95 protein-coding genes (1 of these 95 running past the window's edge) are annotated in these 115,343 nt (G+C 57.0%); 87 read left to right on the top strand and 8 right to left on the bottom strand.

Translation table 11 applies throughout. The annotated features are described in order from the left end of the window. From HMPREF1207_RS05505 to HMPREF1207_RS05455, 11 genes are all read left to right on the top strand, one after another. Positions 1-184: the end of a GNAT family N-acetyltransferase gene (locus tag HMPREF1207_RS05505; RefSeq protein ID WP_009674056.1), read on the top strand. Its footprint begins 311 nt before the window's first position; the window shows 184 of its 495 coding nt (coding positions 312-495); its start codon lies off the left edge, out of view; the stop codon is at positions 182-184. A 147-nt stretch (positions 185-331) separates the two neighbouring features. Beyond that, positions 332-1,021: a VOC family protein gene (locus tag HMPREF1207_RS05500; RefSeq protein ID WP_009674035.1), complete on the top strand. Its 690-nt coding sequence runs from the start codon at positions 332-334 to the stop codon at positions 1,019-1,021. A gap of 147 nt (positions 1,022-1,168) precedes the next feature. Then, a complete protein-coding gene (locus HMPREF1207_RS05495) occupies positions 1,169-2,158 on the top strand; it encodes a zinc-dependent alcohol dehydrogenase family protein (RefSeq protein WP_009674025.1) in 990 nt (329 codons plus the stop codon). A gap of 70 nt (positions 2,159-2,228) precedes the next feature. Next, positions 2,229-2,777 carry an SGNH/GDSL hydrolase family protein gene (locus tag HMPREF1207_RS05490; protein ID WP_016423492.1) on the top strand — a complete coding sequence of 183 codons (549 nt, stop codon included), beginning with the start codon at positions 2,229-2,231 and terminating at the stop codon, positions 2,775-2,777. A 139-nt stretch (positions 2,778-2,916) separates the two neighbouring features. Continuing rightward, entirely contained in the window at positions 2,917-4,272 is a 1,356-nt protein-coding gene (locus tag HMPREF1207_RS05485; RefSeq protein WP_009674027.1) for a TrkH family potassium uptake protein, read from the top strand. 252 nt (positions 4,273-4,524) lie between these two features. Beyond that, positions 4,525-5,475, top strand: coding sequence for an amidohydrolase family protein (locus HMPREF1207_RS05480; protein ID WP_009674038.1), 951 nt, complete (start codon positions 4,525-4,527; stop codon positions 5,473-5,475). Next, positions 5,472-6,881, top strand: coding sequence for an extracellular solute-binding protein (locus HMPREF1207_RS05475; protein WP_009674023.1), 1,410 nt, complete (start codon positions 5,472-5,474; stop codon positions 6,879-6,881). Before HMPREF1207_RS05480 ends, HMPREF1207_RS05475 begins: the two co-directional genes overlap by 4 nt. Next, the gene (locus tag HMPREF1207_RS05470) at positions 6,878-7,747 is read left to right on the top strand and encodes a carbohydrate ABC transporter permease (RefSeq protein ID WP_009674043.1); all 870 of its coding nucleotides are present in this window, start codon (positions 6,878-6,880) and stop codon (positions 7,745-7,747) included. The genes HMPREF1207_RS05475 and HMPREF1207_RS05470 overlap by 4 nt, the downstream gene beginning before the upstream one ends. A 13-nt stretch (positions 7,748-7,760) precedes the next feature. Further along, on the top strand, positions 7,761-8,660 hold the full coding sequence (locus tag HMPREF1207_RS05465; RefSeq protein ID WP_009674037.1) for a carbohydrate ABC transporter permease: 900 nt from the start codon (positions 7,761-7,763) through the stop codon (positions 8,658-8,660). Positions 8,661-8,771: 111 nt separating this feature from the next. Further along, positions 8,772-9,062, top strand: a complete 291-nt coding sequence (locus HMPREF1207_RS05460) for a hypothetical protein (protein ID WP_009674034.1) — start codon at positions 8,772-8,774, stop codon at positions 9,060-9,062. Positions 9,063-9,262: 200 nt separating this feature from the next. Further along, entirely contained in the window at positions 9,263-10,249 is a 987-nt protein-coding gene (locus HMPREF1207_RS05455; RefSeq protein WP_009674048.1) for a cation diffusion facilitator family transporter, read from the top strand. A 96-nt stretch (positions 10,250-10,345) separates the two neighbouring features. Here the strand turns inward: HMPREF1207_RS05455 and HMPREF1207_RS05450 are convergent, their stop codons facing one another. Next, entirely contained in the window at positions 10,346-16,057 is a 5,712-nt protein-coding gene (locus HMPREF1207_RS05450) for a carboxypeptidase regulatory-like domain-containing protein (protein ID WP_009675404.1), read from the bottom strand. Between the two features lie 417 nt (positions 16,058-16,474). Between HMPREF1207_RS05450 and HMPREF1207_RS05445 the strand changes: the two genes are divergently transcribed. The 17 genes from HMPREF1207_RS05445 (at position 16,475) to leuS (ending at position 33,502) form a co-directional block, all read left to right on the top strand. Beyond that, positions 16,475-17,350 carry a DUF421 domain-containing protein gene (locus tag HMPREF1207_RS05445; protein ID WP_009675406.1) on the top strand — a complete coding sequence of 292 codons (876 nt, stop codon included), beginning with the start codon at positions 16,475-16,477 and terminating at the stop codon, positions 17,348-17,350. A gap of 18 nt (positions 17,351-17,368) precedes the next feature. Beyond that, entirely contained in the window at positions 17,369-17,845 is a 477-nt protein-coding gene (spoVAC, locus tag HMPREF1207_RS05440) for a stage V sporulation protein AC (RefSeq protein WP_016423491.1), read from the top strand. Beyond that, positions 17,845-18,861 carry a stage V sporulation protein AD gene (gene spoVAD, locus HMPREF1207_RS05435; protein ID WP_170318695.1) on the top strand — a complete coding sequence of 339 codons (1,017 nt, stop codon included), beginning with the start codon at positions 17,845-17,847 and terminating at the stop codon, positions 18,859-18,861. The genes spoVAC and spoVAD overlap by 1 nt, the downstream gene beginning before the upstream one ends. A gap of 2 nt (positions 18,862-18,863) precedes the next feature. Then, positions 18,864-19,214, top strand: a complete 351-nt coding sequence (spoVAE, locus tag HMPREF1207_RS05430; RefSeq protein ID WP_009675388.1) for a stage V sporulation protein AE — start codon at positions 18,864-18,866, stop codon at positions 19,212-19,214. Between the two features lie 295 nt (positions 19,215-19,509). Then, a complete protein-coding gene (locus HMPREF1207_RS05425; protein ID WP_009675380.1) occupies positions 19,510-20,475 on the top strand; it encodes an AAA family ATPase in 966 nt (321 codons plus the stop codon). Then, positions 20,472-21,719: a DUF58 domain-containing protein gene (locus tag HMPREF1207_RS05420; RefSeq protein WP_009675363.1), complete on the top strand. Its 1,248-nt coding sequence runs from the start codon at positions 20,472-20,474 to the stop codon at positions 21,717-21,719. The genes HMPREF1207_RS05425 and HMPREF1207_RS05420 overlap by 4 nt, the downstream gene beginning before the upstream one ends. Beyond that, complete coding sequence (locus tag HMPREF1207_RS05415) at positions 21,712-23,979, top strand: transglutaminase domain-containing protein (protein ID WP_009675422.1); 2,268 nt, start codon at positions 21,712-21,714, stop codon at positions 23,977-23,979. The genes HMPREF1207_RS05420 and HMPREF1207_RS05415 overlap by 8 nt, the downstream gene beginning before the upstream one ends. 265 nt (positions 23,980-24,244) lie before the next feature. After that, on the top strand, positions 24,245-24,745 hold the full coding sequence (locus HMPREF1207_RS05405; protein ID WP_036739818.1) for a YqeG family HAD IIIA-type phosphatase: 501 nt from the start codon (positions 24,245-24,247) through the stop codon (positions 24,743-24,745). A gap of 86 nt (positions 24,746-24,831) precedes the next feature. Then, entirely contained in the window at positions 24,832-25,947 is a 1,116-nt protein-coding gene (gene yqeH, locus HMPREF1207_RS05400) for a ribosome biogenesis GTPase YqeH (protein ID WP_009675399.1), read from the top strand. 84 nt (positions 25,948-26,031) lie between these two features. Further along, entirely contained in the window at positions 26,032-26,901 is an 870-nt protein-coding gene (gene aroE / locus HMPREF1207_RS05395) for a shikimate dehydrogenase (RefSeq protein ID WP_009675372.1), read from the top strand. Between the two features lie 14 nt (positions 26,902-26,915). After that, entirely contained in the window at positions 26,916-27,212 is a 297-nt protein-coding gene (gene yhbY / locus HMPREF1207_RS05390; RefSeq protein WP_016423489.1) for a ribosome assembly RNA-binding protein YhbY, read from the top strand. Positions 27,213-27,333: 121 nt separating this feature from the next. After that, a complete protein-coding gene (gene nadD / locus HMPREF1207_RS05385; protein WP_009675393.1) occupies positions 27,334-27,921 on the top strand; it encodes a nicotinate-nucleotide adenylyltransferase in 588 nt (195 codons plus the stop codon). Beyond that, positions 27,911-28,477: a bis(5'-nucleosyl)-tetraphosphatase (symmetrical) YqeK gene (yqeK, locus tag HMPREF1207_RS05380; protein WP_009675395.1), complete on the top strand. Its 567-nt coding sequence runs from the start codon at positions 27,911-27,913 to the stop codon at positions 28,475-28,477. Before nadD ends, yqeK begins: the two co-directional genes overlap by 11 nt. A gap of 133 nt (positions 28,478-28,610) precedes the next feature. Next, on the top strand, positions 28,611-28,958 hold the full coding sequence (gene rsfS / locus HMPREF1207_RS05375) for a ribosome silencing factor (RefSeq protein ID WP_009675407.1): 348 nt from the start codon (positions 28,611-28,613) through the stop codon (positions 28,956-28,958). Next, on the top strand, positions 28,955-29,839 hold the full coding sequence (locus tag HMPREF1207_RS05370; RefSeq protein WP_009675373.1) for a CvfB family protein: 885 nt from the start codon (positions 28,955-28,957) through the stop codon (positions 29,837-29,839). The genes rsfS and HMPREF1207_RS05370 overlap by 4 nt, the downstream gene beginning before the upstream one ends. 1 nt (position 29,840) lies before the next feature. Then, on the top strand, positions 29,841-30,629 hold the full coding sequence (locus tag HMPREF1207_RS05365) for a class I SAM-dependent DNA methyltransferase (protein ID WP_009675381.1): 789 nt from the start codon (positions 29,841-29,843) through the stop codon (positions 30,627-30,629). Positions 30,630-31,054: 425 nt separating this feature from the next. Next, positions 31,055-33,502 (top strand): leucine--tRNA ligase, encoded by a 2,448-nt coding sequence (leuS, locus tag HMPREF1207_RS05360; protein WP_009675382.1) that lies wholly within the window; start codon positions 31,055-31,057, stop codon positions 33,500-33,502. A 309-nt stretch (positions 33,503-33,811) separates the two neighbouring features. On the opposite strand, the gene comER is transcribed toward leuS, so the two are convergent. Continuing rightward, entirely contained in the window at positions 33,812-34,642 is an 831-nt protein-coding gene (comER, locus tag HMPREF1207_RS05355) for a late competence protein ComER (RefSeq protein WP_009675386.1), read from the bottom strand. Between the two features lie 241 nt (positions 34,643-34,883). On the opposite strand from comER, the gene HMPREF1207_RS05350 reads away from it, so the two are divergent. The 7 genes from HMPREF1207_RS05350 (at position 34,884) to holA (ending at position 44,039) form a co-directional block, all read left to right on the top strand. Further along, positions 34,884-35,537 (top strand): ComEA family DNA-binding protein, encoded by a 654-nt coding sequence (locus HMPREF1207_RS05350; RefSeq protein WP_009675362.1) that lies wholly within the window; start codon positions 34,884-34,886, stop codon positions 35,535-35,537. A 140-nt stretch (positions 35,538-35,677) separates the two neighbouring features. Next, a complete protein-coding gene (locus HMPREF1207_RS05345) occupies positions 35,678-36,970 on the top strand; it encodes a homocysteine synthase (RefSeq protein WP_009675429.1) in 1,293 nt (430 codons plus the stop codon). 8 nt (positions 36,971-36,978) lie between these two features. After that, positions 36,979-37,491: a deoxycytidylate deaminase gene (locus HMPREF1207_RS05340; RefSeq protein WP_009675401.1), complete on the top strand. Its 513-nt coding sequence runs from the start codon at positions 36,979-36,981 to the stop codon at positions 37,489-37,491. A gap of 326 nt (positions 37,492-37,817) precedes the next feature. Beyond that, positions 37,818-40,646: a ComEC/Rec2 family competence protein gene (locus HMPREF1207_RS05335; RefSeq protein ID WP_009675421.1), complete on the top strand. Its 2,829-nt coding sequence runs from the start codon at positions 37,818-37,820 to the stop codon at positions 40,644-40,646. 323 nt (positions 40,647-40,969) lie between these two features. After that, positions 40,970-41,503 (top strand): RNA polymerase sigma factor, encoded by a 534-nt coding sequence (locus tag HMPREF1207_RS05330; RefSeq protein ID WP_254634720.1) that lies wholly within the window; start codon positions 40,970-40,972, stop codon positions 41,501-41,503. After that, entirely contained in the window at positions 41,500-42,696 is a 1,197-nt protein-coding gene (locus tag HMPREF1207_RS05325; RefSeq protein WP_009675424.1) for an anti-sigma factor family protein, read from the top strand. Before HMPREF1207_RS05330 ends, HMPREF1207_RS05325 begins: the two co-directional genes overlap by 4 nt. Before the next feature lie 323 nt (positions 42,697-43,019). Next, complete coding sequence (gene holA, locus HMPREF1207_RS05320) at positions 43,020-44,039, top strand: DNA polymerase III subunit delta (protein ID WP_009675365.1); 1,020 nt, start codon at positions 43,020-43,022, stop codon at positions 44,037-44,039. A gap of 262 nt (positions 44,040-44,301) precedes the next feature. On the opposite strand, the gene rpsT is transcribed toward holA, so the two are convergent. After that, entirely contained in the window at positions 44,302-44,574 is a 273-nt protein-coding gene (rpsT, locus tag HMPREF1207_RS05315; protein WP_009675361.1) for a 30S ribosomal protein S20, read from the bottom strand. A 203-nt stretch (positions 44,575-44,777) separates the two neighbouring features. Here rpsT and gpr point away from each other — a divergent pair, with 203 nt between their 5' ends. The 21 genes from gpr to HMPREF1207_RS05215 all read left to right on the top strand — a co-directional run bounded on the left by gpr (position 44,778) and on the right by HMPREF1207_RS05215 (position 70,100). Next, on the top strand, positions 44,778-45,779 hold the full coding sequence (gene gpr / locus HMPREF1207_RS05310; protein WP_009675370.1) for a GPR endopeptidase: 1,002 nt from the start codon (positions 44,778-44,780) through the stop codon (positions 45,777-45,779). A 191-nt stretch (positions 45,780-45,970) separates the two neighbouring features. Then, positions 45,971-47,182, top strand: a complete 1,212-nt coding sequence (gene spoIIP, locus HMPREF1207_RS05305; protein ID WP_009675364.1) for a stage II sporulation protein P — start codon at positions 45,971-45,973, stop codon at positions 47,180-47,182. Positions 47,183-47,269: 87 nt separating this feature from the next. After that, positions 47,270-47,782 carry a hypothetical protein gene (locus tag HMPREF1207_RS05300; RefSeq protein WP_009675379.1) on the top strand — a complete coding sequence of 171 codons (513 nt, stop codon included), beginning with the start codon at positions 47,270-47,272 and terminating at the stop codon, positions 47,780-47,782. 91 nt (positions 47,783-47,873) lie between these two features. Then, positions 47,874-49,691, top strand: a complete 1,818-nt coding sequence (gene lepA / locus HMPREF1207_RS05295; protein WP_009675366.1) for a translation elongation factor 4 — start codon at positions 47,874-47,876, stop codon at positions 49,689-49,691. A gap of 130 nt (positions 49,692-49,821) precedes the next feature. Continuing rightward, the gene (gene hemW / locus HMPREF1207_RS05290) at positions 49,822-50,973 is read left to right on the top strand and encodes a radical SAM family heme chaperone HemW (RefSeq protein ID WP_009675377.1); all 1,152 of its coding nucleotides are present in this window, start codon (positions 49,822-49,824) and stop codon (positions 50,971-50,973) included. A gap of 212 nt (positions 50,974-51,185) precedes the next feature. After that, positions 51,186-51,647: an N-acetyltransferase gene (locus tag HMPREF1207_RS05285; protein WP_009675383.1), complete on the top strand. Its 462-nt coding sequence runs from the start codon at positions 51,186-51,188 to the stop codon at positions 51,645-51,647. Between the two features lie 135 nt (positions 51,648-51,782). Beyond that, on the top strand, positions 51,783-52,808 hold the full coding sequence (gene hrcA, locus HMPREF1207_RS05280; protein WP_009675428.1) for a heat-inducible transcriptional repressor HrcA: 1,026 nt from the start codon (positions 51,783-51,785) through the stop codon (positions 52,806-52,808). Positions 52,809-52,925: 117 nt separating this feature from the next. Then, positions 52,926-53,510, top strand: coding sequence for a nucleotide exchange factor GrpE (gene grpE / locus HMPREF1207_RS05275; protein WP_009675371.1), 585 nt, complete (start codon positions 52,926-52,928; stop codon positions 53,508-53,510). A 67-nt stretch (positions 53,511-53,577) separates the two neighbouring features. Beyond that, entirely contained in the window at positions 53,578-55,422 is a 1,845-nt protein-coding gene (dnaK, locus tag HMPREF1207_RS05270; RefSeq protein ID WP_009675415.1) for a molecular chaperone DnaK, read from the top strand. 129 nt (positions 55,423-55,551) lie between these two features. Next, positions 55,552-56,676 carry a molecular chaperone DnaJ gene (gene dnaJ, locus HMPREF1207_RS05265; protein WP_009675385.1) on the top strand — a complete coding sequence of 375 codons (1,125 nt, stop codon included), beginning with the start codon at positions 55,552-55,554 and terminating at the stop codon, positions 56,674-56,676. A 203-nt stretch (positions 56,677-56,879) separates the two neighbouring features. Next, positions 56,880-58,223, top strand: coding sequence for an APC family permease (locus tag HMPREF1207_RS05260; RefSeq protein ID WP_009675432.1), 1,344 nt, complete (start codon positions 56,880-56,882; stop codon positions 58,221-58,223). A 237-nt stretch (positions 58,224-58,460) separates the two neighbouring features. Continuing rightward, the gene (locus HMPREF1207_RS28600) at positions 58,461-58,634 is read left to right on the top strand and encodes a YfhD family protein (protein ID WP_009675367.1); all 174 of its coding nucleotides are present in this window, start codon (positions 58,461-58,463) and stop codon (positions 58,632-58,634) included. Beyond that, positions 58,631-59,002 carry a hypothetical protein gene (locus HMPREF1207_RS05255; RefSeq protein ID WP_009675396.1) on the top strand — a complete coding sequence of 124 codons (372 nt, stop codon included), beginning with the start codon at positions 58,631-58,633 and terminating at the stop codon, positions 59,000-59,002. The genes HMPREF1207_RS28600 and HMPREF1207_RS05255 overlap by 4 nt, the downstream gene beginning before the upstream one ends. 292 nt (positions 59,003-59,294) lie before the next feature. After that, the gene (gene prmA, locus HMPREF1207_RS05250; RefSeq protein ID WP_009675412.1) at positions 59,295-60,269 is read left to right on the top strand and encodes a 50S ribosomal protein L11 methyltransferase; all 975 of its coding nucleotides are present in this window, start codon (positions 59,295-59,297) and stop codon (positions 60,267-60,269) included. A 9-nt stretch (positions 60,270-60,278) separates the two neighbouring features. Further along, positions 60,279-60,983 carry a site-2 protease family protein gene (locus HMPREF1207_RS05245; protein ID WP_009675375.1) on the top strand — a complete coding sequence of 235 codons (705 nt, stop codon included), beginning with the start codon at positions 60,279-60,281 and terminating at the stop codon, positions 60,981-60,983. 187 nt (positions 60,984-61,170) lie between these two features. After that, positions 61,171-62,001 carry an RsmE family RNA methyltransferase gene (locus HMPREF1207_RS05240; protein WP_009675368.1) on the top strand — a complete coding sequence of 277 codons (831 nt, stop codon included), beginning with the start codon at positions 61,171-61,173 and terminating at the stop codon, positions 61,999-62,001. Between the two features lie 4 nt (positions 62,002-62,005). Further along, complete coding sequence (mtaB, locus tag HMPREF1207_RS05235) at positions 62,006-63,367, top strand: tRNA (N(6)-L-threonylcarbamoyladenosine(37)-C(2))-methylthiotransferase MtaB (RefSeq protein ID WP_009675423.1); 1,362 nt, start codon at positions 62,006-62,008, stop codon at positions 63,365-63,367. A 296-nt stretch (positions 63,368-63,663) separates the two neighbouring features. Further along, positions 63,664-64,881 carry an LLM class flavin-dependent oxidoreductase gene (locus HMPREF1207_RS05230; protein WP_009675414.1) on the top strand — a complete coding sequence of 406 codons (1,218 nt, stop codon included), beginning with the start codon at positions 63,664-63,666 and terminating at the stop codon, positions 64,879-64,881. Between the two features lie 136 nt (positions 64,882-65,017). After that, positions 65,018-66,010, top strand: a complete 993-nt coding sequence (locus HMPREF1207_RS05225) for an aliphatic sulfonate ABC transporter substrate-binding protein (RefSeq protein WP_036739812.1) — start codon at positions 65,018-65,020, stop codon at positions 66,008-66,010. Between the two features lie 240 nt (positions 66,011-66,250). Continuing rightward, positions 66,251-68,701 (top strand): PBP1A family penicillin-binding protein, encoded by a 2,451-nt coding sequence (locus tag HMPREF1207_RS05220; RefSeq protein ID WP_009675397.1) that lies wholly within the window; start codon positions 66,251-66,253, stop codon positions 68,699-68,701. 274 nt (positions 68,702-68,975) lie between these two features. After that, positions 68,976-70,100 (top strand): hypothetical protein, encoded by a 1,125-nt coding sequence (locus tag HMPREF1207_RS05215; RefSeq protein ID WP_231392010.1) that lies wholly within the window; start codon positions 68,976-68,978, stop codon positions 70,098-70,100. Between the two features lie 150 nt (positions 70,101-70,250). Here HMPREF1207_RS05215 and HMPREF1207_RS05210 read toward each other — a convergent pair whose 3' ends face one another. Continuing rightward, positions 70,251-71,228, bottom strand: coding sequence for a peptidoglycan-binding protein (locus HMPREF1207_RS05210; protein WP_009675408.1), 978 nt, complete (start codon positions 71,226-71,228; stop codon positions 70,251-70,253). A gap of 277 nt (positions 71,229-71,505) precedes the next feature. Between HMPREF1207_RS05210 and HMPREF1207_RS05205 the strand changes: the two genes are divergently transcribed. Together HMPREF1207_RS05205 and deoC are read left to right on the top strand one after the other, a co-directional pair. Then, positions 71,506-71,949, top strand: a complete 444-nt coding sequence (locus tag HMPREF1207_RS05205; protein WP_009675374.1) for an NUDIX hydrolase — start codon at positions 71,506-71,508, stop codon at positions 71,947-71,949. Then, positions 71,946-72,623 carry a deoxyribose-phosphate aldolase gene (gene deoC, locus HMPREF1207_RS05200; protein WP_009675398.1) on the top strand — a complete coding sequence of 226 codons (678 nt, stop codon included), beginning with the start codon at positions 71,946-71,948 and terminating at the stop codon, positions 72,621-72,623. The genes HMPREF1207_RS05205 and deoC overlap by 4 nt, the downstream gene beginning before the upstream one ends. Here the strand turns inward: deoC and HMPREF1207_RS28440 are convergent. After that, complete coding sequence (locus HMPREF1207_RS28440; protein ID WP_016423485.1) at positions 72,589-73,854, bottom strand: Na/Pi cotransporter family protein; 1,266 nt, start codon at positions 73,852-73,854, stop codon at positions 72,589-72,591. The two genes, deoC and HMPREF1207_RS28440, sit on opposite strands and share 35 nt — an antisense overlap. 163 nt (positions 73,855-74,017) lie before the next feature. Between HMPREF1207_RS28440 and HMPREF1207_RS05190 the strand changes: the two genes are divergently transcribed. The 4 genes from HMPREF1207_RS05190 (at position 74,018) to HMPREF1207_RS05175 (ending at position 76,922) form a co-directional block, all read left to right on the top strand. Then, positions 74,018-75,382, top strand: coding sequence for a class I SAM-dependent rRNA methyltransferase (locus HMPREF1207_RS05190; protein WP_016423484.1), 1,365 nt, complete (start codon positions 74,018-74,020; stop codon positions 75,380-75,382). Positions 75,383-75,483: 101 nt separating this feature from the next. Beyond that, a complete protein-coding gene (locus HMPREF1207_RS05185; protein WP_009675418.1) occupies positions 75,484-76,014 on the top strand; it encodes a DinB family protein in 531 nt (176 codons plus the stop codon). Between the two features lie 126 nt (positions 76,015-76,140). Next, on the top strand, positions 76,141-76,590 hold the full coding sequence (locus tag HMPREF1207_RS05180) for a NucA/NucB deoxyribonuclease domain-containing protein (protein ID WP_016423483.1): 450 nt from the start codon (positions 76,141-76,143) through the stop codon (positions 76,588-76,590). Positions 76,591-76,646: 56 nt separating this feature from the next. Then, positions 76,647-76,922 (top strand): hypothetical protein, encoded by a 276-nt coding sequence (locus HMPREF1207_RS05175; RefSeq protein ID WP_009675426.1) that lies wholly within the window; start codon positions 76,647-76,649, stop codon positions 76,920-76,922. A gap of 67 nt (positions 76,923-76,989) precedes the next feature. Here HMPREF1207_RS05175 and HMPREF1207_RS05170 read toward each other — a convergent pair whose 3' ends face one another. After that, positions 76,990-77,343: a hypothetical protein gene (locus HMPREF1207_RS05170; protein ID WP_009675430.1), complete on the bottom strand. Its 354-nt coding sequence runs from the start codon at positions 77,341-77,343 to the stop codon at positions 76,990-76,992. 122 nt (positions 77,344-77,465) lie between these two features. Here HMPREF1207_RS05170 and HMPREF1207_RS05165 point away from each other — a divergent pair, with 122 nt between their 5' ends. From HMPREF1207_RS05165 to HMPREF1207_RS05120, 10 genes are all read left to right on the top strand, one after another. Next, positions 77,466-78,389, top strand: a complete 924-nt coding sequence (locus HMPREF1207_RS05165) for an AEC family transporter (RefSeq protein ID WP_009675417.1) — start codon at positions 77,466-77,468, stop codon at positions 78,387-78,389. Positions 78,390-78,637: 248 nt separating this feature from the next. After that, positions 78,638-79,072 carry a GNAT family N-acetyltransferase gene (locus HMPREF1207_RS05160; RefSeq protein WP_009675431.1) on the top strand — a complete coding sequence of 145 codons (435 nt, stop codon included), beginning with the start codon at positions 78,638-78,640 and terminating at the stop codon, positions 79,070-79,072. A 214-nt stretch (positions 79,073-79,286) separates the two neighbouring features. Beyond that, a complete protein-coding gene (locus tag HMPREF1207_RS05155) occupies positions 79,287-79,511 on the top strand; it encodes a spore germination protein (RefSeq protein ID WP_009675411.1) in 225 nt (74 codons plus the stop codon). A 122-nt stretch (positions 79,512-79,633) separates the two neighbouring features. Then, positions 79,634-83,218 carry a helicase-exonuclease AddAB subunit AddB gene (addB, locus tag HMPREF1207_RS05150; protein WP_009675405.1) on the top strand — a complete coding sequence of 1,195 codons (3,585 nt, stop codon included), beginning with the start codon at positions 79,634-79,636 and terminating at the stop codon, positions 83,216-83,218. After that, the gene (gene addA, locus HMPREF1207_RS05145) at positions 83,215-87,615 is read left to right on the top strand and encodes a helicase-exonuclease AddAB subunit AddA (RefSeq protein WP_009675433.1); all 4,401 of its coding nucleotides are present in this window, start codon (positions 83,215-83,217) and stop codon (positions 87,613-87,615) included. Before addB ends, addA begins: the two co-directional genes overlap by 4 nt. Positions 87,616-87,694: 79 nt before the next feature. Then, positions 87,695-88,882 carry an exonuclease SbcCD subunit D gene (locus HMPREF1207_RS05140; protein WP_009675413.1) on the top strand — a complete coding sequence of 396 codons (1,188 nt, stop codon included), beginning with the start codon at positions 87,695-87,697 and terminating at the stop codon, positions 88,880-88,882. Positions 88,883-88,897: 15 nt separating this feature from the next. Beyond that, the gene (locus HMPREF1207_RS05135) at positions 88,898-92,533 is read left to right on the top strand and encodes an AAA family ATPase (protein WP_009675369.1); all 3,636 of its coding nucleotides are present in this window, start codon (positions 88,898-88,900) and stop codon (positions 92,531-92,533) included. A gap of 337 nt (positions 92,534-92,870) precedes the next feature. Beyond that, positions 92,871-95,306, top strand: coding sequence for a nitrite reductase large subunit NirB (gene nirB, locus HMPREF1207_RS05130; protein ID WP_009675387.1), 2,436 nt, complete (start codon positions 92,871-92,873; stop codon positions 95,304-95,306). 54 nt (positions 95,307-95,360) lie between these two features. Next, positions 95,361-95,696 carry a nitrite reductase small subunit NirD gene (gene nirD, locus HMPREF1207_RS05125; RefSeq protein WP_009675425.1) on the top strand — a complete coding sequence of 112 codons (336 nt, stop codon included), beginning with the start codon at positions 95,361-95,363 and terminating at the stop codon, positions 95,694-95,696. Positions 95,697-95,806: 110 nt separating this feature from the next. After that, the gene (locus tag HMPREF1207_RS05120) at positions 95,807-96,595 is read left to right on the top strand and encodes a formate/nitrite transporter family protein (protein WP_009675434.1); all 789 of its coding nucleotides are present in this window, start codon (positions 95,807-95,809) and stop codon (positions 96,593-96,595) included. A gap of 346 nt (positions 96,596-96,941) precedes the next feature. On the opposite strand, the gene HMPREF1207_RS05115 is transcribed toward HMPREF1207_RS05120, so the two are convergent. Beyond that, positions 96,942-97,667: a Crp/Fnr family transcriptional regulator gene (locus tag HMPREF1207_RS05115; protein ID WP_009675045.1), complete on the bottom strand. Its 726-nt coding sequence runs from the start codon at positions 97,665-97,667 to the stop codon at positions 96,942-96,944. 213 nt (positions 97,668-97,880) lie between these two features. Beyond that, a complete protein-coding gene (locus tag HMPREF1207_RS05110) occupies positions 97,881-98,408 on the bottom strand; it encodes a hemerythrin domain-containing protein (RefSeq protein ID WP_009675042.1) in 528 nt (175 codons plus the stop codon). Between the two features lie 164 nt (positions 98,409-98,572). Between HMPREF1207_RS05110 and adhE the strand changes: the two genes are divergently transcribed. From adhE to HMPREF1207_RS05035, 15 genes are all read left to right on the top strand, one after another. Continuing rightward, entirely contained in the window at positions 98,573-101,182 is a 2,610-nt protein-coding gene (adhE, locus tag HMPREF1207_RS05105) for a bifunctional acetaldehyde-CoA/alcohol dehydrogenase (RefSeq protein WP_009675043.1), read from the top strand. Positions 101,183-101,370: 188 nt separating this feature from the next. Next, positions 101,371-103,641, top strand: a complete 2,271-nt coding sequence (gene pflB / locus HMPREF1207_RS05100; protein ID WP_009675040.1) for a formate C-acetyltransferase — start codon at positions 101,371-101,373, stop codon at positions 103,639-103,641. Positions 103,642-103,680: 39 nt separating this feature from the next. After that, positions 103,681-104,439 carry a pyruvate formate-lyase-activating protein gene (gene pflA, locus HMPREF1207_RS05095; RefSeq protein ID WP_009675044.1) on the top strand — a complete coding sequence of 253 codons (759 nt, stop codon included), beginning with the start codon at positions 103,681-103,683 and terminating at the stop codon, positions 104,437-104,439. Positions 104,440-104,766: 327 nt separating this feature from the next. Continuing rightward, positions 104,767-105,711: a polysaccharide deacetylase family protein gene (locus tag HMPREF1207_RS29115; RefSeq protein ID WP_016423481.1), complete on the top strand. Its 945-nt coding sequence runs from the start codon at positions 104,767-104,769 to the stop codon at positions 105,709-105,711. 175 nt (positions 105,712-105,886) lie between these two features. Beyond that, on the top strand, positions 105,887-107,296 hold the full coding sequence (locus tag HMPREF1207_RS05085; RefSeq protein ID WP_009675039.1) for a hypothetical protein: 1,410 nt from the start codon (positions 105,887-105,889) through the stop codon (positions 107,294-107,296). A 20-nt stretch (positions 107,297-107,316) separates the two neighbouring features. Further along, a complete protein-coding gene (locus HMPREF1207_RS05080) occupies positions 107,317-108,033 on the top strand; it encodes a response regulator transcription factor (RefSeq protein ID WP_009675036.1) in 717 nt (238 codons plus the stop codon). Continuing rightward, positions 108,014-109,420, top strand: a complete 1,407-nt coding sequence (locus HMPREF1207_RS05075) for a HAMP domain-containing sensor histidine kinase (RefSeq protein WP_009675048.1) — start codon at positions 108,014-108,016, stop codon at positions 109,418-109,420. The genes HMPREF1207_RS05080 and HMPREF1207_RS05075 overlap by 20 nt, the downstream gene beginning before the upstream one ends. 379 nt (positions 109,421-109,799) lie before the next feature. Next, positions 109,800-110,876, top strand: a complete 1,077-nt coding sequence (gene rsgA / locus HMPREF1207_RS05070) for a ribosome small subunit-dependent GTPase A (RefSeq protein WP_009675038.1) — start codon at positions 109,800-109,802, stop codon at positions 110,874-110,876. A 132-nt stretch (positions 110,877-111,008) separates the two neighbouring features. Beyond that, positions 111,009-111,329 (top strand): hypothetical protein, encoded by a 321-nt coding sequence (locus tag HMPREF1207_RS05065; RefSeq protein ID WP_009675049.1) that lies wholly within the window; start codon positions 111,009-111,011, stop codon positions 111,327-111,329. A gap of 174 nt (positions 111,330-111,503) precedes the next feature. Then, positions 111,504-111,851, top strand: coding sequence for a histidine triad nucleotide-binding protein (locus tag HMPREF1207_RS05060; protein WP_009675046.1), 348 nt, complete (start codon positions 111,504-111,506; stop codon positions 111,849-111,851). 122 nt (positions 111,852-111,973) lie between these two features. Continuing rightward, positions 111,974-112,147 carry a 30S ribosomal protein S21 gene (rpsU, locus tag HMPREF1207_RS05055; RefSeq protein WP_024094532.1) on the top strand — a complete coding sequence of 58 codons (174 nt, stop codon included), beginning with the start codon at positions 111,974-111,976 and terminating at the stop codon, positions 112,145-112,147. A 16-nt stretch (positions 112,148-112,163) separates the two neighbouring features. Then, positions 112,164-112,604 (top strand): GatB/YqeY domain-containing protein, encoded by a 441-nt coding sequence (locus HMPREF1207_RS05050; protein WP_009675051.1) that lies wholly within the window; start codon positions 112,164-112,166, stop codon positions 112,602-112,604. 210 nt (positions 112,605-112,814) lie between these two features. Next, a complete protein-coding gene (locus HMPREF1207_RS05045; RefSeq protein WP_009675037.1) occupies positions 112,815-113,585 on the top strand; it encodes an NfeD family protein in 771 nt (256 codons plus the stop codon). Positions 113,586-113,637: 52 nt separating this feature from the next. Continuing rightward, the gene (gene floA / locus HMPREF1207_RS05040; protein ID WP_009675041.1) at positions 113,638-114,621 is read left to right on the top strand and encodes a flotillin-like protein FloA; all 984 of its coding nucleotides are present in this window, start codon (positions 113,638-113,640) and stop codon (positions 114,619-114,621) included. A 146-nt stretch (positions 114,622-114,767) separates the two neighbouring features. Next, positions 114,768-115,256: a hypothetical protein gene (locus HMPREF1207_RS05035; RefSeq protein WP_016423480.1), complete on the top strand. Its 489-nt coding sequence runs from the start codon at positions 114,768-114,770 to the stop codon at positions 115,254-115,256. The last annotated feature ends 87 nt before the right edge of the window (positions 115,257-115,343 follow it).

Here is a 115,343-nt window from a genome sequence, read left to right as displayed (position 1 = left end):
GAAACCGTTCCTGATCGGTACGTGGGCGGATGCTTCCTGGGCGATCGCCTTTTATCTCAAAAACGGCTTCTCTCTCGTTCCCGAGGCGGAGAAGGAGCGGCTGCTGCGCACGTACTGGACCATACCGGACCGGCAGATCGAAACGTCCGTCGTGCTCGGCGACCGCAGGCGCGAAGCGGTTTAGGGGAAGACGAAGGATGCTCGTAAAGTGAACACGGAACGGGCTATCGAAATGGGCCCTCCGCAGCCCGGTTTAGTGATTTTAACCGGACTTTCGTGATTATGAACTTGCTCATCCCCCGACTATATCTCATCTTAAGGAGTTATCATCATGAAGATTTTGGACCTTACCCTCCGTGCTTCGAATCTAACCGGATTAAAGGAGTTTTACGGAGAGCGGCTGCGGCTGCCTGTCACCGGGGACACCGAAACATCCTTTTCATTCCGGGCGGGAAACACGAACGTGACTTTCGTCCGCTCGGCGCCGGACAGCGATAGTTTCTATCATTTCGCTTTCAACATCCCGGAGAATAAGATTGAAGAAGCGGCCGGTTGGCTCCGGGACAGGGTGGAACTTCTCGGCCAGGAGGAGGACCCTGTCGTTCATTTCGAAAGCTGGAACGCCCATGCGGTTTATTTCAAAGACCCGGCCGGCAATATTGTCGAACTGATTGCCCGGCATAATCTTGAGAATGCGTCGCGGAAACCGTTCGGCGAAGAAGATTTTCTGTGCGTCAGCGAAATCGGAATGCCGGTAGACGATGTGTCCGCCACATTGCGGGATTTAAAGCGGAAGGCAGGGCTGGAGGCCTGGAAGACTCCGAGCGATACGTTCGCGCCGGTCGGCGACGAGAACGGGCTTTTTATCGTAGTCAAAAAAGGCCGGGTCTGGTTCGCGGGCGAAAGAAGCTCGCACCCCCATTCGCTGGCCGTCAGGACAGACGGATGCCGGGTGCGGCTCGACGGGGAAGAAGGCATTTCATTCGGAGAGCCCGGGGAGAGCGTGCCGGATAAGCCGTAAACAGGGAGCGGCAGTTGGCGCATAACCGTTGTGCGGCCCACGGGCCGCAAACGGAAGGAAGCCCATCCGCGCTTATGCCGCAGATCCGTCCACCGTACGTCGCCCCTGGCCCGGCTTCGGAAAATTGACATCACGGGAGAGAACAGCGTGCCTAACAAAAGTGTCTATTACGACCGGTTCGGCCCTCCGGCTGAAGTGCTGGAGATCCGCCGCACCCCTGTCGTCCCGCCGGGGCCGGGCGAGATCCGGGTGCGGATGCTGGCCCGGCCCATCAATCCGTCGGACCTGATCCCCGTGCGCGGGGCCTATGCCCACCGGATCGCCCTCCCTGCGGTGCCCGGCTACGAAGGCGTGGGCATCGTCGAGGAGACGGGCCTTTCCGTGCCGCCGGAGCTGCTCGGCAGACGGGTTCTCCCGCTGCGCGGCGAAGGGACTTGGCAGGAATCGGTCCTCGCGCCCGCCGGGCTGGCGATCCCGGTTCCGCCGGACATTCCCGACGAGACGGCCGCCCAGCTCTATATCAACCCGGTGACCGCCTGGGCGGTTTGCGGGGCGCTTCGCCTGAAGTACGGCGATACGCTCGTCGTCAACGCCGGCGGCTCGGCGATCGGCCGAGTGTTCGCGCAGCTGGCGGCGGTTTTCAACTATGAGCTCATTGCGGTTACCCGCAGCGCAGCTCATACGGAGGAGCTGCTGCGCCTCGGCGCGGCTCACGTCATCGACACCGCCGGCACGCCGCTTCGCGAGGCGGTGCTGTCCAAGACGGGCGGCCTGGGAGCGACCGCGGCCGTGGACAGCATAGGCGGCCCGGATGGAGCGGCTCTCGCCGGCTGCGTCCGGCCCGGCGGCACCGTGTTCAGCATCGGGCTGCTGTCGGGGGTGCCGGCGGATTGGGCGGCGATGTCCCGGCTGTACCGGGTGGACGCCCGGCCGTTCTGGCTCCGGCACTGGATCCGCCATGCTTCCGCGGCGGATTGGATCGGGACGTTCGAGGAGATTATGGAGCTTGTCCGGGACGGAAGGCTGAGCCTGATGAAGATCGCCGCCGGCTACGGACTGGACGAGGTGCATGCCGCCGTGGCGGCTTTTGAGTCCGGCATGCCGGGGAAGATCTTGCTGACGGGCGGGCACGGATGAAGGCCCGGCGGGGAACTGCGGCTGTATGCCGATGCATGTTCATCATGGAATAACAGGAGGCTGCGTGAAGATGAAAAAAGTGCTGCTGCTCGGGGATTCGATCCGGATCGGCTATCAGCCGCTGGTGAGGGCCGCATTAGAGGGAAAGGCCGAAGTCGTAGGGCCGGAGGAAAACGGCCGTTTTGCCAAACATACGCTCTGGGGGGCGAACTTGTGGATCAGAGATCTGGGGACGCCGGATATCATCCATTGGAACAACGGGCTTTGGGATCTTCATCATGAGGCGCCCATGGTCGAAGCGCTGACCTCCCTGGATGAATACATTGTGACGCTCGGACGGATTCTCAATGAGCTGCGAAGAACGGGAGCGGCGGTTATTTTTGCGACGACTACTCCCGTTCCGGTTGATGCCGTGGGCAGAAGCAATGCGGAAATAGACGCATACAATGCGGCCGCAGCGAAGCTCATGAAGCAGCACGGCGTGGAAATCAACGACTTGAACGCCGTCGTCAAGCGCGATCTGCAAAACTTTATCTGCGAGGATAAGCTGCACCTCAGCGAAGCGGGCAACCGGGCCTGCGCCGATAGAGTGATAGAAGCCGTCCGCAAATACATATAAGACGGAAGAAATAGGCCGACGCGTGCCCGTGAAGGGCTCCGTCCCTTAATCTCGGGAAAGTTCACCGGATCAGGTGGCTTTCCTTTTCTTTTTTGGGTAGGATAGAGGGGAATGTGTTTGTGAGAAGGAGAGTAACAACATGGGTAAAAAACGAAGGATTCTGATCCGTTTCACGCCTCCGCAAATTTTGGCGCTCGGAATCCTGGCTATCATTTTAATAGGATCGGTATTGCTTTCGCTGCCTGCCGCCTCCTCTACCGGAGAGCCGATCTCTTACTTGGACGCTTTTTTTATGTCGACTTCGGCCGCATGTGTGACGGGGCTTTCCGTGCTGAACGCGGGGGTGCATTTTTCGCTGTTCGGCCAGATCGTCATCCTTATGCTGGTCCAGGTGGGCGGGCTCGGATTTATGACGATGGCGACCTTGATCGCGCTCGTGCTGCGCAAGCGGATCACCCTCAAGGAGCGGCTTCTTTTGCAGGAAGCGATGAATCAAGGGTCCGTGGAGGGCATCGTGCGGCTGATCCGCAAGGTGCTGACCTATGCGCTTGCCATTGAGTTGGCGGGAGCGGTTCTCCTGACGGTACGCTGGGCTTTCGACATGCCGCTTGGACAAGCGGTTTACTTTGGCGTTTTTCATAGTATTTCCATCTTCAACAACGCCGGCTTCGATTTGTTCAGCAGTCTGCCCGGAGCCCAGGGAAGCCTGATGGCGTATGTGAACGATCCTTACGTGAATATCGTAGTTATCGGGCTTATGGTTCTGGGGGGGATCGGATTTATCGTCATAGCGGACTTGCTTGACTTCAAGCGGACCCGGAAGCTGACGCTCCACTCCAAAGTTGTGCTTACGGCAACGGGCCTGCTGATTCTGCTCGGTTCCGTCGTTGTCTTTATCTTCGAGTACACGAACCCGCTGACGATGCAGCCGCTAAGTCTTCCGGGCAAAATCTTCGCCGCCTTCTTCCAGTCGGCAACGACCCGGTCGACGGGCGTAAATACGCTTGATATCGAATCGTTCCGCCAGGCAACCCAGTTCTTTGTGATTATCCTTATGTTTATCGGGGCGGCGCCGGGTTCAGCGGGCGGAGGGATCAAAATCACGACGTTCGCGATTCTCATAGGCGCCGTCATTACGATGGTCCGGGGCAAGGAGGATATCGTGTTTTTCCGCAAAAGACTCCCGGAGGAACGCATTTATAAAGCGACGACGCTGACGCTGATGTCTCTCATTCTGGTCGTAACGGGAACGATGATTCTCTCGGTTCTGCAGGACGGTCCTTTTATCAAAATATTGTTCGAGGTGACGTCCGCTTTCGGTACGGCCGGCATTTCCCTGGGGCTGACGCCGGAGCTTACTTCCCCGAGCAAGGTGCTGATGGCGATCCTGATGTTTGTCGGCCGGCTGGGTCCGCTGACACTTGCCTACGCGCTGACACCGAAGGGGACGAAAGAGCTGTACCGCTACCCGGAAGGAAAAATTACAATCGGGTAAGGGGCCGCATCTTCGCAGGGAACAGAAAAAAGAGTTTGACAGTTTTTCGGCGGCGTTTTATAATTCCTAGTATTCCCATTGGATAAAAGAATAAATTGTTGACCAGACCACTGGAGACACTATTTCGCTTAACGCGGATAGTGTCTTTTTTAGTTGACGGGCACCTGCCCTAGCGAAGGAATCCCGGTTCTTTCAGGGGGTGAACGGTGCCGGGGGATGCAAGCGGAGCAGCAGGAGAAGGAGGAACGGACAATGTTCAAAGACGGGTTCAAAGTCTTCGATATTCACGGGCACCTGCCTTACGCGCAGCAGTTTGTCAAACACGATGAAGTGATCGACGGCGCGCAGGCCAAGCGGGGAGAGCGGATGCGGCTTACTTGGGATTTTCCGTCCGGACCGGACAACGGTCCGGGTGCGGGGAGGCCGGTTATCGACCGCTGGGCCGATGAGCTCGACAAGTACGGAATCGGGGGATTGAATTTTCTTACCGCGAAGGGAAACGACGATCTAAAGGAGCAAATTTCTAAGTATCCCGGCAAATTTACGGGCTTCGCCCATCATTCCATCGAAGCGCCGGATGCGGTGGAAGAGCTGCAGCGGGCCGTAGACGAACTGGGGCTCCGGGGTTACAAATTGTTCGGCCCGCTTATCCAAACGTCGCTGGACGATCCGTCGCTCCGGCCGGTTTGGAGCTTCCTGGCGGAGCGCAAGCTGCCCGTGTTGATCCACTTCGGGCTTCTGGGGCATACGGGCGGAATCGTGCAGCACCGGAACATCAACCCCTTGGCCATTTTTAACGTGGCCCGGGAATTTACGGACATCCCGATCCTCATTCCGCACTTCGGAGCGGGCTACTACCAGGAGCTGCTGCACCTGTGCTGGGGATGCCCGAACGTGATCGTCGACACGTCCGGCTCCAACCAGTGGATGCGGTGGACGCCCTACGACCTGACGCTGGAAACCCTGTTCCGCAAAACCGTGGAGCTGATCGGTCCCGAACGCGTCGTTTACGGATCGGATTCCAGCGGCTTTCCCCGCGGGTACGTTTACCGCTACTTACAGGATCAGGTCCGCGTATGCAGGGAACTGCGCTTCAATGAAACGGACATACAGAGCATTTTCGGCAATAACGCGAGAAGGCTGCTCCGTCTACCGGAAACAGCCGCAAGCGTTCAAGAACATAAAGGGGTTGAAGTTCTATGAGCAGCAAATTAGCAAAAGACAACAGGAACACAGAGAAACGCCAAAAAGGCAAGGCGCAGCCCGCGCTTTTCCGTCTTGCGGCGTTAACGCTGGCCGCCGCGTTGAGCGCGGGTTTGATGGCCGGCTGCTCGGGGAGCAGGTCCGTTTCCGGAGACGGCGCCAAAGACGCATCCGGGCAGCAATCCGGGGACGCGGGCAAGGACGAGAAAGTCACGATCGAGTACTGGCAGTACCAGTATCCGGTCAAGGTGGATCTCATCAATTCGCTTATTAAAGAATTCGAAAAAACGCACCCGAACATTACCGTCAAACAAACCAATTTTCCTTACGACCAGTATAACGAAAAGGTGGCGACGCTGATTCCGGCCGGCAAAGGACCGGATGTAATCAACCTATACTACGGCTGGCTTCCGAAATACACGGCATCGGGTTATTTACAGCCTTTGCCGAAGGAATCATTCCCGGATTCGAAGATCAAGGAAGAATTTTTCCCATTCGTTGAAGCGGCCCAAATCGGCGGCAGCTATTATGCGATTCCGACGGCCGTCCGGACGCTGGGGCTATACTACAACAAGGATTTGTTTGCAAAAGCGGGGCTGGACCCGGCGAAACCTCCCGCGACATGGGAGGAACTGGTGGACTACTCGAAGAAGCTCACCGAGAAGGACGCCAAAGGCGAATTTGTCGTCGAAGGCATGGCCTGGCAGCCGAATTCCCAGCTGCATCACTGGTACCGGGATGCGCTTGTGTATCAGGCTGGCGGCAAAGATATCAGCGAAGACCGCAAGCGCGTCCTATGGAACGAGACACCTGCGGGACTTGAAGCGTTCAAGTACCTGCTTGATTTTGCCACCGTACATAAGGTTGGAACGAAAGATTTTTACAACGATGATATTACGGCGTTCAAAGGCGGCCATGCGGCGATGAATATCGACGGCTCGTTCCAGCTCGGCGGACTCAAGAAGGATGCCCCGAATCTGAATTTCGCCGTCGCCCCGCTGCCCGCGTACAAAGGAAAAGCCACGCAAGCTTCTTTCTGGGCCAACGGAATCACCAAGAACGCCAAAGGGAAAAAACTCGAGGCGGCAACCGAATTCCTCAAGTTTTTGACGAGCAAGGAGGTGCAGGAGCAGTGGGTGGAAAAAGTCGGCGAGCTGCCGGCATCCAAGGCCGTCGCCCTTCAGGATAAGTACGCCAAGGACGAGAAAATCGGCCCGTTCATCCGCCAGCTCGGCGATGCCAACGCCCACTTCTTCGTGGATGAAAAGCTGGAGCGGGACTATTTCGTGCAGGCCGCGGACAGTGTCGTGCTGAATAAAGTTCCCGCGGAGAAGGCTTTCGAGGAACTGGTAGCCAAAACCCAGAAGCTTTACGACGACTATTGGGCGAAGCAGGCTAAAAAATGAAGCGGCAGCGGCTCTTTTTCGTCTACGCTTGCCTACTCGTTCCGCTGCTGTTTTTCATCGGCGTCCGGATCGTCCCCATCGTGTATTCCTTTCTGGTCGGCTTCCGCGAGTGGGATCTGCTGTCGGAGGAGAAGCCGTTCGTCGGTTTCTCCAATTACCTGGCTTTATACCACGACCCGGTATTCCTGATTTCGCTCCGAAATACGGCCGTTTACGTCCTGATCGGGGTACCCGGGCAGCTTGCGGCCGGACTTGCCGTTGCCCTGCTTCTTCGGCGGATTATCCGGTTCAGAGCTTTTTTCCGGACGGTCTACTTCCTGCCCTACGTCACCAGCGTCGTAGCCGTGAGCTGGGTGTTCCGCTGGATTTTCATGAAGAACGGCATCGTCAATGGCCTTTTGCTCAAATTGGGCCTGCCGTCCCAACTGTTCCTGGGTTCGCCGGACCAGGCTATTTTTATCGTCACCGCCGCTATGATCTGGCAGAACCTCGGCTTTCAAATGCTGATTTTCCTCACGGGGCTGGAAAATATCCCGAAAGAATACGAGGAAGCGGCCGCCATCGACGGAGCGGGTGTGTGGCAGCGGTTCGTGCATGTGACGTTACCCCTGCTGAACCCGGTCCTGCTGTTTTCCGTCATTATTGCAAGTATTTCGTATTTGCAGTCTTTCACCCAGATTTTGAACATGACGTCCGGGGGCGGGCCGCTTAACTCTACGAAATCCGTCGTGGTGTATATTTACGAGCTCGCGTTCAAGCAGTTCAATATGGGGCAGGCGACCGCGGCTACCGTCGTCTTGTTCCTCCTTATTCTTCTCTTGTCGCTGCTGCAGCTTAAAACGTTAAACCGAAAAGTCGAGTATTAAAAGGAGAACGGCCATGAGCAAATATGATTGGGCCGCGGAGCATGCCGGACTCCGGAGGCGGGGCAGCGAACAAGCAGTCAAGCGTACAGCCCGGTACCGTATCCGTGCGTCCGCCTTTTCCGCTTATTTTCTTCTGGGCGCGGGCGCGATTGTGATGCTGTTTCCTTTCCTATGGATGATCGCGACCACGTTAAAAACGCCGCAGGATGTGTTTTCTCTGAGCTTGATTCCGCCGGAGGCAACCTTGGGCAACGTCCGGACGCTTTTCGCGGAGACGCTGTATGCGACCTGGATCGTCAATAGTCTGATCGTTGCCGTCATTACGACGGTCTCCGTCTGCTTTTTCGATACGGTGGTCGGATACATTCTGGCGAAATTTACGTTTCCGGGTAAAACCGTTATTTTCGTCGGCATACTAAGTACGCTGATGGTTCCGACCGAAATGCTCATCATCCCCTGGTATCTGCTTGCCGCCAAGCTGGAGCTGGTCGACACTTACCTGGGGGTTCTTTTCCCGGGCCTCATCTCCGCGTTCGGCATCTTTCTCATGAAGCAGTTCATGGAATCCGTTCCGCGCGATCTGCTCGATGCGGCCCGTATCGACGGGATGGGCGAGTGGGGCATCCTGCTCCGCGTGGTCGTTCCGCTGGTCAAGCCGGCGCTGGCTACGCTGTGCATTTTAACCTTTCTGGGCAGCTGGAACGCGTTTATCTGGCCGCTGATCGTCACGCAGACGCCGGAGCATCTGACGATCCCCGTCGGGCTTGCGTTCTTCTCCAGCGAATCGGGTGACAGCGGGAGCTGGACGCTTATCATGGCGGGCGCCGCTATCTCTATCCTGCCTCTGCTTGCGGTGTTTCTGCTGTTTCAGAAGCAGATTATCCGCGGCATCGCCATGACCGGCTTCAAATAAGCCGGGTAAGGGGAGACGGAACGGCGGGAGTAGCATGTTCGGCAGTCGGGAAACCTATCATCGGAACCTTTCCGCGAGGATAGCGACGACGATGACGAGGAGGAATGCGCAGTGAACAGGCAGACCGAGAGCGGCAAGCAAACGGACACGCCGGCAAAGGCTGGTCCCGGAGCCGAGGGCTTAACGGATACCCGGGGCGGTGAAATCCGCCAGTCCTCTTTTGAAGATGTAACGACAGGCGGCAAGTCCGCCGACGATACGATTCCGCTCAAAATATTCGAGGATGTCAGCGCCCACGAGCGGATCGGGCTGCGGGCCGACGATTCGGCGGCCGACGGCGAAGTGGATCTGGACCCGTCGGGCGCGATCCAGTCCAAGGAAAGACAGAACGTCTGGAGCTGACCGGTCCGGACACAGGAGATCCCCTTTCTATTGCACGGCTGCCGGCAAGGATGACTTGCCCGAAGCGCCGCAAACGAAAGGGGTTTTTTCGGGTTGAAAATGAAACCGCTCTTACCCGTCCGCGTATGGATGATTTGGCGGAATGGTTTCGTGGTAACCTATCCCTAACTACCTTTTTACTTAGGAGGATTTATTTTCTTATGGACCCGGATGCTGAACGCACGAATTGGTTGGAGTTGATCAAGAAAGGCAATATGTCTTCGGCTACGGCGGCCTTGGGCAATACGATTATTGCTATCGTAAAAGGTGTCGCCGCTTCGCTCACGGGCAGCGGTGCCATGTTCGCATCCACCATGCACTCCATTGCGGATGCCGTCAACCAGATGTTCGTATTTACCGGAAGCGTACTTGCGGAGAAAAAGGCGACCCGCCGATTTCCGACGGGTTTCGGCCGCGTCATCAATATTTTCTGCATGATTGCGGTTCTCGTCGTCACCTTCATGGCCTACGAAACGATAAGAGAAGGGCTGCACCTGCTGCAGCATCCGGCCGAATCACACGGATTTTGGCTGAATCTTTCGGTTCTGATCCTGTCGATCGTGATTGACGGCTACGTGCTGTACAAGGCGATGAAGGAGGTCATCAAAGAGTCCAGGGCGGAAGCGTCCGGTTTTGGAATCGTCAAAGCTTCCTTCAAACATGTGAAACGTGCGGCCCCTCCGACGCGGCTCGTTTTCTACGAAGATCTGGTTGCGACTACGGGTGCTCTGCTGGCTCTTATTGCGGTAGTGGTTACCTCGCTTACGAATTTCAGCGCCCTTGACGGACTGATGACTATCCTGATCGGTTTGCTTATGATATTCGTCGCGTTCCGCGTCGGCTACGACAATATGGTCGGCCTGATCGGCGTATCCGCGCCTCCCGACGTGGAGGACAAGGTGTCCGGGATTATTTTTTCCGAAACGCTGGTGACGGACATTTATCAGCTGCGCGTTCTTCAGGAAGGCCGGTACTACCATGTGGAAGGCTTGATCGAACTGAAACCGGGCCTGACGCTTGCCGAAGCGGACGATATCAAATTCCGTGTGCGCGACAAGCTGCTGGGAGACCCCGATATCGCGGACGTCACGCTGGGAATTCTCGAAGATAACGGCGTGAAGGACTGGGTGCCTACCGCCAACCGGTAACGGCCTCCAATCGAATCGTTTAAACCTTTTAAACCGTAGAAAAGATCACAAAAATCCCCGCCGGAGAAACCCGGCGGGGATTTTTGTGTGATTCGTTTATTCCTCCGTATCGTCCTCCAGGACGACATTTAGAACGGTCGTTTCATTCGCGGCGATGATCAGTGTGCGCACGGCCGGTTGTTTGTCTTCGAGCGTGAAGCGCGCGGAGTAGAAGCCGGGGGCCAGATTAGTGACCGTATACACGCCCCGGGTACTGGTCGTCACACTTCTCAGGAAGAGCCCGGAAGGATCGAAGAGCTGAACGAACACGTTGGATAAGAGCCGTCCGTTCCTGTCCGTCACCGTGCCCGTCAAAGTGCCGAACAAAGGGTTCAACGCCACGTTTACAGGGGGAGCCGGAGTTCCGGCAGCCAGGGAAACTGCGGCCGACTTGGAGCCGAAGAGCTCGCTGGATACGGTAACCGTGTAACTTCCGGGGCGCAGGCTGCCCAGCAGGAACACACCCGTTCCGTCGGCTAGCGTCCGGTCGACCGGCGTTAAATTCTCGTTCAGAATCTGGACGGAGGCGCCCGGAACCGGATTGCCGGTCGATTCGTCCAGAACGGCGCCCGTAACGGCAAGCGACGGGCTCCCCGGGGAGAGGACGACATTCGGGGCAAAGCCGGGGACCACCGTTACAACCTGCTGGCTGTACGACAGGCCGGGCTTCTGCACGACGACCGTGTAGTCGCCCGCGGCTATCCCGTCAGCCGTGAACTGCCCGGACGGGTCCGTCGGGACCGTCACGACCGGCGTATTCCGGTCGTCGTAGACGTCCACCACCGGGGGTGGCGGAAACACGGGAACGGTTGGCGGTGTCACGACCGTCCCGTTCAAATCGTTTGACGTCGGAGACAACCGGGCGTCCACGACCGTATTTTGCCCGGGGGCGGCATAAAAGGCGTCTGTCTGCTGTCCGAAGCCCGATAGGCTGAACACGGCCGTGTAATTGCCGGGAGGAAGGCCGCCCAGCGTATAACGGCCGGCCGCATCGGTCGTCGTATCCGTTAGGACAGTGCCGTATGTGTTGAGCTGGCGGACTTCCACAAGGACACCGGCAAGAGGCCTGGCGCCGGCTGCGCTACTCACCGTGCCGGATAGAGAAGCAGGCAGCGGGATCAAGGCAAAGCTGTAATCGGTGTTCCGTCCGGGAGCTACCGGAGCACCGCCGTTTTGCGAGCCGAAACCGGCCGCTTCGGCTGTCACTTTATAATCTCCGGAACTGAGATTATTGAAGAGATAAAACCCGCTGCTGTCGGTTTGAACCGTATTAACCGGCACACCGGCCGCATCTTCGATCCGGACGTCCGCTCCCGCCAGGGGGGCCGAAGTAACACGGTCGATGACGAAGCCGCTGACACTGCCGGGTGACGGCTCCAGCGGGACGGTGACGGCCGTCGTTTGCCCGGGCCGGAGCACGACACCGAGGGAGGTGCTGCCGAAACCGTCACAGGTAACGCTCAGCGTATAGGCACCGGCGGTTACGTTGTCGATCGTAAAATTTCCGCTCAGATCGGAAACCGATTGATCGACCGTCTGACCGGCCGCGTTCAGCAGAGTGACAATGCTTCCGGGCACGGGAGCGGATCCGTTCCGGTTGATGACATTGCCGGTCAGAAGCGAATTTTGCTGGGTCAAAACGAGCGTAACGGTGCCCGTCGAACCGGCAGTGACCGCGGCGAGCACGGAGGCGGAAGCGAAGCCCGGAGCGGATGCCGTAAGGACATAGTTGCCGGGCGCCAGCTCCGGCGTTGTAAAGCGCCCGTCTGCATCGGCCAGGTAAGCGAACAGGAGAATCCCCGCTTCGTTGAAGATCTTGATCTGGATTTCCGAACCGGTCAGGATAGCGCCCGAGCGGTCCGTTATGCTGCCCGTTACTACGCCGCTTAGGGGCCGGAGAGCCAGACTGGCTGCCGTTTCCTGATCGCTGACCACGATGGCTCCGGCCGTGCCTGCCGCGAATCCCTCCGCTTCCGCAACCACGGTATAAGCACCCGGAGACAGACCGCTTACGAAGAAATTGCCGAACAGGGAACTGGTAGCTGTCGCAATAAGAAGGTTGCTCACGTCCGCGCTGCGGATCAATACAGTAGCGGAAGGAAGCGGGCTCCCGTCCGAAGCGTTCGTTATTTGACCGCTGACGGACCCGGAATCGGGGACGAGGCGGATATCGATTCCCGTCAAATCCACACCGGGGAGGGTTGCGACGCCAAGGACAACGGTCGAGAATCCGGGAGCCGCAGCCACAAGAAAATGATTGCCTGCGGGAATGTTGTCGACGACATAAGCGCCGTTTGCATCGGCATGACCCGTTCCCAGCAAGGTTTCATTCCCGTCCAAGATCCGGATGACGGCGGTATCTAAAGGGCTGCCCGCGGTATCCGTGATGCGGCCCGTAAGAACCGACAACAGCGGGGAGAGAGTAAGCGACACGCTTGATTCCCGGCCGGCTTCCACGACTGTGCCCGCTTTCGCTAAGGCGTAGCCGGGCGGTGTTGCCGTCACGATATAGGCGCCCGGCGCGAGCGAATCGAATCGGAACGTCCCGTTCCCCGCGGTCACCAGCTCTTCGTTGATCAGCAGATTGTTCCGGTCGTAAATCTGGATCACGGTCCCGTCCACGGCGGGGGAGACCGCACCGCTGACCGATCCGGGAAACGGGAGCAGGCTGAGACCGGTGGTCGTCGTTTGACCGGAGCTCACAATGGCTCCGATGCTCCCCTGCTGGAAGCCCGTTTGGGAAGCCGTGACGATGTACGTGTCGGGAGCCAGGCCCTCTGCCCTGAAATAACCGCTGCTGTCGGTAAGAGCGGTAGTGATCAGCGTCCCCGTATAGTTGCTGATCCGGACGGAGGCGCCGGAAATGCCCGTGTCCGTTCCCGCGGCGGTTACCGTTCCGCTGATCTGTCCGGGGCTCGGAATCAGACTCACGCGGATCGTCGTTGTCTGTCCGGCGGCGATCAGGAAGCTGACGAGATTCGTCTGAAAGTCAGTGGAGGACACGATCGTCGTGTAACTGCCGGGTGCCAGGTTAGGAGCCGTAAATGCGCCGAACTGGTCCGTAAACAAACTCTGGATCACAAGTCCGTTCGTGTCCACAATGCGTACCGCAACGGGAATATCCGCAAGGAGCTGGTTAGTGGAGGCGTTGTATACGGTTCCGGCAACAATCCCCGGTAAAGGCTCCAGGTTAAAGGAAACGGTGGTCGTCTGTCCGGCGGTTATACTGAAACCTTTAATCTGAGTCTGGAGCCCGTCGGCAAAAACGGCAGCCGTATAAGTTCCCGGCGCCAGCTCCTCCAGTACGTAAGTGCCGTCGGCGGAAGTAATCGTCCGCCCGATTACACTGTTGTCCGTCTGACGCACCACGAGGACCGCTCCCGATACGGGCGACGTCCCCGCTGTAACGGTTCCCGTTAAAGTGCCGGGCTGAGGAGCCAGGGCGAAATCGACCTCAACAATTTCTCCGGGCTGGATGAAGGCGCCGATCAGTTGGCGCTGGTAACCCGGTGTTTCGGCACGGACCGTGTAGGAACCGGGAGCGAGCCCGTGAATGTCGAACCGTCCGTTCTGGTCGGCATTCAGCGTGGCGACGACAAAACTGTTCATGAAAACGCGGACCACCGCATTTTCCAGAGGATTCCCGTTCAGGTCCGTCACCATTCCGGTAATGGAGCCCGCCAACTGCTGCAGCGCGATATTCAGCACGCTTTGGGCGCCGGGCGCAATCGAAACGCCTGTCGTCTGGCTGGCATACGCTGTTTCGCTGAACGTGACCGTATAATTGGTTGGCTGCAGACTGTTGATGACGTAAGTTCCTCCGGCATCGGTTACCGTGGTTGCCGCGGTTATCCCTTCAACCGTGACGACACGGACGACGGCGCCGCTTAACGGTACACCGGACAAAGCATCCGTTACCTGGCCGGTAAGCGTGCCCGGAGCAGGGCTTAAGCCGATATTGACGGTTGCCGTCTGACCCGCGCGGACCGCCGCTCCGGCAATATCCGTCGTGAATGCGGCTTCGCTTGCGCGGATGCGGTAATTGCCCGGCGCGAGGCTGTTTATCGCATACGACCCGTCCGCGGCACTGACGGCGGCAGCGATCTGCTGGCCTCGTTCGTTTAACGCTTCTACGAGCGCTCCGGCAAGTGGAGTTCCTGTGCCGGAGACGGTGATCACGCCGTTTACGGTACCCGGCAGAGCCGCAAGGTTAAACGAAGCGGATACGCTTTGCGCCGGCTGAAGCTGCAGGGTACGAACCTCGGACTGGAAGCCGTTCGCAGTCGCGATTACGGTATACGTTCCGGCGGGAACCGAGAGCTGGTATTGTCCCGCCGCGTCGGCAGTCGTTTCGGCGACGATGGCGCCGAACGGGGATTTGACGCGGATAACGGCTCCGGGAAGCGCGTTTCCCGCCTGATCCGCAACGGTTCCGCTCAGAGAAGCCGGCTGGGGCCGCAGGGTGATGTCCAGCGGAGTGACGGTCCCGGCGTTAACCGTTACAGATACGGTTTGGGCAACGAATCCGGCAAAAGAAACCGTGAGATTATAAGTTCCCGGTACCAGATTGGAAAAGCCGTACGCCCCTCCGGTTCCACTCGTTTGGTTAACGGGCACCTGATTCTGGGCGTTTGTAAGCTGCAAGGCGGCGCCGGCAAGGGGCAGTGCGGTCATCCCGTTGTATACGGTGCCCGTGACGCCTCCCGCCGTTACGACGGCAATAGAGTTCGTTGCCGGTCCGGCTGTAATCACCTGTCCGGTCAGACTGTCGAATCCGGTTCCCGCGGCCGTATTCAGGATGCGGCTGCCGTCTCCGGCAGTCAGGAAAGCTCCCTGCACGGTAAAGGTCAGTGTCACAGTTTGGCCGGGTGCAAGATTTCCCGCGTTCCAACTGATTGTGCTGCCCAGCAGATTAACCGTGGAGAGGCCCTGGGTAACGCCGGAGACGGTCAGGGAGGACACCGTGTCCAGTCCTAACGCATCGGTAATCAGCACGGCGTTGGCCTGGCTTTTCCCCTGGTTCGATATCGCGAGGGTCCCCGTATACGATGCCACCTGTCCGGTCAGGACGGCCGCTCCCGGCGAAGAGGTCAAGGTTTTGGTCAGGACGAGTCTGGCCTGCGCGTTAAACCCTTGAGGCGCAACGGGATCGCTGAAACCCGAGGTGAACGTGCTGCCTGCGGGAATCAGAAAATCTTTGTTGAAGTTGTTATTGTTGGCGGAGCTGAAAAAAATAAACTGGAGAGGCGTCTGACTCGTAATCCCGAGCGCTCCGAACAGGACGGAAGCCGGTATGAAAAAATCGAGAAAATAATTTTCATTTCCGCCGAAACGGGACCCGTCGCCGGTCGGCTTCACCCGCGCCAGATCGAAATTAATAATCGGGCGCGTATAGGCCGGCGTCCCTTTTCCGTCAATGCCTTCGGCCGGGTCGTTAAAGGTGTTCGGCACTTTTATTTTATTTTCGATGAGATCGATACTGGCATTCTGGCCGTTGACGGCAAGAACCCATTCGTAAGTGGCGGGATTGTTGTCGGTATTGAAAAGAACCCCCCAGGCAAAGTTATCGAACCCGGTTTTGGCGCGGGGGTCTCCGTTCAGCCTCAGACGGAAATAGACATAAATCGTGTCGTATGAAACGTAAGCGGCGGGGAACTGGGCATTCCCGACGATATCCGTGCTGGCCGGACTCACATCCGCAACCGGATCGCCTACGGGAACGCCGTTTAAAGTCACGGGAAAAAATTGACTGTCGCTGGGAAAAGACAAGAGGAAGTTCCTCCTTCTAATTTTTGGATATTTGCCTTTTATCTTATGTTCGTCTGTGTGTTTGTGCTGGGGGAAAGCCTCCTTTTTTTATAAAATAGGCGGATCGTCCGTCACCTTCCGAACAATCATTTGCGGCACTAGACGCATATAATGGGGTATCCCTGAATGTTCCATGTTCGAAATCTCGCTTGAAGGAGAAACGGCTGTGAACCTGAACATGCTGATTGTACTCGTTTTGTTTATACTGCTTGTGGCGATTTTGTTTCTTTTCTGATAACGGATCACCGGAAAACGGCTTCTGCTGAGGAAGCCGTTTTCTTGTTTTTCCAATGCCTTCCTTTCATACCTGTGCCCCTTGCGGACATGCTAAGGAGAGTCATGCAATCAACTGCTCTGGTTAAGAGAGGAGGCTAAGCCGTGGAGGGTATTGGAGTCATTGTGTTGCGGTCGCTCGGTGCGATCGCCATGCTTTTTGCCATCACCCGTATTTTGGGTAAAAAGCAAATTTCCCAGCTTTCTTTTTTTGAATATGTAACGGGTATCACCCTGGGAGAATTGGCAGGCTTCTTGTCAACCGATATTGAAGCCCATTACTTGCACGGGATTGCCGCGCTTGCGGTTTGGTTTGTGGTTCCTTTTCTCCTTGAACTCACGACGCTGAAAAGCAAATGGCTCCGCCATTTTTTTGAAGGAAAAGGGACAGTCGTCATCCGTAACGGACGTGTTCTGGAACATCATTTGAAGAAGGAGCGGTACACGGCCGACGAACTGATGGAACAGCTCCGCACGAAGAGTATTTTTCAGGTGGCGGACGTCGAATTCGCCATGCTGGAAGCGAGCGGGGATCTCAGCGTCCTGCTCAAAAAAGAGAAGCAGCCGCTTACGCCCGGCGACCTTGGGCTGAAGATGGGCCCGGACAAGCTTCCCCACACGGTCATCGTGGACGGGGTAGTCGATGACGACGAGCTGTCGGCCTCCTCGCTTACAAGGGAATGGCTGAATAAACAATTGGCTAAAATAAACGCGACCGCGGACAATGTTTTTCTCGCTCAGATAGGCGATCAAAATAAGCTGTACGTCGATTTGTATGACGATACAAGAGGAATCAGTCTCGAGAAACCACAGGTGGAGCTGATTTCCACACTCCGCCAATGCACGGCAGATCTCGATACGTTTGCGAATTCCGCTACCGATCTCAATGCCCGGATCAAGTACGAACAGACGGCCTCGGCCCTGCGGGGTGTGCTGAAGCAGCTCTCCGGCGGCGGGAAAAGTACAAACGGAACGGAATAAGAAGAGGGGGACAGGCAAGTGGCCAACCAGAAAAAGAAAAACGCGACATTAACCCAGCAGCAATACCAGGCTATCGCGAAAAAAAACGAGCCGAAAAGACCGGTCGTCGCCAACTGTATCCGCGCCTTCGTTGTGGGCGGTTTTATATGCATTATCGGGCAGGCGCTCATGATGCTGTTTGAGAAAGTGTTCGGCTTCAGCAAGGAAGCCGCTTCGAATCCTACCGTGTCAGTGCTGATTCTCATTTCCGTCATCCTGACCTGCCTCGGCGTGTACGACAAAATCGCCCAGTGGGCCGGAGCGGGAACGGCTGTGCCGGTAACGGGCTTCGCTAACTCGATGTGTTCGGCTGCCATTGAGCACCGCAGCGAGGGACTGATTCTCGGCACCGCCAGCAATATGTTTAAACTGGCCGGCTCCGTTATCGTGTTCGGCGTAGTGGCCGCCTTCTTCGTCGGCATTTTCAGTCTGATCTTCGGAGGCGGGGCACATTGATTATTCGAAAAGGTCAATCCTGGGAGTTCCGGAAGCCTCCGGTTCTGATCTCCACCGCCACGGTTGTCGGGCCCGATGAGGGCGAGGGACCCCTCGCCAACGATTTCGATCTCATTCACCAGGACAATACCTTGAAGCAGAAGAGCTGGGAAAAAGCGGAGAAGGCGCTTATGGAAGACGCGGCCAACCTCGCGATCAAGAAAGCCGGTCTCCAGAAGGATCAGATTCAGTTCTACGTCGGCGGCGACCTCATGAACCAGATTATTTCCAGCAGCTTCGCCGCCCGGACGCTGGCGATTCCTTACCTGGGCGTCTTCGGCGCTTGCTCCACCTCGATGGAAAGCCTGGCCGTGTCTTCGCTGATCGTAGCCTCGGGAGGAGGAGACTATGTCCTGAGCGGCACGTGCAGCCACAACTGCACCGTAGAGAAGCAGTTCCGTTATCCGACGGAATACGGCTCCCAGAAGCCCCCCACGGCCCAGTATACGGTAACGGGCGCCGGAGCTTCCGTCGTAGCCCAGAAAGGCACGGGGCCCGTCGTTACTTCGGCTACGATCGGCAAGGTGATCGACATGGGGATTACGGACCCGTTCAACATGGGCGCCGCGATGGCCCCGGCGGCAGCCGATACGATCACCGCTCATTTCCGGGACATGAAGCGCTCCCCCGATTATTACGATCTTATCGTAACGGGCGATCTCGCCACCGTAGGCTTTCAGATCGTAAACGAGCTGCTGAAGGAGCAGAGAATCGCCATGAACAGCACCACGTTCAACGATTGCGGCCTGATGATCTACGACATCCGGAAGCAGGGCGTGCAGGCCGGAGGCAGCGGCTGCGGCTGCTCGGCCGTCGTTACATACGGCCACCTGCTGAAAAGAATGGAGCAAGGCGACATCCGCCGCCTGCTGGTCGTCGCCACGGGCGCCCTGCTGTCCCCGCTGTCGTTTCAGCAGGGGGAATCCATTCCCTGCATTGCGCATGCCGTTGCGATAGAAAGACAGGAGGGACTCTAATCATGCAGTTTTTATGGGCATTTCTCGTCGGCGGAGCCATCTGCGTCATCGGTCAGCTGCTGCTGGACCTGGGCAAACTGACACCGGCTCATACGATGACGACGCTCGTCGTGGCCGGAGCGATCCTTGACGGCTTCGGGCTGTACGAGCCTCTCGTCCGTTTTGCGGGAGCCGGCGCCAGCGTTCCGATCACGAGCTTCGGCAACGCGCTGGTGCACGGCGCCATCAAGGAAATCCAGTCAAGCGGCTGGATCGGCATCGTAACGGGGATTTTCAAAGTCACGAGCGCCGGTATTTCGGCGGCGATCATCTTCTCGTTTCTCGCCGCTTTGTTCGTCCGTCCCAAAGGCTGAAGCGCAGCCGCAGATCGACACTCCGTTTTCTCGGGAAACGGGGTGTTTTTTCGTTGTTTCGGATTTGCTGTTTTCTCTGTCATTTCTTTGACATTCATTCGTAATCCTGCCGTCATTACACAGTCATCCTCCCGTAACAAAAACCGAGGAAGCTTGCTCCTTTTAGCTTCTTTTCCACCAACTGTCGGTTTTTTAATAAATTTAGAAGGGGTTTTGTTGTACTCGCTTTCTACTTTCCTGTAATATAAAAAATAGGACTTCAAACCCTTTTTATCCGAAGGAGGATTCGTACCGAATGGCTGCTGTGTCCCAACCTCATATGAGCGAGATTTCCAGAATCAGATCCAATTTGGATTCATGTATATTAGGCAAAAGCGAAGAAATCATGCTGCTGTTAACCGCACTTCTTGCCGGCGGTCACGTACTTCTCGAAGATGTGCCCGGGACGGGGAAGACGGTTCTCGTCAAATCCCTCGCCCGCTCCATACAAGGCCAATTCCGCCGGATTCAGTGCAATCCGGACCTGCTGCCGACGGATATTACCGGCGTTTCGATCTATCATCCGAAGAATGAAGCTTTCTTTTTCCGCCCCGGTCCCGTTATGGCCAACATTCTGCTTGTCGATGAAATCAACCGCGCCACCACCAAAACCCAATCGGCTCTCCTGGAAGCGATGGAAGAGCATCACGTGACGGTAGACGGCGAGATGTACCCGCTTCCGCGCCCGTTTATGCTTCTTGCGACCCAGAATCCCATCGACTTCGAAGGCACGTATCTGCTCCCGGAAGCCCAGCTTGACCGGTTTATGATCAAATTCAGTCTGGGGTACCCGGACAGCGCAACGGAGCTTCAAATGATCGCGTCGCAAAGCAAGGAGCACCCCATGGAACAGCTTCATGAAGTTGTCGGTGCGGAACAGATTCTCAGCATGCAGGAAGAAGTGCGGTCGGTCTACCTCGACGAAGGCATCGCGAAGTATCTGGTGGACATTACCCGCAGCACCCGGGAGCACCCGGCCGTCGAGCTGGGAGCCAGTCCGCGCGCTACGCTGGCCCTCGTGCAGGCTTCGAAAGCTTACGCGTACTTGAACGGCCGCGACTATGTCCTCCCGGACGATGTGAAATATTTGGCCCCTTACGTACTCGGCCACCGGATTATTCTTTCTTCGGAAGCACGAATGGAAGGAGAAACCTCCCGTTCCGTTTTCGCTTCGATACTGGCGCATACGAAAGTGCCCGTCAGGCTGGAGAAAGCGAAATGAAGCTTTTCAAACCTACCGCGGCTCAGAAGGGAAGACAGGCGACCCTGATTTTATCCTTCCTGTTCTTTGCCAGCCTGATGTTCCTGCTCTTTCAGGGCGGTAAGCTCGCTTCCACGCTGTTTGCCGTTGTATGCCTGCTCTCCGCTTATCTGGTTCTCGGCAAATGGAGCGGCATCCGTCAGACGCAGGCGGTGCGTGAAATATCGGCGGCGGACGGAACCGGTAAGGTCCAGGCGGGGCAGTCCCTGCAGATCAAGCTTAAAATCCAGGTTCCCGGCGTCTGGCCCATCCCGTACCTGCTCATCGAAGACGAGCTGGTGCGAAGCAGCGGGGAGAAGACCGTGATGAAGGGTTCCGTGGTCCTGAACTGGATGCGCAAAGGAGAATTCGTTTACAAAACGCCGCCCCTGCGCCGGGGCCATTACTCCCTGGAGCGCGCGGAGTTCGCGACGGAAGACGTCTTCGGGCTCTACGAGCACAAAGGCAGCGTTCACCTGCCGTACGGCTTTGTCGTGATGCCCCAAATGATCGAGATCCGCCACTGGGCGCAGTTTTCCCAGTCCCCGCGAGGGGCAAGGCATCACTCCGTAACCGCTAGGATGCAGCGGGAAACGACGCAGATCAACGGCGTGAGGGAGTACATTCACGGGGACAGGCTTTCACGTGTCCACTGGAACGCCACGGCGCGTACGGGAACGTGGAAGTCGAAGGAATTCGAGCGGGAAACGCTCCCGAAGATGGTGCTCGTGCTCGACCGGAGCAAGCAGAATTACGGCAGTCCCGCCGAATTCGAACTGGCGGTTTCCATCGCCGCTTCCCTGCTGCATTTCGGCACCCAGAGGAATATCGCGGTAGGGCTCGTTTCCTCCGGCCGCGAATCCCTGATGGCCGTACCCAAGACGGGCGCCCGGCATGAGGACGTCCTGATGGATCACCTGGTGGAGGTGGAGCCCGATGGCTTACGTCCGCTGCAGCAGGTGGTCAACAACGCGGACGGCATGTTCTCGCCGGGAGCTTTGGTTGTGTATATCACGCCGGCGAAGAACTCCGATCTCCTGTCGCTGCTCCACTGGACCGACAAACAGCGCATGCTCGCCTGTCACCTGTGCGTCTGCGGCGCCAAGGGAGGCTCCACGGACGTGTGGGTCCGCCGCCTGCACAGCCTAGGCTTTATGGGTTACGGCGTGCACGCGCTGACGGAGCTGCCGGCTGTGCTGGGAGGAGGGATGAAGATCTATGCGTAGCATCTGGAACGTTTTCCGGTTTATGGCCGGCGAAGACGGAACGAAGAAGTGGATGGCGCTCTTCGTCCTGCTGTTTCTATTTCAGTTCACCGGATGGATTTCCCGCGAGGACGGATTGTGGCTGCCCGAAACTCTGAAAGCCGTAAACTGGACGCTGATTACGGTCTGCGCGACGTTCTTCATCCCGCGGATTCATCATTTGGTCAGAGAACTTCTGCAGATCGTCCTGGTACTGGTCGTTCACGCGGTTGTGCTTCAATACCGGTTTGTCCCCTTGTCTCAGATGGACGGTCCGATGGAGTGGTTTCAGGCCAATGTTTCGCAATTATTCCCTTATTTATGGTTCGGTTTAGCCGCCTGGTGGGTGTTCCTGATGGCTATGTGGGCGTCCCGGTCTAAACTGTGGATTTCTTTTATCGTCATTTTGGCCATTTTGTTTTTCGGCGTCCGCGATTCGTTCAGCACCCTGCAGTTATGGCCGCAGGTAGCGGCGGTTATTTTCAGCGGATTGTGCATGCTGGTCGTGCGCCATTTATCCCAGCTCAAGAACAAAGCGCCCGAGAGCTGGAAGCGGCTTTCGGACAATCCCGGCCCGCTGATCGTGCCGGTCGTGCTGATTATCGCCCTGACGCTCACCCTGGGTGCGCTCGTACCGGCGGTCGATCCGGTTCTCACTGATCCGTATACGGCCTGGCGGCAGTATAACGGCGAGGCGGTGACCTTCCTGCCGAGCAGCGACGATTCCGGACGGACGATGGTGCAGGACCCGAACGATCCGCTGCTGAAATCGTCGGGCTACAGCCGCAACGACGCGCAGCTCGGCGGACAGTTCCAGTACGATTACACGCCGGTTTTCACCGTTGACACGACAAGCCGCACGTATTACCGCGGGGAAACCCGGGCTTTGTACACCGGCAGCGGCTGGGAAGCGAGTCCGGCGGACAGACGGGCCCGCCAGAGCTCCGTGGACTCCGGCGGCAAGCTTCCCGCGGATACCGGCATCGACACGTCCAAGCTGAAGACCGAAGAAGTGAAGCAGACGGTCAAAATGCGCAGCAACGAAGTATACCCGGTGCTGTTCGGGGCTTATCCGATGTCGAAGGTCGACATTCAGGAGGAAGGTCCTGACGGAACACGCTCCGATCCGGCGCAGCTGGGGTCTCTCCGGTGGTCCGCGCGCCAGGCGGAGCTGCGGTTTAACGCGAAATCGAACTACCCGAAGCAGTACGAGCTCGTGTCCAACATCCCGCTGCTCGATTTAAGCGGGCTCAAGAAAGTCGATATGAGCAGGCTGAACCGGTCCGAGTGGAACGACTATCTCCAGCTCCCCGACCGGCTGCCCGAGAGGGTGACGGAGCTTGCCAAAGAAGTGACGAAGGAAGCTCCGACCGCCTACGAGAAAGTGCATGAGCTGGAGCTTTACTTGTCCAGCAAGTATCCGTATACGAACACCCCCGACGTATCCAAGGGGAAAAGCAAAGATTTCGTCGACCGCTTCCTGTTCGAAATCCAGGAAGGCTACTGCGACTACTATTCGTCGGCGATGGTCGTGATGACCCGGTCGCTCGGCATTCCGGCCCGCTGGGTCAAAGGCTACGCATCGGGTTCTTCCGATAACAGCCGTCCCGCCGGTATCGGAAACCTGAGGGGCGGCATGTCCGATCCGGACGCCGAGGGCACCTACACCGTCCGCAATTCAGACGCTCACTCCTGGGTGGAGGTTTATTTCGAGGGCTACGGCTGGCTGCCGTTCGAGCCGACTGCCGGATTTTCGCTGCCGCAGTCGTATGCGCCCGAAACGTCGACGGCTACCGAGATGCCGACACCGGCACCGGCCGAGGCGAAGACGTCCCAGGCTCAATCCGGCGCGGCCCCTTGGGTCCGTTACGTGCTGTATACGCTCAGCGGCCTCGTTCTGCTTACGGCTGTCGTCGTAACGGCCATCCGGCTGAGCAGCGGCAAGAAACTGCTGCCGCCGTTCGGACGCGATCCCAAAGCGGTTAATTACGCGCAGGGGGTTATTCAAGAGGTCAACCGGCTTCTGCGGTACGGAAGACGCAAAGGCTACGAACGGTTCGAGCATGAAACGTTCCGGGAAGCCGCTTCCCGCTGGATGACCCAGAGCTACTGGCTGTCGGGCGAACTTTCGCCGGTTCTCGCGATGTTCGAGAAGGCCAAGTACAGCCGCTCATCCGTAACCGAGCAGGATCTGGAGGCCGTTCAGGGCCATGTGAAACGGCTGCGCGAGCAGATGAAATAAAACCGGCACCTACCGATGGGCCGAATTCATGGCGTAAGCTGCAGGCTGTTTTCCGTTAACCGGAGAACGGCCTTTCTTTTTTCCGGCAGAGAGAATCCGGGGCAAGCTTCGGCGGGTGAATGGAACGGGCGGCCGCAAGGGAATGCTGAGAATACGGGAATTTCCCGTCCGGGCACGGCCTGAAACGCTTCCTTTTTCTTTTTGCAAGGAATTGGACATGTATGGTATAGTTCCTATAGATTCGAAAGAGGTTGGGGTGACGCTGTTGTTTAAAAAACTGGTGCCGAAACAATTCGTGCAGACGATTTACGATATCAATCTGGAGGAGCTTTGGCAGAGCGGAATCCGCGGAATCATCACGGATCTCGACAACACGCTTGTCGGTGCCAAGGTGGCCGATGCGACACCGGAGCTCGTGAATTGGCTCGGGCATGTGAAGCAGCTCGGTTTCAAGGTCGTCATCGTATCGAACAACCAGGAAACAAGGGTATCCACATTTGCCCTGCCGCTGTCTATCCCGTTCATTCATGCCGCGCGCAAACCGACGAACACGGCCTTTCGCAAAGCATTGGCACTGATGGATACAACTGCAGAGCAGACGGTTGTGATCGGTGATCAGATGCTGACAGACGTGCTGGGAGGGAACCGGCTCGGTTTATATACCATTCTTGTTGCGCCTATCTCCATCCATGATGAAGGTTTCTTTACACGAATCAACCGGCGCATCGAGAAGCTGGCCAACAATTACATCTCGAAGAATAAATAAAGCTTTCCTTCACGGGAAAGCTTCACTTTGCTTGCGGGGGAACAACGCTTAACGGAAGCCCCCGCCGTTCATTTTAAGGAGGATTCATGACCCAAGAAGAAGTTATCCATTGCGGAGGCTGCGGTGTCAAGCTTCAGCTCGAAGATCCTCATGCGCTCGGGTACACCCCCGCGCAGGCTCTCGAGAAAGAACCGGTTATTTGCCAGCGCTGTTTCCGCATCAAGAACTATAATGAAGCGTCGAGCATTACGCTCAACCAGGACGATTTTCTGAAACTGCTCGGGCACGTGGGGCACAAAGAAGCGCTCGTCATCAATATCGTCGATATTTTCGACTTCGAAGGCAGTTTGATCAGCGGTCTGGCCCGTTTCGTCGGAGGCAACCCGATCATTCTGGTCGTCAACAAAATCGACCTGCTCCCGAAAGTGACCAATTGGAACCGGATCGTGAACTGGGTCCGCAAGCAGGCTAAGGAACAAGGCCTGAAGGTTGTGGAAGTCGTGCTTTGCAGCGCCAAGAAGAACATGGGTTTCGACCGGGTTCTTCAGGCGGTGGACGAACACCGGAACGGCAAAGACGTCTACGTCGTCGGAGCGACCAACGTGGGCAAGTCTACGCTCATCAATCGGCTTATTTCCGATTACAGCGATCTGGATTCGGAGCTGACCACCTCCCAATATCCGGGCACGACGCTCGATATGGTTGAGATTCCGCTCGATGATGGACATTTTATTATCGATACGCCGGGAATCGTGTACAAGCACCGGCTGACGGAGCTTGTCTCCAAGAAAGACCTGGGTAAGCTGATGCCGGGCAAGCCGCTTAAACCGATGGTGTATCAATTGAACGAAGGACAAACCCTGTTTTTCGGGTCGTTAGCCCGGTTCGATTTTGTCCGCGGCGAGCGCCAGTCGTTTACGATTTACTCTTCGGGGGCCATTCCCATCCATCGCACGAAGCTGGAAAAAGCGGACGAGCTGTACGCGAACCACAAAGGGACTTTGCTTACCCCGCCTGTGGTGAAAGATCTGGAAGAGCTGCCGCCTCTCGTTAAACAGACGATTCACATTTCGAAGGGCAAAAAGCTCGACGTGCTGATCTCCGGCCTCGGCTGGATCAAAATTAACAGCGAAGCGGGCGCGGAACTGGCCGTTCATGTACCGAAAGGCGTTAAGATCGTCCAGCGCGATTCGCTTATTTAAACCGGACAGGCCCTGGTACGCCAGGCGTTTGCGTTTTGGCAGGCAGGTCCGGCACATAAAGAATGCACGGGGGAGAGACCGACCATGGGTAACAAGCCGTCTTTGGACAGCGGTACGATTCTGTACGGAGTATTCGGAGATCCGGTGCGGCACTCCCGCTCTCCGATTATGATGAACCGGGCCTTCGGCGAAGCGGGGATCAACGGAGCGTATGCCGCGTTTCACGTGCTGCCGGAGCAGCTGGAGGAGGCCGTAGCCGGTATCCGCGCGCTCGGTTTCGGCGGAGTCAACGTGACGATCCCGCACAAAGTCAACGTGATGAAGTATCTCGATGAGATCGACGCCGATGCGCAGGCCCTCGGCGCCGTGAACACCGTCGTCAACCGCGGCGGTAAACTGATCGGCTACAACACGGACGGAATCGGATATGTCCGTTCGCTTAAAGAAGAAACGGGCATGGATCTCCGCGGCAAAAAAGTGCTGCTGATCGGAGCGGGCGGAGCGGCCCGGGGGATTTCATATGCCCTGGCGAAGGAGGGCCCGTCGTTTATCGCCATCGCCAACCGGACGGCGGAGAAAGCTCAGGAGCTCGCCTCTACCGTCCGCGCCGAAACAAGCGCTGTCGGCATGGGGCTCCACGAATTAGGAAACATTATCAGTGACGCCGATCTGATCATCAACTCGACTTCATCGGGCATGTACCCGAATATCGAAGAGATGCCTTTGGATCTGGACGGTCATCGGCTCCGGGAAGGCGCGGTTGTCAGCGATCTCGTTTACAACCCGCTGGAAACCCGTTTTTTGAAAGAAGCTAAAGCAAGAGGAGCCGTCACTCACGGCGGACTCGGGATGTTTATTTACCAGGGGGCCTACGCGTTCGAATACTGGACCGGCGTCCCTGCGCCTGCAGCGGCGATGCGGCAGGCCGTAGAGCAATCATTTATCGGGAATTGAGGGAATCAGAAGTTATGCTAACAGGAAAACAAAAAAGACATCTGCGCTCACTGGCGCACCATTTGACCCCGGTCTTTCAAGTAGGTAAAGGCGGAGTGAACGAGCATTTGATTCAACATATCGTAGAAGCGATCGAGGTTCGGGAATTGATGAAAATCTCGGTACTCAACAACTATGAGGCGGACTGCAAGGAAGTTGCCAGAGAATTGGCGGAAGGCGCGGGCGCCGAGCTGGTTCAGGTCATCGGACGTACGATCGTCCTCTATAAAGAATCGCGCGATAACAAACAGATCGAGCTGCCGAAATCCTAGACTGGATCAGAGGCGTATTTCAGCAAGATATCGGACACGGTCCGCCGGTTCTATAAGGGCTTGCGTACAGTCTTTAGGAGCCTGTGGAAAATAACGGCGGACCGCCGGAGGAGGTGGCGACATGCGGATAGGAATCATGGGCGGGACCTTCGATCCTGTGCATACCGGCCATCTGGTTGCGGGGGAATGCGCCCGGACCGCCTGCGGGCTGGACGAGGTGTGGTTTATGCCCGCCAATGTTCCGCCGCATAAACCGAATGCCCCCAAGGCTTCGGCCCAGCAGCGCTGGGAGATGGTGTGCCGCGCCGTATCGGACAATCCCGCTTTCCGTCCGTTCGATCACGAACTCCGCAAAGGCGGGGTTTCGTACTCCGTCGATACGATCCGGGAGCTGAAAGACCGGTACCCGGAGCACGAATTTCACTACATTATCGGGGCCGACATGGTCGAGTATCTCCCCAAATGGCGTGAAATCGGAGAGATCATGAAGATGATCGGCTTCATCGGTCTTCAAAGACCCGGCTTCGAGCTTCAACCGGATGCGCTTCCGGCGTTCATCCGGCAGGGCGTCCGTCTGGCTCCGATGCCGCTTCTGGACATTTCCTCCACGGATATCCGGACCCGGAGGCGGGAAGGCCGTACCGTCCGCTATCTCGTCACGGCTCCCGTACACGATTATATCGAAGGGATGGGCTTGTATGAATCGTGAAGAGATGATGAAGACTGTAAAAGAGGAAATGCCCGAAAAACGGTGGCGGCATACTCTAGGTGTCATGGAAACAGCCGTAATCCTGGCCCGGCGGTTTGGCGCGGATGAGGAGAAAGCGGACCGGGCCGCGATTTTGCACGATGTGTGCAAATACTGGCCCGTAGAGAAGCAGGCCGGTGCGATTCGCGAGAGCGGATTTCAGACGGACGTCCTTTCCTTCGATAAAGAACTTTGGCATGCTCATGCCGGGGCTTGGATCGCTTCCGCCCGGTTCGGCGTGAAGGACGAGGATGTGCTGAATGCGATCCGCTATCATACATCGGGCAGGGAAAATATGTCCACTCTGGAGAAGGTCGTCTGTCTGGCCGATTATATGGAACCCGGAAGGGATTTCCCCGGCGTGGACAAGATCCGCGAGCTGGCTGAAACGAGTCTGGAACGGGCCCTGTTGGCCGGGTTCGACTCCACGCTTTCGTTCCTTCTGCAGAAGGGCAGACGCATTTACCCGCTCACCGTGCTGACGCGCAACCGTTTAATCCTCGAATTAGACGTGTAATACTGGGTGATAAGAGCATATGACTAACGGAATTAATGAACCAAATGATAACGAACGGAATTTAATATAGGGTGTACATGCTGGTTACGTGAACGATTTTGTGATACCGTCCAGCAAGAAGGAGGATGATGGGATGACAGTAAATCCGGAACAGTTGATGAATCTGGTTGTGGATGCGGCAGAAGACAAGAAAGCCATTAACGTGGTGGCTCTGGACCTTCAGGAAATTTCCCTGGTGGCCGATTATTTCGTGATTTGCAACGGTAATTCGGAGACGCAGGTGCAGGCTATCGCCACGGAAATCCGCAAAAAAGCGGATCAGCACGGTGTCACCGTCCGCGGCCTGGAAGGCTATGATACCGCACGCTGGGTGCTTGTGGATCTGGGTGACGTCGTTGTCCATGTGTTCCACCGGGACGACCGGGAATACTACAACATCGAGCGTCTCTGGTCCGACGCAAGGGTTGTGGAACGCGTATGAGTCTGGAAGCGGGAACTCTCGTAACGCTCGATGTAACGAGAGAAGTATCGCCGTACGGTTATTTCGTAACCGACGGGGAACGGGAAGTGCTGCTCCCGTATGCGGAAACGAATCGGAAACTGAAAGCCGGCCAGCAGGCCGAAGTTTTCATTTATTACGATTCGGAAGACCGCATGGCAGCCACGATGAACCGGCCGATGCTGCTTCTCGGAGAACTGGCGCTGCTTGAGGTCGTGGACCTGCATCCGCGTTTCGGAGCCTTTCTGGAAATGGGCATCGGCCGGAATCTCCTGCTGCCGTTCAAGGAAATGCCGGAGCTTCACGAACTTCGCCCTCAAGTGGGGGACAAAGTATTCGTGACGATGGATCATGACCGCCAGGGAAGACTGGTTGCACGCCTTGCCGGTGAAGATATTCTCACAGAAAAATGTTTTCCGGCCCCGCAGGCCTGGAGAAACCAGTGGCTGGACGCGCGCGTGTACAAACCGCTGCAAATGGGAACGTTCGTCGTCTGCGACGGCGGAGTCGTCGGCTTCGGCGTCATCGGACTGATCCCCTCGACGGAGCGCTCTCGCCTTCTCAGAGTCGGCGAGGAAGTCAGCGTCCGGGTTACGTACATCCGTGAAGACGGACGCGTGAATCTGTCGATGCGGCAGCCGAAGGAAAAAGGACGGGACGAAGACGCCGAGCGGGTTCTGGCGGTTCTCCGCGAACGTCCGGGCGGCGCCATGCCTTACTCGGACCAGACCGAGGCGGATTTGATCAAATCCAAGTTCGGCATCAGCAAGTCCGCCTTCAAACGCGCGCTTGGCAAGCTGATGAAGGATGGCCTGGTGTACCAGGAGGAAAACTGGACGTATCTCAAGCAAGAGGAGAACTGACATGTCGTATCGTGATTTTGCTTATACGTACGACCGGCTGATGGAAGACATGCCGTACGAGGCATGGATTTCCTACGCCCGGCAGGCTTGGGAGGCTTACGGCCTCCGTCCGGAAACCGTTGTCGATCTCGGCTGCGGCACGGGAAACATTGCCGTGCCGCTCGCGAAGCTCGGCTGCAAAGTCGTCGGAATCGACTTGTCCGACGATATGCTGGCCGTTGCCCGGCATAAAGCCGAAGAAGAGGCCGGGAGCGGAACGAAACCGGACATCCTGTGGCTGCAGCAGGACATGCGCGACTGGGAGCTGCCGGAGCCGGCCGACACGGTGATCTCCTTCTGCGACTGCTTCAATTATCTCCTCGAGGAAGAGGAGATAATTGAAGCTCTGGAGCAGGCGTACCGGGGGCTGCGAGGCGGCGGCGTTCTGCTGTTCGATGTCCACAGCCCGGCCCAGTTCGAGGAGTACGCTTCCCTGCAGCCTTTCGTCTTCGACGAAGAGGATGTGGCGTACCTGTGGACCTGCGAGCTCGACGAGGAACGCACGGAAATCGAGCACGCGCTGACGATTTTCGTCCGTGAGGACGCTTCGTCCGCACGCGGCGGGGAGCCGCTTTTCCGGCGCATCGAAGAGACCCACAGACAGCGTGCGTACGAACCGCGCTGGCTGAAGGAGAGGCTGGAGGCGGCGGGCTTCGCGGATATCCGGATTTCCGCCGATTTTGACTGGGATGCGGAGTTTTCTCCGGATTCCCGCAGACTTTTTTATGCGGCCCGCAAGCCTCTTGCCTAAAAACAGCGCTTTACTTGACAAAGAGCTTCAATATTGCCTATAATCATTACAAATTTGTGTAATCGCACCAGCTATGAAGAGGATCATCCCTTTGCACGCATGTTTCCAGAGAACCGGCGGTCGGTGGAAGCCGGTACATGATGAAGGCGAGCTCACCTCCGAGCCGGAAGGCGAACCGCAGTACGGCCGTTTCCTTGCAGCTGTGCCTGTCATCCGGCAGGAAGCCGGACGGAAGCGAAGATGTACTGCCCAGTAACCGGACCGTTTAGCCCGCGTTAAGGGACTTGAGTGAACAACCGGCAAAGCATGCCGCTTGTTAACTAGGGTGGTACCACGGGGAATATACAACCTCTCGTCCCTAGCCGTAAGAGCTAGAGACGGGAGGTTTTTTGGTTGCGATGATAACGTCAGGAGGACCTACACACATGGCACATGAAAAAGAACAGCAGGGTTACAACCCTCAGGTAATCGAGCCTAAATGGCAGAAATACTGGGACGACAACCAAACCTTCCGGACTTCGGACGAAGCGGGTAAACCGAAATTTTACGCGCTGGATATGTTTCCGTATCCGTCCGGCGCAGGACTCCACGTAGGCCACCCGGAAGGGTATACGGCTACCGATATCGTTTCCCGTTTTAAGCGCATGCGCGGCTTCAATGTACTCCATCCGATGGGCTGGGATGCCTTCGGTCTGCCGGCCGAGCAGTACGCACTCGACACGGGCAACGATCCGCGCGAGTTTACGAAGCAGAATATCGAGAATTTCCGCCGCCAGATCAAATCGCTGGGCTTCTCGTACGATTGGGAGCGCGAAATTTCCACGACGGATCCCGAGTACTACAAGTGGACCCAATGGATTTTTATCCAGCTGTACAAAAAGGGCCTCGCTTACGTGGACGAAGTTCCCGTGAACTGGTGTCCCGCGCTCGGAACCGTTCTGGCCAACGAAGAAGTGATCGACGGCAAAAGCGAACGCGGAAGCCACCCCGTCATCCGCAAACCGATGCGCCAGTGGGTGCTGCGGATTACCGAGTACGCCGAGCGCCTCTTGGAAGATCTGGAGGAGCTGGACTGGTCCGAAAGTATCAAAGATATGCAGCGCAACTGGATTGGCAAATCCAAAGGGGCGGAAGTCACTTTCGCTATCGACGGGCATGAAGGAGACAGCCTGACGGTCTTTACGACTCGTCCGGATACGCTTTTCGGAGCGACCTACTGCGTCCTGGCTCCGGAGCATGAGCTGGTTGCCAAGATTACGGCGTCGGGGCAGGATGCCGACGTGAAAGCGTACCAGGAGAAAGCCGCACGCAAAAGCGACCTGGAGCGTACGGATCTGGCCAAAGAAAAGTCCGGCGTATTTACCGGCGCTTATGCCGTTAATCCCGTGAACGGCGCCAAGCTGCCGATCTGGATCGCGGACTACGTGCTGGCCGGTTACGGTACAGGCGCCATCATGGCTGTACCTGGACACGACGAACGTGACTGGGAATTCGCCAAGCAATACGACCTGCCGATCATCGAAGTCGTACAGGGCGGCAATGTGCAGGAGGCCGCTTATGACGGAGAAGGACCGCACGTGAATTCCGGCTTTATCGACGGAATGGGCAAGGAAGAGGCTATTGCGTCCATGATCGCCTGGCTGGAGGAGAACGGCAAGGGCAAGGGCAAAGTAACGTACCGCCTGCGCGACTGGCTGTTCAGCCGTCAGCGCTACTGGGGCGAACCGATTCCGATTCTCCATCTTGAAGACGGAACGATGAAAACCGTGCCCGAAGACCAGCTTCCGCTTCTGCTTCCGCAGGTCGAGCACATCAAGCCGTCCGGAACCGGCGAATCTCCGCTTGCCAACGTGGAAGACTGGGTAAACACGGTCGATCCCGAAACAGGCATGAAAGCCCGCCGCGAGACGAATACGATGCCGCAATGGGCGGGAAGCTGCTGGTATTACCTGCGCTTTATCGATCCGCGCAACAACGATGCAATCTGCTCCCCCGAGAAGCAGAAGGAATGGCTGCCGGTCGATCTTTATATCGGCGGAGCGGAGCACGCGGTTCTTCATCTGCTCTACGCGCGCTTCTGGCATAAAGTGCTTTACGATCTCGGCGTGGTCCAAACGAAGGAGCCGTTCCACAAACTCGTCAACCAAGGGATGATTCTCGGAGAGAACATGGAGAAAATGTCCAAATCCCGCGGCAACGTGGTGAATCCCGACGATATCGTCAATGAATTCGGTGCCGATACCCTGCGTATGTACGAGATGTTCATGGGGCCGCTTGAAGCGACGAAGCCTTGGAACACCAACGGCGTGGAAGGCTCCTACCGCTTCCTAAACCGCGTATGGCGTCTGTTCGTGGACGAGAACGGGGCATTGAGCGGAAAAATTTCCGAGGACGAGAATGCCGGCGGAGTCGCGTTCAAACGCACATGGCACCGTACGGTGAAGAAAATAACGGAAGATTTCGAAGCGCTCCGTTTCAATACCGCTATCAGCCAGCTGATGATTTTTGTCAATGAGGCTTATAAGACAGAAGCTCTGCCGAAAACAGCCGTGAAGCATTTTGTTCAATTGCTTTCCCCGCTCGCTCCGCATATTGCCGAAGAACTGTGGCAAAAGCTCGGCGGAACCGGCTCCATCACGTACGAAGCGTGGCCGGTTTACGAGGAGGCTTGGACGGTGGACGACGAGGTGGAGATTGTCGTTCAAGTGAACGGCAAAATCGCCGACCGTGTCAAAGTCGCCAAAGATCTCGACGAAGCGGGCATGCAGGAGCTCGCGCTTGGCCTGGATAAAGTAAAAGAGCTGAGCGCCGGCAAAACCGTCCGCAAAATCATTGCCGTGAAAGGCAAGCTCGTCAACATTGTAGTCGGATAAACAGCCCGATATTTAGGGGTACCCGGCAGGTCCGCTCCCCGTGAGGGAAGCTGGAACTGCCGGCGGTCCTCCGGACAGCCCGAAACGGCGGAGCCGCCTTTCTTTTTCAGAAAAGCGGTCTTCGCCGTCGGACGGCCCCGGGAAACCAATTAGAGTTCAAGTTCACTTCGCGTTTGTTCGCTTCAACAATTCCGCATCCGTTATTTAACCACGCTCGGCCAAGCTCCCTTTACCTACAAGCTTTTAGGTCTGATTGCCCGATAATCCTACTGTTTCATCCCTCTCTATTTTACCGCTTTTTTCCACTTCCTATTGTTTTTTTGTCGTAAATACCATTTCCAATTTCTCCAGATCCTCTTCGTATTTCGCATGCGTGATCCCGATTAACCGGTTAAACATGCCGTCCAGATCTTGCTCCATCAATCGCAATCCCTCAGCCGTAATTCCTCCCGGAACGCGTACCCTTTTTTGAAGCGAAACCGGATCGAAACCGCCCGTCGTCAGAAGTTTGCCCGTGCCCAGCGTCATTTCGGAAGCGAGAATCGTTGCTTCTTCGGGAGATATCCCCGTCTCCGCCACTGCGGCTTCGATATATTTTTGGAGAAAAAAGGCCAGGAAGGCCGGCGCACAGCTCGATAAATCGGAGCTGATCCGGGTATATGCCTCGGAGACTCTGACAGGTGTGGAAATGTGAGTCAGAAGATTTTCAATCCATTCCTTATCCTCAGGATACATGCGCTCCCCGTGTATACACAGAGTAGATCCGCTGAGAACGTAATTGGTGATACTCGGTATAATCTTCGTCACCTTGCAGGGAAGCTGATCTTCCAGATGCTTAAGCAGAACCGGGCTCGTAATGGATACGACGATTTGAGCCGGCTCCAGGACCGGCCGGATTTCGTCAATGACTCGCTTATAATCAAGGGGCTTCACGCATAAAAAAACGACATCACGGCCCGCTGCGGCTTCCGCGTTGCTGGAGGCGGCGGTTAGTCCGGCGTAGGTTTCCGCCAACCGTTGTACTTTGCCGGGAGTGCGGTTTGCGGCGCAGATTTGCTCAGGATTGAGCGCTCCCGAATGGATGAGCGCTTCGATCAGAATACTTCCCATGCTGCCCGTACCGATAAATCCCGCTTTCATCGACAACCCTCCTCATGAAATAGTCGGACAGGTCTCCTTCCGGCAATAGGACCGGTGCCGCATACCGGAACGGATTCATTACACCCGACTCATTACAGAAGCGGGCGCCGACAAAGTTTACATCTTTATGCAGGGACAAAAAACGCAGGAACGTTTTCTTAACGGTATGAACATTCTCACACAATTATGCCGGTTTCCTGTGGTGTAAAACCGTTTATTCAAAAAATCAAAGGAGTGTTTCATGTTGAACTGGAATTTTCAGAGTTGGAAAAGCCGGGGCGTTCTGGCGGGCTCCGCTGCCGTAATCGCGGCAGGATTGGGAGTCTGGCTGCTAGTGAGCCCGCGAGGCACCGTACCGCAAGGTTTTACGGCGTTGAACGCCTCCATGGCGCAAACGATAGAAGGAACGAAGCCGGTATCGCCTTCGGAGAAGCCTTCGTCACCGTCATCGTCAGCGAAAACGGAGGCGAAGGAAGAAGTAGGCGCCGGGAGTAAGCAAGCGGGGGCGGAGGATTCCGCGGCAGGCGCTACCGGAGGCGGCTCGGAGCAGGCCCCGGCTTCATCCCGGAAAGGGGCGGCCGCCGATGACAATCCTGCGCAGGCGGATCAGCAGCGAAATGTCGCCGGAGGGAATGAAGCGGTTCCCGGGAAGAAGGAGTCCGGCGGGCCCGCAGCAGACAAGAAAATCCCGCCGGGTCCCAAAATCGATATTAATACAGCCAACCTGCAGCAATTGATGGAACTGCCCGGAATCGGCGAAAGCAAAGGGAAAGCGATCCTTGCATACCGGGAACAGCACGGGAAGTTTAAAAGGGCCGAGCAGTTGCTGGATATCAAGGGAATCGGGGAAAAAATGCTCGCGAAGATGAAGCCTTACCTGCAAATTAATCCTTGAGGGGATTTTGGAAGGCGGTATGAAGAAAAGAAGAGCATGCGTAAATGTCGGAATTGAGAAAATCTACTAAACTTTCTTTCATTTTACGAGGAAATATGAGAAAATAGGCCCAATCAACGCGATAAAGGAGGAAAGAACAAATGTCTGAACAACGTCCTTATTCTTTGGAAACCTTGGCCGTACACGCCGGCCAGCAAATCGATCCAACCACGCTTTCCCGCGCGGTGCCTATTTATCAGACGACCTCTTACGGGTTCCGCGACGCGGACCATGCCGCAGATCTGTTCGCTCTGAAGGAATTCGGCAACATTTATACCCGCATCATGAACCCGACGAGCGATGTTTTCGAGCAGCGGATAGCCGCGCTTGAAGGGGGAGCGGGAGCTCTCGCGACCGCATCCGGTCAGGCAGCCATTACATACTCGATCCTCAACATAGCCGGTGCCGGTGACGAGATCGTGTCCGCATCCAGCTTGTACGGGGGAACCTACAATTTGTTCTCGACCACGCTGGCGAAGCTTGGCATTCAGGTGAAATTCGTCGATCCTTCGGATCCGGAAAATTTCCGCAAAGCGATTACGGACAAAACCAAAGCCTTATACGCCGAAACGGTAGGCAATCCGCGCGGAGATCTGCTCGATGTGGAAGCCGTTGCCGCCATTGCGCATGAGAACGGCATACCGTTGATCGTCGATAATACGTTCCCGACGCCTTACCTGCTTCGCCCCATTGAGCACGGTGCCGACATCGTCGTGCATTCCGCGACGAAGTTTATCGGCGGACACGGGACTTCCATCGGCGGTGTGATCGTGGACGGAGGCAAATTCGACTGGAAGGCCAGCAACAAGTTCCCCGGGCTTACGGAACCGGACCCGAGCTACCACGGCGTCGTTTACGCCGATGCCGTAGGGCCGATCGCCTATATCATCAAGGCGCGCGTCCAGCTTCTCCGCGATATGGGGGCATCCATTTCGCCGTTTAACTCCTTCCTGCTTCTGCAAGGCCTGGAGACGCTTCACCTCCGCATGGAGCGTCACAGCTCGAATGCGCTTGCGGTGGCGCGTTTTCTCGAAGCTCATGAAGCGGTCGATTGGGTCAGCTACGCCGGTCTGGAAAGCCACAGCTCGTACAAACTGGCGCAAAAATATTTGCCTAAAGGCCAGGGAGCGATCCTGACCTTCGGTATTAAAGGCGGTCTGGAAGCCGGCCGCAAAGTGATCGAACAGGTTAAGCTGTTCTCTCATCTTGCCAACGTGGGCGATTCCAAATCCCTGATCATTCATCCGGCAAGCACGACTCATCAGCAGCTTAGCGAGGAAGAACAGCTGAGCGCGGGGGTAACGCCCGGGATGATCCGTCTGTCGATCGGTACGGAAGCGATCGACGATATCTTGCATGACCTGGAGCAGGCCATCCTGGCCAGCCAGCAGTAGGTGCGGTCATGACGGGGCGCAAAGACTGGGACACTTACTTCATGGATATCGCCTATATGGCTTCCACGCGCTCGCAGTGCAGCCGCCGGCATGTCGGAGCCGTGCTCGTGCAGGGCAAGAAGCTTCTCGGCACGGCATACAACGGGGCGCCCATGGGAGTTCCGGACTGCTCCGAGGAAGGATGCATGCTTGTCGAGGAGTACGAGCTGCACGTCGCGGACGGTAAGGAAGAAATGATACGCAAGCAGCGCTGTATCCGTACGATTCATGCGGAGCAGAACCTGCTTCTGTTCACCGACCGCGAAGACCGCGAGGGTTCCAGCGTCTACGTAACGGATCAGCCGTGCTGGACCTGCTCGAATATGCTGGCCAACAGCGGGGTGCGGGAGATCGTGTTTCACCGGCCTTATCCGAAGGACAGTGACAAGGTGAATGCCTTGATGGCTGCGAGGGGAATTGCCTTCCGCCAAATACAGGGATACGAGCCGCCCGAGGGAACGGACCACCGGATTGTCAACTGAATGAGTTCGGCGAACGGCTTTTTGTCTGCGGGAAACGAACCCCGGCAAGCTGTTTCACTGAACGGAACACAAATAGCGTGAGGAAGAACCTCCGCCGCTCCAGTAGAGCAGCGGGGGTTCTTTTTGTTGTCCGGCGGAACAAAAGGATACGGGGCGCGGCCTGCGCAGGAGGGATGCGTTTACCTGGTGAGGGAAGGAAGCGCCGGCGATTATACGGTTTCCCTGTCTAAGCAGGAGCGGAGTGAAATGGACTGAAAGAACTTGCGTGTTCTAGTTCCGAAACGCAACGAATGAGCTTATCACACATACAGGAAGAGAGATGAGAAATGCGTTTAAACCGTAATGACATAGTAGGTTTGACGGTTTTGTGGGTTATCGGCTACGGGGCGGCCATATACGCGTCCAAACCGTGGATGACCGCCTGGAGCGGCGCAGCTTTCGCCGCCGCGGCCGCGGGTGTCATGGCGCTTCGTCTGCCGAAGCGCCGATGGACCGCTGCGGTGCTTGTCGCCGCCGCAGCCTGCTGCTATTACGCCGATACGGACCGGCGTAACAGCACCGCTCTGCCCGCCGCAGCCGCGGTTGCCTCCCAAGGCAGCCAGGTGAGCGTGGCGGGCACGCTGGCCTCTCCTGTCGCCGTCGACGGCGACAGAGCCTCCTTCGAGCTGCGCGTTTCGCAGCTCGGGGAGAGCGGCAGCGAAGCAGACGCTGCCGCAGGGGCTCCGCCGGAGGAGCGGGTGCAGGTGTCCCTGCGCCTGCTGAGTCCGGCGGAGCAGAGCGCCGCCGCAGCCTGGCGGCGGGGAGACCGGCTCGCCATGCGGGGCGAGCTGCAGGAGCCCGCTGCCGCGCGGAACTTCGGCGGATTCGACTACCGCCGCTATTTGCGCCAGCAGGGCAAACACTGGCTGCTGGTCGTCAAAGGCGCCCAGCAGGTGCAGCACGGTCCGCCGGCGTCTATAACCGCCGCTCTCACGAGTCCGCGGCTGGCGGCCGAGCGCCTCCTGCGGACGACGGATGCCCTCCGCGGCTATCTGGGCGGCCGCATCGACGGAATTTTCACGCCCGGACAGGCGGGCTTTATGAAAAGCATGCTCATCGGATTAACCGATGATATGGACCCCGACCGGTACGCCCAATTTTCGAATCTCGGGCTGACTCATATTCTCGCGATTTCGGGGCTGAATGTGGCTGTTTTTCTGGGCGTTCTGATCTGGGTACTGAAAAGGCTCGGGCTGCCCAAAGAAACATATCTGCTCGTTGCCGTCTTTTTGCTGCCTCTCTATATCCTTCTGACGGGAGCTTCTCCGTCCATTGTGCGGGCGGGCCTGATGACGATGATCGGCCTCCTCGCCGTCCGTAAAAACCGAATTAAAGATATTTTGCAAATCGCCTGCCTCGTCGGGTTGGGGCTTTTGATCTGGAACCCCTATTATTTGCTGGACGTCAGCTTTCAGCTTTCTTTTCTGGTGACGCTCGGATTGATCGTCGGCGTTCCCCGCGTTACCGCCCTTTTGCCCCTCAAGAACGCCGTACTCCGCAATACCGCTGCCATTACCCTTGTGTCCCAGCTTGTTTCGTTTCCCGTCTCCATCTATTATTTCAATCAATTTTCGCTGCTTTCCTGGCTGGCTAACGCGGCCCTCGTGCCGGTTTTCAGCCTGCTCATTTTCCCTGCGGGCTTGATTGCGACATGTCTCGGACTGGTGTATGTTCCGCTCGGCCGTTTGGGCGCTTGGGTAACCGAAAGCGGGACCGGATTTGTTTTCCGCATCGTCGAGTGGCTGGATCAGTGGGAGGGATTCCGGACGATCTGGCCGTCCCCTTCGGTTTTTTGGATCGCGGTTTACTATCTCCTGCTTGCCGGCATTTGCGGAGGCCTCGAACGTTTGGTGCGGAACCGCCGCGTTCAAAATGAGGCCGGCACTCCGCAGCTTGATGTGCTTGCTCCCGGGCGGAGTATGTTTTCCCGGTACAGAACGTCTTCGGCAGCCGTAATCGTGCTGGGTCTCGGCTGGTTCGGGCTTCTTTATTACGGTTACACGCCCGATCGCTGGAACTCAGAGGCCTGCGTGGATATGATCGACGTCGGACAGGGAGACAGCATCCTCATACGGACACCGGAGCGTAAATATATACTGGTAGACGGAGGAGGGACCGTATCTTTCCGCAAGCCCGGAGAGGAATGGAAGCTGCGCGCCGACCCTTACGAGGTAGGAAGGAAAACGCTGGTTCCCCTTCTGAAAAAAAGAGGTGTCCACAAACTCGATGCCGTTATCCTGACCCATGAAGATGCCGACCACAGCGGGGGTCTCCAGGCTGTCCTGGAGGACATTCCGGTGGAGACGTTCATTTTCAACGGCACCTACAAGTCCGGTCCGCAAGTAGAGAAGCTGTTCCGTACCGTTGTCGATAAGAAAATCCCGCTTATTTCCGCCGCTTACGGGAAAACACTCCGAATGGACAACCGAACACGGCTCGATTTTCTCGCCCCGCTGCCGGAGAACGGGCAGATTCCGGCGGGTAAGGACTCGCACCCGGCCGCATCCGGATCTGGACAACTTGCATTTCCCGCTCAGCGGACGGCAGGAAAAACCGGAGCCGAGCCTGCGCCGTCGGCCGCACAGGATATTTACGGCTCCACCGATAACCCCATTGTTCTGGAAAACGAGCAGAACGGCGTTTCCGTCGTTTTTCTGCTGGAAATGGAAGGGACGAGGTGGCTTTTTACCGGGGATATGGATGTGAAAGCGGAGCGCCGTGTCATGGAACTTCTGCAATCGCGGAACTCCACAAATGAAGCGCACGGGACGAAACTTCCGCAGTCTGACAACGGCGCGAAAGAAGCGGACGGCACGGAAAACGGTACCCCGGCGACTCCCGGGATCGATGTTCTTAAAGTGGCCCACCACGGCAGCAAAACGTCAACCGGAAGCGACTGGATCGGCTACTGGAAGCCGCGGACCGCGCTTATTTCCGCAGGGGTCAAAAATATGTACAGACATCCTTCACCGGACGTAGTTGCAAGACTGGAAAGAAATGATATCCGGGTCCTCCGGACGGATTTACTGGGGGAGATCCAACTGCTGGTAAGAAGCGGGAAGATTTACGTCCGTTCGGTATTGCCCGGTAAGCCTGCAGTTTCGGGGGATAGTTGATCGAATTGGAATTTTTTTGCGGACGGCAGGCAATTTTAAGGTTGTTTTCAGCCGAAAGAAACATTTTAGCAACAATCTTGTGCTATTGTTAAGGGACGGAGTTTTTTAATGCGGAAGATTCAATCGGGAGTTGGGAATTGTTCGCTTATTACGCGTACTTTCCCCATTTTGTTAATTATCTCCGGCTTAAGTGTACCTTCGGAAAATTTTTTGATATTCTTATAGAATGAAAGTCCTAAATTTGATGATAAGTTGCAACATTCATGTACATAAATGCGTCTGTATAGTTGCAAGAGAGGGGGATTCTTGTGGTAGCGCCCGAAATGGTAAAAGCGGCACAATCGGGTGACCGGGAAGCGCTAGTTACCTTATTAAGACAAATTGAAACCCATGTCTACCGCACGGCTTATTACCTGCTGGGTAATGAGCAGGATGCCCTCGATGCCTCGCAAGAAGCGCTTATTCGTATTTATACGAAAATCCAGTCTTATGAAGAGAAAGCTCTTTTTAAAACATGGGTTCAGCGTATTGTGACCAATATCTGCATCGACAAATTCCGCAAGACGAAGCCGACCGTATCGATTGAAGAACACGAACTTACGTTCACCACCCCCAAGGACGTTGAGGACGAAGTGATGATCGGTTACTTGGCGCAGGATATTCAAGAAGCTATCGAGAAACTGCCCGAGCACCACCGATCGGTCGTTGTTTTGCGGTATTTGCAGGATTTCTCCTATCACGAGATTGCGGATTGCCTGGGGCTTCCGCTGAACACGGTTAAATCCTATCTTTTTCGGGCGAGACAGCAGCTTCAAGGGTTACTCCATGAATATCAGAAAGGAGGTGTTCGGGGATGAATTGCAAAGAGGTGAAAGAGCTGATGCAGAGAGATCTCGACGGAGATTTGAACGATCTGGAGCGGCAGCGTCTCAATCAGCATGTCCAACAATGTTCGGAATGCGGCACCATGCTGCAGAGGCTGCGCATGCTGTCCAAGGAATTGGAAAACCTTCCGAAAATCATGCCGCCATTCAGTATCGTCGATTCGATTCTTCCGCAGCTTGAGCGGCTGGATGAAGAAAAGTCCAACCGGCGCGAAGAAGCCGCAGGTCTGTCTCGCGCAGTCGGCCGTTCCCCGCGTTCCCCGGAACAGCTTCCTTGGACTCGCCGCATAGCCGCGCATGTCTCCTGGAAAACAGTCAGCGGCGTTGTGGCCGCCGGCTTTGTACTCGGATTTTTCGCGTTCAACATGGACCGTCCGGCTCAATCGGGTCCGGCGGGCATGTTTTCGGCCTTGACCGGAGCAAAGACGGAAAACGCGGATACGGCGGCAAAATCGGTGCAGCCGACCGCCGTTCCGGACGTGAGCGGATCGGGCAAGCAAAGCGGCGGTACGCCGACGGCGCCGCCTGCGTCCCAAACGCCCGGAGATTCCAAAAGCGCCGGCAAGCCGCAGACGGATTCAAACGGCGAAGGGAATCAGACGGACCGCACCGCATCGACCGGAGATACAGACAAGGGAAGCGGTGCAGGGCAGCAGAAATCGGATGCGGATTCTCCGAAAGAGGAAGGATCCCGCAAGGAACAACCGGGAACGACTTCTACTCCGCAGCCAGATAAACAGCCGAATGCTTCTGCGAACGAAGGCAAGGTCGCGGGCGGTACCGACAATCCGCCTGCGGACCACGGAGTATCCCCAAGCCCCGGCGATACGTCCGGCGGTACTTCGGGATCGGGAGACGGACAGACGGGCGGCAAGATCGCCACGACCGATCCGGACAAGAAAGATGCCCACACATTCACCGCCGCAGGCACCGGAGGAACGTCTCCCGACGGCAAGCTGAGCGCGAAGATCGAAGAGCGTAAGCTTACGATTGTCAAAACGGACGGAACTTCCGTTTACGTTTCCGCCAAGCAGTGGAAAGAAACCGATACGCTGCGGCTTGTCGGCTGGAACGGCAACGACGAGTTCGTCTACGAAGTAAGCAGCGGGAACACGAAGCAGGAGTATGTCGTCTCCTTGAAAACAAAGCAGGAGCGTGCCAAATAAGGCATGCTTCTTTTTGTGTCTGACACGCACCTTTGGCGGGTTAGCGCGTATGCTGTATTAACAATCGGTCAAAGAGAAATTATCGCAAAGCTGAGGAGAACGACAGGAGAAAACGCGGGTTTACTGTCACTCGGTCAAGAGTTTCTAGAGCTCTTCTCCGGTGTTTAAATAGATGCTGCTTGTACGGGTAACATGCGGTGGCAGCGTATTCTCTTTCTGCTCGGGCAAAGGGATTACGGCAAGACGGTGGGATTCCGTTTTGACGTAATCCCTTTGTCATTGGTAAGATGGGAGCAGGGATTTATGCAGAGGGGAACGAACGAATGGATTACAAACAAGCGATGAAAAGCATAGATGAACAAAAATTCGCTCCGGTGTACGTCGCCTATGGAAGCGAGTCTTATCTGATCGAGCAGTTTATCCGGAAACTTACCGACAAAATGATCGAACCGGAACATCTCGATTTTGCGGTAAGCAAATACGATTTGAATGAGGTTCCGGTGCAGAACGTCATTGCCGACGCCGAGACGCTGCCTTTTATGGTGCCCCGCAAACTGATCATAGCCGGGAATGCCCAGTTTCTCACAGGCAGCAGGGACAGCGGCAAGGTCGACCACCAACTGGACCGTTTAACGGAGTATTTAGGGGCTCCCGTCGATTTTACCGTCCTTGTCTTTACGGTTTCCGTGGACAAGCTCGACGAGAGGAAAAAGCTGGTGAAGCAGCTCAAAGAAAAAAAAGCGCTCGTGCCCTGCCTTCCGCTGACGGCCGAAGAGCTGCAAGCCTGGGTACGCCGGCAGGCGAAGCGGGAATCCTTCGAGCTTGCGGAAGGAGTCGTCGACCAGCTCGTGCTGTACACGGGCGGGCATCTTCAGTCGCTGGCCGCGGAGATCGAGAAGATCTCTCTCAACGTAGGGCGGGGAGGGACAGCGACCCCCGAGCTGATCGATTCTCTTGTGGTTCGCAGCACGGAGCAGAATGTATTCATTCTGATCGAGCAGGTGGTCCAGCTGCGGCTGGACCGGGCGTTCGCGCTCCTGGAGGAGCTCCTCAAGCAGAAAGAGGAGCCGATCAAGATCGTGATGCTGATGGCCCGCCAATTCCGGATCATGCTCCAGGTGAAAGAGCTCTCCAAGCAGAGCTATTCGCACCAGCAAATCGCGGGACAGCTTGGCCTGCACCCGTACGCCGTGAAGGTAGCGGAGGGACAAGCCCGGGCTTACGATATCGAAAAGCTGAGCCGGATCGTGTCGCAACTGGCCGATCTCGATTTTAAAATGAAGAGCGGCGGCATCGACAAGGTACTCGGCCTTGAACTCTTTCTTCTCGGTTTGGCGGCTTAAGCCGAGCGGGAAGAAGGGATACAGACAGACCGGCCAACTGGCCGGTTGGTTCAAAACCCAAGAGCCGATGCCCGGGGCCGGCCGCTTAGGCCGATCTTTTTGTACGGCCGAATCATCAATGGGACGCCGGATACTTGCGCACAGCAGACCGGCAAACTATATGCGGGTTCCTTTGCGGACGGCCAGACTCGCCATCTGTACAAAAAAAAGACCGGAGCCAGGGGCTCCGGTCTTTTTATCACCTATGTGTAGGTCCTGCTTATTAGCCTTGTGCGGAAAGAGCGTTGAGCTTCTTCGCTAAACGGGACTTCTTGCGGCTAGCTGCATTTTTATGGATTAATCCTTTAGAAGCTGCTTTGTCCAATTTTTTGGTAGCGTTGATCAGAGCTTCTTTAGCGGAATCTACGTTATTGCTGGCAACCGTTGTTTCGAAAGCTTTAACAGCTGTACGAAGAGCGGACTTCTCGGAAGCGTTGCGCAGGCGACGTTTTTCACTTACTTTCACTCTTTTGATCGCGGATTTGATGTTTGGCATTGACATTCACCTCCTACTTCAGGTACACAATCGAACGTTTTCCATGATTGTTGACAACTCTAGGTATTTTAACACGCTGACTTTTAAAAATCAATAGCTGACGGGGAGCTTTCCGCACCCGCTCTCTGAGAACGTTCATCGGTATAAATTAGGGTCCGTGTCCGCAAACTAGGGTCATACAGAATGGACAGGAGGAGATCTTAATGGCGGATCTTAGCGCGTATACGGTCCGGACCGATCTTGCGCTCGAGGCGAGAGAACTGGCGTCCGAAGCAAGGAAAAGCCCCGAAATACCGGGAGTGGTCTCGGATATATGGGAAGACGGCGGCATGCGCATTACCCAGATTCAGGTTTTAAACGATGAAGGGGCACAGGCCATCGGCAAGATGCCGGGTCAGTATATGACGATCGAAGTGCCTGATTTGAGAAAAAAAGATACGCAGCTCCAAGACCGTGTAGCTACAAAGTTCGCCCAGGTGTTTGAGCAGTATTTGCAGAAAGCGGGAATCGGCAAAGATTCCAAGGTGCTGATCGTCGGGCTCGGTAACTGGAACGTGACTCCCGATGCGCTCGGCCCGCTCGTGGTTGAAAACATCCTCGTCACTCGGCACTATTTCGAGTTGATGCCGGGCCAGGTGAGCCCCGGCTACCGTCCCGTCAGCGCGGTTGCTCCGGGCGTACTGGGCACGACAGGCATTGAGAGCAGCGAAATCGTCGAAGGTATTGTCGAGAAGTCGAGACCGGATCTCGTGATCGCCGTGGATGCTCTTGCTTCGCGCGCGCTGGAGAGGGTGAATACGACGATCCAGATCGCGGACACCGGGATCAATCCCGGTTCCGGTATCGGCAACAAACGCCGCGGCCTGACTCTGGAGACACTTGGCGTGCCGGTCATCGCAATCGGTGTGCCGACGGTCGTGTACGCATCCACGATTGTAAATTCGTGCATCGACATGATGCAGCACCATTTCCGCACCCAGACGTCAAACACGCATGAGATTCTCGGCATGCTGGACGATCTGCCGGAACAAGAGCGGCTGTCGCTTGTCCGCGAGGTGCTGAATCCGCTCGGGCACGATCTTCTCGTCACCCCGAAGGAAATTGACGAATTTATCGAAGATATCGCGAATATCATCGCTTCCGGGCTGAATGCGGCTCTGCACGAGGCGGTAGATTCGGCGAACGTGGCCGCCTATACGCACTAAGTAGCGCAGCTCCGGGCCGGTTCCTCAGGGAACCGGTTTTTTTTTGCGCGCGGGGCGGCGGATTTTTTTCGGAGAGAGAGTTCTAGTGAAAGAGCGAAGTTCATAGATTGGGAGTAGATAGATTCGCCGCCGCGAGGCGCGAGACGCCTAAATCCGGACATGTTCAAGCCCATTCGCTAGGAGGAATCCCCATGAAAAGGAATGCCGTCACCTTCAATCTCAGCAAAATCCGCCAAACGTTCCAGAGCGCCGGAGTCATCGGAAAGACCACGATATCGCTCAGCTTGTTTACCCTCTGCCTGTTTATCCTGCTCGGAGTCGGGAGCATGCTGCAATCGAGGCTGTCCACATCTCCCGTTTCATCCATGAAGGGGTTGGCGGCTTCGGTCTCCAATCAGTTTTTTCTCGACATGCTCGGATTGGAAGTCCCTCATCTGAGGAACGACACCCGTAAATTCACTTTTTCCCAGCAAAATATGATGAGCTTTGCCGTCCGGTTCCTAACCGATGTAAACCCCGGCGATCCGAAAAGTCTGATTGCCCAGGAGGTCCCCGGCCTGAAAGCGGACAAGAGCACCGTGCTGCGCTCGGGCAAAGACGGCGATGCAAGCAGTCCGGTCGAATACACACCCGCGGAAGGAGCGGTGAACGGGACAGCCGGCGGCACGGCCCCGGAAGCATCCTCCGCCCCGTCTCCCGCGCCAAGCCAGGCACCCGCGGATCAGAAGCCCAAAGGACCGGGCCGGAACATCGCTTTTATTTATCAGTCTCACAGCAACGAATCGTTCCTCCCCGAGCTCAAAGGCGTCACCGATCCGGATAAAGCCTACGATGCCAAAACGAACGTGACGATGATCGGCAAGAAACTGGCGGAAGCGTTGGAAAAAGAAGGGGTAGGGGCCGTTCATTCCGATGCCATATACCCGAATATGATTAAAGATTTCAAATATGCCTACTCTTATAAATATTCTCTCCAGACGCTGGAAGCCGCCGCGAACGCACATCCGGACCTGAAGTTTTTCTTTGATATCCACCGCGATTCACAGGAACGCAAACGCACGACGGTAACGCTGAACGGCAAAGACTACGCGCAGGTGTATTTTATTCTGGGAGGAGACAATCCCAAGTGGAAAGAAAACGAAGCTTTCGCGGGGAAAATCCACGATACGTTGGAAGCGAAGGCGCCCGGCGTTTCCAAAGGCATTCACGCAAAGACAGGCCACGAGGTAAACGGCGTCTACAATCAGAACTTCTCGCCGAATAGCGTGCTGATTGAAGTCGGCGGCCCTTACAACTCTCTGGAGGAGTGTTACCGGACGGTGGAGCTGCTGGCAAAAGCGGTGTCGGAAGTGATTCTGGATGCGGAAAAAGTAACGGCTCCCGCGCAAGGCAAAAAGTCGTGAGCCGCGTGGCGGTAAAGGCTGGAAGCGGAACGGACAAGGGGTTGTTCCAATCAAGCAAAATTCAAATCACGAACCGGAGGGATCATCATGCCGCGCTGGTACTGGAAGCTGTTCGTATACGGAATTATTCTTTGCTTCTGCACCATGTTCGGGGTGGACCTGGCCTCGCGGGGCATGAACCGCATCGAGGGCCCGGGAGGCGGCTCCGGGGGAGCGGCGCGAACAAGCGGGAGCAGTCCCGCCGCGCCCGGCTCCCTGCCGGAGGAGACGTTCATCCGGACCGGAGGCGGCCGGAGCGGCGGGCAGCAGCCTGGCGTTCCAAGCCAGGCGCCGGGACCGGGGGCTGCCGCGCCAAGCCCGGCGGCAGGCCCGGATGCGGCGGCCGGTAACGCCGGTTCCGCCCGGACGGCGGAAAGCGCGAACCGGCCTGCGGAGACCCCGGCCCCGCCGAAACCGACGCCCCGTCCGCTCGGGACGGGAGATCCGCTTGAGGCCGGATCGATGAACCACCTGGGCAACAAGCTGGGAGATTTGCTGCAAATCACCGCTCAAAGCGGGATGGACGGCGTGGTTTCGATGTTCGAATGGGTCGTCAAATAAGGCAAAACGCCCCATAACGGTTTAGCATTGCCGCGGCCCCGCCGGACTGATATAATAAAAGGTACTGTATGTAACTGTGTGGGGGTTAGGCATGACTGACATTCGGCAAAGACAAAAGCAAATTCGAAACTTTTCGATTATCGCACATATTGATCACGGTAAATCTACGCTCGCGGACCGCATCCTTGAATTCACAGGGGCTCTTTCGTCCCGTGAAATGCAGGAACAGGTTCTCGATCAGATGGACCTTGAGCGGGAACGCGGTATCACCATCAAGCTTCAGGCGGTACGCCTGAACTACAAGGCCGACGACGGTCAGGAATATATCCTGAACCTGATCGACACTCCGGGACACGTCGACTTTACGTATGAAGTTTCGAGGAGTATGGCCGCCTGCGAAGGCGCGCTGCTCGTTGTGGATGCGGCTCAGGGGATTGAAGCCCAGACGCTGGCTAACGTATACCTGGCCCTGGACAACAATCTGGAGATTCTCCCGGTCATCAACAAGATCGATCTGCCGAGTGCCGATCCGGAACGCGTCAAGCAGGAAGTCGAAGACGTGATCGGACTGGATGCGAGTGAAGCGGTTCTGGCTTCCGCCAAAGCCGGTATCGGCATCAAGGAAATTTTGGAGCAGGTGTGCCAGAAGGTACCCGCCCCGCAGGGCGATCCGGACGAGCCGCTGAAAGCGCTCATCTTCGATTCGCACTACGACCCGTACAAAGGCGTTATCGTGTACGTGCGTGTCGTGGACGGCGCTATCAAGGCCGGCACGAAAATCAAGTTCATGGCGACGGGCAAAGTCTTCGACGTGATCGAAGTCGGCGCCTTCAAGCCGCGCATGTCCATCGTAGACGAGCTGAACGTCGGCGATGTCGGCTTTGTCGTAGCCGGGATCAAGAACGTCGGCGACACGCGCGTCGGGGATACGGTCACGAACGCCGTCAAACCGGCGGCGGAACCGCTGCCCGGCTACCGCAAAATCAATCCGATGGTATTCTGCGGGCTGTACCCGATCGAAACATCGGATTACAACGATCTGCGCGAAGCGCTCGAGAAGCTGGAGCTTAACGACGCGTCGCTCACTTACGAGCCGGAGACGTCCTCCGCGCTCGGCTTCGGTTTCCGCTGCGGATTCCTGGGCCTTCTCCATATGGAGATCATCCAGGAACGCATCGAGCGCGAATTCAACATTCCGCTTATTACGACGGCGCCAAGCGTTATTTACCGCATCACGATGACGAACGGCGAGATCATGGAGATCGACAATCCGTCGAATTATCCGGATCCCCAGCGGATCGAATACGTTGAGGAGCCTTACGTGAAGGCGTCGGTCATCGTGCCGAACGACTTTGTCGGCGCGATCATGGAACTGTGCCAGGGCAAACGCGGCGAGTTCATCAACATGGAGTACCTGGACACGAACCGGGTAACGCTGTCTTACGACATTCCGCTTGCGGAAATCGTGTATGACTTCTTCGATCTTCTGAAATCCCGGACGAAGGGTTACGCCTCGTTCGATTATGAAATTTCCGGGTACAAGAAATCCAACCTGGTCAAAATGGATATTATGCTGAACGGCGAGCAGGTGGATGCCTTGTCTTTCATCGTTCACCGGGACGGTGCCTACAACCGGGGCCGCATTATTTGCGAAAAGCTCAAAGAGCTTATCCCGCGGCAAATGTTCGAAGTGCCGATCCAGGCCGCAATCGGACAGAAAATCATTTCGCGCGAAACCGTCAAGGCGATGCGGAAGAACGTTCTGGCTAAATGTTACGGCGGCGACATCTCGCGGAAAAGGAAACTGCTGGAGAAGCAGAAGGAAGGCAAGAAGCGGATGAAGCAGGTCGGCAGCGTGGAAGTGCCGCAGGAAGCGTTCATGGCGGTACTTCGTATCGACGACAACTAAGTTGAGTGTAGGACCGAGAAATAGGAGCCGCGTGCTCCTATTTTTATTGCCTTCGATCTTTTCCGCTTTTCATAGTACAATGAAGGAACGGCCGTGAGGCCCGACCCTTTCTGGAAAGGAACTACCCGCAATGAACACACGTTATACCGCCCCCGAGGCGGTTTATATCCATATCCCTTTCTGCACGAACAAATGCTTTTACTGCGATTTCAATTCTTATGTCCTTAAAGGGCAGCCCGTCATGGACTATCTGGATGCCCTTGAGCGTGAGATGGAGCGCACGGTGCAGGCGCAGCCGCCCGGAAAGATCGCGACGATCTTCGTGGGAGGAGGCACGCCAACGGTTCTGCTGCCGGATCAGATGACGCATTTTCTGAAGCTGGTGAGAACGTATTTCCCGGCTCAGCATGAGAATCTGGAATTTTCCATGGAGGCGAACCCCGGGACGACGGACCTTGAAAAGCTGACAGCGATGAAAGAAGGCGGCGTCAACCGCATTTCGTTCGGCGTCCAGTCGTTCGACAACGGCCTGCTGGAGACGATCGGCCGCATTCATAACACGGACGATGTTTACCGAAGCCTGGAAAATACGGCGAAAGCGGGCTTCGACAACATGTCGATCGACTTGATGTTCGGGCTGCCTAACCAGACGCCGGAAATGATGGAGAAGACACTGAACGCGGCACTGGCCCTTGATCTCAAGCATTATTCGATCTACAGCTTGAAGGTGGAAGAGAACACCTTGTTCCACACGATGTACCACAAAAACCAGCTTCCGCTCCCGAGCGAGGACGACGAGCTGGACATGTATCTGCTCATTATGCGCCGGTTGAAAGAAGCGGGCTACGGGCAGTATGAAATCAGCAATTTCGCGCGCCCCGGTTACGAAAGCCGGCACAACACGACGTACTGGCGCAATCAGCCTTATTACGGCCTTGGCGCGGGAGCTCACGGCTACGCCGAAGGACACCGTCATGTGAATGTCAAAGGCGTCCAGCCTTATATTGACCGGACGAAAGAAGGCCTCCCGCATCTGGAAAGATTCCCTGTGACGGAGCAGGAGGCGATGGAGGACTTCATGATGGTCGGCCTGCGTCTCTTGGAAGGAATTAGCGGAGACGATTTTACCGCTCAATTCGGTGTTCCGGTGGAGGAGAAATTCGGCGGGATTCTGGACAGTCTGATCAAACGCGGACTTCTGGAGCGTGCCGGAAACAAGATCCGTTTGTCGGAACAAGGAATCTTGTTCGGCAACGACGTGTTTGCTTCGTTCCTCGAATAACGGCAGGGAAGGGCGTGGCCCAGGCTGGAGAACGCTCGTCATTTACGCTTCAAAATCCATTCAAAATTTTACAAAAAGCCACTTGTGCGATTATGCATGCTGATGTATATTTATTCAATATACTATTTCCGCATAGCAATTGTACAAGTGGTTTTTTTTGATTTGTTCCTATTTTTTCATATATTTTCAGCAGGCGAATGGTGGGATGCGAGATGACAGTGGCTTGCCGCAGAGCAACGGAAGACGATATAGAAGAACTCGTACATATTATACAAGGATATGCACGTCAGGGGATTATGCTCCCCCGAGACCGCGAGATGGTCCGGCAGCATTTGGATACTTTTGTAGTCGCGGAAGACGAAGGTGCGCTGATCGGCTGCGGGTCGCTGACGAGGCTCGGTGAGAATCTGGTGGAGATTCGCTCGCTGGGCGTTTCCGAGGATTATAAGGGTCAGGGCGTCGGTACCAAACTAGTGGATTCCTTGCTGGAGGAGGCGCAGCGCCTGACCGTTACGAAAGTAATGGCCCTCACTTACGAAGTGAAATTTTTTCAGAAAAACGGCTTCAGAATCGTGCCGAAACATATCTTTCCGGAAAAAGTGTGGACCGATTGCATCCACTGTAAAAAACAGTACTGCTGCGACGAGATTGCGGTACTCCGGGAGTTGGATTGAACTTGACAACAGGCCGAAAGGTCTGTTATTTTTGTATTAGGAATTAGCACTCGTTAAGGTTGAGTGCTAACGAAGCGGATTGGCACGATCGGCGCATTATGCGGCGGTTTACCCATATGTAAAGGAGGAGTTACTATGTTGACGGAGCGTCAGCGGATGATTTTGAATGCCATTGTAGATGATTATATTCGTTCCGCGGAGCCGATCGGTTCCAGAAGCATTTCCAAACGGGGCGATGTCGGTTTCAGTCCGGCCACGATCCGCAACGAAATGTCGGATCTCGAAGAATTGGGCTTTCTGGAGCAGCCGCATACGTCAGCAGGCCGTATTCCTTCTCATAAAGGGTACCGTTATTATGTAGACCACCTGGTGCGACACGGTACGCTGGACGCTCACGAGCTGGAGACAGTCAAGCTGTTCTTCGCGGAGAAGGTCCAGGAGATGGAAGAGGTCATCCAGCACACGGCGAATATGCTGTCGGGTTTGACCAATTACACATCGATCGTGCTCGGCCCCGAGGTTTTTACCAATACGCTGAAACATCTGCAGATTATTCCGCTTAACGACAAGACCGCCGTTGCGATTATCGTGACGAATACGGGGCATGTCGAGAACAAAACCGTCGCGATCCCCCCGGGATTGCCGATGAACGAAATCGAGAAGGTCGTCAATTTGTTGAACGCACGCCTTCAAGGAGTGCCGCTGCTGCAGTTTAAGTCGAAGCTCTATACGGAAGTGGCCGGCGAGCTGAATAAGTACGCCGTGGGCTACCACGAGCTTCTGAACATGGTCGAAAGCGTGCTTGAGAATGACGAGAAAGACCGCATTTTCCTGGGCGGCACGACCAATATGCTGACACAGCCGGAATTTAAAGATGTGGATAAAGTTAAAAATATTTTGGATCTGCTGGAGCAAACTCCGGTTTTATTCAAATTGGTGACTTCATCGCCTACAGGACTTCAAATCAAGATCGGTTCGGAGAACAGTCTGGCCGCTATGAACGATTGCAGCCTGATTACGGCGACCTATTCGTATGACGATCAGCCGCTTGGAACGATCGGGATACTCGGACCTACACGGATGGAATATGCCAAAGTGATCCGGCTTCTCGAGCACTTGTCCGCCAATATGGAAGTTCTTCTGTCAAGGTGGTACAAATAAAGTGACAGGCTTACAATGAGATTCTACACGAAGTTTAAGCGGGATTAGCTGGGGCAAACTTAAACGTGGCCGGCAGACGCGGGCCCGTCCACTCTTTCAAGGAGGTGAACACGACAAGTGAGTACCGAAGAAACAAAGAACATCAACCCGGATACGAACGCCGCGGAAGCAGAAGAAGCTACATATGACGCGGAACACGCAGAAGCTGCCGAAGCAACGGCTCCTGATGCGGAAGGCGCGGCCTCCGGCCGGAACGCGGAGCTGGATGAGCTTCGTAAAGCGGCCGAGGAGAGCCAGCAGCGTTTGCTGCGCGCTCAGGCCGATTTCGACAATTTCCGCCGCCGCACACGCCAGGAGAAAGAAGAGTTTGCGAAATACGCTTCTCTTAAGCTGATCGAACAAATGCTGCCGGTCATCGACAATTTCGACCGTGCGCTGGTTTCCAGCCGCGAGACGCAGGATTTCGAAGCTCTCACCAAAGGGATCGAAATGGTGTACAGACAGCTCGAGCAGCTGATGACCCAGGAGGGTCTGACGCCGATCGAAGCGGTAGGCCAGCCCTTTAACCCGGAATTTCACCAGGCGATCATGCAGGTGGAATCGGATGATTATGAAGAAGGCATCGTTGTGGAAGAAGTCCAGAAGGGCTATATGCTGAAGGATAAAGTGATCCGTCCTTCGATGGTTAAAGTCAGCATGTAAGCCGGAAGGGCTTTAGGCCCGGCGAATTCATATATACGCACCCCTAATAAGGAGGAAATAGATTATTATGAGCAAAGTAATCGGTATTGACTTAGGAACCACCAACTCCTGCGTAGCCGTAATGGAAGGCGGCGAAGCCGTCGTTATCCCTAACGCCGAAGGAAACCGCACCACTCCGTCCGTAGTGGGCTTCAAGAAAGACGGAGAGCGTGTTGTGGGTGAGACGGCAAAACGCCAGTCCATCACGAATCCGGACCGTACGATTATCTCCATCAAGCGTCACATCGGTACGAACCATAAGGAATCCATTGACGGCAAGGACTACACGCCTCAAGAGATTTCCGCGATCATTCTGCAAAAGCTGAAAGCCGACGCAGAAGCTTACCTGGGATCTCCGGTAACGCAAGCGGTTATCACGGTCCCTGCTTACTTCAACGACAGCCAGCGTCAAGCGACCAAAGACGCCGGTAAAATCGCCGGTCTCGAAGTGCTCCGTATCGTCAACGAGCCTACCGCGGCTGCACTCGCTTACGGCCTGGAGAAATCCGAAGATCAGACGATCCTCGTGTATGACCTTGGCGGCGGTACGTTCGACGTATCTATCCTTGAACTCGGCGACGGTTTCTTCGAAGTTAAAGCGACAAGCGGCGACAACAAGCTGGGCGGCGACGACTTCGACCAAGTGATCATCGATCACCTGACGGCTGAATTCAAAAAAGAGCACGGAATCGACCTGAGCAAGGACAAAGCGGCTGTACAGCGTTTGAAAGATGCGGCTGAGAAAGCCAAGAAAGAACTTTCCAGCGTCCTGACAACGACCGTTTCCCTGCCGTTCATTACCGTTGTCGACGGAGTGCCTCAGCACTTGGAGCTTAACCTGACCCGCGCCAAGTTCGAAGAGCTTTCCGCTTCTCTGGTTGAAAGAACACTGGGCCCGACTCGTCAGGCTCTGAGCGATGCGGGCTTGTCCCCAAGCCAAATCGACAAAGTCGTACTGGTCGGCGGATCGACTCGTATTCCGGCTGTTGTCGAAGAAATCAAAAAGCTGATCGGTAAAGATCCTCACAAAGGCGTTAACCCGGATGAAGTTGTTGCTCTGGGCGCCGCTGTCCAAGCGGGCGTTCTGACCGGCGACGTTAAAGACGTGGTTCTCCTGGATGTGACTCCGCTGTCCCTGGGTATCGAAACGGCTGGCGGTGTATTCACCAAAATGATCGACCGCAACACAACGATTCCTACCAGCAAATCGCAAGTGTACACCACTTATGCGGACAACCAAACAAGCGTGGAAATCCACGTTCTGCAAGGTGAACGCGCGATGGCTAACGATAACAAAACACTCGGACGCTTCATGCTGGGAGACATTCCTCCGGCGCCGCGCGGTATTCCGCAAGTCGAAGTTACCTTCGATATCGATGCGAACGGCATCGTGAACGTATCGGCTCTCGATAAAGGAACAGGCAAAAGCCAGAAGATCACGATCACTTCTTCCAGCGGCCTGAGCGATGATGAAATCGATAAAATGATGAAGGATGCGGAGGCGCACGCCGAAGAAGACCGCAACCGCAAAGAACTCGTTGAAGTCCGCAACCAGGCTGACCAGCTTGTTTACAGCACGGACAAAACGATCAAGGAACTGGGCGACAAAGTAGACCAGGCCGAGATCGACAAAGCGAACGCAGCGAAGGAAAAAGTGAAGCAGGCGCTCGAAGGCAACGACCTGGCTGCAATCAAAGCGGCTACGGAAGAGCTGACCGAAGTGGTCCAGCAGCTTTCCGTGAAGCTGTATGAGCAGGCTGCCCAGCAGCAAGGAGCGGGCGACGCGGCAGGCGAAGCTTCCGAAGCCGGCAAGAAAGACAACGTAGTCGATGCGGATTACGAAGTAGTTGACGAGGACAAAGACAAGAAATAAGGGAATTTCACACCGGGAACTGTCTGACACAAAGAGAAGTCAAAGCCGTCCGAAAACGGCTTTGACTTTCCCTATGTTTCGACATGACCATCCGGTTGAGGTTGCCGTTAAAGCAGCGGGGGTGGAGCGATGAGTAAACGGGACTATTACGAAGTGCTGGGCGTCGGCAAGGACGCGTCCGCGGAGGATGTCAAAAAAGCGTACCGGAAGCTGGCGCGCCAGTATCATCCGGACGTGAATAAGGCAGACGATGCCGAAACGAAGTTCAAAGAGGCCAAAGAAGCGTACGACGTATTGAGCGACGATCAGAAGCGTTCGACGTATGACCGTTTCGGGCATGTCGATCCGAATCAGGGAATGGGCGGCGGAGGCATGGGCGGCGCCGATTTCGGAGGATTCGGGGACATCTTCGACATGTTCTTCGGAGGCGGAGGCGGCGGCCGGCGCAATCCGAACGCGCCTCAGCGCGGAAGCGATCTGCAGTATAACCTGCAAATCGAATTCAAGGAAGCGGTATTCGGCAAGGAGCTTGACCTGCAGATTCCGCGCACGGAAAACTGCGACAAGTGCTCGGGTTCGGGCGCCAAACCGGGCACACACCCGGAGACTTGTACCACCTGTCAAGGTTCGGGCCAGCAGGAAGTGGTTCAGAATACGCCGTTCGGCCGTATCGTGAACCGCCGTCCTTGCTCGACCTGTAACGGCCAAGGCAAAATTATCCGTCACAAGTGCGGAGAATGCGGCGGCTCCGGCAAGGTCAAGAAACAGCGCAAGATACACATCAAAATCCCGGCCGGCGTAGACGACGGCGCTCAGCTGCGCGTCAGCGGAGAGGGCGAAAGCGGTACGCGCGGAGGCCCGGCGGGTGACCTGTACGTCGTCATCCACGTGAAGGCGCACGAATATTTCGAGCGCAGGGACGACGACATTTATCTGGATATGCCGCTGACCTTCGTTCAGGCGGCGCTCGGCGCGGAAGTGGAAGTGCCGACCCTGACGGAGAAAGTGAAGCTCAAGATTCCGGCGGGCACGGACACGGGAACGTATTTCCGTCTGCGCGGCAAAGGCGTACCGAAGCTTCGCGGCTACGGACAGGGCGATCAGCACGTGCGCGTCGTGATTGTGACGCCGAAAAACATGACCGACGAGCAGAAGGATCTGCTCCGCGAGTTCGCGAAAGTAAGCGGAGAAGATACGAAAGAGCACGAGGAGTCCTTCTTCGACCGGATGCGTAAAGCGTTCCGCGGAGATTGATTCCCGGATAGATAACCGCATGGCGCAAGCCTGCGAAGCAAGCACCTTTCCCTGGCGGAAAGGTGCTTTTTCTTGTGCCGATGGTTAAAATTTCGGACTGGAACATCATGCAATTTCCTGTATAATAATTCGTTGTGCCCTTACAGAGGCGCTCCGGCACAGGAGCGCGAACGGCAATTTTCAACGCAAAAGGAGAATCTTACTTGAAACCCAACATGGAATTGCAGCGGACGCTGAAGCTTTGGCATATCGTGGTCATCGGCCTTGGCTATATGGCTCCTATGGCGGTGTTCGATACGTACGGGATCGTGTCGGAGGAAACGGGAGGGCACGTTCCGGCCGCTTACGCGCTGACTTTGCTGGCGATCCTTTTCACCGCGTCCAGCTACGGCAAAATGGTGAGAGTTTACCCGACGGCGGGCTCCGCTTACGCATACGCGCGGAATACGATTCATCCGTATGCGGGCTTCCTGGTCGGCTGGGCGGCGCTGCTCGATTACTTATTCCTGCCCATGATCAACGCTTTGCTGACAGGCATTTATTTGTCCGCGGTTTTCCCGGAAATTCCGGCCTGGATCTGGATTGTCGGTTTCGTCCTCTTTATTACGGCGCTCAACCTGCTGAAGGTGAAAATAACGGCTTCGGTCAACACGTTCCTCGTGCTTTTCCAGATCGTCGTCGTGGTCCTGTTCGCCGCACTTGCCGTAAAAGGCCTCATGAACGGGCAAGGAGTCGGAGAAGTGTTCACCGCCCAGCCTTTCTACGCCCCGGATATGTCCATACCGGCCCTGCTCGTAGGCGCCTCGATCCTCTGCTTCGCCTTCCTCGGATTCGATGCGGTATCGACGCTGACCGAAGAAACGGTGGACCCGGAAAAGAACACGCCGCGGGCCATCATTCTCGTCGCGATGATCGGCGGAATCCTGTTTATGACGGCTTCCTACTTCACCCAGTCGCTGTTCCCGGACGTTTCCGTGTTCGAAGACCCGGAGGGGGCTTCGCCGGAAATCGCCCTGTTTATCGGGGGCAAGGTGTTTCAGCTCGTGTTCCTGGCCGCGGCGCTTTCGTCGACACTGGCTTCGGGCCTCGTTTCCCTGACTAGCGTTACCCGGCTTTTGTACGCCATGGGGCGCGACAGCTATCTGCCGAGGAAATTTTTCGGGTATGTGCATCCCAAAACGGGCACGCCGGTCTATAACGTCCTGTTTATCGGCTGTATATCGTTGATCGCGTTAAAGCTCGATCTCGTGACGGCTACCTCGTTTATTAACTTCGGGGCGCTGATTGCGTTCACGTTTGTGAACCTTTCGGTCATTATCCATTATATTTTCAAAAAGAAGCAGAGAAGCTTCGGCGATTATATGCGGTATTTGGTCGCCCCTCTGATCGGAGCGGGATTTGTGGCGTACATCTGGACGCATCTGGACCGCCATTCGATGACGCTGGGATTGATCTGGACGGCAGTCGGGGTCGTTTATCTGATCTATCTGGTCGCAGTCGCGAAGAGAGATGTGAAAAAAATCCAAATGGACGATTCCGGCAGTTAATAGGTAGTCGGCGGACGAATTCGAAGAGATCAAGTTGGTCGCGCGAGTTGTCTGTGACCTTCGCCGCTCCCCTAATTGCGTGTCCCCAGTGATTCGTCGGCTGGCCTGTGTCTGACCGGTATCAGAACAGGAAAGGGACGGGACGTACGATAAGGGATAGCGGAGGACGTTCCCGACTGCATAAAAAAAGCTTCTGTAAAGCATGCTAATTTTTAGCTTGCATAAGGAGGCACAACGATGAGCGAAAACCGGAACGAACACGAAGAAATCTCCGAGCAGATTTCGCAGCTGATTCCGATCGGCAAAAACGAGGATGTGGAGTTCAGCTCGGAAGAAGCCGATGCGGAAGATCTGGAAGCCCTGCAGCGCGCGAATGCCGCGGACAGCCGCCAGGAGCGGCAGGGTTCATGAGCGAGAAGAGCATACTCGCGACTTTCCGCTCCCCCGAGGAAGCCGAAGGCGCGTCCGCCAAGCTGAAAGCGCTGCGGGTGATCGACATGCAGATCGCGCGGTTCGACCGCTTTCAGGGAGAAGACGTTCAGCAGCAGATGAACCCGCTGAACGGGGATTTCGCCAGCCTCGGCAACTTGACGCAGAGTGCCGAGTGGTATTCGCCCGACGCGGGAATTCTCGCGGCGGCGGACCCTACCGCCAGCGGAATGAGCGACGGCGGGTCGGGGATGCCGACCGGCCGCGATATTCTGCTGACGGTCGTGGTGGACGAGAGCACGCATCATCAGGCGATGCGTGTGATCCGCGAATGCGGGGGCGAGATCTGACGTCCGGCCTGTAACCGGGCCGGACGCCGCGACCGCCGCCCCGCACAGCGGCCGGTGAAATCGCACGGCCGATCAGCCGGCGCCTTACCGGTGGGCAAAGCACGCACCGGCAGCGGCAAAAGCTCTCACCTCCGGGTTTCACAGCGGAGAGTGAGAGCTTTTTTGCATGTTCCGCATGAGCCGGTATCGCGGCCGGTGCGGACGGTTTTACCGGGCTTGTAAAGTATAGTACAATAACAAGATATGTGAGCGGATAAGCAAGGCTAAAATCCGAAAGGGGGAACAAGTCGCGATGCGTTGGCATGAAATTACGGTAAACACGACGGAACAAGCCGTCGAAATGATCTCCAATTTTCTCCACGAATTTGGAGCCGGAGGGGTTTCCATCGAAGAATCCGGCACTTTGAATAAGAAGCGGGATACTTCGCTCGGACAGTGGTACGAGCTTCCTTTTAACGATATTCCGGAAGGCCGTGCCGTTATCAAAGGGTACTTCGTGGAAGGAACCGAGCTGGATTCCATTATGAGCACGCTCAAGCAGTCGGTCGAAGGGCTGGCCGAATTCGGCATCGATACGGGAAATCCGTCTTACGAGCTGCGCGAGGTGGACGACGAAGACTGGGCGAACGCCTGGAAGCAGTACTTTAAACCTGTCCGCATTACGGAACGTTTAACGATCAAACCGACATGGGAAGAATATACGGCATCGGAAGGCGAATTGATTCTGGAGCTCGATCCGGGAATGGCTTTCGGAACGGGAACCCATGCCACCACGTCGCTGTGCCTCAAGACCCTGGAAGAGGTCATTAAGGGCGGCGAAGATGTGATCGACGTGGGCACGGGTTCCGGCATCCTGTCGATCGCTGCGGCCAAGCTCGGAGCCCGGCGCGTCCTTGCCGTCGACCTTGACCCGGTTGCGGTTTCGAGCGCAAGCGAGAACTCCAAGCTCAACGGCCTGGAGGATACGATTCACGTGAAGCTGAGCGATCTCCTGGGCGTTTTCAAAGAAAGCGAAGCGGGCGGCGGCGCCGATCTCGGCGTGAAACTCCCCGTTCAGGTGGTCGTCGCGAACATTTTGGCGGAAATTATTCTGCTCTTCCTTGACGATGTGTACAAAGTGCTGGCGCCAGGCGGCTATTATGTCGTGTCCGGCGTTATTCTAAGCAAGCAGAAAGATGTGGAAAACGGCCTCCTCGCAGCCGGCTTCGAAGTCGAGGACGTGCGCCGCGACGGAGAGTGGGTCGTGCTGATCGCGCGGAAAAGGTAGGCGGGCCGCATGGGGGATTTCAGCGCCATTTTACAGCTGCTGCCGTTCACGCTGCTCGTGCTCATCATCGCCTTTACGGTGCATGAGTTCGCGCACGCCTACTCGGCTTACAAATTCGGGGACCCTACCGCTTACAAGGAGGGCCGGGTGACGTTGAATCCCCGCGTCCATCTCGATGTGCTGGGGACGCTGCTGTTCATCATCGCCGGGTTCGGCTGGGCGAAGCCCGTTCCCGTCCGGCGCTCCAATTTCAAGAAGCCCCGCCTCATGGGCGTCATCGTCAGCTTCGCGGGGCCCTTCAGCAATCTGGTTCTCGGTTTCCTCGGCATTATCGTGTTTTATGTGCTGCTGAACTACACGGGAATCGACGGTTGGTCCGCGGGCGTGCAGAAGGCCGTGCTTATTTTTATGATCCTGTTCGTGAAAATGAACGTGCTGCTGTTCATCTTGAACCTGCTTCCGGTTCCTCCGCTCGACGGATACCGGATTCTGGAAGATGTGCTCCCGGACGCCGGTCGCGAAAAGCTTAGGCAATATGAGCAGTGGGGAATGCTTGTCCTGCTGCTGGTTGCGTTTATCCCGCCTTTGTACCGGGTAACGCTGGGGCCGATTTTTTCGCTGCAGTACGATATCATTTATGCGTTTAACGATCTGATCGGCTCGCTGTTCGGCGAACGGCTGCCCATCGACCAGTTTTTCAGACTGATCGGATAAAAGGACTCCGGGCATTCCCGGCGGACCGAATACGCCGGATACACCTAAGGCCGTTAAGGCTGCCCGGGCCTATGACGGCCCGATGAATCGATGAAAATTTGTGCCAGCGGTAGCTTTTGAAGCGAGAACATTGTAAGATGAAATGTACGCGATTTTTAGCATTTTCGACAAAGAAAGAGTGGCCGCAATGCAAAGATATTTCATTCCAGCCGGAGATTTCGGCGCGGATTCCGTCGCGATTACAGGCGACGATGCCCATCATCTCGCGCGCGTCATGCGTGGCGAAGAGGGCGACCGCTGCATCTGCAGCGACGGCGTCAGCCGTGAAGCGATCGTTGAAATTACGGCGGTCGACAAAAACCGCGTCGAAGCGAAAATCGTCGAAACGCTGGAAATGAGCGCGGAGCCTGCCGTCGAGGTATGGATCGCGCAAAGTCTGCCCAAGGGCGACAAGATGGAGACGGTCATCCAGAAGGGGACCGAAATCGGCGCCGCGCGTTTTCTGCCGTTCGTGTCCGAACGGACCGTCGTCCAGTACGATGCGAAGAAAGAAGCCAAGCGCTCCGAGCGCTGGAATAAAATAGCCAAGGAAGCGGCGGAGCAGGCGCACCGGAACCGGATTCCGGTCATCGAGTCCGTGCTTTCGTGGAAAGCTCTTTTGAAGCTGGTTTCCGAAGCCGCCGACGGAGCCTGGATTTGTTACGAGAAAGAAGACGGATTCGGCATCGGAACGGCGATCCGCCGTTATTTCGGATCCCGGGACAGCCGAACGGACGAAATCGGAGCTCCGCGGAAAGCGGCGGACGGAGCCGGTGCGGACAGCGCAGCGGAAGGCAAGCCGTCGAGGCTGCTGCTGCTTGTAGGCCCCGAAGGGGGATTCACCGAGCAGGAGATCCGCGAGGCCGAGGCCGCGGGCTGCGTGTCCGTGTCGCTCGGACGGAGAATTTTACGCACGGAGACGGCCGCTATGGTCGGGCTTGCGTGCATCCTATACGAATCCGGAGAGATGGGAGGATAACATCATGTCAACTGTGGCATTTCACACCTTGGGGTGCAAAGTTAATTTTTACGACACCGAAGCGATCTGGCAGATGTTCAAAGGCGAAGGGTATGAACAGGTCGATTTTGAACAGACGGCGGACGTTTACGTGATCAATACGTGTACCGTTACGAATACCGGCGACAAGAAAAGCCGCCAGATGATCCGCCGAGCCGTTCGGCGCAATCCGGAGGCCATCGTGGCCGTTACGGGCTGTTACGCGCAGACTTCGCCTGCCGAAATCATGGCGATTCCGGGCGTCGATCTCGTGATCGGGACGCAGGACCGCGACAAAATCATTTCCCTGGTGAAGCAGTTCCAGCAGGAGCGCCAGCCGATCAACGCCGTGCGCAACATCATGAAAACGCGCCAGTTCGAGGAACTGGACGTACCGGATTTTGCCGACCGTACCCGCGCGTTTCTGAAAATCCAGGAAGGCTGCAACAATTTCTGCACCTTCTGCATCATTCCGTGGTCGCGCGGCCTTATGCGCAGCCGGGAACCGGAGAGCGTCGTCAAGCAGGCGCACATGCTCGTTGACGCGGGCTACAAAGAAATCGTGCTGACGGGCATTCACACCGGCGGCTACGGCGAAGATATGGAGAATTACAGTCTGGCCCGCCTGCTGTGGGACCTGGACAAGGTAGACGGTTTGAACCGGATCCGGATCTCCTCGATCGAAGCGAGCCAGATTACGGACGAAGTACTGGAAGTGCTGGGCGCCTCCGATAAAATGTGCCGTCATCTGCACATTCCGCTTCAGGCCGGCAACGACCAGGTTCTGGCACGGATGCGCCGCAAATATACGACCGCCGAATACGGCCGTAAAATCGAGCTGATCCATAAAGCGCTCCCGGGCGCGGCCATCACGACGGACATCATCGTCGGCTTCCCGGGCGAAACGGACGAAATGTTCCGCGAAGGCTATGCCTTTATGGAACAGATGAAGTTCGCCGAAATGCACGTATTCCCGTATTCCAAACGGACGGGAACGCCCGCCGCGCGCATGCTGGATCAAATCGACGAAGAGATCAAGAACGCACGCGTTCACGAGTTGATCGACTTGTCGGAGAACATGCAGTTGGAGTACGCCAAGCAGTATGTGGGCAAACAGCTGGAAGTCATTCCGGAGCGCGCTTACAAAGGCGCCGCCGAAGACAGCGGCCTGCTGATGGGCTACAGCGACAACTATATGCAGATGGTATTCGAGGCGCCGGAAGAGATGATCGGCCGGGTATGTACGGTCGAAGTGCAGGAAGCCGGCGTGAACGAATCCAAAGGCAAGCTGATCCGCGTCGCGGAGGAGCAGTCCGCGCCCGCGAATCGGATCAAAGCGATTGTCTGAGAAACGTTTTATAGCGGGTTGACAGACCCTGGGCACGGTGTTAAGATGGGGTACAATTCCATTGATTCCCATCTACCGGACAGCCGGAGACATAAGCGAGAGCTTATTGTTTCCGGCTTTTTTGCGTAGCCGAAAGGAGTGAAACGGGCGGGCCGCGGGAAGAAGAGGCGGCATCTTTTGCAGGGAAGGGGGCGTGAATGAGGAAGGGTGACTTTACATCGATTTAATCCGACTAAATTCATGTGAAAAGTTTAGTATTCGCAGGGCGAAATATGAACATCGAAGGAGCGTGGAACATGGGAAACGCGGTTCCGGAAGTGGAATTCGGCTGGTTTATTCCGACCACGGGAGACGGCAAATATATCGGAGTCGAGCCGGAAAGAGAATCATCCGCCGACTATATGATTCAAGTGGCGCAAGCGGCTGAGGAAGCGGGCTTTACGTTCGCCCTCATTCCCACAGGCGGATCGTGCCTGGATGCCTGGATTGTCGGCTCCATCGTCGCTTCGCATACGAAGACGCTCAAGCCACTGGTGGCGATGAGACCGGGGCTGATCGCGCCCGTTCTTGCCGCCAGAATGGCCGCCACGCTCGACGTCCTGTCCGGCGGCCGGGCGCTGATCAACGTCGTAACGGGCGGATCTCCGTCCGACTTGTCGGCTACGGGAGATCCGCTCGCCGGCGATCATGACGAGCGGTATGTACGCACCCGGGAATTTCTGCATATCGTCCGCAGCGTGTGGACGCGCTCAAACGACGGCGGGGAGAAATTTCTCGCCGGCGGCGGGTACAAGTACGGCGATTCGGAGAAGGTCGAGTTCAGCGGCAAGTATTACCGGCTCGAAGGAGGGGCGGCACTGCCTCTGCCCGTGCAAAAGCCTTATCCGCCGCTTTATTTCGGGGGCAGCTCCGAAGCCGGGAAGCGGACGGCCGTCGAAACCTCGGACGTCTATCTGATGTGGGCGGAGCCTCTTGCCTGGATACGGGAGCAGATCCGGGAAGTGGAGGAGATCCGGGCGGAAGTGAAGGCGTCCACCGGGAAAGAGCGCGAGCTCCGCTACGGGCTGCGTGCGCAGGTGGTCATCCGCGAAACGGAGGAAGAAGCCTGGAAAGACGCGTGGGAGATTATTTCCAAAGTGGACAACAGCGCGATCGAATGGTCCAGCCACCGCTTTAAGGAAACGGATGCGACGAATCAGCAGCGCCAGAACTCGCTGCGGGAAGGTTCCCGGGCGAACGGATATCTGATCGGCCCGAATTTGTGGGCGGGCATTTCCATTGTGCGCGGCGGCGGCGCCATGACGTTCGTCGGCAGCGCCGAGCAGGTGGCGGACCGTCTGCTGGAATTTACGGATATCGGCATTTCTTCGTTTATTCTTTCGGGGTATCCGAATCTGGAAGAAGCCCGGATTACGGGAGATTTGCTGCTGCCGGTATTCAAAAGAAAGCTGGCGGAGCGAGAAGTGGCGGCGGAGATAACTTTTTCAGGGCATAAGGAGAAGATTGAGGCGTAGGTACGCTTGGGGAGGCCGTACTGGAGACTCGAACCGGAACGAAAGGGGAGAAAGAATGAAAGCTGCACGCAAAACGGCTCCGGCGGCGGATGAGAGAAGACGTGGTTACAGGTGGGCCGCACCTTTTGCGCTCCTGATGATTCTGCTGCTTTCGGGCTGCATCGGCAAAGGGGAGCAAGCTGTAACGGAAGGGGCGGCCCCGGCCGGAAAAAGCGGGAAAGACAAAGTGACGGTCAGCATCGGAATCCAGCAGAGCCTGGGGCCGCTGCTGATCGCCCGGGAGAAGAAATGGTTCGAGGAAGCATTCGAGGAAGCGGGGGCGGAGGTCAAGTGGCAGGAGTTTCAGAGCGGCCCTCCCCATTTCGAGTCCATTACGGCCGGGCGGCTCGACTTCGGGATCGTCGGAAACGGGCCTGTCATTGCCGCCCAGGCAGGCAAGGTGGAATTTAAAGAAATCGCCGTAAGCGGCGACGGCAAGAAAGGAAACGCGATTCTCGTTCCGAAAGGCAGTCCGCTCCAAACGGTGCGGGACCTGAAAGGCAAAAAAATCGCCGTGGCCAAAGGCAGCAGCGGCTGGATTTTCCTGTACAGGGCAATCGTCCAAGCCGGTTTAAAGCCCGACGACATTAAAATCGTCCAGCTTCAGCCGGACGAGGCGAGGCCCGCATTCCAGAGCGGGGCGGTGGATGCCTGGGCGATCTGGGAGCCGTTTATAACGAGCGAAGTCGTGACGGGAGGCGCATCGGTGCTGGCGGACGGAAAGCAGCTCGATCTGCTCGGGCCGGGCTTTATCGTCGCGCGCAGCGGGTTTACACGGGAACACCCGGATTTGACGGTGCTTTTCCTGAAAACCTACGAGAAAGCCAGGTTTTGGCTGACGGAACATCAGGAGGAAGCGGTCGGAATTTTGGCCAAGTCCAAAAAGCTGGACCCCGGGATCGTGCGGAAAGTGCTGAGCAATCTCGAAGCGCTGAACGCGGTCATTACGCCGGAATTTGTGGAGGCGCAGCAGTCGACGGCGGATTTTATGTTCTCGCAGGACGCGATCAAGCAGAAGATCGACGTGACCCGGGTGGTGGATAATTCTTTCATCGAGCAGGCGCTGAAGCAGGTTGCGGCAGGCAAATAAGCGGCAGACGGAGCTAAGGCGGGCCAAAGCGGTTTGGCTGCGCAAGTTTCCGGAGAGCGGCTGCACATTTTTTTGTCGGATAGGAAAAACAGAGAGAAAAGAAGCTGCGGATCGGCCGCCTGCAGGGGCGGAGGTCCGTTTTTTCATGGGCAAAAAAATACCCTGTGTGTTTAAAACCTCTTTTTCCGGTGGTAATAGGTAGCAGGCATGTTACATACACAGCTGGATGGAGGGGGACGCATGACCGACACCGAGCAGACGGATAAGCCCGGTAAAAAGAATCGAACGACACCGAAAAAGAAGAGAAAAGCGCGTAAAATCGCCGGTTTTGTCGTTCTGGGAGCGTTAGTCGTTGTACTTGGTGCAGGAGCGTGGGCAGCGAAGACGGGAATCGAGATGTACCGGCAGACGGATCTTTCGAAGCTGGCGCAGGAGCCGCCGATGCCGCTGCGGATTTACGATGCGAATAAGGAGCTGATCACGGAGCTGACCAATTCCAGAATGGAATATGTTCCGTATTCGGCGTTTCCGAAAGAGCTGACGAATGCGATTGTTGCGGTGGAAGATTCCCGGTTTTACGAGCATGACGGGATTGATTACAAGGGTCTGAGCCGCGCGTTGTTTACAAATGTGAAAAACGGGGAGGTTGTGCAGGGCGGGAGTACGATTACCCAGCAGCTTGCCAAAGTGAAGCTTTTCAGCTCGGAGCAGACGCTTGAACGCAAAATCAATGAAGCGGTCGCGGCGCTCAAGATCGAAAACAATTACGGCAAAGAGCAGATTCTGGAGCTTTACCTCAATTATATTTATTACGGCCGGGGGGCCTGGGGGATCGAGCGGGCTTCGCAGATCTATTTCGGGAAAAACACGTCCGAGCTTACGCTGGCGGAAGCGGCGCTGCTTGCGGGACTGCCGAAGTCGCCGAATGCGTATTCGCCGCTTAACAATCCCGATAAAGCCAAAGAGCGCCGGGATCTCGTGCTCGGCATGATGGCGTCGCAGGGGAAGATTACGGCCGAGGAACGCGACCGTGCCCAGAACGAGCCCATTAAACTGACGGAGAATACGTCTCTTTCGGCAAGCAACAAGTACCCCACTTACGTGGATTATGTCATTCAGGAAACGCTGGATAAAACGAAAATGTCCGAGCAGGAAATTTTGTCGGCGGGGCTGGAAATTTACACGAATCTGGACCCGAAAGTCCAGGATGCGGCGGAAGCCGTCTACCGGGACAAGAAAAATTTCCCCGGGGACAAAGGCGGGCTGCAGAGCTCCGTCGTCGTCCTGGATGCGAAGACCGGCGCGGTAAAAGGGCTGGTCGGCTCCCGCAGCGAAACGAAGGAATTCCGGGCGTTTAATTACGCGACACAGCTTCAGCGCCAGCCGGGCTCGACGATCAAGCCCGTGGTCGTGTATACGCCGGCGCTGCTGGCCGGCTTCAAGCCCCAGGATCTGATCAACGATGCGGAAACGGAATTCGCCGGAGGCTACAAGCCGAACAATTACGGCCACCGGTTCCACGGCTGGGTGACGATGGAGGAAGCGCTGGCTCAGTCCTATAATGTGCCCGCCGTGGCGCTGATGAAGGAAGTGGGCGTCGAGAAGGCGCTGGCTTTCGGGCGCAAAGCCGGTCTTCCGCTGGAAGACGACGACCAGGTTTACGGCCTTGCCCTGGGCGGCATGAAATACGGCACTTCTCCGCTAGTGATGGCGCAGGCTTACACGATGTATGCGAATGGCGGCAACCTGGCTCACGCTTATGCGGTCACACAGGTGAAAGACCGAAGCGGCAATGTCATCTTGGAGCAGAAAACGAAAACGGCGCGGGTGATCGATGCCGATACGGCCTACACGATGTCGGAGATGCTCCAGAAGGTCATTACGGAAGGCTCGGGCCGCAACGCAAGGCTTAACCGCGATGTCGCGGGCAAGACGGGAACGACGCAGCTTCCCGATGTGGCCGAATTCCGCACTTCATCCGGGGGCGTTATCGACGGCTCCAAGGATGCGTGGTTTGTCGGCTATACGCCGGAACTGGTGACGGCGGTGTGGGTCGGTTACCCGGTGACGAACCGGGAGCATTACCTGACGACAGGCGGCGATAAGCTTCCGGCCGCCATTTTCCAGAAAATCATGAGTCAGGCGCTCAAGGGACAGCCGCTCACCGCATTTAAAGCTCCACAAGGCTACCGCCTTGCCGGAGGAAAAATCCAGCGGATCAACGGGGAGAACGGCAAAGCCTACGCCGCCGTCGATTCCAGAGAGCGCAAAAGCGGAAGCCGCACGCGGACGGAGGATTCTACGGACGGGGAAGCACCCGCGACTCCGTCGCCGTTGCCATCGCAAGCGCCGGCAGATGGGGCGGGCACCGCTCCCGGAGGAAAAGAGACCCCGGCGGGTACCGGAAGCCCGCCTCCCAAGAACGGGACGGGAAGCGTGAAACCTCCCGTCGCGGGCAAAGAGCCGCCGGAAGGCACGGAGAAGCCTTCCGGGGAGGCGACCCCGCAGCCTTCTCCGGGAGTCAAGCCGCCGGAGGGCGAGGCTGCGCCTACGGCCTCCGCGAAGCCGACTCCGAAGCCTCCGGCGAAGAAGGAGGAGGGAGGCGCTGCGGGGTCCGGGGTGAGCGCTTCCCGGCCGAGTACCGTTCCTTCGCCTTCACCGTCGGATGAAGGTGCTGCGGCCGGCAACTGAACCGGCGGGTGCTTCGCAAGGATCATATACCCGGCGTATAGAAAGATGTCGAGGGCAGCATACAGGATGAGGAAACCGCGTAGATCGCGGTTTTTTTTGCGCAAAAATAAGTCCCGATAGGTGTAGAAAAGAATTATTGAAAAAAACCGCTATTTTGTTATGATTAAGTAGGATTTATTTACCATATTTGGATCTCTTGAAATACCGGGCAGAGGGGTGAAAGCGGACAGCGTTTAGTTGACGTAAGGGAAACTGCATGGAAAGGGTGATTGTGATGAAAAAGATTTTCGTACACACCGTTTTGTTTATGTTTGTTTGGGTATTTATAACGTCCGTTTACTCGTCTGTATCCTTTGCGGCTTTTGTATCCGGCAGCGATGAAAAATCGGGGGATCCTGCAAGTGCCGAAGCCCCGGCCAATAATGAATTCAATCTTTCTCTTTTCGGGGAACCGCAGCGGGGCGGCACTCAGTATATCGTGAAGGAAGGGAGCAGCGTCCAGATTGCGCATAAATACAACAGCGGCAGCGACATGTGGATCGTGTTCGATCATGCCGGCGCCAACAAGTTGTACGGAATGAAGGAATGGCGGCTAAGCTCGAATACGGACAAACATACCAGCCCCGACTTGTCCCGTCCTTCCGTTGTTTTGTGGCCCGACATCTCGGATTGGATCGGCCCTTATATCGCGGGAGCCGATCGGAACGGCAACGGAAACGGCCAGGATTTCACCGGAGGCAACCATAACTACGACGGCGGCGAGAACAGTTCGGCGACGGCCAGAACCGTACACTATAAAGTGACCGTGGACGGAAAGGAGCTTCAAGACGGGAAGATCGCTTCCGGCAAGGTGAAGATAGAAGTGGTCAACCGGATCCAGGGCTATAATACGAAGGAAGCGGACGGCAGCGGACGCGAGATTTTGCAGGAAACGGTTTCGTATGAAATCGAAGGAGGAAAGGTACGGGTCCGCACGGACATCGAGCCTTTAGAAAATATCACCTTGTACCGCTATTACGGCCTGCAATCCGTCAATGGCGCATGGAACCGGGAAGTGCGTTATTACGCCGGAAAAACGGAAGTGGCGAGAAGCGAAGCCGGCAAGTACAGCGACTCCGGCATGAAATCTCTGCATCCGGATGTAGACAAGTATCTGCTTGGTTCGGCTTCGCAGAACGGGTTCCGGCACCAGCTGCTGGTCTCGCTTGACCGGCACTACGGATTGGGCAAATTACACTACCTCGCAGAAGACCAGCCGGTCGTATTTACGCAAGAGTACGGCAAGTCATACTTCCTGCAAGTGTATAATAAGCCTGCGGCATTAAGGAAGGGCGAGAAGGTTGGCTGGCGCGGAGGCTATTCCTTTTTCTCCGCAGCCTCACAGGAAAAAATCGACTGAGACAGGATGACAAGGAGCGGCAGGACCCAGCGGGATTTAAAGAATCTATTTGAAAAAGCAAACCGGAACAGCAAACCCGGAAAAGCCCGCTCACCTTTATAGGGAGCGGGCTTTTTTTATAAATAAATAATAATCGTATGAGTCCGAAAATTACTGTCTTAATTTAGACCAGGTAGCGGAACCGACGATTCCGTCCGAAGTAAGCGAGTTAGCCGTCTGGAATTTCTTCACGGCCGTATCCGTTCCGCTGCCGAAAATTCCGTCGGCCGTGACCGTGTAGCCTTTTTTGGTCAGCAGACGCTGGAGAACTTTCACTTCGTCGCCGGAGCTGCCCGAGCGGAGGACGGTCGTCGTGGTGGAAAGCGTGTCCAGCTTGGCGTTGGTCGCCACGCCTACGATTCCGTCGGAAACCAGGCCGTGCGCGGACTGGAACTGTTTCACCGCGGTATCCGTGCCGCTGCCGAAGATGCCGTCTGTGGAGACCGTGTAGCCGACTTTGTTAAGCTGCTGCTGCAGTTCCGTTACTTCCGGACCTTGGTCTCCGAGCCTTAGCACGCCGTCGTCCGGTGTCGTGGAACCGCCGGCAACAATATGGTGAACGCCGTCGGTCGTCGGAAGCGGGAAGCTGAGGCCGGCCTGCGCCGCCACGTCTTTCAGCTGGCTGTTGACGAACGTTCTGCCGTTCAGGGCGTTGCCCGCCGAGTCCTTTACTATGGCGTCGAATGCGATGCCGCGAGTGTGCGGAGCGGTATTGCTGGGCTTCGCGACTTCCGTGCCGAGTCCGTGCGCCGCTTTTTCCGCCGCCACGCAGGACGATTTGGAAGCATTCTGTACGATTTCATACAAATGCCGCTGATACTGGTACGGGCGGTAAGCCGAGTTGAAGGTGATCGTCCAGTTTTTCTGCTTCAGCAGGCTGACATACTTGTCCCGTTTTTGAATCAGGACGGGGTCTACATTGTCCCAGATCACTTTCTCTCCGTTTTCCATTCTGATCGCGAGGGGATCTGTCATATTGGACAAATACCCCCCGCACGTCTCGGTTGCGGATGCGGAGTTGGCTATCATCAGGGAAGAGAACATGAGGCCCGTACACGTGACTGCGATCATTGATTTTTTACCTAACATAAGTTACCTCCTGTAAAATGTAAATTTGGGCAACATACCCATATATAATTAAACAAAATAAAATATTTTTAAGCAATATATTCCAGATTAAGATTTTATAAACATAATTTTAAAAGCTTCTTATCTAAAGAAAGCGTCTAAGTTTTCCGCTAACCGGAAAGCTTCGAAAATTTCACGCAAAAAAAGAAGCTCCGTCGGCTTCTTTCCGTTGCTTGTCTCCCTGTTTATTCGTTAGAATGTAAAGAATGACCCCGGCACAGGCCGGAGGCTGGAAAGGATGGTTCCGATGAAGGAGATTTCGGGAGGCGGCGTTGTGTTCCGCAAGCAGGAGGAACGCACGGAGGTGCAGCTGATTCAGGACCGTTTCGGGAAAATGACGCTGCCCAAAGGAAAGATGGAGCCGGGCGAAACGATAGAGGAGACGGCGCTGCGGGAAATCGCGGAGGAAACCGGCATTACGGGCCGGATCGTGGAACCGCTGGATGTGATCTCGTACCGTTACGAGCATCCGGAGCACGGTACCGTGGAGAAGGAAGTTCACTATTATCTGGTGGAAGCGGTCGGCGGCGATCTGCAGGCTCAGATCGAAGAAATCAGCGGAGTGGAATGGATGAGTCCGGAAACCGCTTGGAAGAGGCAGGCGGAATCGGGATACGATAACAACGACGGGGTTGTGCTTGCGGCTTTGCAAAAACTCGGATACGAGGTGAGGCTCGTATGACGGCGGCCGGCGATCTGGCGTCTTATATCGACCATACGCTCTTAAAACCGGAAGCGCGGAGCGGCGATATCCGTAAGCTTTGCGGGGAAGCGAAGGAGTTTGGCTTCTACAGCGTGTGCGTGAACAGCGGATGGGTGCCCCTGTGCAGAGAGGAGCTTCAGGGCACCGCGGTGAAAGTATGCGCGGTTGTCGGTTTTCCTCTCGGTGCGTCTCTGCCGGAAGTCAAAGCTTTCGAAGCGGCAAAAGCGGCGGAGTACGGAGCGGAAGAGATTGATATGGTTCTGGCGGTGGGCAGCCTGCTGGAAGGAAACGCCGAAGCGGTGCGGGACGATATCCGGCAAGTCGTGGATGCCGTGAAAGGCCGGGCGATCGTGAAGGTGATTCTGGAGACGGGATTTCTGAGCGACGAACAGATTGTGCTTGCCTGCCGTCTTGCCGAAGAAGCCGGTGCCGCTTTCGTGAAAACCTCGACCGGATTCGGGCCCGGAGGAGCGACTGTAGAGCACGTGCGTCTTATGCGGCTATCCGTATCCGCAGCCGTCCGTGTCAAGGCTTCCGGCGGTGTCCGCGATCTGGAAACGGCCCGCAGCATGATAGAAGCCGGAGCGCAGCGTCTGGGCACAAGCTCCGGCGTCGCCCTTATGTCCGGGGCTGCAGGTTCTTCTTCCTACTGAAGGGGAGATAGCAGAACGGCAGCGCAATCAGCGAACTGGCCACGTTAAAAAGAGTCTGGGCACGGGCGATTTGCGCCGACGGATCGGCGGTCATCCAAGTCGAGACCTCATGAAGCAGGCCGATCAGCGGGAAGAAGAGCACCGTGCCTCCTACGTTGAGCAAAATATGCGACCAGGCTACGAACACGCCTGCCCGCGTGCCTCCGATGCTGGCGAGCCAGGCGGTTACGCACGTCCCGACGTTGGAGCCCAAGGTGACGGCGATGCCGAGCTCAGGCGATATGACCCCGCTTGCCGCAAAGCCCATCGCCATCACGATGACCGCGCTGGAGCTGTGGATCAGAGCGGCGACGACCGCGCCGGCGATGACGCCCCACAGCAGGCTGACCCGGGCCTGCTCGATAAACCAGGCGAACAGGCCCTGATGCTGGAGTGCCGGACCGATGCTCTGCATGATCCGGATGCCGATCAGCACCAGGGCGAAGCCGGCCGCGGCCAGCGCCGCATAGCGGACGGCGTGCAGCCAGCCGCGCCCGGCGGGCGGCTCCTGTGCGGGGCCACGGGCGCCGGCCTGCCGCGAAGCCGGCCGGACAACATCATGCGGGGGGGAGGAAGCGGGCGCTGCCGAGCGCACCGGCGGACGAGCGCGGTCCGGCGCCGGGCAATCGGCTGCGGGGCCATCGCCTGTACGCGCTGAGCCGGCAGGCCGTCCCTCCGCGATCCCGCCGCCTCGCGTAGCCGGCGCCGGAGTACCGGCCGGGCCCGTCTTTGCGCCGCCGAAAGCGTAGCCGCCGGGCCTGTTTCCGCCGCGGGCCGCCGCGCCAGCTGGCTGCCGACCCCGGGCCGGGCCCGGCAGCCAGCTGGCGAGCCACACGGCGCTGGACGCCAGCAGCAGCGGCAGCGCGGCTGCGCCGAGGTTGAGCCCGATCAGCTCGGTCGTCAGGCACGTGCCGATGTTCGTGCCGAGAATGATGCCGAGCGTTCTCGGGAAAGTCAGGACGCCGGCGTTGACCAGGCCGATCGAGATCACCGTGACGGCGCTGCTGCTTTGGAGCAGCGCCGTCAGCGCGGTTCCGGTGACGAGGCCGTGGGCCGGGGTCCGGGTGGCGGTTTCGAGAAACCGGTATATTTGGGGCCCGGCCAACTGGTTTAAGGCCAGCTCCATCATTTTCATCCCGAATAAGAAGACAGACAGCCCCGCGAGTAGGGGGAGAGCCAGTGATAGCCACATAGGTCCTGCTCCTTTGATCGTTATTCCGTGGAGAACGGGTTGTCTTAGAAGTATATGAGCGGACAGCGGAGGGCATGACAAGCACCCCTTCGCGCCGCAATCGAATTGAAGTGCTTCCCGTCCAGGCAGGACGGGGGTTTTGGCAGGAGGAAGGAGCCTTACAATGGCAGCAATCGTCTTACAGAAAAAAAGAAAAAAACGGCTTGAACAGGGTCATCCCTGGATCTTCGCAAGCGAAATCGAACGCGTGGAAGGCGAACCCGTTCCCGGACAGGTCGTGGAAGTGCGGACCCATGCCGGGCAGCCGCTCGCGTCGGCATACTACAATCCGAAGTCCCAGATTACCGGACGGGTAGTCAGCTATAAACCGCTTGAAGCGATGACGAAGGAGTTTTTTGTCGAGCGTTTCGGGCGCTGCGCCAGACACCGGGCGCGGTTTTTGCAGGATTCGGATTCTTACCGTCTCGTATACGGGGAAGCGGATTTTCTGCCCGGGCTTACCGTCGATAAATTTGCGGACGTTCTCGTGGTGCAGATTTTGACGCTCGGCATGGATGTGTGCCGGGAAGCGATCACGGCGGCTTTGGTGGAAGTGTTCGCGCCGCAGGGCATTTACGAGCGCAGCGACGTGCCGGTGAGGGAGCTGGAGGGTCTGACGCAGACCACGGGTCCGCTTTACGGGGAATGTCCGCGTTATGTCCGTATTCTCGAGAACGGTCTTCATATCGAGGTCGATATCGAGCAGGGACAGAAGACGGGCTATTTCTTCGACCAGCGGGAAAACCGCGCGGCAACCGAGCCGCTTATGACGGGCTGGGGAGCCGAAAGCGGCATCGCGGTCCGCGAGGTGGAGCACGAGGGACAGATGCGGCGCCTGCCGGTTAACGCGAACGGCAAAGTCGTCACGTTCCCGTACTGGGACGGGGCCACGGTGCTCGAATGCTTCTCGCATACCGGCAGCTTTACGCTGCATGCGTGCAAATACGGGGCGAAGAAAGTCACTTGCCTGGACATTTCCGAGCATGCGGTGGAGAGCGCCCGTACGAACGTGTCGCTGAACGGGTTTGAAGACCGGGTCGAATTCGTCGTGGCCGACGCTTTCGATTACCTGCGCAAGCAGGTGAAGGGAGTCGAGGAACGGCGACAGAGAGCGCAGGCCGGACAAGGCGCGAAGGTCGACACCTCCAAACCCGTCGGGGAAGGACGGACGTGGGACGTTGTCATTCTCGATCCGCCCGCGTTCGCGAAGACGCGCAGCGCCGTCGAGGGCGCCTGCCGCGGCTACAAGGACATTAACCTGCACGGGATGAAGCTGGTCAACGAAGGCGGTTATCTGGTGACGGCTTCCTGCTCGTACCACATGGCGCCGGAGCTGTTCCTGGAGACTGTCCATGCGGCCGCCGTCGATGCCGGGAAGATACTCCGGCTGGTCGAATTCCGCGCCGCGGGCAAAGATCATCCGCGCCTGCTCGGGGTCGACGAAGGAAATTATCTGAAGTTTGCCATTTTTGAAGTACGGAGCCGCTGACCGCGGTCTCCGGCTTTTTTTATTCCGGCATCCGGAGTGGTACAATAGAGGACAAAGCAAAACAGACAAGCAGAACAATACGAAACCCGGAGGGGATTAGTTTGGTAGCCTTTAAAGATATTGTGCCTTATATGGATCATGTGCGCCGCCAGCTTACGGAAGTTCTGAATTCGTTCGGCCCGGACGAAAAGCAGCTCCGTGAGAAGCCGGACGGCTGGAATGTGACCGAAGTGGTGGAGCATCTGGCGAAGCTGGAAGGAATGATCCTCTATCAGCTTAAGCAGGTTGTGGGTCAAACGCCGGCCGGACCTTCCGAACCGCTGGACGAGAAGGTGACGGACGTGATGGGCATTCTGCAAGCCAGCGGAATGATCGGCAAAAAGATCGAGGCTCCGGACCCGGCCAAGCCTACGGGCACCTTGTCTTACGAAGAAGCGCTGCAAAAGCTGGATGAAGTGCGAGCGGCGACGAAGGCGCTCATCCCGAAGCTGGCCGAACGGAACACCAACGATCTTCTGTTCCCGCATCCGTCGGGTTTTGAAATGAACGCCACCCAGTGGGCGCATTTTATCGCCATCCACGAGACGGCCCACGTCAATCAGCTCAAAAGAATCCGCGAAGCCAACCGCTGATAAGCGGCGGCTGACGGAATAAACCGCACGGGGCGAAGCCCTGCGGCGGTTTTTTTTGCGTCCGGAAAGCGCGTTTGTATGATACAATGGCAAGGATAGCCACTACATAGAATGCGGATGGAAACCATGACCAAAACACGAAAAAAGAACAAGAAAACGGCCTCGATTTTTCTTTTTCTGCTGATTGTTCTCGTCTCGGTCGTCGCCAAAAACACCGGTTTGTTCGACGGCGGGGCGGGCAAGAGCACTTCTGTCGACCAGACGATCTATTTCCCGAGCGACAAGTATCCCGAAACCGCCAAGCACATCAAAGACGCGGTGGCAAAAGGAGCTTCGCCCGTCTGCACGATCGACCGGAAGGGAGCCGAAGAGAACCGCAGGCAGTCCCTGGCCGGTGTCGCGACCAAAAAAAATTACGACCGCGACGAATGGCCGATGGCGATGTGCGCCGAAGGCGGCAAGGGAGCGGATATCGCTTACATCAAACCCGCGGACAACCGGGGGGCCGGATCTTGGATCGGCAATCAGCTAGATAAACTTCCCGATGGAACGCGGGTCGAGATCGTGGTAAAGTGAAGAGTCGGAACATCATTGACGGATTTTAATTTGCACACACAGGGGAGTTAATGAAGATGGGTAAAAGAAAGAACGCAGGCGGCGAGTCGCTGGACAAGCTGGATTACCGGGTTAAGGTCCTTTTGAAAGAATGGGCCGGACTAAGCGGCTTTTACGGATATAAATCCATGAGCCTGGACGAGATTTTGGAACTGGTGAATACGGACGGCTGGGAAACGAAAGTCGATAAATCGGATCCCTCGGTCAGAAGAGTGATTATGGTTAAAGAAGATACTGTCCGGAAGGCGAAATTTTTTCTCGATGAAAAGGGAAGAGCGCTGAAGGCCGACTAAAAACAGCGAAAACAAAAAACAACCACTGAGAAACGATCAGTGGTTGCTGCGTTTTCACGTGCCTGTTTTAAAAAGACGGATACAGACTGACGGGACCCAAGCTGCCGTAACTGCCTTGGAACTCTCCTTTAATAACATACGTTCCCGGGGCCAAGTAACCTACGGACAGTTCAACCGGGCTGGGAACAGCCGGACCGATAGCTACGCTTTTGGAGTAGACGGGACTCAGCTGTCCGTTCGGGCTTTTGGAATAAACCGTTAGCTGGACGACCTCGTTCGTTGCGCTCCACAGTCCTATGCTCGCTTTGTGCGGCGAGGCCTGGCTGACGTACAGGTCTTGGGAGACGGCCGTATAGGCTGCCGATGCGTTGGCGGAAAAAGCGAAAAAAGCGGCAAAGATCAGGACGACGATTTTTTTCATTCGTTTACCTCCTTTCTTGCTTAATAGGGAACCGATTTCGATTGTTCTTGGTTATTTTACCATATATGGGTTTGGTTATCCGATTTATCTTTCCCGACTAACTGACGAGAAGTGATGAAAGCATGACCTATTTTATACATATCTTTCTCAACAATATCGTGCCGCTGGCGGTAATGATTCTGATCGGCGCGGCGATGTTCCGGGCGTTCCGCCTGGATATTAAGACGTTGTCGAAATTGAATTTTTACGTATTTGCTCCTGCGCTGGTTTTCGTCAAGCTGTCCGAATCGGAGTTATCCGTGGCGATTCTCGGTCAGGTGCTTTTGTTCTTCCTGCTGTTTTTCACAGCCATTTCCGTGATGACCGAATTGTTCGTGCGCATCCGCAGGTACAAGGGCGGAATGAAAGGAGCCATGCGCAACAGCATTATTTTCTACAACAGCGCCAATTACGCGATTCCGCTCAATCAGATGGTATTTGTCGGGGATGCGTTCACCCTGTCCGTGCAAATGATCGTGATGATGATGCAGAATCTGCTGCCCAATACGCTCGGTGTTTACAACGTAAACGCCCATAAGAGCAGCTGGAAAGATATGCTGAAAACGGTCGCCTATCTGCCGACGATTTACATGATTCCGCTTGCTTTCGTTCTGCGTCATTATCAGATCGCGGTGCCCCAGCCGCTTAATATTCCGCTGCATTATATCGCGGACGGCTTTATGGCGACGGCTCTGCTCACCTTGGGTGTCCAGCTCGGCAGCATGAAGTGGACCTTCCGGTTCTCCGACGTGCTCTGGTCGAATTTCCTTCGGCTGTGCATGGGCCCGCTGATCGGTCTGGGCGTCGTCTGCCTGCTGGGACTTCATGGCGTGATGGCGCAAGCGCTTGTCCTGTCCTGCGCCGTGCCGACCTCCCTCAGCAGTGTCCTGCTGGCGGTCGAGTACGACAACGAGCCGGAGTTTTCTTCGCAGGCCGTGTTTATGTCTACCGTGCTCAGCATGTTTACGGTTACGCTCGTCATCTACCTCCTGCCTTACATCGGGTAGACGGGATAGGCTTACGCCGGAAAGCTTAAAGCAAATGGCTTCGGATCGACAGGGCGGTCGGCCGGATAGCCCCGAACACGTATACTTGACGCACGGACAGGCATGCTTGTAAGGGGTGCGGCGAGTTACGGCCGGACGGTAAGTTGATGGGCTCTATACATACACCAAGCAAACAACGGACACTAACTAACAGATCGTTATTTTAAAAATTTTATGAAATTATACGGACTATGAATGGAGGGATTTCCATGCTCAAACATATAAAATCGCACACGGATCAGGAAAAAGTCAGGGAACTGCTGGGCTATGCCGTGTTTCCGGACCCTGAATCCGTGGAAGAAGCGGTGCGGTTCTACGGGCAGGCACCGGAGCGCGAGCTGTACGGATACGAATCGGAGGGAGACCTTATCGGGCTGGTCGGCTTTTCGGCGGATGCGGAAGGGACTCTGACGATCCACCATTTGGCCGTGCATCCGGAGTGCAGGGGGGCCGGTTACGGCCGGGGACAGATCCTGGAGCTGATCCAGCTGAAAAAGCCCCGGGAAATCGTGGCGGAGACGGACGAGGACGCCGTCGATTTTTACCGCAGCATCGGCTTTACGGTAAGTTCGCTGGGAGAGAAATACCCCGGCACGGAAAGATTCGTCTGCCGCTACGAGGCAGAGCCGGAAGAGCAAGAGTAAGCGGAGGCGTTTCCTTCAGAAACGGGACGCGTGCCTGCGTTTCTACCGGCAAACGTGATGAGTGGGGCGGTCTTCGGACCGCCTTTTTTGATGCGAAAAAAACCTTTCCGCCAAAGCGCCCCTCCATATGGAAGGAAATAAAGCGGGAAAGTGACACTTGGGCCCTCTCGTACATACAATGAAACACGGTCAGTCTGGTTTGGAGGGGGTTCGGATGGTGGGTTCCATTGTCGGGAGTATCAAAATCAACAGTGTCTCTAACAGTTCCAACGTTCAAATCGGAAATACCGCTTATATCGTGATGTCCAGCAACAACAAAATGAGCGGAGGAGCCGCAGCGTTTTCGCCGGGCGACAGCTTCGGAAGTTTAACCAACAACCCTAACAGCGTGACGAACGAACCGGAAATCAATCAAGGAACGCGGGCTTTGAACGGCTAAAATTGAAAATAGTCCCATGTCCGCCGCTTGCCCCCCCTCTCGCTACTTATGTTACAATAGAACGATAGAGAACATAGATTCCCCACGGGAACAAGTGACATGGTGAAAGGGGCGTACCCGACATGCCCGTACGTTTTATAACTGGCCGTGCAGGGAGCGGCAAAAGCAAGCTCTGCATGGATGAAATCATAGAGAACTTAAAACAGCGGCCGGAGGGGCCGCCTTTGATTCTGATCGTACCCGAGCAGGCGACTTTCCAGACGGAGCTGGCGCTTGTCGATCATCCCGATGTAGGCGGAACGATACGCGCGCAGGTGCTCAGCTTCCGCCGTCTGGCCTGGAGGGTGATGCAGGAGAGAGGCGGAACGGCCCGCCAGCCTATTGACGACGTAGGGAAAAAGCTTCTTCTGCACAAGCTTTTACATAAGCGGAAAGGCGATCTGCGTTTCTACCGGTCGGTGTACGAGCAGACAGGCTTCGTCGACCGGCTGAACGATCTGTTCGCGGAGTGGAGGCGCTACTGCGTGACGGGAGAGAGTCTCCATGAACATGTAGACAGGTACGACGATTTTCTCGGCAGCAAAAAGCAGCTCCTGCGGGATAAAATGCGTGATCTCCAATTGATTTACGGGGCTTTCGAACACGAAATTTCGCTCCGGTATCTCGACGGGGAAGGAACGCTGGCCAAATTGGCCGAAGAGCTCGGGCAGTCGTCGCTTGTTCGAGACGCGCAGATTTGGATCGACGGGTTCCACGGCTTTACGCCCCAGGAGCTGATGGTGGTAAAGGGGCTTTTTGAGCACGGAGCCGGGACCACGGTGTCGCTCTGCGTGAACCGGCCTTATTATGCCGGAGAGATTCCGGACGAGCTGGATCTGTTCCACCCGACGGCACGTACGATGGCGCAGCTCCAGGAGCTGGTGGATGCCGTAGGCGTCGGGCCGGCTGAGACCGTGGCCGTACAGCCTGTTCTGTCGCCCCGGTTCGCCGCCAGTCCGATGCTCGCCCATCTGGAGAATTCGTTTGAGCAGCGCATCGGCCGGTACGGCAGCCCGTATCTTCCGGCCGGACCCGGCGAACGGGAGCAGCTTTCGCTTTACGCCGCCGTCAACCGCAGGGCCGAAGCCGAAGGCGTTGCCCGGGAAATGACGAGGCTGGCCCGTGAACAGGGAGTCCGCTGGCGGGATATGGCCGTGATGGTCCGCAACATGGCGGACTACGAGGATCTGCTGGAGACCGCGTTTACCGATTACGGGATTCCGCACTTTTTTGACCAGAAAAGAACGGTGCTGCATCACCCTCTTGCGGAATTCATCCGCTCGGCTCTGGAAACGGTGCTTCATAACTGGGGCTATGATGCGGTATTCCGCTGCGTAAAAACAGACCTTCTCCTGCCTTGGAACGGGGACACCGAAGAAGCGGCGGCGAAGACGCTGACGGAGCAGAGGGCGGCGATGGACCGCCTCGAAAATTACGTGCTTTCCTACGGAATCCAGGGAAACCGGTGGACCGACGGCAAGCCGTGGACTCACCGCAGTCGGACCTCGCTGGAAGACGAAGAGACGGCGGCGAATGAGGCGGAGGAGCTTTATCTGCAGGAAATTCAGCAGACCCGGGAATGGGTGGCGGAGCCGCTGCTCCGTTTCCAGAAAAATCTCAAGCGGGCCAAAACGGTCCAGTCGAGAACGCAGGCGCTGTACGAGCTTCTGGAAGACGTGCATGCGCCGGAACGGCTGGAGCAGTGGTATGCGGAAGCGGCCGCAGACGGCCGGCCGGAGAAAGCCCGGGAGCACAGCCAGATCTGGGGCAGCCTGATGGATCTACTCGATCAGTTGGTCGAGCTGATGGGCGAGGAAGAAATATCGGCCGAGCTGTACGGCGAGCTGCTGGAAACCGGGCTGGAGAGCATCAAGCTCGGCCTCGTTCCTCCGGCGCTCGACCAGGTGCTTGTCGGCAGCATGGACCGTACCCGTTCCATGAAAATCCGGTACGCCTTCATACTCGGCGTCAGCGACGGGGTCATTCCGGCGTCGCCGACGGAAGACGGCGTCCTGGCGGAAGCGGAACGTGAGCTGCTGCTTCAGACGGGGCTGCCAATGGCGGACGGAAACCGCCGGAGGCTGCTGGACGAGTCCTTCCTGATTTACTCTTCACTGGCCGTTCCGAGCCGCCGGTTGTCCTTGTCTTACCCGCTTGCCGATGAAGAAGGCAAATCGCTGCTTCCCTCGGAACTGATCCGCCAGGTGAAGGGATTATTTCCCGAGCTGCGCGAGGTCCAGTGGATGGGGGAGCCTTCGCCTCTTATGTCCGCAGAGGAACAGCTTTCCTATATGCAAAACCCTTCGCGGGCGATGTCTTACCTCGGCGTCCAGCTGAAGCAGTGGATGAGAGGGGCGGCCATCGGCGATTTGTGGTGGGGCACCTACAACTATTTTGCGGGGGAGCCGGAGTGGAAGGGCAGCATGAACCGCCTTGTTCAAGGGCTGCTGTATGCCAACCGGGAGGACAAGCTGCCACGCGAAACGAGCCGTCTCCTGTACGGCCGTCATCTCCGTGCGAGCGTATCCCGGATGGAGCGCTACGTAGCGTGCCCGTTCGCCCACTTCCTGACGCATGGCCTCAAACTCAAGGAGCGCAGGGTATTCCGTCTGGAAGCTCCAGATATCGGGCAGCTGTTCCACGGCGCGCTCAACTTGTTCGTGCGCGGGCTGCAGGAGGACAAGGTCGATTGGGCTAGCCTGAGCACGGAAGAAACCTACCGGCGGACATCCGACGTCGTCGACCGGCTTGCGCCACGGCTGCAGGGCGAAATTCTCCTGAGCTCCAAGCGGTACCGGTATATTTCCCATAAGTTGAAGCAGGTCGTGGGAAAAGCGGCCGTCATGCTGGGCGAACACGCGAAACGCAGCCGGTTTTCACCGGTAGGGCTGGAAATCGATTTCGGGCCGGGCGGCATGCTGCCTTCTCTGACCTTCCAGCTCGACAACGGATGCACGATGGAAATTATCGGACGGATCGACAGAGTGGACCAGGCCCAAGGGGACAGCGGTCTGCTGCTTCGCGTGATCGATTACAAGTCAAGTCCTACTGCGCTGGATTTGTCCAGCGTCTACTACGGGTTGTCCCTTCAGATGCTCACGTATCTGGACGTGATCTTAACTCATGCGCCCCAGTGGCTCGGCATGAGCGCCACACCGGCAGGGGTGCTGTATTTTCATGTGCACAATCCCCTGCTGCAGTTTACGAACGGCATGACCGTCCAGGACGTAGAGAAAGAACTGCGCAAGCGGTACAAGATGAAAGGGCTCCTTATGGCCGATCCGGAAGTCGTGAAAATGATGGACAGCGACCTTGCGGGCGCAGCGGGCCACTCCCAGCTGGTACCGGCCGCCTTGTCCAAGGATGGAGGCTTTTATAAATCGTCCTCCGTCGCTTCGGAAGAGCAGTGGGATACCCTGCGCGGTTATGTGCGGGACCGGATTCGCGATATCGGTACGGAGATTACGGAAGGACGGGTGGATATCACCCCTTACCGCACGGGAAATAAGACGGCTTGTCAGCATTGTTCTTACAAGGCGGTGTGCCAATTTGATCCCGCGCTGGACGGCAACGAGCCCAAGCATCTGGCCAAAATCGGACGCGACCGCGTCTGGGCCGAGCTTACCAGGAAAGAGACGGGAAGCGGAGAGGAGGAGCAGAACCGATGACAACGACACCGAGAACGAAACCTCCGGGAACCACGTGGACGGACGAGCAGTGGGACGCCATCGCCCTGCGGGGGCAAAACATGCTTGTGGCCGCAGCGGCCGGCTCGGGAAAAACGGCCGTACTGGTCGAGCGGATTATCCGCCGCATTTCCGATGAGGCTTCTCCCCTGGATGTGGACCGTCTGCTGGTCGCGACCTTTACGAAGGCAGCCGCAGCCGAAATGAAGCAGAGAATACGCGAGGCGCTGGAAAAAGAGCTGACGGCAAACCCGGACTCTCAGCACTTGAAGCGGCAGCTTGCCCTGATGGGGCGGGCTTCCGTGACGACCCTCCATTCCTTCTGTCTGGAAGTTATCCGCAGGCACTACAGCCTGATTCGGCTCGATCCCGGGTTCCGCATCGCCAACGAAACGGAAGCGGAGCTGATGCGGCACGACCAGCTCGAAGAAATGATGGAGCAGTACTACGGGGAAAGCGGAGAAGACAGCCCGTTCTGGCGGCTCGTCGATACGTTCGGCGGCGAGCGCAGCGACGTTCCCCTCCATCTGCTGATCCAGAAGCTGTACGACGAGTCGCGCAGTCACCCGTGGCCGGAACATTGGCTGCGCGAGATGGCGCTGATGTTCGGACCGAAGAACTACGAGCTGATCACGGGAAGGGATGCTTCCGGTGAAGACGAGCGGACGGCCGCCTTGGCGGAAGTCAGCGAAGGCTATGCGGAAGCGGCTGCGGCTTCTAATTCGGCTGCGGTCGGAGCGGCGGAGGAAGCCGCTTTGGCGAATGCGGCGGACAATGAGGATAACGCTGAAGGGAACGGAAACGAAGGCGAAGGCGAGGGCGCACCTGCCGAATTCTGGCTCAAGGGCCTCACCGACGATGTCCGCTTGGAGCTTCAGGGGACCGCCGAGCTCCTGAAGCAGGCTCTCGAAATCACCGGTCAGCCGGGCGGCCCGCTTCCTTACGCGAATGCCGTGCAGGATGATCTGACCATGGTCGAGGGGCTTACGGACATAGCCGAGAACTATCCGTGGGACATTCTGTTCAGCGCGTTTCAGACCGTGTCTTTCGGGAAGCTCAAGCCTTGCAAGAAAGACGAAGTGGACCCGCAACGCCAGGAACAGGTGAAACAACTGCGGGGCCGGGCCAAGGAACGCATCACCTCCCTCCAGGAAGAATTGTTCGGGCGGCCGCCGGAGCGGTTTCTGGAGGAAACGCGGGAATTGGCGCCCGTCATTCACGCGCTGGTCGATCTCGTCATCGACTTCGGAGGGCGCTACAGCAAGGCCAAGGCCGCCAAAGGTCTGGTCGATTTCGCCGATCTGGAGCATTTCTGCCTGCGCATTCTGCGCGCCGAAGAGTCTGCGCCGGATCGTCTGATCCCTTCGCGGGCGGCGCTCGAATACAGGGAGCAGTTCGCAGAGGTGCTGCTTGACGAGTACCAGGACACGAACCGCGTCCAGGAAGCTATCGTCGAACTGATCGCCGAACCGCTCCCGGGCAACCGTTTTATGGTCGGCGACGTGAAGCAGAGCATTTACCGCTTCCGACTGGCGGAGCCCGGGCTTTTTCTGGAGAAGTACAAAAGCTTTACCGGGGATGGCAGCGGTCCGGGAAGACGGATCGACCTGGCCCGGAACTTTAGAAGCCGGGCGGAGGTAGTCGATGCCGTCAACTTTATTTTCCGGCAGATCATGAATGAGGGCGTCGGCGACATTGCTTACGACGAGCGGGCGGAGCTGGTGAACGGCGCGTCTTATCCGGCGGCCGAAGGCCAGAACCTGTCCGTCGAAATGATGCTCATCGACCGTGCGGCAGCCGCACAGGCGTCCGACGGGGAAGAGAGCGATGCGGAGGAAGCGGACGGGGAGATTTCAGCCGAGGAGCAGGAGGGCGAGCTGGGCGGCATCCTGGAAGGCCAGGAGCTGGAAACCGCCCAGATGGAAGCCCGGGCGATCGCCCGCAAGATCCAGGCCATGCTGAATCCGCAGGACGGGCGGCCCTACCTCGTGTACGATAAACGGTCCGGCTCCATGAGGCCCGCCACGTACCGGGATATGGTCATTCTGCTGCGCGCTACCCAGCAGTGGTCGCCGATTTTTATTGAAGAATTGAGGCAGCTTGGCATCCCGGCTTACGCCGATTTGAATACCGGGTATTTTACGGCGACGGAAGTCGAAGTCATGCTCTCGCTGCTGAAAGTGATTGACAACCCGTATCAGGACGTTCCGCTTGCGGGCGTCCTCCGTTCACCGATCGTCGGCCTGACGGCGGATGAACTGGCTTCCCTGCGCATTTCCGGCAAAAATATCCCGTTCTATGAGGCCGCCCGGGCTTACGCCCAAGGAATCCGTCCGCTGGGGAACGCGGAGGGCGGAAGCGGCTTGCAGGATGCCGGCGAGTGGAAGCCCGACGAGGAACTGCGCGGCAAAATCGCAGACTTTCTGCGGCGCCTGGAAGAGTGGCGGAGCGAAGCCCGGCAGGGAGCGCTCGCCCGTCTCATCTGGAAGGTGTACGGAGACACCGGCTACTTCGACTTCGTGGGAGCGATGCCCGGAGGGCAGCAGCGCCAGGCGAATCTCAGGGCGCTTTACGACCGGGCGAGGCAGTACGAGAACACTTCGCTGCGCGGGCTGTTCCGGTTTCTCCGCTTTATCGAGCGGATGAAGGACACCGGAGGCGACCTCGGGACCGCCCGGGCGCTGGGCGAGCAGGAAGACGTCGTGCGGATCATGTCCATCCACAAGAGTAAGGGACTCGAGTTTCCGGTCGTTTTCGTTGCCGGACTCGGCAAAATGTTCAACCAGCGCGACCTGCTCGACCCGTTCCTGATCCATAAGGAACTGGGCTTCGGTCCGCGCTTTGTGGATACGAAGCTGCGGGTCGGCTATCCGACCCTTCCGCAGCTTGCGATCCGGCGCCGGATGCGCATCGAGACGCTTGCCGAGGAGCTGCGCGTCCTGTATGTGGCGCTCACCCGGGCACGGGAGAAGCTGTTCCTGCTCGGCACGGTCCGCTCGCTGGACAAGCAGCTCCAGGGCTGGGGCAGGCACCTGGAGAAGAACAGCTGGCCGCTTCCGGACGACGAAGTCGCGCGTGCGCGCAGCTACCTGGACTGGCTGGGCCCCGCACTCATGCGGCACCGGGATGCGTCTTTGTGGAGAGAGAAAGCCGGGCTTCAGGAGCACAGTCCTCCGGCGCTGGCGGCAGACGGCTCCAAGTGGCGCTTTGAAGTGATTGCGCCCGAGGAGCTGGCGGCCATGGGGAAAGCCGACGAATCCGTCACGATTCAGGCGGACCGGCTGGAGGCGCTGAAACACCTGAACAAGGTGCCGACTTTTACCGGGGAATGGGACGTTGCGCTTGCGAAATCGCTGTCGTGGACGTATCCGTTTGCCCAGGCGACCGCTTATTTTTCCAAAACGTCCGTTTCCGAGCTGAAAAGGCAGGCAGACCGCAGTACGGCTTCCGATCACGAAGAAATTCCGTCGGCCGAGCTGATGCCGAGCCCGGGGAGCGGACTCATTTTGCCGACCCGGCTGCTGAAAATGGCGGGGGCGGCGGAAGCGTCCCGGTTGAACGGGGAGCATTCTCTCGGTACGCCAGCCCTTCCGGGCGATACGGAAGGGACCCGTGCCGGAGGGAATTCGGTTTTTCATTTGGCGACTTTTATGGACAGCCCTGCGCTCGTGCAGGCTGAAGAGCGGCGGGGGCGGGAAGCGGCTGAGACGCAGGACCTACAGGAACCTCAGGAGACACATGGCACGTTAACATCGAGCGAGCCGATTGAGCCCCCCGGTGAAGCAGGAGGGGAAGTTCCCGCCGGTTCCTCGTCAAGAACGTCGCTTCTGCGGCGTCCCCGTTTTATGGAAGAGAAGAAATTGACCTCTGCGGAGCGAGGAACCGTTTTTCACGCCGTCATGCAGCATATGCCGTTGAAGGAAGTGACGCCGGAAGCGGTGGAAGTTGTTATCCGGGAAATGATCGACAAGGAACTGCTTACCCCCGCTCAAGCAAGAGCGGTGGATACGGAAATCCTTGCGGGCTTTTTCCGGACACAGATCGGCCAAAAACTTGCCGCCTCTACCCGGGTATGGCGTGAAGTGCCTTTCAGCTTGGGGCTTCCCGCCGGCCGTGTCTACCCGAATGCGGATGCGTCGACCCGCCAGGAGACGGTGCTTGTGCAGGGTGTGATCGACTGCCTGTTCGAATCGGACGGCAATCTGATTATGCTCGATTACAAGACGGACCGTGTCAAAGGCGTCGGCCTCGAAGCGCTCCGGGAAAGATACCGGATCCAGCTTGGCTTGTACGGACAGGCAGTGGAAAAAATCTGGAAGCGCAAGCTTGCGGGAACCTACCTGTTTTTCTTTGACGGCGGGCACGTGGTGGAAATTTGAATGGAAGAGGCCGGACAAAACCGCTCCATAAAGGCGGGCCGGCCGTTTTTACAGATACAATCAGATTTGGGGGATAGGTATGCGCATACTGCACACCGGTGACTGGCACTTGGGGAGAACCCTGGAAGGGCGGAGCCGGTTTGAGGAACAGGTTGCTTTCGTGGACGAACTCGTCCGTATTGTCAGAGAAGGGAATATCGATCTTGTGCTGCTGGCGGGAGATGTGTATGACACCGTTAATCCGCCTGCCGCTGCGGAGCAGCTTTTTTACGACGCTCTGTCCAGGCTGGCCGAGGACGGCCGCAGGGAAGTTGTCGTCATTTCGGGCAACCACGATCACCCGGACCGTCTGGGGGCGTCTTCCCCGATTGCCAAGGCGCAGGGAATCTCTCTGATCGGGCTGCCGAAAGCGGGCCTGATGGAGATCGGGATTCCGAGAACCGGCGAAACGGCCAAACTGTTTGCGCTGCCGTATCCGTCCGAGTCGAGACTGGGCGAGCTGCTCAGCGACGACGCCGGCGAAGAAGTGCTCAGGAGAGCTTACTCCGAGCGTGTAGGCGAGCTGGTCAAGGCTCAAACGTCGGGTTTTCGTCCCGACACCGTGAACCTGATCATGAGCCACATTTACGTGCTCGGGGGAAAAGAAAGCGAATCGGAGCGTCCGATTCAGGTCGGCGGAGCGTACACGGTCGATACATCGGCACTCGATGTCGGCGCGCAGTATGTGGCGCTCGGCCACCTGCATCGTCCGCAGACGCTTAAAGCGCAGAGCCCCATCCGCTACTGCGGTTCCCCGCTTGCCTACAGCTTTTCCGAAGCGGGCCAGGCCAAGTCGCTGACCGTTCTGGACGTCAAACCGGGAGAACCGGCCTCGATTGAAGAAATCTATTTGACATCCGGCCGCCCGCTGGTGAACTGGAAAGCGAAGGAAGGGCTGGCGGAGGTGCACCGCTGGCTGGATGAAGGGCGGGACGCAAACGCGTGGATCGACCTGGAAATCCACATCGAGGAAGCGATGTCGCTGCACGACATTCAAAGCCTGCGCAAGGCGCGCAGCGGTTTTATCCATATCAAACCGGTCTATCCGCAGCTGCAGCAGGCCGAGGAAGAAGCGGCCGTACTGTCAAGCGCGGGTCTGCCGGTGGACGAGCTGTTCCGCCGATTCTACGAACGGCAGACGGGCGGGGCCAAGCCCGAGCCCGAGCTCGTGCAGCTCTTTATGGAGCTGCTGCAGGATCATTCGGACGGCCCGGAGCAGGCCGAATAAAGGGAGGCGAAACGTATGCGTCCGATACGGCTGCAAATGTCCGGTCTGCAAAGCTACCGGGAATCACAGGAAATAGATTTTACGCAATTGTGCGATGCCGGCGTGTTCGGTATTTTCGGACCGACGGGAAGCGGAAAGTCGTCCATTCTGGACGCCCTGACGCTGGCGCTCTACGGCAAAGTCGAACGGGCCTCCGGCGGTACGCAGGGGATCATGAACCATGCCGAGAATACGCTGGCGGTCTCGTTCACTTTCGAACTCAGCCATCCGACGGGCGCCGTCCGGTACCGGGTGGACCGCCAGTTCAAGAGAGGCTCGGACGTCTCGGTTACGAATACCGTAAGCCGTTTTGTCCGTCTGAGCGGGGAGGAGCCGGTCGTACTGGCCGATAAATCCACGGACGTAACCAACCGGGTCCATCAGGTGCTCGGGTTGTCCATGCAGGATTTTACCCGCGCCGTGGTGCTTCCTCAGGGAAAATTCGCCGAATTTCTTTCGCTGACCGGCAAAGACCGGCGGCAGATGCTTCAGCGGCTGTTCCATCTTGAAGCTTACGGCGATCATCTCAGCGCGCGCGTAAGCGGACGGCTGAAAGAAGCCGACGGCCTGCTTAAACAGATCGCCGCCGAGCAGCAGGGACTGGGAGACGCATCCGAAGAAGCGCTGGCCCAGGCCGGCGAGAGGTTGAAGGAGGCGGCTGAGTATGCCGTCGTCCAGCGCAAGCTTTTTCAGCAGGCGTCCGCCCGCTACGAGGAGATGAAGCAGATTGTAAGCGTGCAAAAGGATGAGCGGCAGACGGAGCTGGAGCTTCGCAAAACCGAGGAAGAAGAGCCGGGAATCCGGCAGCGCGAAGATAACCTGAAGCGCGCGGAGGAAGCGGAGAAGCTGCGTCCTTATGTCGAGCACGCGGAAGCTTCGGCGAAAGCGGAGGTGGAGCACAGGGGGCGGATCGCTCAGGCAAGGGACCGCTCCAGCCAGGCCGAAGTGAAATTAGACACGGCCTTGCAGGCGTCCGAGCAGGCCCGGCAGGAGTTGGCCGGAAGCGAGGAGCCGCTGCTGATCCGGTTGGAGCGTTTGAACCAGGCACTGGAGCAGGAGCGTCAGCTTGCCGACCTTCACAAGCAGTGCGAAGGCCTCAAAACGAGCGAGGAACATCTGCTTTCACAGCTTTCCGCGGTGAAAGAGGCATTCCGCAAGGAGCAGGAGACGAAGGAAAAGGCGCTGGGCAAGCAGGCGGAGCTGAAAGAAGCGCTGAAAAGCGTAGAGGTCGGCTACGAGCAGCGCAGCCTTCTCCAAGAAGCGTGGGACGCCAAAAGGGAGCTGGATATGCAGATGCGCCAGCTTCAGGAACTCCGGCAGGAGACCGGCGGAAGACGCCGGACGATGGAGGCCGGAGAGCGCGAGTTGGCGGTCCGTGCCGGGGAACTGACCGCTTGGACGGAACACTTTGCCCGCTGGCTCGGTGAACTCGGCGCCGGCAGGACGGAAGCTCTGCAGCTGCGTCAACGGCTGGCGAAGCAGGAAGAAACGGCGGCCGCGCTGCTTCAGATTCGCAAACGGGAAGACCGCGAGCGCGAACTGCGGAATCTGGCCGGAAAGCTGGCGCACGAACTGCACGAAGGGCAGCCCTGCCCTGTGTGTGGCGCTGTGGAGCATCCGGCTCCTTACCGCGAAGAAGAGGTGGAGGCGGAGAAGACTTCCCCTGGCGCAGAGGAATGCGAAACGCTCCTTCGCGCCATTCGGGAAGCGGGAATGGAGGCGGACCGTCACATTTTCGGCCTCGATAGTCTCGCCAAACGGGCGCTTGAGCACGAGCGCGCCGGAACGGATCATCCGCAGACTGCAGCAAACAAGTCTGCCGCCAATTCCGCTTCCAGGGACGAGACCGATCATGCGGCCGCAGAGGCGGCGCTCATGCTGGCGGAAGCGGCTGCGGCGGTTCAAGCGGATCTGGAGCTGCCGCCTGATAAGTCCCCGGTAGATTCCGCGGACCGGACAGGCAAAGCCGACGGCATACTGGAAGCGGTAGCGTCCTCGGCGGCGGCAGAGAGCCTCGCCGCCACCGCTGGTATCCGGCAAGGCGAAGCCGGAATCTCTGCGGGCGAGGCGCTGCGGCAGCTGGCCGCTTTCGAGCGGCCGCAAGCGGAGACCGCGCGTGTAGGCCGTTTGGCGGCAGAGCTCGAAGCGGGCTTCCAAGCCCTCCTGAAACGGCTGAAGCCGCTTGAAGCCGGCATGCAGGCCGCCGAGGCGGAGCTGCGTTCGCAGCGCGCGGCCCTTCAGGCCGACGAAACCAAAGCGCAGGCTTTGGAGCAAAGCATCCGCGGCCGGGCAGAAGCCTGGCAGAAGCGGTTCGGCGCCCGGGGCCTGGAGCTGGAGGCCGTGGAGGCCCGCCTGAAGCAGCTGGGCGAGCAGGAGCGCCAGGCGGAAGAGCTGCGCGGCCGCATCGAGAAGAGCATCCCGTTCATCGACGGGGTGCTCGCGAAGATCGAGCAGCTCCGCACCGAGGCGGCGGAGCTCGACAAAACCGCCCTGCAGCTCGCGACCAAGCTGCAGGGGCTGTCCCAGCTCGCCGCCGAGAAGGCGCAGCAGCTGCACGACCGCGTCGGCGGCGAGCCGGTGCCGCGCCAGATCGCGACGGCTCAGGCCGAGCTCGATGGGCTGCGCACCCGAGCGGAGCAAACCCGGCTTGCGCACGAGCAGGCCCGCCGCGAGCAGCAGGAGGCGGCCCAGGCCCTCAGCGCGGCCGAACAGGCCGCCGCATCCGCCGCCGGGCAGCTCGCAGAGGCGCGGGACCGGCTGGACCGCGCGCTGAAGGCTTCCTCCTTCGCGGATGCCGACGCCGTGCGGAGCGCGTACGTCGCCGAAGCGCAGCGCGCCGAGTGGAGCGCGGAGGCGCGGGTTCACCGCGAGCGCGAGCAGACGCTCCGCTCCCGGCTCGCGCAGCTGCGGGAGCAGCTTGCCGGGCGGACAGTCAGCGAAGAAGACTGGACCGGCATGCTGCTCGAGCTGCGCGAAGCCCAGGAGCGCGACGAGGCCGCGCTCGCGGTCCGCGCCAAGGCGGAACGCGACTGCGAGGAGCTGCAGGCGAAGCACGAGCAGTGGCGCCGGCTGGAAGAGCGGCGCAGCGCGCAGCAGACCTTGCACGGTCGGCTGGCGAAGCTGCAGTCCGTGCTGAAAGCGAACGCCTTCGTCGAGTTCCTCGCGGAGGAGCAGCTGATGCAGGTGAGCCGGGCCGCTTCACAGCGGCTCGGGCAACTCACCCGGCAGCGCTACGCGATCGAGGTGGACTCCGGCGGCGGTTTCGTGATCCGCGACGACGGCTCAGGCGGGGTGAAGCGCCCGGTCGGCACGCTGTCCGGCGGCGAAACGTTCCTGACGTCGCTCGCGCTCGCGCTCGCTTTGTCGGCGCAGATCCAGCTCAAGGGCGAGGTGCCCCTGGAATTTTTCTTCCTGGACGAAGGGTTCGGTACCCTGGACCAGGATCTGCTGGACATGGTGGTCACCTCCCTTGAGAAGCTCCACATGGACCGGCTTGCGGTCGGCGTGATCTCGCACGTGCCGGAGCTGAGGGCTCGTCTGCCGCGCAAGCTGATCGTCGAGCCGGCCGAACCGTCCGGACGCGGCAGCCGGGTGAGGCTGGAGCTGCTGTAAGGCCGACGGGCCGTATACGACGGACGTTGGCTCTGCAGTGCTCTGCCTGCGTTTTTAGGCGCGTAGAACGGCTGTGTTCATCTAAATACGACAACGGTACCTTGGCTTGTCCATGGAATCCGATAAAGAAGCACATTCCCGGTTTACCGGTGCGAATGTGCTTTTTTTGTATGGCGGCAGTTTTGGTTCACGTTTCTTTCAAGCGATGTTCACATCTGCTTCCCGTCCTATGACTTTTCTCACATCTGACCGGCACCGAAGACGTTTATACTAAGTATGTGCTTAATTTCACAAGTGAAACTTTTCAAAGATCGACCATGGCAGGAGGCGTTAGGCAATGAATCGCAGAAAACTGGTGCTTATCGGAAACGGAATGGCAGGAGTGGGTGTGATCGAGCAGATTTTAAAAATCAACACCGGCTTGTTTGATATAACGATTGTGGGGAGCGAGCCTCACCCGAACTATAACCGGATTCAGCTCTCTTATGTGCTTGAGGGCAGCAAAACGACGGATGAAATCGTCCTGAACGATTGGAGCTGGTACCGGGAAAACGGCATTGAGCTTCTGACGGGGACGACAGCGACTGCGCTGGATACGACGGCCAAAACGGTCACGACCGACCGCGGGGATGTCCTTCCTTATGACGTCCTGATTTTGGCGACGGGCTCGAAGCCGTTCATTCTGCCGGTTCCGGGCGCGGACAAAGAGGGAGTCGTCGGTTTCCGCGACATTGCCGACTGTGAAGCGATGACGGAAGCGGCCCGGACTTATCGACAGGCGGCCGTCATCGGCGGCGGCCTCCTCGGTCTCGAAGCGGCCAAGGGCCTTTCGAAGCTGGGCATGGAAGTGACGGTCGTTCATCTGATGGACGATCTGATGGAACGCCAGCTGGACCCGGCGGCTTCGGGAATGCTGCGGGCGGAGCTGGAGCGCCAGGGACTGCGTTTCGCGATGGGAAAACAGACGGAGGAGCTAACCGGCGGCGTGCGTGTCGAAGGACTGGCGTTTACGGACGGAACCGCGCTGGAAACGGACTTTGTCGTCATGGCGGCGGGAATTAAGCCGAACAGCGTTTTGGCCGCGGCCGGGGGCCTGGAAGTCAATCGCGGAATCGTCGTGGACGATTTTATGCGGACCTCGGCGCAGGACGTGTATGCTGTCGGAGAATGCTGCGAGCACCGCGGCGTGTGCTACGGGCTTGTCGCCCCGCTTTTTGAACAGGGCAGCGTGCTAGCCAAGCATTTGTGCGGGGTGCAGACGGCTCCTTATGAGGGAACGGTGCTGGCCACCAAGCTGAAAATATCGGGCGTGGACGTATTCTCCACCGGGGAGTTTATGGATAGTCCGGATCTTACAATCGTCAAAATGCAGGATGACTGGAGAGGCGTGTATAAAAAGGTGCTCGTCCGCGGCAGCCGGATCGTAGGCGGCGTGCTGTTCGGCGATGTCAGCCAGGCGACCCAGCTTCAGCAGTGGATACGAAGCGGCCGCGAAATGACCGAAGACGTGCACGCCGTCCTGATGGGAATTCCCGCGGGAGAGGAGAGCGGCGGCGGGGCGGAGCTTCTGGCCGACGAGGATATCGTATGCGGCTGCAACGGGGTGACGAAAGGAACCATCGTGGAGGCTGTCCGCGCACAGGGTCTGAAAACAGTCGACGAAGTGAAAGCCTGCACCGGAGCTTGCCGCTCGTGCGGAGGCTGCAAGCCGCTTGTCGAGCAGATTCTGGCCGGCGTGCTGGGCGACGGCTACGAAGCGGGCACGGCGGCCCATGGCATCTGCGGCTGCACGCAGCTCGGCCGGGACGAAATTGTCGCCGCCATGCGTGAGCGGAAGCTGACGACGACCCGCGAGACCATGGCCGCTTTGAATTGGAGCAACCCCGAAGGCTGCTCGAAGTGCCGGCCTGCGCTCAACTACTACTTGACGATGCTGTGGCCGGAAACCTACGTGGACGAAAAAGAATCGAGATTCGTCAACGAGCGACTGCATGCGAACATCAACAAGGACGGCACATATACGGTCGTACCGCGGATGTACGGCGGCGTAAGCTCGGCGGAAGAGCTGAAAAGGATCGGCGATGTAGCCGTGAAATATAACGTCCGTGCCGTCAAAATGACTGGCGGACAGCGGATCGATCTGATGGGCGTTCGCAAAGAAGATCTGCCGAAAGTCTGGGAAGAACTCGGTATGCCATCGGGCTACGCGTATGCCAAAGCGCTCCGGACGGTCAAAACGTGCGTAGGCTCGACCTTCTGCCGGTTCGGCACCCAGGATTCGATGGGGATGGGACAACTGCTGGAGAAGAAATTCGAAAGGATCGACATGCCCGCTAAGTTTAAAATGGCCGTGAACGGCTGCCCGCGCAATTGTGCGGAATCGTGCACCAAGGATGTCGGAATCGTCGGCAATGACGGCGGCTGGGAGATTTACATCGGCGGCAATGGGGGCATTAAACCGCGGCTTGCCGATCTTGCGGTAAAGGTAAAGACGGATGAGGAGCTTCTGGAGATTACCTCGTCGCTGATCCAGTTTTACCGGGAAACCGCCAATTACCTGGAAAGAACATCGGATTGGGTCGAGCGGCTGGGTCTGGCTTATATTCAGAACCATGTGATCACGGATGAAGCGAACCGGCGGGAGCTTGTAAACCGCATGGAGACCGCCCTGACACGCGCGCACGATCCTTGGCAAAAAGTGATCGGCGACCGCCGGCTCCGTCAGGAGCTGTATGAAGGCGTCAACGTGCCGGTAGGGCCGCCAACGGAATAAAGCGCATCGGACAGACAGGGGCTGCCAAGCAGCTCCCCAAAGGAGGAGAAATTCATGAACCAACAGCTTCAGGAAAAACCGGAAACCTACGTTTGCATCGGCAGACAAGGTGATTTTCCGGCTCGGCTGGGAAAGACCGTTTTCGTGGGAGAAGAAGAAATCGCCGTGTTTCATTTGACGGACGGCCGTCTCTTCGCGCTCCAGAACCGGAGTCCTCACCGTAGAGGAGGTCCGCTCTGCGAAGGGATGATATCGGGGGACCTGCTTTACGATCCCCTGTATGACTGGAAAATTAACCTGCTGGACGGTAAAGTGCAGGCGCCGGATACGGGACAAGTGAAAACTTATCCGGTGAAACTCGACGGGGAGCATGTCTGGATCGGGCTGTGATGCCCCTTCCGGTCGTGGTCCGTCCTGCCGGCTTGTACGCATAAGAGGCTTATCCGGAACATCCTTCGTCCGGCTTAACCTGTTTTCAACCCGCGAGGAGATGACGCATAATGTTTACTGAAACCGTGGAAAAAATGGCCGCCGCGGCCCAGCAGAAAAAGAATTTTCTCTCCGAAAGCCTTCTTCGCTACCTGACGGCTGCCGGTCTGGCCGGTGCTTACGTAGGACTCGGCATCGTGCTTATCTTTTCCGTAGGGGCCCCGCTCTTTGCCGCAAAATCGCCGGTTACGACAACGGTCATGGGCCTGTCGTTCGGAGTCGCGCTCACACTGGTGATTTTTGCCGGATCGGAGCTTTTTACGGGGAACAACATGTATTTCACCATCGGGACGCTATCGCGTAAAGTCACGTGGAAGGATACGCTCGTCAACTGGTTCTGGTGCTACCTGGGGAACCTGACGGGGGCCATGGTCCTCGTACTGCTGGTCGTCGGTGCCGGGGTGTTTGCCAATATTAAACCGGACCATTTGTTAATGACCATCGCCGCGAAAAAAATGAACATGGACACCACGCAGCTGTTTTTCCGGGGAATTCTTTGTAACTGGTTCGTCTGCCTGGCGATCTGGACTTCGATGAGAGCCAAAGAGGACACGGCGAAGCTGATTCTCATCTTCTGGATGCTGTACGGCTTTATCGCATCGGGGTATGAGCACAGCGTGGCGAATATGACCGTGCTGGGGCTGGCCCTGATTCTCCCGCATCCCGAAACGGTTACCCTGGCCGGCTGGTTCCACAACATGATCCCGGTAACGCTGGGGAACATCGTCGGCGGGGCCGTGTTTGTCGGGCTGCTGTATTACTTCATCTCGCCTGTGAAACGGGCGGACGGAAAGCTGTAAACATACGCTAGGCGCAGTCCCGCAAGCGAAGAAAGAAAGCTCCCTGATTTCAATCAGGGAGCTTTTTTACGGCCCGCAGCCGGGTGATGGGGCACCGTATCCCGCACGCGGGGGTGAACGTTGTCGCTATAGGTCTGCGCCATGCTGTGCCGGAACACACTGCCGGGAATAGGCGCCTGGAGAATTCAGCGCCGTACTATGCTGTGCCGGACTGCGCCTCCAGGAACCCCGTGCCCGGGGTCCCCGCGCGGGCAGCGCTGGCCCCACTCGCCGGGGCGCCCGGATATTTCAGCCGGACGACACGGGGGGGCCGTCTCGTCCGGCCCAAATAAAAAAAGTGTGCCGGTTACATCCGGCACACTTCTACGGGGCAGTTTTCGCAGTGGCAAATGCCCTTTAAATAATTCAAATCGCGAATGATGATGTAGCCGTTATCCATTTCAATGGCCTGAGCTTTGCGCAGGTCGCTGAACATGCGGTTCACGCTTTCGCGGGTGGAGCCGATCATATCCGACAACTCCGAGTGGGTGAGCTTCTTCGTAATGCGGATCGTCCCGTCCTCTTCGTGCCTGCCGTACGTGTTCGACAAGCGGATGATGGTGGAACACAGGGCCCCGGGTTTTCCGTACAGCATCATATCGCGGTATTTCGTCTGCGTCATCCGGTGGCTGAGCCCCATCCAGCGCATAAATTCCAGAGCGAATTCGCCGCTCTGCCAGATCAGCATTTCCACGTCTTTCTTGTGCGCCACGCCGATCAGGGTTTCTTCCAGCACTTCCGCGCTGTACCAATGCTTCGTGTCGTCGTAGGGATCGATCATGCCGATCAGATCGCCCTGCTGGTATAAGTAAAGCACGAGATCCTTGCCTTCGTCCGTAGACTTCGTAGCGCGTACCCGGCCGTTTTTTATAAAATAAAGCTTGTCAGCCGTATCGCCTTCCCAAAACAAGTAGGCGCCGGGTTGAAGCTTCTGCTCATGCATAATATCCGTCAGCTTCTGCAAATTTTCCGTCTTAAAGGCAGCGGTGTTGCGGGGATTCGTATAGTAAACGGGATTTGTGCCGGTGTTCATGATGGCTTCCCTCCTCTTTGACTTCTGCTTCCAGTATACCGGATATGACGTAGATCATATATGATAAAAATCACACTTTCCGTACAATATTGGTTACCACGCCTGTCCGTATTCAACGCAAACCTGCCGTTTACAGGCAAAAGGACACAAAAAAACCGGAGTTCCGTCTGCATTCGGCGGCTCCGGTTTCTTTTAATCGGGAAAAGCGGCTTTCTACGAATAAAACTGCTCGATATCGGTCAGCATCTGCTCGGCGAGCGGGAATACCCATTCTTTTTCTTTACGCATATGCTCAAGAAGAATGAAGCACGACTGGAGCACGTGGGATACCGAACGTTTGGCGCACAGGGGATCGAGGGTTTGACTGTCTTCTTTGAGAGCCTGGAAGAAAAGGCGCAGATTGTGGACGGCCATGTTGTATTCCTGCTTCATAACGGCGGTAGGGCCCATTTTGTCGCCCGTGTACAAATCAACGATAGGGAAAAGCGTTTCCTGTTCATCCTGCTGATACTGCTGGAAAAACTTCAAGAACCGTTCGGCGCGTACCTTTAGCTGGTGTAAATCGGTTTTGAGCGAATCCCGGCTTCCGGTGGCTCCGATTCCGCGTGCGAGCATTTGCAGCTCCAGCAGATCGGCCTCAAGAAATTCATGCTGCTGCTTCAAATAATATAGGGCGTCGGACAACTGGCTGCCTGGGTCCATAGCGGCATACGGCAGACGTTCCACGGTTATTGTGCTCATCGTCATTTCCTCCTGTCGGGTCCTGCGGATGATGGTAAAGCGCGCGCGTGTTTCCTGTCTTCACCATAAGGCGGGGCCGCTCTTTTGTCTGTGAGAAATGTCATAGTGAAAAAATTCACAATCCCCTACAATGAAGGTGTAGAAAGAACAGAGGAGGCGGAGAGATGGCTGTACAGGAAAATGAGACCGTAAAACCCGCAGCTGCGGCGGCCAAAGAACAGGTAGACCGGCTGGTGCAGAACGCGAAGAAAGCGCAGGCCGCTTTTGAAGGCTTGGACCAATCCCAGGTCGACCGCATCGTACAGGAAATGGCGCTGGCCGGCGTTGACCGGCATATGGTTCTCGCCAAGCTTGCGGTGGAAGAAACGGGGCGGGGCGTATATGAAGACAAGATCATCAAGAACTTGTTCGCAACTGAGTATATTCATAACTCCGTGAAGTACGACAAAACGGTCGGCGTAATCGACGACGATCCGACGACCGGCCTTACGTCCATCGCCGAACCGGTCGGAATTATTGCCGGCGTCACCCCGGTGACGAATCCGACCTCGACAACGATGTTTAAAGCGCTGATCGCAATGAAGACGCGGAATCCGATTATTTTCGCCTTCCATCCGTCCGCGCAGAAATGCAGCTCCGAAGCGGCCCGCGTTCTGTACGAAGCGGCGGTAAGCCACGGGGCGCCGAAAGATTGCATCCAGTGGGTGGAGAAGCCTTCCATGGAAGCGACGCACGAGCTTATGCACCACGAGGGAGTGGCCCTGATTCTGGCTACCGGCGGCTCCGGCATGGTCAAATCCGCTTACAGCGCAGGCAAACCCGCTCTCGGCGTTGGCCCGGGCAACGTGCCGTGCTTCATCGAGAGAACCGCGGACCTGCGTCAGGCCGTCACGGATCTGATTCTCTCGAAGACGTTTGACAACGGCATGATCTGCGCATCCGAGCAGGCCGTTATCCTGGACGAAGCGATCGCGGCGGAGGCCAAGGCGATGCTGAAGGCGCAGGGCTGCCATTTCTTGAGCGCCAAGGAAACGAAGAAGCTGTCCCAGTTCGGCATGAACGCCGGATGCGCCGTGAACGCGGCGATTGTGGGCCAGCCCGCGGTACGCATCGCCGAAATGGCGGGGTTCGAGGTTCCCGCCGGGACGAAAATCCTGATCGCCGAGCTGGACGGCGTCGGTCCGGCCTACCCGCTGTCCGCCGAGAAGCTGAGCCCGGTGTTGGCCTGCTACACGGCCGCCACGGCTCAAGCGGGCATCGCCCGGGCAGCGGAGATTGCGGCATTCGGCGGACTCGGCCACACCTCGGTCATCCATTCGAACGACGACGGAGTGATCGCCGCTTTCGCCAAGGAGCTGCCGACCTGCCGCATTATCGTTAATGCGCCTTCGACTCACGGGGCGATCGGGGATATCTACAACGCCAATATCCCTTCGCTGACGCTAGGCTGCGGCTCGTACGGCCGCAATTCAACTTCTTCGAACGTGACGGCGGTCAACCTGATCAACGTCAAAAAAGTCGCACACCGGACGGTGAATATGCAGTGGTTTAAAGTGCCCGAGAAAATTTATTTCGAGAGAAACGCCACCCAGTACCTGGCGAAAATGCCGGACATCACGCGTGTATTGATCGTGACCGACCCGATGATGGTGAAGCTCGGATACGTGGAACGCGTGGAACATTACTTGCGCCAGCGCCGGATGCCGGTAGCCATCGAAGTTTTCAGCGATGTAGAGCCGGACCCTTCAGTCGACACCGTTGAACGCGGGACGGCCATGATGAACGCCTTCCAGCCGGACTGCATTGTGGCGCTCGGCGGAGGATCGCCGATGGATGCGGCGAAAGCGATGTGGCTGTTCTACGAGTACCCCGACGTCACGTTCCATTCGCTGAAACAGAAGTTCATGGACATCCGCAAGCGGACGTTCAAGTATCCGAAGCTCGGCAAGAAGGCGAAGTTCGTTGCCATCCCGACGACTTCGGGTACCGGTTCGGAAGTGACTTCGTTCGCGGTCATCACGGATAAACAGAACGGCCACACGAAATATCCGCTCGCCGATTACGAGCTTACGCCGGATGTGGCCATCGTCGATCCCGAATTCGTTTACTCGCTCCCGAAAACAGCCGTGGCCGACACCGGCATGGATGTGCTCACACACGCGATCGAAGCTTACGTCTCCGTCATGGCAAACGACTATACGGACGGGCTCTGCCTGCAGGCCATCAAGCTCGTGTTCCGCAACCTGGAGCAGTCCCATGCGACGGCCGACAAGCTGGCCAGGGAGAAAATGCACAATGCGTCCACGATCGCCGGCATGGCCTTTGCGAACGCCTTCCTGGGCATCAACCACAGCCTGGCGCACAAGTGGGGCGGGCAGTACGGAACGGCGCACGGACGGACCAACGCGATCCTGATGCCGTACGTCATCCAGTATAACGCGGCGAAGCCGTCGAAATACGCGTCGTTCCCGAAATACTCGCACTACTGCGCCGACGAGCGCTACGCCGAAATCGCCCGGTTCCTCGGGCTTCCGGCCGCCACCACGGAGGAAGGCGTCAAGAGTCTCATCGACGCCATCCGCGAACTGAATCAGAAGCTGGGCATTCCCGCTTCGTTCAAAGAACTCGGATTCGATGCCGATGATTTCGAAAGCCGTGTGGAGTACCTGGCGGACAAAGCGTTCGAAGACCAGTGCACGACCGCGAATCCGAAAATGCCGCTCGTCAGCGAGCTGGCCGAAGTGTACCGGGACGCCTTCTACGGCAGAATTTGAGCAAGCGGACCAGGACTTATCTGCTGCCTGAATAAGCGGGAGCGGCGCCGCAGCAGCCGTTGCGGTGAAACGGACCCAAAGACAGTGATCATGACGGCGGAATGCAGTGAAGTTTGCGCTGAAACGAAATCAGCTTTGCCGGGCGGCCGCTCCGCGGCCCGTCCGTTCATTCCAAGGAGGGAACAAAAATGGCTATCGAAGAGCGCGAGATGCGCATGAAGTCTGCTGAAGAGGGAGTATACCGCGGGTTCCGCAAAGGAAAGTGGCAGCACGGGATCGACGTCCGTGACTTTATCGAGCTTAACCTGACGCCTTATGAGGGAGACGAGGCTTTTCTTGCCCCTCCGACGGAAGATACGAAGGCGCTTTGGGAAGTCGTCAAGGACCTGACCCGCCGTGAAAGAGAGCAGGGAGGCGTGCTCGATGTGGATGTGAACACCGTGTCCACGATCGTTTCCCACGCACCGGGCTATCTCGACAAAGACAAGGAGCGCGTAGTCGGGCTCCAGACGGATGAGCCGTTCAAACGCTCCGTGCAGCCGTTCGGCGGCATCCGGATGATGGAGGACGCCTGCGAAGCTTACGGCTTCAAGCTGCCGCAGGACATGGTCCGGCTGTTCACGGACATCCGCAAGACGCATAACCAAGGCGTGTTCGACGCCTACACCAGCGACATGCGGGCCGCCAGAAAAGCCGGCATCATCACGGGCTTGCCGGACGCTTACGGGCGCGGACGGATCATCGGCGATTACCGCCGGGTAGCGCTGTACGGCATCGACGCCCTCGTGGCCGATAAGAAGAAGGATCTTCTGCTTCTTGAAGTGGATGCGATCACGGAGGACGTCATCCGTGCCCGCGAGGAGCTGTCCGAGCAGATCCGGGCGCTCGCCGAGCTGAAGAAGATGGCCGCCGACCACGGTTTTGACATCACGGGGCCGGCCTCCGATGCCCGCGAAGCGTTCCAGTGGCTGTATTTCGCCTATCTGGCGGCGATCAAGGAACAGAACGGCGCGGCGATGAGTCTGGGACGGGTGTCCTCTTTCCTCGATATTTATATCGAAAGAGACCTCCGCGAAGGAACCTTGACCGAAACGCAGGCGCAGGAGCTGGTGGACCATTTCGTCATGAAGCTGCGGATTGTCAAATTCTTGCGTACGCCGGATTATAACGAGCTGTTCAGCGGCGACCCCACCTGGGTGACCGAGTCCATCGGGGGCATGTCCTTGTCGGGCCGGACCCGCGTGACGAAAAACTCCATGCGGTTTCTTCATACGCTGTATAACCTGGGTCCCGCTCCCGAGCCTAACCTGACGGTGCTCTGGTCCGAGCAGCTGCCGGAGGGGTTCAAGAAATACTGCGCCAAAGTCTCGATCGAAACGAGCTCCATCCAGTACGAGAACGACGACCTGATGCGTCCTTTCTACGGCGACGATTACGGCATCGCCTGCTGCGTATCCGCCATGAGGATCGGCAAGCAGATGCAGTTCTTCGGAGCGCGGGCCAATCTGGCCAAAGCTCTCCTGTATGCCATTAACGGCGGCGTGGACGAAAAGCTCGGGGTCCAGATCGGACCCGAAAGCGTGCCGATTACCGCCGATGTGCTCGATTACGACGAGGTCATGCATAAATTCAAGGGTGTCATGGAATGGCTGGCGAAGCTGTATATGAACACGCTGAACGTGATTCACTACATGCACGACAAATACTGTTACGAGCGGATTGAAATGGCCCTTCATGACCGGGAAATCGTCCGTACCATGGCCTGCGGAATCGCGGGATTGTCCGTAGTCGCCGACTCGCTGAGCGCGATCAAATACGCCAAAGTGCGCCCGGTCCGCAACGAGAAAGGAATCGCCGTCGATTTCGAAATTGAAGGTGATTACCCGATGTACGGCAACAACGACGACCGCGTCGATTCCATCGCCGTTTCTCTCGTCGAAGCGTTCATGGGCATGATTCGCAAGCACAAACCTTACCGGGATGCGGTTCCGACCCAGTCGGTCCTGACCATTACGTCCAACGTCGTTTACGGCAAAAAAACCGGCTCCACGCCGGACGGGCGCAAAGCGGGCGAACCGTTCGCGCCGGGCGCGAACCCGATGCACGGACGCGACCGCAAAGGCGCGCTGGCCTCGCTCGGCTCCGTCGCCAAACTGCCTTACGAGCACAGCCTGGACGGCATCTCGAACACGTTCTCGATTGTGCCCAAAGCGCTCGGCAAAGAGCCGCAGACGCGCAAGGACAATCTCGTCCATATGCTGGACGGATACTTCGAAAGCGGAGCGCACCATCTCAACGTGAACGTATTCGACCGGCAGCAGCTTCTGGACGCGATGGAGCATCCCGAGCAGTATCCGCAGCTCACCATCCGGGTTTCGGGCTATGCGGTCAACTTTATCAAACTCACCCGCGAGCAGCAGCTCGACGTTATTAACCGGACGTTCCACGGCGCCATGTAAAAGGGACCGGGGCACGCCGAAGCAAAGGACGTGTTAGTCATGAAAGGCAGAATCCATTCCATCGAAACGTTCGGCACGGTAGACGGCCCCGGTATCCGGTTTGTTCTCTTCATGCAGGGATGCGCCCTGCAGTGCGGCTACTGTCACAACCCCGATACGTGGGACACCTGCGGAGGACGGACGGTGACCGTCGATGAAATCCTCGCCGAAATGGAGCCTTATCTTCCGTACTACCGGAAGTCGGGCGGGGGAATCACCGTAACGGGAGGAGAGCCGACGCTGCAGGCGGCGTTTGTCGCGGAGCTTTTCAAAGCGTGCAAGGAACGCTTCGGCGTGAACACGGCGCTGGACTCTTCGGGCTTTTGCGAAGTGGGCCACGAGCATGTCCGCGAGCTTTTCGAAGAAACGGACCTCGTTCTGCTTGATCTGAAAATGATGGACCGCGACAAGCATATCGCGCTGACGAGCCAGCCCAACGACAAGATCCTGCGTACGGCGCGTTGGCTTTCCGATCACGGCAGGCCGATGTGGATCCGGCGGGTGCTCGTTCCCGGAATGACGGATACGGAAGACGAGCTGGAGCGGCTTGGTTCTTTTCTGGCCAGTCTGACGACCGTGGAAAAATTCGAGCTTCTTCCTTATCACAAGCTGGGAACCTATAAATGGGATCTTCTTCACCGGGAATATCCGCTCAAAGACGCCCGCACACCGACGGAAGAAGAAGTAGCGAGAGCGTACGAGTTTATCGAGCGTGCGCGTAATCAAAACGTTTCGCGGTCGACCTGCCAGTCTCTCTAAAAATTGGTCTTTACAGGAAATAAAACATCCTCTATATTTAAGCTTTCGGCCCCCGCGCCGGAAGCTTTTTTCGTCATGCTTGTACAATTTTTTACAAGTGTAACGGGATCGTAACGGCTTAATTGTTCAAATGTAATGGTTTCGTAACTACTTGTGTCGAAAGTTGGAGTACACTTAGGATAAGGAAACACGTTGAAGGGAACGGACTCGGGGAATACAGGAGAAGACGCCTTGCCGCGTCAGTCGTTCCTATGTGCTGGAAGTCATAGACAGGCTGGTAGGTTCATAGAAATCAGCCGAAGAAACAAATGGGAGATGGAAGGAATCATGAAAAAAAGAAAAGTGTTCAGACTGCGCTATGTCCTTATGATAGCGCTGGGGTTGTTTATTGCATACAATGTCAGCCATGCATTGTTGACCAAGGAAGCGGCTTCGGGCTCCACCCAGGGAGAAACGGCGGCTACGCCAAGCCCGTCTCCGGTCCCGACCGCGAATGAACCGGAGAAGAAGCCGGATAAGAGCGCGCATCCCGATCCTACGCCGACGCCGGAGCCGACTCGGAAGCCGGATCCTACGCCGGATCCGACGGCCACGCCCGATCCTGCGCCGACGCCGAAGTCAACGCAAGCTCCGCAGGGCGGCGGGGCGGCAAACTTGGCCACGCCGATTTATTCGGTTTCGACCAAAAATAAACTCGTTGCGCTTACGTTCGACGACGGTCCGGACCTGCACTGGACGCCGCAGGTTCTGGAAGTGCTGAGCAAGTACAACGCGAAAGCGACGTTCTTCCTGGTCGGTCGCCAGGTCGATAAATATCCCGATATGGTGAAGCGGATCGTGGACGAGGGTCACGCGGTCGGCAACCATACCTGGAGTCACGCGCAGCTGCCTAAGCTGACGCCCGAACAGGCCCGCGAACAGATGACGAGCACGGACGAGGCGCTGAAGAAAGCGCTCGGCAAGGGAACCTATCTGTTCCGTGCCCCGTACGGCGCCGTCAACGATAACGTCAAAGCGGTAGCGGCCCAGCAGGGGCAGCTTATCATCGGCTGGTCGATCGACACGAAAGACTGGGCCGGTAATACGCCGGATCAGATTATGAACAATGTGAAACAGCATATCCATCCCGGCAGCATTATTCTGCAGCACAGCTTCGGAGGCAAAGGCGGGGACCTCAGCAATACCGTAGAGGCCACTCGCAGAATTTGCGAGTATCTGCAGGCTCAGGGCTACCAGTTTGTTACCGTGCCGGAATTGCTGGCTGCGAAATAATGAAATGCCCCGGGACCGGTTTTGCGGAAGGCCGCCAAACCGGCGGAAGCGAGCCGTCCATGCCGTATTTGCCGGCATCGGGCGGTTTTTTCGTTCGCGTCCATGCAGAATTTTCAGGTCCTGCTTCCGGGGCAGCTTTGCTATAATGGAACCAGCACTAGAAAAGGGGAATGTCATGAAGAGAAGAATCAAATGGATACCGCGACCCGCAGCGGGCCTGCTGACGGCCGGACTCTCCATGCTGCTGCTCAGCGGCTGCCAGCTCATATCTTCTTCTCCCGCCGCTTTGCTGAAGGCTCCGGCCATGAGCTCGAGCCTGTATCAGCTCAAAGAGGCGGTGACCCACTATCTGCCTCCGGGCGCGGTGCTCAACACGCCGCTCAAGCTGCCCGACAACTCGGCGGCCGGCCCGATTTACCAGGTGGACCTTAACGGGGACAACCAGAAGGAAGCCGTCGCCTTTTACAGGCTGCAGAAGAACGAGTTCGAACTCGGGGCCCTCATTCTCGAACAAGTGGACGAAGAATGGCGGAAGGTCACCGATATCCATGAGCTGGGCAGAGAAATCGACCGCGTCGACTTCGTGGACGTTACGGGAGACGGGGCTCCGGAAATGCTCGTAGGCTGGAGTGCCGGAGAAGCTGTCAATCTCAATAAAGAATTGTTCGTTTATTCCATGAAAGGCTCGGTGGTGAGCCAGATGGAGAAAATTCCGTACACCGAGATCGCGATCGGCGATCTGACCGGCGACGGAGTGCCTGAGGTGGCCGCCCTGCTTCTCGACCGCGACAAGCTGGACGCTTCCGCTTCTTTATACTCGTTCAAGAACGGGGAGAAGAAGCTGATGCAGAAGCTGCCTATGGACGGCGGCGTCAACGGTTACTACCAGGTCGTGATCGGCAAAGCGACCGACTCGCAGAACGGGATTTTCGTGGATACGGGGCTTGGCGCCAATACATCGTATACTTCTCTCTTGGTTTGGAACAACGGCAAACTTAAAGACGTTTTCAGTGCCAAGGACGAACAGGGGAACGTTCAAACCTTCAAGGAATACAAAGGAAGATCCCAAGACGTCAACGGAGACGGTATTATGGAGATCGAGCTGCTCAAGATCCCTCCTTTTATCGAAAACAGCAATCCGACCGATATGCCCTGGATCCACCAGTGGTATCAGTGGGACGGCGCGAACGGGCTCAAATGGGTGCACGAAAATTACTATGACAACAATGTCACGTACCGGTTTGATTTTCCCGAATCGTGGAGAGGCAAAATTACGCTGGAACGGTCCAAAAGCGATCGTGCCGACGGGTACACGACTTTTTATTATTTAAGCGCGAACCGCAAGGAAAAAGCGGAGCTGCTGACCATCCGGTATTACCCCACGGAGCAGTGGGAGAACATGAAGAACGAGCTGCAGAAGAAGGAAATCGACTTCGTGGAGCTTGATACGTCGTACGGACGCAAAACCGTAGCGTTTTTGCCGGAGAAGCCGACGAACCTGTCCGTCAAATCCTTGCAGGAATATAACCAGATGAAACTCGGATTGAAAGATATACAGGAGCGGCTGAAGCCGGTCTATTATTAGAGAAGGGGAGGGAGACCGGAATGAGAGTACTGATTTTGGAAGATGAAGAATCGATCCGCGGATTTATCCGGATTAATCTTAAACGCAACGATATTGATGTTACGGAGGCGGCGACGGGCGAGGAAGCCCTCCAGCTTGTAAAGGATGAAGGCCCTTTTCACATCGCCATTCTGGACGTTATGCTCCCGACTCAATTATCGGGATTCGATGTGTGCGCGCAGCTGCGGAAAATGTACCCGAAGATGGGCATCATCATGCTGACGGCGAAATCGCAGGATACGGACAAAGCCGAAGGTCTGGAGATCGGAGCGGACGATTACGTGACGAAGCCGTTCAGCCCGGTGGAGCTCATCGCGAGAATTAAGGCCCTGTACCGGAGGCTGGAAATTCCCGAGCAGGAATCGGCCAAACAGAGCCTGAGCTCCGGCATCTTTACGCTGCAATTGAAGGAACGGAAGCTGTTTAAGGGACGGACCGAAATCGATATCACGCCGACCGAGTTTGCCATTCTGAAGCTGTTCATGGAACAGCCCGACCAGGGGATTTCCCGGGATGAAATTCTGGATGCCGTATGGGGTAAGCATTTTGTCGGCGATTTAAAAATCGTGGACGTCAACATCCGCCGTATCCGCCAAAAAATCGAGGTAGATCCGTCGCACCCTGCACATATCGAAACCGTTTGGGGTTATGGGTACCTCTGGAAGAAGGAATCCGCCCTTGAGCAGCATAAGGAGTAAAGTCGTCTGGAATTTTCTGCTGATTATCGTATTTATTGTGCTGCTTCTCGGAGGCTTGTTTCTGGGAACCATCTATCAATATTATTACGGAAGCGCCCTTCAGGCCTTAAGTGAACGCGCCAAATTCACAGTCGACTACAACAACCGCTACAATTCGCTTTCTCCTCTCCAGGAGAGGGCCCGCAACATTTTAAAAGAGCTTGCGAAGGACGAAATCAGCCGGGTCGAGGTGGTGGACCTGGAAGGGAATCTGATCCGGGATTCGTACGGGTTTACCTCCAAACGCAAAATCGATACGTCGGACGTCCAGTCCGCTCTGCTCGGAGAGCCCGGCAAGTGGATCGGGTTGAATACCGACACCAAAGAGAGGATCATGGCGCTTTCCTATCCCCTCAAGAACGGGGACCGCGTCGTCGGCGTCCTGCGCTATACGACTTCGATCGAGCAGGTAGACCGGATGGTCATGAGGACAGCCTGGATCATCATCGGCATCGGCGTGGCCGTCATTCTCGTATCGCTGGCGGTCAGTCTGCTTCTCGCCAACCGGATCGTGAGACCTATCCGCGAGGTCACGGATGTCGCCCAGAGCATGGCCCAGGGGGATTTCCACAACAAGGCCGTCAAACGGCATGACGACGAGGTCGGGCATCTGGCGGATACGCTCAATTACATGGCGGACGAAATTCTCCGCAACGACCGCCTGAAGAACGAGTTTATCTCCTCGATCTCCCACGAGCTGCGGACGCCCTTAACGTCGATTAAAGGCTGGAGCGAGACGCTGGTTTCGGGTGACCTGAACGAGAAGGAAGAAACGCTTACGGGTCTTTCCGTCATTTCCAAAGAAACGGACCGTCTGATCGGGCTGGTCGAAGACCTCCTCGATTTCTCCAAGCTTCAGTCCGGCAATATGAAAATGCACCGTGAACCGGTGGACGTCAACCGCCTCGTGAAAGACATTTACCAGCAGTTTGCGGGGAACTGCCAGAGGCGCAGAATGGAGCTGCAAATTTCCCTTGCGGAGAACAGCCTCTACGTTTTCGGGGATCAGAACCGGCTTAAGCAGGTGTTGATCAACTTGCTTGACAATGCGATGAAATTCACGCAGGAAAACGGGGTAATCCGCATCATGACCCGCGTGGAAGGCAGTCTCGTGCACCTGATCGTGGAAGATGAGGGCGAAGGGATTTCACCGGAAGCGGTGAAGTATGTGACGGAGAAGTTTTACAAGGCCGACAACCGGCAGCCGGGCAGCGGTCTGGGTCTGTCCATTTGCCAGGAAATCGCCCAACTGCACGGAGGAACGCTTCAGGTCACGAGCGAGCTCGGGCAGGGAACGACCGTAACGGTCGAGCTCCCGCGTATGCCGGAAGAGGAGAAGGTCCTGTAAACGGAATGCCGCACGACCTGTCATGAACGTTTGGCGTTCAGTCTAACGGGAGATCGCTTCGGCTGGCGGCGTTTGACAAGCATTTTTGCGGCCTCGACGGTTCACGGCACGCGGCGAGGCGTTACATAACGGTGGTCAGCCTTATGCGAGCGGCAAGCAAGTTGCACCGGTTCCCGCTTGTTCGTGCATCCCTCGGGGCACTCCCCGGGACAGAATACACCGACACATTCAACCAATAGACCCGATGGAATTCCGTCGGGTCTTTTTTTGCGTTTGCGGCTGAGAGGTAAAAAATAGCTATGAATGATTGTTTCCCGGTTAATTCGGGCCTTTTCCTGCTAGACTGGGAAGCAGATAGGATGAAAGGTGTGTTCACGGATTGAATTTAACTGAACTAGGCTGGAACGAAGAGCTCCGGCAAGCTTTGACGGATATGTCGGCGGAAGGTCTCACGGCAGGCCGCGTCGCGCTTGAACATAAGAGAATGTACAGGGTCAAAACCGGCTCCGGCGAAGTGCTCGCCGAGGTGTCGGGTAGTATGCGCTACCAGGCGCGCAGCCGGGGAGATTACCCCGCGGTCGGCGACTGGGTGGCTTTAAGCGTGCGCGAGGAAGAGGGGCGCGCCACCATTCACGGCGTCCTGCCGAGAAAAAGCATGTTCGTCCGCAAAGTGGCGGGCAACGTGACCGAAGAGCAGATTGTCGCCGCGAACGTCGATGTCATCTTCCTCGTTAACGCCCTCAATGCGGATTATAATCTCCGCCGGCTGGAGCGCTACCTCGTCATGGCATGGGAGAGCGGCGCCTCTCCCGTCATCATCCTCAGCAAGGCGGACCTGTGCGCCTCTCCCGAGGAAGTGGCCCTCCGGGTCGCCGAGACGGAGGCCATAGCGCCGGGCGTGCCCGTCCATGCCGTCAGCTCGGTCCTCGGCGAAGGGGTAGAGGGCCTTCGCGCCGCCTACCTGGGCGTCGGCCGGACGGCCGCAGTCGCCGGGTCCTCCGGAGCGGGGAAGTCCACGCTCATCAACGCGCTGCTGGGCCGCGAGGCGATGGACACCGGCGCGATCCGGGAGGACGACGCCCGGGGCCGCCATACGACGACCCACCGCGAGCTTCTCCTGCTCCCCGGCGGGGGCGTGCTGATCGATACGCCCGGCATGCGCGAGCTTCAGCTGTGGGAGGCGGACAGCGGGCTCAGCCAGTCGTTCGACGATGTCGAGACGCTGGCGGCCTCCTGCCGCTTCCCGGACTGCCGCCACAACAGCGAACCGGGCTGCGCCGTGAGAGGCGCCATAGAAGACGGGACGCTGGACCAGGCGCGCTATGACAGCTACGTCAAGCTGCAGAAGGAGCTTGCCTTCCTGGCCCGCAAGGAGAGCAAATCCCTTCAGACTGCGGAGAAGGATAAGTGGAAGAAGATCCACAAGGAGATGAGGCGCAAGCCCCCCAAGCCATAAAAAGCGGCGGAACCGCGATCCGGGTGCGAGTGCGGACCCGGTTCCGCAGATTCACCTCCCGTTCAACGAAATGCGCGAATCAGTGGCCTTTCGCCCAGCCGTGCATATGTTGAAGGCAGGGGGTGTTTGTTGATGCAAAAGCACGAAGCGAAGTCCTTGTGTCAGCAGCATAAATACAGATACGTTCTCATCCAACTGAACGACGGTACGGTGCATGACGGAATTATCGAGAACGTCGACGATGATTATGTATATCTGGCCATTCCCGTCGGCGGGAGAGCGGGCGGCGAAAGCGAGACGCGGGCGTTCGGCTGGGGATACCCGTATTACGGCTACCCTTACTACGGATATTTTCCGTACGGCGGGTACCCTTATTATCCGCGGCGCCGCTTTTACCGGGGGATCTTTCCTCTGGTGGCTCTGACGGTCCTTTCGCTGCTTCCGTACTATTGATACAAAAATCCATAACCGCCTGGGAGAGACATTCGTCTTCCGGCGGTTTTACCTTTTTCCGGAACGCCGCTCACTTTTTATTTTCTTTTTGACCCGTTATTCAGTATGATAAAAATATACATACAAATTTATGCACATGAGCATGTACGATTCGATAAAGGAGGAGACGAAACAGTGGATTGCTTATTCTGCAAAATCAGAGACGGACAAATTCCTTCCAAGCAGGTATACGAAGACGAGCAGGTGCTGGCTTTTCACGATATCCAGCCGGCCGCTCCGGTTCATATCCTGATCATTCCGAAGAAGCATATCGCCTCGATGAAAGACGCCGGAGAAGAAGACTGGGCGCTGATCGGTTCGGTTCACAAGGCCGCGCAGCAAATCGCCCGGGATTTCGGTATCGAAGAGAGCGGCTACCGGCTCATCAACAACTGCGGACCCGACAGCGGACAAGTGGTTTTCCACATCCATTACCACCTGCTCGGCGGCACGAATTTGGGTCCTCTAGTAGCTCAAAGATAATTCATAGAATTTATTGTCATAGGAGTAAAGCTTTTAGGTTGACACCTAGAAACGTTTTCCCCTATAATGAAGTTTGATGAACCGCTTTGATTGGACGGTCTGTTCGGAGGGAGGGAAAACTGGTGTCAGAAACTCGAGTTCGCAAGAATGAAACCATAGATGCTGCACTTCGCCGCTTTAAGCGTTCCATTGCTAAGGATGGCGTATTGGCGGAGATTAAAAAGCGCAAGCACTACGAGAAGCCGAGCGTTAAGCGCAAAAAGAAATCTGAGGCTGCTCGTAAGAGAAAGTTCTAGGAGGCAACCCAAGTTCATGAGCTTAAGCGAACGTTTGAACGATGATATGAAGCAAGCGATGAAGAGTCAAGACAAGTTTACACTCTCCGTAATCCGTATGGTAAAAGCATCTATCAAGAATATCGAGATAGATCAGCGACGAACCTTAGATGACAATGAAGTGCTTGATGTTCTGAATCGCGAAGTCAAACAACGCAAAGATTCCCTCCAAGAATTTAAAAACGCCGGCCGGGACGATTTGGCCGACAGCCTGCACGCTGAGATCGACATTCTAATGAAGTACCTGCCGCAGCAGTTAACAGAGGAAGAAGTAAGCGCAATTGTAAAGCAGACCATCCAAGAAGTTGGCGCTTCCTCCAAAGCGGATATGGGAAAAGTGATGTCGGCCCTCATGCCTAAAGTTAAAGGTCGGGCTGACGGGAAATTAGTTAACCAACTGGTGCAACAAAACCTGTAATAAACCGACGGGGTCGGAAGCAGTGATGCTTCCGGCCTTTTTTCATAGCCGGAGAATACATAAAACGGAGGCCGCTGCGTAAACAAGCTTAAGGGCTGCTCCGGCTTGTCCGTGGAGCCTGCCGCCAACTTATGAACATTTGGTGAAACGTTTTTTATCTCGTTACGTAGAAAAGACTATAAGACAGTTACAGGGTTAGGAGGAGAAGCCATGATCAGCTTACGGAGAACATTTCTGGGCTGTGCCGCGGTCCTCGGATCAATCGGCTGCCTGCCCGGTTTGGCTGCGGCATCGGCCGGAACTGCGGCACAGCAGGGCTTTACGAGTGCGCTTGGCGATTTCCTGACACATCCGGCCGTTGCCGCGATCCTGCTTCTGATCGGGATTGTCGGAATCGGACTCGAGCTGCTTTTCTGGACGTTCGGTCTTCTCGGGTCGGTCGGGGTTATCGGCTTCGGACTGTATTTCCTCGGCAATTATCTTGCCGGGGGAGCGGGGTCCGGAGATATCGGTCTGTTCGTTTTGGGCGTGCTGCTTCTGCTGCTGGAACTGATCATTCCGAGCTTCGGCATACTCGGTATAGCCGGTAGTATTTCCTTGTTCAGCGGAGTGATTCTGGCGGCTGACAACCCTCAGACGGCGGCGCTTTTGCTCGTCATCGCTTTCGTTGCGGCAGCTGTTCTTCTCTTTATCGCGGTCAAGAAGTTTCCTGCGAGGGGAGTATGGAACCGTTTTATCCTCAAGGAGGAGCTGACTACCGAAAAAGGTTTTGTGTCCAGCTCGTTCAAGCTGCATCTTATGGGGCAGACGGGAACTTCGCTTACGCCGCTTCGTCCGTCTGGTACCGCCCAATTCGGGGAAGACCGGGTGGATGTGGTAACGGAAGGCGGATTTATCCCTGCCGGACGCCTGGTCAAGGTCGTTCTCGTGGAAGGCAGCAGAGTTGTGGTGCATGAAGAAGAAGCCGGCGCAGAAAAATAAGGTACAGCCGGCAGAGCGCCATTTAATTACGTAAAGGGAGGTTTTTTGACACATGGAATCTTATTTTTATCTGTTGATTGCCGCAGTGGTTCTGATTTTGTTGATGGTATTTTTCACGTTCGTTCCGGTTATGCTCTGGATTTCCGCTCTGGCATCGGGCGTACGTATCAGTATTTTGACGCTGGTGGCGATGAGGCTGCGGCGCGTTATTCCGAGCCGGATCGTGAATCCGCTCATTAAAGCGATTAAAGCCGGACTGGGACTGAACATTAACCAGTTGGAAAGCCACTATTTGGCGGGCGGTAATGTTGACCGCGTTGTCAATGCCCTGATCGCGGCACACCGCGCAGATATCCAACTGCCGTTCGAGCGGGCGGCTGCCATTGATCTGGCCGGCCGTGACGTGCTCCAGGCCGTTCAAATGAGCGTAAACCCGCGTGTCATCGAGACACCGACCGTTTCCGCGGTAGCCAAAGACGGGATCGAAGTGAAAGTTATCGCCCGGGTAACGGTTCGGGCGAATATCGACCGTCTCGTCGGGGGTGCCGGCGAAGAAACGATTATCGCCCGTGTCGGCGAGGGGATCGTTACGACAGTAGGTTCCAGCGGCTCGCATAAGGACGTTCTCGAAAATCCGGATATGATTTCCCGGACCGTACTCGGTAAAGGTCTGGATGCAGGTACCGCTTTTGAGATCTTGTCTATTGATATCGCGGATGTCGACGTAGGCAAGAACATCGGAGCGCACCTTCAAACCGAGCAAGCCGAAGCCGACAAGCGGATCGCGCAGGCCAAAGCGGAAGAACGCCGCGCCATGGCCGTTGCCCAGGAGCAGGAAATGAAAGCCCGCGTCGTGGAAATGAGAGCGAAAGTCGTCGAGGCCGAATCCGAGGTGCCTCAGGCAATGGCAGATGCTATGCGTAACGGAAAGCTCGGCGTAATGGACTACATGAATTATAAAAATATCGATGCCGATACGCATATGCGCAGTTCCATCGGCAAAATGTCGGAAGAGGGCAAAGAAGGTAAAGAGTAAAGGCGGTGGAAATCTCCGGGCTCTGCTCGGCAGATTTGCCGGTTCCACCCGGTCTCGGAGGGAATCGGCATCCCTTTATTAGTTGCTTCACCGAAGTTTACCGGGGCATCTCTTGTCGAGACTGACCCGGGAAAGGGGGCGTGGTGATGGAGCGTCTGATCGAACTGATTGCGAACAATTTCTTTTTCGTCATAATGATCGGTATTTTTCTGGTGTCCATGCTGTCTGGCAAGCGCAAAAAGACCGGCAATCCGAACCGGATGCCGGATTTCAGCGGCCAGGGCCTTCCGCGCCGTCCGGCCGCATCTACCCGGCCTGCGTCCGGCGCCGGCCGGGAGCCCGACCGGCGCGGTGATTGGTCCGCCGAAGATGCGGCGGACGATTGGACCGCGGCCGAGCCAGCAGCGGCCGGGCGCGGGCGCAGCGGCGGCTTTGCCTCCAGCGATGCCCGCGGCAGCTTCGCAAAGCCGGCGGAGACGCCGCGCAAGCGTGAAGCGCGCGCCGTGCGTGAAGAGGCTGCCGGCAGCGGGAACTCCACCGCCGGTGTCGACCTGCACCCGCGTCAAGCGGTGCAGGGGGTTATCTGGGCCGAAATACTCGGCCCGCCACGGGCTAAAAAGCCGTTCCGCCGGTAATACCGGACGGAACGGCTTTTTTGTGCCCGAGCGAGCCGTGCCCGAGCGAGCCGTGCCCGAGCGAGCCGTGCCCGAGCGAGCCGTGCC

The organism is Paenibacillus sp. HGH0039, assembly GCF_000411255.1.
GTDB lineage: Bacteria > Bacillota > Bacilli > Paenibacillales > NBRC-103111 > Paenibacillus_F.
This window is presented reverse-complemented; position numbering and strand designations above follow the sequence as displayed.

Coding starts and splice junctions, on each gene's coding strand:
- HMPREF1207_RS05500 (WP_009674035.1), top strand. CDS start 332: ATGAAGATTTTGGACCTTACCCTCCGTGCTTCGAATCTAACCGGATTA.
- HMPREF1207_RS05490 (WP_016423492.1), top strand. CDS start 2,229: ATGAAAAAAGTGCTGCTGCTCGGGGATTCGATCCGGATCGGCTATCAG.
- HMPREF1207_RS05485 (WP_009674027.1), top strand. CDS start 2,917: ATGGGTAAAAAACGAAGGATTCTGATCCGTTTCACGCCTCCGCAAATT.
- HMPREF1207_RS05480 (WP_009674038.1), top strand. CDS start 4,525: ATGTTCAAAGACGGGTTCAAAGTCTTCGATATTCACGGGCACCTGCCT.
- HMPREF1207_RS05475 (WP_009674023.1), top strand. CDS start 5,472: ATGAGCAGCAAATTAGCAAAAGACAACAGGAACACAGAGAAACGCCAA.
- HMPREF1207_RS05470 (WP_009674043.1), top strand. CDS start 6,878: ATGAAGCGGCAGCGGCTCTTTTTCGTCTACGCTTGCCTACTCGTTCCG.
- HMPREF1207_RS05465 (WP_009674037.1), top strand. CDS start 7,761: ATGAGCAAATATGATTGGGCCGCGGAGCATGCCGGACTCCGGAGGCGG.
- HMPREF1207_RS05455 (WP_009674048.1), top strand. CDS start 9,263: ATGGACCCGGATGCTGAACGCACGAATTGGTTGGAGTTGATCAAGAAA.
- spoVAE (WP_009675388.1), top strand. CDS start 18,864: ATGCAGTTTTTATGGGCATTTCTCGTCGGCGGAGCCATCTGCGTCATC.
- HMPREF1207_RS05425 (WP_009675380.1), top strand. CDS start 19,510: ATGGCTGCTGTGTCCCAACCTCATATGAGCGAGATTTCCAGAATCAGA.
- HMPREF1207_RS05420 (WP_009675363.1), top strand. CDS start 20,472: ATGAAGCTTTTCAAACCTACCGCGGCTCAGAAGGGAAGACAGGCGACC.
- HMPREF1207_RS05415 (WP_009675422.1), top strand. CDS start 21,712: ATGCGTAGCATCTGGAACGTTTTCCGGTTTATGGCCGGCGAAGACGGA.
- yqeH (WP_009675399.1), top strand. CDS start 24,832: ATGACCCAAGAAGAAGTTATCCATTGCGGAGGCTGCGGTGTCAAGCTT.
- aroE (WP_009675372.1), top strand. CDS start 26,032: ATGGGTAACAAGCCGTCTTTGGACAGCGGTACGATTCTGTACGGAGTA.
- yhbY (WP_016423489.1), top strand. CDS start 26,916: ATGCTAACAGGAAAACAAAAAAGACATCTGCGCTCACTGGCGCACCAT.
- nadD (WP_009675393.1), top strand. CDS start 27,334: ATGCGGATAGGAATCATGGGCGGGACCTTCGATCCTGTGCATACCGGC.
- yqeK (WP_009675395.1), top strand. CDS start 27,911: ATGAATCGTGAAGAGATGATGAAGACTGTAAAAGAGGAAATGCCCGAA.
- rsfS (WP_009675407.1), top strand. CDS start 28,611: ATGACAGTAAATCCGGAACAGTTGATGAATCTGGTTGTGGATGCGGCA.
- HMPREF1207_RS05370 (WP_009675373.1), top strand. CDS start 28,955: ATGAGTCTGGAAGCGGGAACTCTCGTAACGCTCGATGTAACGAGAGAA.
- HMPREF1207_RS05365 (WP_009675381.1), top strand. CDS start 29,841: ATGTCGTATCGTGATTTTGCTTATACGTACGACCGGCTGATGGAAGAC.
- leuS (WP_009675382.1), top strand. CDS start 31,055: ATGGCACATGAAAAAGAACAGCAGGGTTACAACCCTCAGGTAATCGAG.
- comER (WP_009675386.1), bottom strand. CDS start 34,642: ATGAAAGCGGGATTTATCGGTACGGGCAGCATGGGAAGTATTCTGATC.
- HMPREF1207_RS05350 (WP_009675362.1), top strand. CDS start 34,884: ATGTTGAACTGGAATTTTCAGAGTTGGAAAAGCCGGGGCGTTCTGGCG.
- HMPREF1207_RS05345 (WP_009675429.1), top strand. CDS start 35,678: ATGTCTGAACAACGTCCTTATTCTTTGGAAACCTTGGCCGTACACGCC.
- HMPREF1207_RS05340 (WP_009675401.1), top strand. CDS start 36,979: ATGACGGGGCGCAAAGACTGGGACACTTACTTCATGGATATCGCCTAT.
- HMPREF1207_RS05335 (WP_009675421.1), top strand. CDS start 37,818: ATGCGTTTAAACCGTAATGACATAGTAGGTTTGACGGTTTTGTGGGTT.
- HMPREF1207_RS05330 (WP_254634720.1), top strand. CDS start 40,970: ATGGTAAAAGCGGCACAATCGGGTGACCGGGAAGCGCTAGTTACCTTA.
- HMPREF1207_RS05325 (WP_009675424.1), top strand. CDS start 41,500: ATGAATTGCAAAGAGGTGAAAGAGCTGATGCAGAGAGATCTCGACGGA.
- holA (WP_009675365.1), top strand. CDS start 43,020: ATGGATTACAAACAAGCGATGAAAAGCATAGATGAACAAAAATTCGCT.
- rpsT (WP_009675361.1), bottom strand. CDS start 44,574: ATGCCAAACATCAAATCCGCGATCAAAAGAGTGAAAGTAAGTGAAAAA.
- gpr (WP_009675370.1), top strand. CDS start 44,778: ATGGCGGATCTTAGCGCGTATACGGTCCGGACCGATCTTGCGCTCGAG.
- spoIIP (WP_009675364.1), top strand. CDS start 45,971: ATGAAAAGGAATGCCGTCACCTTCAATCTCAGCAAAATCCGCCAAACG.
- HMPREF1207_RS05300 (WP_009675379.1), top strand. CDS start 47,270: ATGCCGCGCTGGTACTGGAAGCTGTTCGTATACGGAATTATTCTTTGC.
- lepA (WP_009675366.1), top strand. CDS start 47,874: ATGACTGACATTCGGCAAAGACAAAAGCAAATTCGAAACTTTTCGATT.
- hemW (WP_009675377.1), top strand. CDS start 49,822: ATGAACACACGTTATACCGCCCCCGAGGCGGTTTATATCCATATCCCT.
- HMPREF1207_RS05285 (WP_009675383.1), top strand. CDS start 51,186: ATGACAGTGGCTTGCCGCAGAGCAACGGAAGACGATATAGAAGAACTC.
- hrcA (WP_009675428.1), top strand. CDS start 51,783: ATGTTGACGGAGCGTCAGCGGATGATTTTGAATGCCATTGTAGATGAT.
- dnaK (WP_009675415.1), top strand. CDS start 53,578: ATGAGCAAAGTAATCGGTATTGACTTAGGAACCACCAACTCCTGCGTA.
- dnaJ (WP_009675385.1), top strand. CDS start 55,552: ATGAGTAAACGGGACTATTACGAAGTGCTGGGCGTCGGCAAGGACGCG.
- HMPREF1207_RS28600 (WP_009675367.1), top strand. CDS start 58,461: ATGAGCGAAAACCGGAACGAACACGAAGAAATCTCCGAGCAGATTTCG.
- HMPREF1207_RS05255 (WP_009675396.1), top strand. CDS start 58,631: ATGAGCGAGAAGAGCATACTCGCGACTTTCCGCTCCCCCGAGGAAGCC.
- prmA (WP_009675412.1), top strand. CDS start 59,295: ATGCGTTGGCATGAAATTACGGTAAACACGACGGAACAAGCCGTCGAA.
- HMPREF1207_RS05245 (WP_009675375.1), top strand. CDS start 60,279: ATGGGGGATTTCAGCGCCATTTTACAGCTGCTGCCGTTCACGCTGCTC.
- HMPREF1207_RS05240 (WP_009675368.1), top strand. CDS start 61,171: ATGCAAAGATATTTCATTCCAGCCGGAGATTTCGGCGCGGATTCCGTC.
- mtaB (WP_009675423.1), top strand. CDS start 62,006: ATGTCAACTGTGGCATTTCACACCTTGGGGTGCAAAGTTAATTTTTAC.
- HMPREF1207_RS05230 (WP_009675414.1), top strand. CDS start 63,664: ATGGGAAACGCGGTTCCGGAAGTGGAATTCGGCTGGTTTATTCCGACC.
- HMPREF1207_RS05225 (WP_036739812.1), top strand. CDS start 65,018: ATGATTCTGCTGCTTTCGGGCTGCATCGGCAAAGGGGAGCAAGCTGTA.
- HMPREF1207_RS05220 (WP_009675397.1), top strand. CDS start 66,251: ATGACCGACACCGAGCAGACGGATAAGCCCGGTAAAAAGAATCGAACG.
- HMPREF1207_RS05215 (WP_231392010.1), top strand. CDS start 68,976: ATGAAAAAGATTTTCGTACACACCGTTTTGTTTATGTTTGTTTGGGTA.
- HMPREF1207_RS05210 (WP_009675408.1), bottom strand. CDS start 71,228: ATGTTAGGTAAAAAATCAATGATCGCAGTCACGTGTACGGGCCTCATG.
- HMPREF1207_RS05205 (WP_009675374.1), top strand. CDS start 71,506: ATGGTTCCGATGAAGGAGATTTCGGGAGGCGGCGTTGTGTTCCGCAAG.
- deoC (WP_009675398.1), top strand. CDS start 71,946: ATGACGGCGGCCGGCGATCTGGCGTCTTATATCGACCATACGCTCTTA.
- HMPREF1207_RS28440 (WP_016423485.1), bottom strand. CDS start 73,854: ATGTGGCTATCACTGGCTCTCCCCCTACTCGCGGGGCTGTCTGTCTTC.
- HMPREF1207_RS05190 (WP_016423484.1), top strand. CDS start 74,018: ATGGCAGCAATCGTCTTACAGAAAAAAAGAAAAAAACGGCTTGAACAG.
- HMPREF1207_RS05180 (WP_016423483.1), top strand. CDS start 76,141: ATGACCAAAACACGAAAAAAGAACAAGAAAACGGCCTCGATTTTTCTT.
- HMPREF1207_RS05175 (WP_009675426.1), top strand. CDS start 76,647: ATGGGTAAAAGAAAGAACGCAGGCGGCGAGTCGCTGGACAAGCTGGAT.
- HMPREF1207_RS05170 (WP_009675430.1), bottom strand. CDS start 77,343: ATGAAAAAAATCGTCGTCCTGATCTTTGCCGCTTTTTTCGCTTTTTCC.
- HMPREF1207_RS05165 (WP_009675417.1), top strand. CDS start 77,466: ATGACCTATTTTATACATATCTTTCTCAACAATATCGTGCCGCTGGCG.
- HMPREF1207_RS05160 (WP_009675431.1), top strand. CDS start 78,638: ATGCTCAAACATATAAAATCGCACACGGATCAGGAAAAAGTCAGGGAA.
- HMPREF1207_RS05155 (WP_009675411.1), top strand. CDS start 79,287: ATGGTGGGTTCCATTGTCGGGAGTATCAAAATCAACAGTGTCTCTAAC.
- addB (WP_009675405.1), top strand. CDS start 79,634: ATGCCCGTACGTTTTATAACTGGCCGTGCAGGGAGCGGCAAAAGCAAG.
- addA (WP_009675433.1), top strand. CDS start 83,215: ATGACAACGACACCGAGAACGAAACCTCCGGGAACCACGTGGACGGAC.
- HMPREF1207_RS05140 (WP_009675413.1), top strand. CDS start 87,695: ATGCGCATACTGCACACCGGTGACTGGCACTTGGGGAGAACCCTGGAA.
- HMPREF1207_RS05135 (WP_009675369.1), top strand. CDS start 88,898: ATGCGTCCGATACGGCTGCAAATGTCCGGTCTGCAAAGCTACCGGGAA.
- nirB (WP_009675387.1), top strand. CDS start 92,871: ATGAATCGCAGAAAACTGGTGCTTATCGGAAACGGAATGGCAGGAGTG.
- nirD (WP_009675425.1), top strand. CDS start 95,361: ATGAACCAACAGCTTCAGGAAAAACCGGAAACCTACGTTTGCATCGGC.
- HMPREF1207_RS05120 (WP_009675434.1), top strand. CDS start 95,807: ATGTTTACTGAAACCGTGGAAAAAATGGCCGCCGCGGCCCAGCAGAAA.
- HMPREF1207_RS05115 (WP_009675045.1), bottom strand. CDS start 97,667: ATGAACACCGGCACAAATCCCGTTTACTATACGAATCCCCGCAACACC.
- HMPREF1207_RS05110 (WP_009675042.1), bottom strand. CDS start 98,408: ATGAGCACAATAACCGTGGAACGTCTGCCGTATGCCGCTATGGACCCA.
- adhE (WP_009675043.1), top strand. CDS start 98,573: ATGGCTGTACAGGAAAATGAGACCGTAAAACCCGCAGCTGCGGCGGCC.
- pflB (WP_009675040.1), top strand. CDS start 101,371: ATGGCTATCGAAGAGCGCGAGATGCGCATGAAGTCTGCTGAAGAGGGA.
- pflA (WP_009675044.1), top strand. CDS start 103,681: ATGAAAGGCAGAATCCATTCCATCGAAACGTTCGGCACGGTAGACGGC.
- HMPREF1207_RS29115 (WP_016423481.1), top strand. CDS start 104,767: ATGAAAAAAAGAAAAGTGTTCAGACTGCGCTATGTCCTTATGATAGCG.
- HMPREF1207_RS05085 (WP_009675039.1), top strand. CDS start 105,887: ATGAAGAGAAGAATCAAATGGATACCGCGACCCGCAGCGGGCCTGCTG.
- HMPREF1207_RS05080 (WP_009675036.1), top strand. CDS start 107,317: ATGAGAGTACTGATTTTGGAAGATGAAGAATCGATCCGCGGATTTATC.
- HMPREF1207_RS05065 (WP_009675049.1), top strand. CDS start 111,009: ATGCAAAAGCACGAAGCGAAGTCCTTGTGTCAGCAGCATAAATACAGA.
- HMPREF1207_RS05050 (WP_009675051.1), top strand. CDS start 112,164: ATGAGCTTAAGCGAACGTTTGAACGATGATATGAAGCAAGCGATGAAG.
- HMPREF1207_RS05045 (WP_009675037.1), top strand. CDS start 112,815: ATGATCAGCTTACGGAGAACATTTCTGGGCTGTGCCGCGGTCCTCGGA.
- floA (WP_009675041.1), top strand. CDS start 113,638: ATGGAATCTTATTTTTATCTGTTGATTGCCGCAGTGGTTCTGATTTTG.
- HMPREF1207_RS05035 (WP_016423480.1), top strand. CDS start 114,768: ATGGAGCGTCTGATCGAACTGATTGCGAACAATTTCTTTTTCGTCATA.